This window comes from Streptomyces hygroscopicus subsp. hygroscopicus (assembly GCF_030269125.1).
GTDB classification, from domain to species: domain Bacteria; phylum Actinomycetota; class Actinomycetes; order Streptomycetales; family Streptomycetaceae; genus Streptomyces; species Streptomyces hygroscopicus_C.
Map to the genome: position 1 here is coordinate 228,030 of NZ_BSSM01000012.1, position 81,664 is coordinate 309,693.

65 protein-coding genes, 2 pseudogenes and 1 riboswitch (1 of these 68 running past the window's edge) are annotated in these 81,664 nt (G+C 73.6%); of the genes and pseudogenes, 40 read left to right on the top strand and 27 right to left on the bottom strand.

Translation table 11 applies throughout. The features are described 5' to 3' along the window. Together QSK45_RS25900 and QSK45_RS25905 are read right to left on the bottom strand one after the other, a co-directional pair. A protein-coding gene (locus tag QSK45_RS25900; RefSeq protein ID WP_285560917.1) for a DUF5995 family protein crosses the window boundary here: on the bottom strand, nt 1–515 show its 5' portion. Its footprint begins 175 nt before the window's first position; only the first 515 of its 690 coding nucleotides appear in the window; its start codon is at nt 513–515; its stop codon lies beyond the left edge, outside the window. 76 nt (nt 516–591) lie between these two features. Further along, complete coding sequence (locus QSK45_RS25905; RefSeq protein ID WP_285560919.1) at nt 592–1,983, bottom strand: uracil-xanthine permease family protein; 1,392 nt, start codon at nt 1,981–1,983, stop codon at nt 592–594. Between the two features lie 220 nt (nt 1,984–2,203). On the opposite strand from QSK45_RS25905, the gene QSK45_RS25910 reads away from it, so the two are divergent. Next, a complete protein-coding gene (locus tag QSK45_RS25910; RefSeq protein WP_285560920.1) occupies nt 2,204–2,662 on the top strand; it encodes an acyl-CoA thioesterase in 459 nt (152 codons plus the stop codon). Here QSK45_RS25910 and QSK45_RS25915 read toward each other — a convergent pair. After that, complete coding sequence (locus QSK45_RS25915) at nt 2,622–3,824, bottom strand: MFS transporter (RefSeq protein WP_285560922.1); 1,203 nt, start codon at nt 3,822–3,824, stop codon at nt 2,622–2,624. The genes QSK45_RS25910 and QSK45_RS25915 overlap by 41 nt on opposite strands. Before the next feature lie 129 nt (nt 3,825–3,953). On the opposite strand from QSK45_RS25915, the pseudogene QSK45_RS38610 reads away from it, so the two are divergent. Together QSK45_RS38610 and QSK45_RS38615 are read left to right on the top strand one after the other, a co-directional pair. Further along, a pseudogene (locus QSK45_RS38610) lies at nt 3,954–4,889 on the top strand (ROK family transcriptional regulator); the annotation flags it as partial. Between the two features lie 474 nt (nt 4,890–5,363). After that, nucleotides 5,364–5,651 (top strand): annotated as a pseudogene (locus QSK45_RS38615) (ROK family protein); the annotation flags it as partial. A 430-nt stretch (nt 5,652–6,081) separates the two neighbouring features. Here the strand turns inward: QSK45_RS38615 and QSK45_RS25925 are convergent. Beyond that, entirely contained in the window at nt 6,082–6,822 is a 741-nt protein-coding gene (locus QSK45_RS25925; protein WP_285560926.1) for an SDR family oxidoreductase, read from the bottom strand. 343 nt (nt 6,823–7,165) lie between these two features. Then, nucleotides 7,166–7,296: riboswitch (FMN riboswitch) on the top strand. A gap of 160 nt (nt 7,297–7,456) precedes the next feature. Between QSK45_RS25925 and QSK45_RS25930 the strand changes: the two genes are divergently transcribed. The 9 genes from QSK45_RS25930 to QSK45_RS25970 all read left to right on the top strand — a co-directional run bounded on the left by QSK45_RS25930 (nt 7,457) and on the right by QSK45_RS25970 (nt 14,979). Then, entirely contained in the window at nt 7,457–8,062 is a 606-nt protein-coding gene (locus tag QSK45_RS25930) for a riboflavin synthase (protein WP_285560928.1), read from the top strand. Further along, the gene (locus QSK45_RS25935; protein WP_285560929.1) at nt 8,059–8,700 is read left to right on the top strand and encodes a nicotinamide mononucleotide transporter family protein; all 642 of its coding nucleotides are present in this window, start codon (nt 8,059–8,061) and stop codon (nt 8,698–8,700) included. Before QSK45_RS25930 ends, QSK45_RS25935 begins: the two co-directional genes overlap by 4 nt. Then, nucleotides 8,697–10,040 carry a bifunctional 3,4-dihydroxy-2-butanone-4-phosphate synthase/GTP cyclohydrolase II gene (locus tag QSK45_RS25940; protein WP_285560931.1) on the top strand — a complete coding sequence of 448 codons (1,344 nt, stop codon included), beginning with the start codon at nt 8,697–8,699 and terminating at the stop codon, nt 10,038–10,040. Before QSK45_RS25935 ends, QSK45_RS25940 begins: the two co-directional genes overlap by 4 nt. Nucleotides 10,041–10,153: 113 nt before the next feature. Beyond that, the gene (ribH, locus tag QSK45_RS25945; RefSeq protein ID WP_285560933.1) at nt 10,154–10,639 is read left to right on the top strand and encodes a 6,7-dimethyl-8-ribityllumazine synthase; all 486 of its coding nucleotides are present in this window, start codon (nt 10,154–10,156) and stop codon (nt 10,637–10,639) included. A gap of 34 nt (nt 10,640–10,673) precedes the next feature. After that, nucleotides 10,674–10,946, top strand: coding sequence for a phosphoribosyl-ATP diphosphatase (locus tag QSK45_RS25950; RefSeq protein WP_030399017.1), 273 nt, complete (start codon nt 10,674–10,676; stop codon nt 10,944–10,946). 74 nt (nt 10,947–11,020) lie between these two features. Then, the gene (gene hisG / locus QSK45_RS25955) at nt 11,021–11,869 is read left to right on the top strand and encodes an ATP phosphoribosyltransferase (protein ID WP_285560937.1); all 849 of its coding nucleotides are present in this window, start codon (nt 11,021–11,023) and stop codon (nt 11,867–11,869) included. 10 nt (nt 11,870–11,879) lie between these two features. Continuing rightward, on the top strand, nt 11,880–12,344 hold the full coding sequence (locus tag QSK45_RS25960) for a PH domain-containing protein (RefSeq protein ID WP_285560939.1): 465 nt from the start codon (nt 11,880–11,882) through the stop codon (nt 12,342–12,344). A gap of 215 nt (nt 12,345–12,559) precedes the next feature. Then, a complete protein-coding gene (locus tag QSK45_RS25965) occupies nt 12,560–13,894 on the top strand; it encodes a hemolysin family protein (RefSeq protein ID WP_285560940.1) in 1,335 nt (444 codons plus the stop codon). Continuing rightward, entirely contained in the window at nt 13,891–14,979 is a 1,089-nt protein-coding gene (locus tag QSK45_RS25970; protein ID WP_285560942.1) for a hemolysin family protein, read from the top strand. The genes QSK45_RS25965 and QSK45_RS25970 overlap by 4 nt, the downstream gene beginning before the upstream one ends. Before the next feature lie 381 nt (nt 14,980–15,360). Here QSK45_RS25970 and QSK45_RS25975 read toward each other — a convergent pair whose 3' ends face one another. Together QSK45_RS25975 and QSK45_RS25980 are read right to left on the bottom strand one after the other, a co-directional pair. Beyond that, nucleotides 15,361–17,223: an AAA family ATPase gene (locus QSK45_RS25975; RefSeq protein WP_285560944.1), complete on the bottom strand. Its 1,863-nt coding sequence runs from the start codon at nt 17,221–17,223 to the stop codon at nt 15,361–15,363. Nucleotides 17,224–17,672: 449 nt separating this feature from the next. Then, nucleotides 17,673–18,134 carry a nucleoside/nucleotide kinase family protein gene (locus QSK45_RS25980; RefSeq protein WP_490993618.1) on the bottom strand — a complete coding sequence of 154 codons (462 nt, stop codon included), beginning with the start codon at nt 18,132–18,134 and terminating at the stop codon, nt 17,673–17,675. A 434-nt stretch (nt 18,135–18,568) separates the two neighbouring features. Between QSK45_RS25980 and QSK45_RS25985 the strand changes: the two genes are divergently transcribed. From QSK45_RS25985 to QSK45_RS26000, 4 genes are all read left to right on the top strand, one after another. Continuing rightward, entirely contained in the window at nt 18,569–19,495 is a 927-nt protein-coding gene (locus QSK45_RS25985; protein WP_285560946.1) for a hypothetical protein, read from the top strand. A 78-nt stretch (nt 19,496–19,573) separates the two neighbouring features. Further along, the gene (locus QSK45_RS25990) at nt 19,574–21,115 is read left to right on the top strand and encodes an amino acid permease (protein ID WP_490993619.1); all 1,542 of its coding nucleotides are present in this window, start codon (nt 19,574–19,576) and stop codon (nt 21,113–21,115) included. Nucleotides 21,116–21,333: 218 nt separating this feature from the next. After that, on the top strand, nt 21,334–22,719 hold the full coding sequence (locus tag QSK45_RS25995) for a C39 family peptidase (protein WP_285560952.1): 1,386 nt from the start codon (nt 21,334–21,336) through the stop codon (nt 22,717–22,719). A gap of 101 nt (nt 22,720–22,820) precedes the next feature. Further along, on the top strand, nt 22,821–22,961 hold the full coding sequence (locus QSK45_RS26000; RefSeq protein ID WP_285560954.1) for an SCO1431 family membrane protein: 141 nt from the start codon (nt 22,821–22,823) through the stop codon (nt 22,959–22,961). A 982-nt stretch (nt 22,962–23,943) separates the two neighbouring features. Here the strand turns inward: QSK45_RS26000 and QSK45_RS26005 are convergent. From QSK45_RS26005 to QSK45_RS26015, 3 genes are all read right to left on the bottom strand, one after another. Further along, complete coding sequence (locus QSK45_RS26005) at nt 23,944–25,056, bottom strand: ISL3 family transposase (protein ID WP_285560956.1); 1,113 nt, start codon at nt 25,054–25,056, stop codon at nt 23,944–23,946. Between the two features lie 53 nt (nt 25,057–25,109). Continuing rightward, nucleotides 25,110–25,262: a hypothetical protein gene (locus QSK45_RS26010; RefSeq protein ID WP_285560957.1), complete on the bottom strand. Its 153-nt coding sequence runs from the start codon at nt 25,260–25,262 to the stop codon at nt 25,110–25,112. A gap of 177 nt (nt 25,263–25,439) precedes the next feature. After that, the gene (locus QSK45_RS26015; protein ID WP_285560959.1) at nt 25,440–26,396 is read right to left on the bottom strand and encodes a proline dehydrogenase family protein; all 957 of its coding nucleotides are present in this window, start codon (nt 26,394–26,396) and stop codon (nt 25,440–25,442) included. Nucleotides 26,397–26,529: 133 nt separating this feature from the next. Here QSK45_RS26015 and QSK45_RS26020 point away from each other — a divergent pair, with 133 nt between their 5' ends. Together QSK45_RS26020 and QSK45_RS26025 are read left to right on the top strand one after the other, a co-directional pair. Then, nucleotides 26,530–27,534 carry a GlxA family transcriptional regulator gene (locus QSK45_RS26020; protein WP_285560962.1) on the top strand — a complete coding sequence of 335 codons (1,005 nt, stop codon included), beginning with the start codon at nt 26,530–26,532 and terminating at the stop codon, nt 27,532–27,534. Between the two features lie 412 nt (nt 27,535–27,946). Next, nucleotides 27,947–29,119 (top strand): acyl-CoA dehydrogenase family protein, encoded by a 1,173-nt coding sequence (locus tag QSK45_RS26025; protein ID WP_285560964.1) that lies wholly within the window; start codon nt 27,947–27,949, stop codon nt 29,117–29,119. A gap of 305 nt (nt 29,120–29,424) precedes the next feature. On the opposite strand, the gene QSK45_RS26035 is transcribed toward QSK45_RS26025, so the two are convergent. Then, nucleotides 29,425–29,859, bottom strand: a complete 435-nt coding sequence (locus QSK45_RS26035) for a hypothetical protein (RefSeq protein ID WP_285560967.1) — start codon at nt 29,857–29,859, stop codon at nt 29,425–29,427. A 215-nt stretch (nt 29,860–30,074) separates the two neighbouring features. Between QSK45_RS26035 and QSK45_RS26040 the strand changes: the two genes are divergently transcribed. The 4 genes from QSK45_RS26040 (at nt 30,075) to fxsA (ending at nt 34,239) form a co-directional block, all read left to right on the top strand. Further along, complete coding sequence (locus QSK45_RS26040; RefSeq protein WP_285561065.1) at nt 30,075–30,515, top strand: Lrp/AsnC family transcriptional regulator; 441 nt, start codon at nt 30,075–30,077, stop codon at nt 30,513–30,515. A gap of 118 nt (nt 30,516–30,633) precedes the next feature. Continuing rightward, nucleotides 30,634–32,223 carry an amidohydrolase gene (locus tag QSK45_RS26045; RefSeq protein ID WP_285560968.1) on the top strand — a complete coding sequence of 530 codons (1,590 nt, stop codon included), beginning with the start codon at nt 30,634–30,636 and terminating at the stop codon, nt 32,221–32,223. 607 nt (nt 32,224–32,830) lie between these two features. Beyond that, nucleotides 32,831–33,628 carry a polyprenol monophosphomannose synthase gene (locus tag QSK45_RS26050; protein ID WP_285560970.1) on the top strand — a complete coding sequence of 266 codons (798 nt, stop codon included), beginning with the start codon at nt 32,831–32,833 and terminating at the stop codon, nt 33,626–33,628. A gap of 50 nt (nt 33,629–33,678) precedes the next feature. Continuing rightward, nucleotides 33,679–34,239 carry an FxsA family membrane protein gene (gene fxsA / locus QSK45_RS26055; RefSeq protein WP_285560972.1) on the top strand — a complete coding sequence of 187 codons (561 nt, stop codon included), beginning with the start codon at nt 33,679–33,681 and terminating at the stop codon, nt 34,237–34,239. A 116-nt stretch (nt 34,240–34,355) separates the two neighbouring features. Here fxsA and QSK45_RS26060 read toward each other — a convergent pair whose 3' ends face one another. From QSK45_RS26060 to yczE, 4 genes are all read right to left on the bottom strand, one after another. Then, nucleotides 34,356–34,730, bottom strand: a complete 375-nt coding sequence (locus QSK45_RS26060; RefSeq protein ID WP_003977404.1) for an RNA polymerase-binding protein RbpA — start codon at nt 34,728–34,730, stop codon at nt 34,356–34,358. A gap of 266 nt (nt 34,731–34,996) precedes the next feature. Continuing rightward, the gene (locus tag QSK45_RS26065) at nt 34,997–36,358 is read right to left on the bottom strand and encodes an MFS transporter (protein WP_285560974.1); all 1,362 of its coding nucleotides are present in this window, start codon (nt 36,356–36,358) and stop codon (nt 34,997–34,999) included. Nucleotides 36,359–36,412: 54 nt separating this feature from the next. Next, nucleotides 36,413–37,180, bottom strand: coding sequence for a glycerophosphodiester phosphodiesterase family protein (locus tag QSK45_RS26070; RefSeq protein ID WP_285560976.1), 768 nt, complete (start codon nt 37,178–37,180; stop codon nt 36,413–36,415). Further along, nucleotides 37,177–37,827, bottom strand: a complete 651-nt coding sequence (gene yczE, locus QSK45_RS26075; RefSeq protein ID WP_285560978.1) for a membrane protein YczE — start codon at nt 37,825–37,827, stop codon at nt 37,177–37,179. The genes QSK45_RS26070 and yczE overlap by 4 nt, the downstream gene beginning before the upstream one ends. Before the next feature lie 101 nt (nt 37,828–37,928). Here yczE and QSK45_RS26080 point away from each other — a divergent pair, with 101 nt between their 5' ends. Continuing rightward, complete coding sequence (locus QSK45_RS26080) at nt 37,929–39,440, top strand: SCO1417 family PLP biosynthesis transcription factor (RefSeq protein ID WP_285560981.1); 1,512 nt, start codon at nt 37,929–37,931, stop codon at nt 39,438–39,440. A gap of 144 nt (nt 39,441–39,584) precedes the next feature. Here QSK45_RS26080 and QSK45_RS26085 read toward each other — a convergent pair whose 3' ends face one another. Both QSK45_RS26085 and QSK45_RS26090 read right to left on the bottom strand, forming a co-directional pair. Continuing rightward, complete coding sequence (locus QSK45_RS26085) at nt 39,585–41,189, bottom strand: hypothetical protein (protein WP_285560983.1); 1,605 nt, start codon at nt 41,187–41,189, stop codon at nt 39,585–39,587. Nucleotides 41,190–41,238: 49 nt separating this feature from the next. Further along, entirely contained in the window at nt 41,239–41,433 is a 195-nt protein-coding gene (locus QSK45_RS26090) for a hypothetical protein (protein WP_285560985.1), read from the bottom strand. Nucleotides 41,434–41,696: 263 nt separating this feature from the next. Between QSK45_RS26090 and QSK45_RS26095 the strand changes: the two genes are divergently transcribed. The 5 genes from QSK45_RS26095 (at nt 41,697) to QSK45_RS26115 (ending at nt 47,541) form a co-directional block, all read left to right on the top strand. After that, nucleotides 41,697–42,089: an ankyrin repeat domain-containing protein gene (locus QSK45_RS26095; protein WP_285560987.1), complete on the top strand. Its 393-nt coding sequence runs from the start codon at nt 41,697–41,699 to the stop codon at nt 42,087–42,089. A gap of 300 nt (nt 42,090–42,389) precedes the next feature. Beyond that, nucleotides 42,390–43,808 (top strand): HEAT repeat domain-containing protein, encoded by a 1,419-nt coding sequence (locus QSK45_RS26100; protein WP_285560988.1) that lies wholly within the window; start codon nt 42,390–42,392, stop codon nt 43,806–43,808. Between the two features lie 558 nt (nt 43,809–44,366). Then, a complete protein-coding gene (locus QSK45_RS26105) occupies nt 44,367–45,494 on the top strand; it encodes a glycosyltransferase family 4 protein (protein ID WP_285560989.1) in 1,128 nt (375 codons plus the stop codon). After that, the gene (locus QSK45_RS26110; RefSeq protein WP_285560991.1) at nt 45,491–46,666 is read left to right on the top strand and encodes a glycosyltransferase; all 1,176 of its coding nucleotides are present in this window, start codon (nt 45,491–45,493) and stop codon (nt 46,664–46,666) included. Before QSK45_RS26105 ends, QSK45_RS26110 begins: the two co-directional genes overlap by 4 nt. Continuing rightward, nucleotides 46,663–47,541, top strand: a complete 879-nt coding sequence (locus QSK45_RS26115; protein ID WP_285560992.1) for an SGNH/GDSL hydrolase family protein — start codon at nt 46,663–46,665, stop codon at nt 47,539–47,541. The genes QSK45_RS26110 and QSK45_RS26115 overlap by 4 nt, the downstream gene beginning before the upstream one ends. 4 nt (nt 47,542–47,545) lie before the next feature. On the opposite strand, the gene QSK45_RS26120 is transcribed toward QSK45_RS26115, so the two are convergent. The 5 genes from QSK45_RS26120 to QSK45_RS26140 all read right to left on the bottom strand — a co-directional run bounded on the left by QSK45_RS26120 (nt 47,546) and on the right by QSK45_RS26140 (nt 52,098). Then, entirely contained in the window at nt 47,546–48,412 is an 867-nt protein-coding gene (locus QSK45_RS26120) for a 5-oxoprolinase subunit C family protein (protein ID WP_285560993.1), read from the bottom strand. 34 nt (nt 48,413–48,446) lie between these two features. Next, nucleotides 48,447–49,064, bottom strand: coding sequence for a 5-oxoprolinase subunit PxpB (gene pxpB, locus QSK45_RS26125; RefSeq protein ID WP_285560995.1), 618 nt, complete (start codon nt 49,062–49,064; stop codon nt 48,447–48,449). Beyond that, nucleotides 49,061–49,819 (bottom strand): LamB/YcsF family protein, encoded by a 759-nt coding sequence (locus QSK45_RS26130; RefSeq protein ID WP_285560996.1) that lies wholly within the window; start codon nt 49,817–49,819, stop codon nt 49,061–49,063. The genes pxpB and QSK45_RS26130 overlap by 4 nt, the downstream gene beginning before the upstream one ends. A gap of 141 nt (nt 49,820–49,960) precedes the next feature. Continuing rightward, nucleotides 49,961–50,800 carry a putative hydro-lyase gene (locus tag QSK45_RS26135; RefSeq protein ID WP_285560999.1) on the bottom strand — a complete coding sequence of 280 codons (840 nt, stop codon included), beginning with the start codon at nt 50,798–50,800 and terminating at the stop codon, nt 49,961–49,963. Then, complete coding sequence (locus QSK45_RS26140; RefSeq protein WP_285561001.1) at nt 50,797–52,098, bottom strand: MFS transporter; 1,302 nt, start codon at nt 52,096–52,098, stop codon at nt 50,797–50,799. Before QSK45_RS26140 ends, QSK45_RS26135 begins: the two co-directional genes overlap by 4 nt. A 125-nt stretch (nt 52,099–52,223) precedes the next feature. Between QSK45_RS26140 and QSK45_RS26145 the strand changes: the two genes are divergently transcribed. From QSK45_RS26145 to QSK45_RS26160, 4 genes are all read left to right on the top strand, one after another. After that, nucleotides 52,224–52,925 (top strand): GntR family transcriptional regulator, encoded by a 702-nt coding sequence (locus tag QSK45_RS26145; protein WP_285561002.1) that lies wholly within the window; start codon nt 52,224–52,226, stop codon nt 52,923–52,925. Nucleotides 52,926–53,064: 139 nt separating this feature from the next. After that, a complete protein-coding gene (locus QSK45_RS26150; protein ID WP_285561004.1) occupies nt 53,065–54,606 on the top strand; it encodes a hypothetical protein in 1,542 nt (513 codons plus the stop codon). Nucleotides 54,607–54,637: 31 nt separating this feature from the next. Next, nucleotides 54,638–55,516 carry a hypothetical protein gene (locus QSK45_RS26155; RefSeq protein ID WP_285561007.1) on the top strand — a complete coding sequence of 293 codons (879 nt, stop codon included), beginning with the start codon at nt 54,638–54,640 and terminating at the stop codon, nt 55,514–55,516. A 55-nt stretch (nt 55,517–55,571) separates the two neighbouring features. Further along, entirely contained in the window at nt 55,572–60,215 is a 4,644-nt protein-coding gene (locus QSK45_RS26160; RefSeq protein ID WP_285561009.1) for a hypothetical protein, read from the top strand. 58 nt (nt 60,216–60,273) lie between these two features. On the opposite strand, the gene QSK45_RS26165 is transcribed toward QSK45_RS26160, so the two are convergent. Then, nucleotides 60,274–61,053 carry an IclR family transcriptional regulator gene (locus tag QSK45_RS26165; protein ID WP_285561010.1) on the bottom strand — a complete coding sequence of 260 codons (780 nt, stop codon included), beginning with the start codon at nt 61,051–61,053 and terminating at the stop codon, nt 60,274–60,276. 209 nt (nt 61,054–61,262) lie between these two features. Further along, on the bottom strand, nt 61,263–61,703 hold the full coding sequence (locus QSK45_RS26170; RefSeq protein ID WP_285561012.1) for a hypothetical protein: 441 nt from the start codon (nt 61,701–61,703) through the stop codon (nt 61,263–61,265). Nucleotides 61,704–62,109: 406 nt separating this feature from the next. On the opposite strand from QSK45_RS26170, the gene QSK45_RS26175 reads away from it, so the two are divergent. Genes QSK45_RS26175 through QSK45_RS26195 form a run of 5 tightly spaced genes read left to right on the top strand, consistent with a single transcriptional unit; the run spans nt 62,110 to nt 70,178 of the window. Then, on the top strand, nt 62,110–65,010 hold the full coding sequence (locus tag QSK45_RS26175) for a sensor histidine kinase (protein WP_285561014.1): 2,901 nt from the start codon (nt 62,110–62,112) through the stop codon (nt 65,008–65,010). Next, nucleotides 65,007–65,441: a roadblock/LC7 domain-containing protein gene (locus QSK45_RS26180; RefSeq protein ID WP_285561016.1), complete on the top strand. Its 435-nt coding sequence runs from the start codon at nt 65,007–65,009 to the stop codon at nt 65,439–65,441. The genes QSK45_RS26175 and QSK45_RS26180 overlap by 4 nt, the downstream gene beginning before the upstream one ends. A 9-nt stretch (nt 65,442–65,450) precedes the next feature. Then, a complete protein-coding gene (locus QSK45_RS26185) occupies nt 65,451–65,846 on the top strand; it encodes a DUF742 domain-containing protein (protein ID WP_285561018.1) in 396 nt (131 codons plus the stop codon). A gap of 24 nt (nt 65,847–65,870) precedes the next feature. Next, on the top strand, nt 65,871–69,569 hold the full coding sequence (locus tag QSK45_RS26190) for a hydantoinase B/oxoprolinase family protein (protein ID WP_490993620.1): 3,699 nt from the start codon (nt 65,871–65,873) through the stop codon (nt 69,567–69,569). Nucleotides 69,570–69,572: 3 nt separating this feature from the next. Next, nucleotides 69,573–70,178, top strand: coding sequence for a GTP-binding protein (locus tag QSK45_RS26195; RefSeq protein ID WP_285561020.1), 606 nt, complete (start codon nt 69,573–69,575; stop codon nt 70,176–70,178). A 36-nt stretch (nt 70,179–70,214) separates the two neighbouring features. On the opposite strand, the gene QSK45_RS26200 is transcribed toward QSK45_RS26195, so the two are convergent. Then, complete coding sequence (locus tag QSK45_RS26200) at nt 70,215–71,861, bottom strand: GGDEF domain-containing protein (RefSeq protein ID WP_285561022.1); 1,647 nt, start codon at nt 71,859–71,861, stop codon at nt 70,215–70,217. A 270-nt stretch (nt 71,862–72,131) separates the two neighbouring features. On the opposite strand from QSK45_RS26200, the gene QSK45_RS26205 reads away from it, so the two are divergent. Then, nucleotides 72,132–72,665: an NUDIX domain-containing protein gene (locus QSK45_RS26205; RefSeq protein WP_285561025.1), complete on the top strand. Its 534-nt coding sequence runs from the start codon at nt 72,132–72,134 to the stop codon at nt 72,663–72,665. A 705-nt stretch (nt 72,666–73,370) separates the two neighbouring features. Here the strand turns inward: QSK45_RS26205 and QSK45_RS26210 are convergent. After that, nucleotides 73,371–75,719: a glycoside hydrolase family 31 protein gene (locus tag QSK45_RS26210; RefSeq protein ID WP_285561027.1), complete on the bottom strand. Its 2,349-nt coding sequence runs from the start codon at nt 75,717–75,719 to the stop codon at nt 73,371–73,373. Between the two features lie 231 nt (nt 75,720–75,950). Between QSK45_RS26210 and QSK45_RS26215 the strand changes: the two genes are divergently transcribed. Continuing rightward, nucleotides 75,951–77,918, top strand: a complete 1,968-nt coding sequence (locus tag QSK45_RS26215) for an acetoacetate--CoA ligase (protein WP_285561029.1) — start codon at nt 75,951–75,953, stop codon at nt 77,916–77,918. A gap of 166 nt (nt 77,919–78,084) precedes the next feature. Continuing rightward, on the top strand, nt 78,085–78,975 hold the full coding sequence (locus QSK45_RS26220) for a DUF8829 domain-containing protein (protein WP_285561031.1): 891 nt from the start codon (nt 78,085–78,087) through the stop codon (nt 78,973–78,975). 70 nt (nt 78,976–79,045) lie between these two features. Here the strand turns inward: QSK45_RS26220 and ptsP are convergent, their stop codons facing one another. Beyond that, the gene (ptsP, locus tag QSK45_RS26225; protein ID WP_285561033.1) at nt 79,046–80,716 is read right to left on the bottom strand and encodes a phosphoenolpyruvate--protein phosphotransferase; all 1,671 of its coding nucleotides are present in this window, start codon (nt 80,714–80,716) and stop codon (nt 79,046–79,048) included. A 79-nt stretch (nt 80,717–80,795) separates the two neighbouring features. Then, on the bottom strand, nt 80,796–81,245 hold the full coding sequence (locus tag QSK45_RS26230) for a PTS sugar transporter subunit IIA (protein WP_285561037.1): 450 nt from the start codon (nt 81,243–81,245) through the stop codon (nt 80,796–80,798). Nucleotides 81,246–81,664 lie beyond the last annotated feature (419 nt).

Here is an 81,664-nt window from a genome sequence, read left to right on the forward strand (position 1 = left end):
AGCGGGTCGGCGAGCTGGAGCAGGTCGGGGCCCGGCATCAGATCCTCGCGGACCCGTTCCTCCAGGGCGGTGAGGATCTCTCCGACGTGCTCGAACTCGTCCTCCAGATCGACGGGTTCACAGCCGATGGCGCGGCAGGCGTCCACGACCGCGAGGGCGAGGTCGTGCCCGATGTGCGCGTTGACGCCGGCCAACGCGAACTGGAGCGGCCGTACGCCGGGATGGCGGCGCAGCTCGAACAGCGGCCGCCAGCACGCGGGCGGTCTGCGGTCGGCCTCGGCGGCCTCGACCGCCCGCAGGTACCGCTCGGCGAACCGCACGTCCAGCGCCGCGGCCGCCCGGGGATCGGGGAACTCCCCGGTGCCCAGGCGCCGGTCGATCTCCTCGGTGACGGTGAGGTAGACGCGGTTGAAGACGGCGACGCCGTCCCGCTCGGGCAGGACGGCGGCCAGGGCCCGCATCCGGGAGACGACGGTGTCGACGGCGGGGGCGGTGACGGGGGACGACTGCGACATGGGGGAAGGGTCGCAGCCCGGGACCGGCCGATGTGCCGACCGGCCCGGTGCGTCGCCGGAACGGGGGAACGGGTCTTTACGACTGGGCGGTCGGGGAGTCCGGGTCGTAGCTGGAGGTCCCCTCGTCCAGCAGCGGCTCCTGCCCCTTGAGGTGGGCCGGCGCGAAGGCGCGCAGCGCGTGGTAGCCGGTGATGACGACCAGGGTGCCGAGCGCGATGCCGCTGAGGGAGAAGTTGCTGGTGAACTTCATGCTCACGTTGCCCACGCCGATGATGATGCCCGCGGCGGCCGGCACCAGGTTCAGCGGGTTGCGCAGGTCCACCTTGGCGTTGAGCCAGATCTGCGCGCCGAGCAGGCCGATCATGCCGTAGAGGATGACCGTGATGCCGCCGAGCACGCCGCCCGGGATGGCGGCGACGATCGCGCCGAACTTCGGGCACAGGCCGAACAGCAGGGCGAAGCCGGCGGCCGCCCAGTACGCGGCGGTGGAGTAGACGCGCGTCGCGGCCATCACGCCGATGTTCTCGGAGTACGTGGTGTTCGGCGGGCCGCCCACCGCGGTGGACAGCACGGAGGCGACGCCGTCGGCCGAGATCGCCGTACCCAGCTTGTCGTCCAGCGGGTCGCCGGTCATCTCGCCGACGGCCTTGACGTGGCCCGCGTTCTCCGCGACCAGCGCGATGACGACGGGCAGCGCGACCAGGATCGCCGACCACTGGAAGGACGGCCCGTGGAAGTGCGGCAGACCGATCCAGTCGGCCTTGGAGACGCCGGAGAGGTCCAGGCGCCAGTGGTCGGTGAGCTTGCCGCTGCCGTCCACGGAGTGGATCCTGCCGAAGAGGCGGTCGAAGACCCAGGAGATGCCGTAGCCGAAGACCAGGCCGAGGAAGATCGCGATGCGGGACCAGAAGCCGCGCAGGCAGACCACCGCGAGCCCGGTGAACAGCATCACCAGCAGCGCGGTCCACTGGTCCTGCGGCCAGTAGGTGGAGGCGGTCACCGGGGCCAGGTTGAAGCCGATCAGCATCACGACCGCGCCGGTCACGATGGGCGGCATGGCCGCGTGGATGATCCGCGCCCCGAACTTCTGCACCGCGAGGCCCACCAGGAACAGCACGACGCCGACGGCGAGTGTCGCGCCGGTCACGGTCGCGCTCGTACCGCCCTGCGCGCGGATGACCGCGGCCACGCCCACGAAGGACAGGGAGCAGCCGAGGTAGCTGGGCACCCGGCCGCGGGTGGCGAGCAGGAAGATGACCGTGGCGACGCCGGACATCATGATCGCCAGGTTGGGGTCCAGGCCCATCAGTACCGGCGCCACGAAGGAGGCGCCGAACATGGCGACGACGTGCTGGGCGCCGAGGCCCACCGTCCGGGGCCAGGACAGCCGTTCGTCGGGCCGTACCACTGCTCCTGGCGCGGGGGTCTTCCCGTCACCGTGCAGTTTCCAGCGCACGCCGAGGTCCATGGTGGGGTATCGCTTTCTGTGTCGCGTCCGGGCAGCCGAGGGGGCCGGGGGACAGGGGGGTTATCCGCACCATTGTCGCTGGTCGCCGAAGCGGTCCGTGCACGCGGCCCGTGCGGGGGTGTTCCGGGGACGTCCCGGAGGGTGTGCTGAGCGGTCGCTTAGTATGGAATGCCGTACCCCCGGGGGTCCACCCCCGGCCGCCTCGCCCAGGAGCCCCGCAGTGACCGTCGAAGCCCCGTCCGCCCCCGCCGTCTCCCACGGCCGGCTGATGCCCGTCACCGTCCACTTCGACGACCTCGACGCGCTCGGGCTGCTGCACAACGCCCGCTATCCGCTGCTGGTCGAGCGCGCCTGGACCGAGCTGTGGCACGAGCACGGGATCCGCTTCGACGGCGACTGGGCCGCGGCCGGCGACGCCTGCAACGCGGTGCGCGAACTGCGCATCGGCTACGAGGCCCCGGTCACCAGCCCCGGCCGCTACGCCGTGCACCTGTGGCTGGACCGGCTCGGCACCACCGGGCTCACCTACGGCTTCCGCTTCTGCTCGGCCGACGGGAGCGAGACCTACGCCCGGGGCGCCCGGGTGCTGGTGCGGCTCGACGCGGCGACCCTGCGCCCGGCGCCGTGGAGCGACGGCTTCAGGGCCGTGGCCCGGGAACTGCTGCGGCCCGCGGACTGACCTCCCGCTCGACCCCGCGCTCGGCGGAGCGCAGCACCCCCGCGCACGCCGTGAGCCCGCACGCCAGCGCCGTCACCACGCCGAACGAGACCACCAGGCTGGTCGCCTGCGCCACCCCGCCGATCAGGCTCGGCGCGATCAGCCCCGAGGTGTAGGTGATGGTCGCCACACCCGCGATGGCCTGGCTGGGATTGGGCCCGGCGTGCCCGGCGGCGGCGAAGCACAGCGGGACGACGACCGCGATGCCGAGCCCCATCAGGGCGAAGCCGCCCATCGCCACCGCGGGCTGCCCGGCGGCGACGACCAGCAGGCCGCCCGCGACCGCCAGGACGCCGCCGGCCCGGACCGTGCGCACCGCGCCGAACCGGTTCACCACCGCGTCCCCGGCGATCCTGGCCACGGCCATCGTCAGCATGAAGCCCGTGGTCGACGCCGCCGCGAGACCGGCCGAGCTGTCCAGCCGGTCCCGCAGGAACACCGCCGACCAGTCCAGGCTCGCGCCCTCGGCGAACACCGCGCAGAAGCCCACCATGCCGATGAGCAGGGCGGAGCGGGGCGGCAGCGCGAACCGGGGCGGCGGCTCCTCGTCCTCGGTGGGCTGGATGTCCAGGACCCAGGCGCAGGCGAGCAGGCCGAGCGCGGTGAGGACGGCCGAGGCCAGCAGGAAGTGGGTGCGCGCGTCGGCACCGAGGTGCGCGGCGAGGGTGCCGGCGGCCGAGCCGACCAGGGCGCCCGTGCTCCACATCCCGTGCAGCCCGGACATGACCGACCGGCCGAGCCGCCGCTCGACCTCGACGCCGAGCGCGTTCATCGCCACGTCCGCCATCCCCGCGCACGCGCCGTAGGTGAACATCGCCAGGCACAGGGTGGGCAGGTTCGGCGCGAGGGCGGGCAGCACGAGGGACAGGGTCCACAGCGCGATCAGGCCGCGCAGGGCGTCACGGCTGCCGAAGCGGTGGCTGATCCGGCCCGCGAGCGGCATCGCGCACGAGGCGCCGAGCGCGGTGAAGGCCAGCGCGAAGCCCAGCCGGCCCGCGCCGAGCGAGGCATGGTCCTGGATCCAGGGCACGCGGGTCGCGAAGGAGCCGGTCACGGCGCCGTGGACGGCGAACACGGCCGCGACGGCGTACCGGGCCCGCCGTGCCTCGCTCATGTCACCCATGCCTGCGTTCCTCCCCGCTCGCTGGTGCGGCGTAAACTATCAGGGACCCTGCCTGATAGATAGCGCTTATCGCGCCGCCGGGGCTCGGCCCGCCGGTCGCGGGCCCGTCGATGTGGAAGGATCCCCGCCATGCCCGCATCACCGAGCACCGCCCGGGTCATCAACGACCGGTTGGCCCTGGGACTCCTGCAAGACCAGGGCCCGCTCACGGCAGGGCAGTTGAAGCAGCTGACGGGGCTGTCCCGGCCGACGGTCGCCGACCTCGTCGAACGGCTCGGCTCCGCCGGTCTGATCACCGTCGTGGGGGAGTCCGGAGCGGCCCGCCGGGGCCCGAACGCCCGGCTCTACGGCATCGTCGGCGACCGCGCCCACCTGGCGGCGCTCGACGTGCGCACCGAGGGGGTCGTCGTGCTGATCGCCGACCTGGTGGGGCGGGTGCTCGCCGAGGCGTCGGTGCCGATCGAGGGGGACACGGGGACGGAGCCCGCGGTGCGGCGGGTGGTGGCGGCGGTGGAGCGGGCCGTCGGGCGGGCCGGGGTGGAGCGGCTGCACACCGTCGGCATCGGCGCGCCGGGCCTCATCGATCCGGCCACGGGCGATCTGCGTGACTCCGCGGGCCTGCCCGCCTGGCACCGCAGCCTCGCCGCCGCCCTCGGAGAACGGCTGCCCGGGGCCCGCGTCACCGTGGAGAACGAGACCAACCTCGCCGCGCTCGCCGAACAACGCGAGGGTGCCGCCCGGGACCACGACACCTTCGTCCTCCTCTGGCTCGGCCACGGCACCGGCGCCGCGGTCGTCCTCGACGGCGCCCTCCGCCGCGGCGCCTCCGGCGGCACCGGCGAGATCGGCTTCCTCCCGGTCCCGGGCACGGGCGCCCTGCCCACGGCGACGGACTGCGCCGGGGGCTTCCACGCCCTGGCGGGCGCGGCGGCGGTCGTATCCCTGGCGGAGGAGCACGGCCTGCCGGTACCGGCGGCGGCCGACGGGCCGGGGGCAGCGGCGGTGGTGCGCGCGGCGGTGGCGCGGATTTTGGGGGCGGGCGACTTCGCCGGGCCCCCCGGAGCGGAGGACGAGCCGACGGGGGGACCCACCGGAGACCGGGTACCGGCCGACCGGCCGAAGCACGGAGCGGGTCCGGTGCGGGGCGCGACCGGGGTGGCGGGGGAGGTCTCGGAGGGGTGCCTGGCGGAGTCGTCTCCGACGGACGGCTCGGCGGAGCGGAAGCGTTCCGCGGCGGACGCGGCCCGGACGGCGGCCGTCTCGGCGGCGACCGGATCGCCGGGAGGCGGGCCTTCGGTGGTGGGCGGGTCGCCGGGAGGCGGGCCTTCGGTGGCGTGCGGGTCATCGGGAGGCAGCCCTTCGGTGGCGTGCGGGTCGCCGGGAGGCGGGCCCTCGGTGGTGGCTGATTCGCCGGGGCGGGGCCCTTCGGCGGCGGGTGGTTCCGCCGGGCGGGGGCCCGCCACGGCGGAGGGGCGGTCCGGGTGGGGGCCCACGGCGGACGAAGCGGTCGGGGCGGAGGCCGAAGCAGGTGCCAGTGAGCGGTTCCTTTCCGTGCTCGCCGACCGGATCGCCATCGGTGTCGCCTCCGTCGTCGCCGTGCTGGACCCCGGCTGCGTGGTCCTCGGCGGGGAGATCGGACGGGCCGGGGGCGACGTACTCGCCGGGCTCGTGGCAGAGCGGCTGCGGCGGATGTCGCCCCTGCCCACCGAGGTCCGCGCCAGTGGCCTCGGGGGCTCCGCCGTCCTGCGGGGCGCGCTGCTGACGGCGCGCGACCGGGCCCAGGACGACCTGTGGACCGCCCCGCCCCGGCCGCCGGTCCCGTCGTAGCCGGCCCGACCCGGCCGCGACCCGGCCGCCTGTCCCGATCGCGGGTGCCGTGGTGGCCGTTCGGGGCGGCGCCTTGTCCGGATCGCGGGGCCTGTGGTGGCCGGCCCGGTGGAGTCCGTTTGCCCGGACGGCCGGTCCCGTGACGGCCGGTCCCGTGACGGCCGGTCCCGTGACGGTCGGTCCCGTGATGGTCGGTCCGACCGGCCTGCTGTCCGGAGCGCGGGTGCCGTGGCGGCCGCTCTGACCGGCCCCCTGTCCGGATCGTGTCGCGGCCGCCCCGGCCGGACCCGGCCCGGATCGCGGGTCGCGTCGTGTCCGGCCTGACCGACACCACCGGCCCCGTCGTGTAAGGCCCGACCGGCCCGACCGGCCCGACCGAGTCCTGCCTACCCGAACCACCGGTCCCGTCGTGGCCGCCCCGGCCGGGCCCCTATCCGAACCGTCGCGCCAAGTGCTCCTCGAACGTCCCCTTGCCCACCGCCCGTTCCGGTGCCAGGTGGTCGCCCTCGCGGAAGGCACGGTACGTCGCGCCGAAGAGGGGGAGGGGGACCACCGGGCGGCGGCGGCCGGTGGCGTGGAGGTAGGCGCGGACCAGGGAGTCGAGCGAGCGGACCTCGGGGCCGCCCATGTCGGGGACCCGGCCGGCCGGGGCGGCGAGGGCCAACTCGGCCAGCCGGGCGGCGACTTCGGTCACCTCGACGGGCTGGTCGGACACGCGCGCGGGCAGTGGCAGCACCGGCGGCCTGGAGAGGTTCTCGAAGAGCGACACCAGCAGGTCGTGGAACTGGGTCGTGCGCAGGATCGTGAAGCCGAGGCCGGAGCGCTCGATGCGCTGTTCCACCGCGTACTTGGTGCGGTAGTAGCCGAACGGTATCCGGTCCACCCCGACGACCGAGATGTACACCAGGTGCTGCACCCCGGCCCGCTCCGCCGCCGCGATCAGGTGTCCGGCCGCCTCCTCGTCGCCGCCCCGGGTGCTGCTCGCGCAGTGCACCACCGTCGGCACTCCGGCGAGCGCCGCGTCCAGATCCGGACCCCCCGCCCGCAGATCGACGCCGTACGGCCGGGCATGCCGGCTGAGCACCCGCACCCCGTGCCCGTCCGCCCGCAGCCGCTCGGTGACATGCCGGCCGAGCGTGCCCGTGCCACCGGTGACAAGGATCGTGGTCATGCTGTTTCCGTCCCTCCCGGACCGGGACGCCCCCGTTGGGACGCCCTCGCAGGGGAGAGACCGGACGGCCGCCCGGAAATGTGACATCACCCCCGCGCCGCGGTCCTGGCGGCCCGGCGGCGGGCAAGGGCCGTCGTCACCGCCACCGGGCCCGATCGGCACCCTAAAAGGACTAGACCATTACGGTCAATGGGGCGGCCGCGTCAACACGCGCCTCACCGAAGGAGGTTGGCGTCGGCCGTCTCGGACCGTGCGAAGTCGGCGCCACGGGCTGTGAGCGAGTCCACACGGACCCCCTGTCGGCGCGGCCGTCCGGCGTGGCACACTTGCCGTGTACCAGAAGCAGCGCACTCCGGGGTCGGTGAAAGTCCGAACCGGCGGTTACAGTCCGCGACCCGGTCGCCTCCAGCGGCCGGTTGACCAGGTGAAATTCCTGGACCGACGGTTAAAGTCCGGATGGGAGGCAGTGCGCGGCGGGCGGGCATGCGTTCCGTGTGCGCGCCGCCGTATCTGGACTCGTCCGTACGCGGGCGGGTCTTTTTCGGCGACGTCCCGATTGTGTGCTCACCCGTAGATTCTGTCGTCTTCGACAGGCCCCGGAGTCCGTGCCCCACGAGGCAGGAGGACCCGGGAAGTGTTCACCGGAATCGTCGAAGAGCTGGGTGAGGTCACCGCCGTCGAGAACCTCGGCGACGCCTCCCGTTTCCGGCTCCGCGGCCCCGTCGTCACCGATGGCGCCCGGCACGGCGACTCCATCGCCGTGAACGGCGTCTGTCTCACCGTCGTCGAACACGAGGGCGACGAGTTCACCGCCGACGTCATGGCCGAGACCCTGAACCGCTCCAGCCTGGGCGCGCTCACCGTCGGCTCCCGCGTCAACCTCGAACGCCCCACGGCCGTCGGCGCCCGCCTCGGCGGCCACATCGTCCAGGGCCACGTCGACGGCACCGGCACGGTGCTGGAGCGCAAGGTCTCCGAGAACTGGGAGATCGTGAAGATCTCGCTCCCCGCCGACCTCGCCCGCTACGTGGTCGAGAAGGGCTCCATCACCGTCGACGGCATCAGCCTCACGGTCGTGGACGCGGGCTCCGACCACTTCACCGTCAGCCTCATCCCCACCACCCTCGCCCTGACCACGCTCGGCGTGAAGCAGCCGGGCGACCCGGTCAACCTCGAGGTGGACGTCATCGCCAAGTACGTGGAGCGGCTGCTCGCGGCCGGGCAGGGGGCCGGTCAGTGAACTCGCTCAACACCGAGGCGTTCACCCTGTTCGGACAGCACATCCTGTGGTCCGACATGATCGGCAACATCTTCGGCCTGGGCGCCCTCGCCCTCGGCTGGCGCCGCTCCCTGTGGACCTGGCCCGTGCAGTTCGTGTCCGGCGTGATCCTCTTCGCCGCCTTCTACGGCCACCTCACCGGCAGCGCCGGCAAGCAGGCCGTCGTCATGCTGGTCGCGCTCTACGGCTTCTGGCAGTGGAACCGCGGCCGCGGCCGGGCGGGCGACGGCCACATCTCCCCCCGCTTCGCCACCTGGCGCGAGCGCGCCGCCCTGATCGGCGCCGCGGCCGTCGGCACCGTCGCCGTCGCCCTGCTGTTCACCGCGTTCCCGGAACTGTCCTGGGACCCCTGGCCGGACGCCTACATCTTCGTCGGCACCGTCGTCGCGATGTACGCCCAGGCCAAGGGCATGGTCGAGTTCTGGTTCGCCTGGCTGCTCGTCGACCTCGTCGGCGTCCCCCTCAACTTCGCCAACGGCTACGCCTTCTCCGGCTTCGTCTACGTCATCTACGGCGCACTCGTCCTGTGGGGCATGCGCGACTGGTGGCTGCGCTCCCGCAAGAGCCCGCGGCCCGTTCTGGAAGGAGCACCGGCATGACCTCGGCCACCCCGCTCTACGACCCCTACTCCTACTCCTACGAGGGGGACGGCATCGAGGAGTTCACCCTCGACCCCGTCGAACAGGCCGTCGCCGACATCGCGGCCGGGCGCCCCGTGATCGTCGTCGACGACGAGGACCGGGAGAACGAGGGCGACCTCGTCATCGCCGCCGAGAAGGTGACCCCCGAGATCGTCGCCTTCATGATGAGCGAGTGCCGGGGCCTGGTCTGCGCCCCGATGGAGGCCGCGGAACTCGACCGGCTGCGGCTGCCGCAGATGGTCGAGGACAACACCGAGTCGATGAAGACCGCCTTCACCGTCTCCGTGGACGCCTCCGGCGCGCACGGCGTCACCACCGGCATCTCCGCCGCCGACCGCGCCACGACGCTCCAACTGCTCGCGAGCGGCACCGCGGAGCCCGCCGACTTCGTCCGCCCCGGCCACGTCTTCCCGCTGCGCGCCCGGTCCGGCGGAGTCCTGGAGCGCAACGGCCACACCGAGGCCGCCGTCGACCTCGCCCGGCTCGCGGGGCTGCGCCCGGCCGGCGCCATCGTGGAGATCGCCGGCGAGGACGGCCGGATGCTCCGGCTGCCCGAGCTGATCCCGTTCGCCCGCAAGCACGGCCTGACGATCATCTCCATCGAGGACCTGATCGCCTACCGCCGGGGCACCGAGCCCACCGTCCGCCGCGAGGCCGAGACCCGCCTGCCCACCCGGCACGGCACCTTCACCGCCCACGGCTACCGCTCCACCGTCGACGGCGTCGAGCATGTCGCCCTCGTCCACGGCGAGATCGGCACCGGCGAGGACGTGCTGGTCCGCGTCCACTCCGAGTGCCTGACCGGCGACGTCTTCGGCTCGCTGCGCTGCGACTGCGGCCCCCAGCTCGACAGTTCCCTGGCCCGCATCCAGGAGGAGGGCCGCGGAGTCGTGGTCTACCTGCGCGGACACGAGGGCCGTGGCATCGGCCTGCTGTCCAAGCTGCGCGCCTACGAACTCCAGGAGCAGGGCCGCGACACCCTCGACGCCAACCTGGAGCTCGGCCTGCCGGCCGACGCCCGCGACTACGGCGCCGGCGCCCAGATCCTCGCCGACCTCGGCGTGCGCAGCGTGCGGCTGATGACCAACAACCCCGACAAGGCCGACGCGCTGCTGCGCCACGGCCTGAAGGTCACCGGGCGCGTGCCGATGCCCGTCCAGGCGGGCGAGCACAACCTGCGCTATCTGCGCACCAAGCGGGACCGTATGGGACACGACCTGCCCTGGCTGGACACGCCGGCCACCCCGGCCGTGCCGGGCCCGGCCGCGCCCTCCGCGGCCACCTGCCCGAACCAGTGAGCCGGTGACGCCGGCAGGACCAGCAGGACCAGCAGGACCAGCAAGACCAGCAAGACCAGCAGGACCAGCAGGACCAGCAACGCCAGTCGAGCAAGAAGGCACTTAGGAGAGACGTGAGCGGCAAGGGTGCACCGGAACTGTCCGTACGCAACGCCGGGGACCTCAGGGTCGCCGTCATCGCGGCGCAGTGGCACGAGAAGGTGATGGACGGTCTGGTGAACGGCGCCCTGCGCGCCCTCGGCGAACTGAGCATCGACGAGCCGACCCTGATCCGGGTCCCGGGCAGCTTCGAGCTGCCGGTCGCCGCCAAGGTGCTGGCCGCGCGCGGCTACGACGCGGTGGTCGCCCTCGGCGTCGTCATCCGCGGTGGCACCCCCCACTTCGACTACGTGTGCCAGGGCGTCACCCACGGCCTCACCCAGGTCTCGGTGGAGACCGGCGTCCCGGTCGGCTTCGGCGTGCTCACCTGCGACACCGAGGAGCAGGCCCTGGACCGGGCCGGCATCGAGGGTTCCAGCGAGGACAAGGGCCACGAGGCGGTGATCGCGGCGGTCTCCACGGCCGCGACGCTGCGTTCGGTATCCGAACCCTGGCACTGAGCCGCCGACCGGAGCGCGTAGGGTAAGGACCACCATGTCCAAGAAGACGTTCGAGGAGCTCTTCACCGAGCTCCAGCACAAGGCCGCCCACGGCGACCCCGCCACCTCCCGCACCGCCGAACTGGTCGGCAAGGGCGTCCATGCCATCGGCAAGAAGGTCGTCGAAGAGGCCGCCGAGGTCTGGATGGCCGCCGAGCACGAGGGCAAGGACGCGGCAGCCGAGGAGATCTCCCAGCTGCTGTACCACGTCCAGGTGATGATGGTCGCCCGCGGGATCTCCCTGGACGACGTCTACGCCCACCTCTGACCGGCCCGCCGTACCCACCGCGCCGTGCCGTGGTACACCGCACAAACCCCCTTCACGCAAAGGAAGCCGCCCTCATGCTGCGCATCGCCGTCCCCAACAAGGGTTCCCTGTCCGGCCCTGCGGCGGACATGCTGCATGAGGCCGGCTACCGGCAGCGCCGCGAGTCCAAGGAACTGCGGATCGTGGACCCGGGCAACGAGGTCGAGTTCTTCTACCTCCGCCCCCGCGACATCGCGATCTACGTCTCCTCCGGCCGCCTCGACATCGGCATCACCGGCCGTGACCTGCTGGTCGACTCCGGCGCGGACGCCGAGGAGATCCTGCCGCTGGGCTTCGCCCGCTCCACCTTCCGCTTCGCCGGCAAGCCCGGCACCGCGAGCGGCACCGAGGACCTGAAGGGCCGTACGATCGCCACCTCGTACGAGGGGATCGTCGCCCGGCACCTCGCCGACAGCGGCGTCGACGCCTCCGTGGTGCACCTGGACGGCGCCGTGGAGACCGCGATCGAGCTGGGCGTCGCCGAGGTCATCGCCGACGTCGTGGAGACCGGCACCAGCCTGCGCAACGCGGGGCTGGAGGTCTTCGGCGAGCCGATCATGAAGTCCGAGGCCATCGTGATCCGCCGCACCGGCTCGGACGCCGAGGAACCCAAGGTCCAGCAGTTCCTGCGCCGCCTCCAGGGCGTCCTGGTCGCCCGGACGTACGTGATGATGGACTACGACTGCCGGGTCGAGCAGCTGGAGAAGGCCGTCGCCCTCACCCCCGGCCTGGAGTCCCCGACCGTCTCCCCGCTGCACAACGAGGGCTGGGTCGCGGTCCGCGCCATGGTCCCCGCCAAGGAGGCGCAGCGGATCATGGACGACCTCTACGCCATCGGCGCCCGCGCCATCCTGACCACGGCCATCCACGCCTGCCGCCTCTGAGGGGTATGTGATGTCCGACCTGACCGCACTGCCCGACCTTCCCGTCACCTTCCGGCCGGGCCACACCCGGGCCATCCTGCTCACCGCCGCCGTGGCGATCTTCCTCACCATCTCGGGGATCGCCCTGCTCCTGGAGGGCCTCGGCCCGGGGGAGCGGATGAGCTTCGTGGTCACCGGGGCGCTGCTCTTCTGGTTCCTCGCGCAGCTGGCCCGGATCAAGGTCGTCGCCGACGAGAGCGGCGTCACCGTCGTCAACATCGCCAGCAAGCGGCGCCTGGACTGGGCGGAGATCCTTCAGGTGAACCTCCGTCCGGGCGATCCCTGGGTGTTCCTGAACCTCAGCGACGGCACCAGCCTGCCCGCGCTCGGCATCCAGCCGGGCATCGCCAGGGAGCGGGCGATCGCCGACGCCAGGGCGCTGCGCGCGCTCGCCGAGGCCCACTCGGCCGCCCGCCTGGGGGAGGATCGGGACTGACCCGAGGGCCGACTCCGGGTCGCCCACCCTGCCCGCCCGGCCCCGTCTTGATTAACCTGGTGGGCGGAGGCCGTGCCGACAGCGCCTCCGCCCCTGTGCGCCGCCCGGTGCCAGGGGTTCCTGCGACCCGAGGAGTGAATCCCTCCGGCGATGGACGGATCGTCCTGTAGTACCTGCGCCGCCCCCACCCGACATACCGGGGAGGCGGCGGCATCGTGACCACCCCTCTGCTGCTTCTCGCAGCCGCGTTCCTGCTGATTCTCGCCAACGGATTCTTCGTGGCGGCCGAATTCGGCCTGGTGACGGTCGAGCGCCCCGAGGCCGAGAAGGCCGCGGCCGACGGCGACAAGCGCGCCCGTACGGTCGTGGAGTCGCTGAAGGAGCTCTCCTTCCAGCTCTCCGGCACCCAGCTCGGCATCACCATCACCTCGCTGGTCGTCGGCATGCTCGCCGAACCCGCCCTGGGCCGGCTGCTGCGCGGCCCGTTCGCCGCGCTCGGCCTTCCCGACGGCGCCGTCTCCGGTGTCGCCGTGATCGTCGGCATGCTGCTGGCCTCCGCGATCCAGATGGTGATCGGCGAACTGGTGCCCAAGAACTGGGCGGTCTCCCGGCCGCTCCAGGTGGCCCGCTTCGTCGCGGGTCCCCAGCGCCACTTCTCGCGGCTGTTCCGGCCGGTGATCGCCGCGCTGAACACGGTCGCCAACCGGCTGGTCCGCGCCCTCGGCGTCGAGCCCGCCGACGAACTGGCCTCCGCCCGCACCCCCGGCGAACTGGTCTCCCTGGCCCGGCACTCCGCCCAGGCGGGCGCACTGGAGCAGGACACCGCCGACCTGTTCGTGCGGACCCTCTCGCTCGGCGAGCTGACCGCGCAGCACGTGATGACCCCGCGCGTGAAGGTCAGCGCGCTCCAGGACTCGGCGACCGCCGAGGACGTGGTCAACCTCACCCGGGCCACCGGACTGTCCCGCTTCCCCGTCTACCGGGAGAAGATCGACGACATCGTCGGCATGGCCCACCTCAAGGACGCCCTCGCCGTCCCGGCGCACGACCGGCTGCGCACCCCGGTCGGCCGCATCGCCCGCCCCGCGCTGCTGGTCCCCGAGACCCTGCCCGTCCAGCCCCTGCTGGCCCGGCTGCGCAGCGAACAGCCCATCGCGGTCGTGGTGGACGAGTACGGCGGCACGGCCGGCGTGGTCACCCTGGAGGACATCGTCGAGGAACTCGTCGGCGAGGTCCGCGACGAGCACGACGCCAAGGACGTGCCCGAGCTGGTCGCCGCCCCGCCCGAGGAGGGCAGGCCCGCCTGGGACGTGGCCGGCAGCTGCCGGGTCGACATCCTCCAGCGCATAGGCCTCGACGTGCCCGAGGGGCCGTACGAGACCGTGGCCGGGCTGGTCGCCGACCTGCTCGGCCGGATCCCGGCCCCGGGCGACCGGGCCGAGCTGCCCGGCTGGCGGCTCGCGGTCCGCCAGGTCGGCCACTACCGCGCGGAACGGGTCCGCCTGGTCAGGACGGCCCCGGCGGCCGACGTCGCGGAGGCCCTCCGATGAGCGTGCTCCAACTGGTCTTCGCCGCGCTGCTGGTGCTCGCCAACGGCTTCTTCGTCGGTGCCGAGTTCGCGCTCGTCTCCGTCCGCCGCAGCCAGATCGAACCGCTCGGCACCACGCAGGCCCGGCAGGTGCTGTACGGCCTGGAGCGGCTGCCGCAGATGATGGCCGCCGCGCAGTTCGGCATCACCGTGTGCTCCCTGACGCTGGGCGCGGTCGCCGAGCCGACCGTGGCGCATCTGCTGGAGCCGCTGTTCGAGGCGGTCCACCTCCCGGACGGCGTGGTGCATCCGCTCGGATATGTCATCGCCCTGGCCGCGGTGGTCTTCTTCCACCTCGTCATCGGCGAGATGGTGCCGAAGAACCTCGCGATGGCGGCGCCCGAGAAGGCGGCGCTGTGGCTCAGCCCCGGCCTGGTCTGGTTCGCCCGCGCGTGCAAGCCGATCACGGTGTCCCTCGGCGCCGTCGCCCAGGCCGTCCTGCGGCTGTTCCGCGTCGAACCCAGGGACGAGGTCGAGGCCGTCGTCACCAGCGAGCAGCTCAACCGGCTCCTGGAGGACTCCGGGCAGGCGGGGCTGCTCGACCCCGAGGAGATGGAGCGTCTGGAGGACGCCCTGGAGCTGGGCTCCCGCCCGGTCACGGACGTCCTGCTGCGCCGTGAGTCCCTGGTCACGGTGACGCCCGCGGTCACGCCGGGCGAGATCGTGCGGCTCACCGCGCGCACGGGCTACTCCCGCTTCCCGGTGGCGGCCACCGAGCAGGGCGCCTTCATGGGGTACGTCCACGTCAAGGACGTCCTCGACCTGGAGGACTCCGTGCGGGCCGTACCGCAGAACATCTGGCGCCCCATGACGACCCTGCGGGCCGAGCTGCCCCTGGACGACGCCCTCACGGTCATGCGCCGGGCCGCGACCCACCTGGCCCAGGTGGCCGACGCGTCCGGCAAGGTGCTGGGGCTGGTGGCGCTGGAGGACGTCCTGGAGATGCTCGTGGGCGAGGTGCGCGATCCCGCGCACCCCGAGGCCGCCGACATGAGACTGACGGAACCGAGGGTGAGCGGGGAATCGGAACAGGCGCTCGCCACATAGCGCTCGGACGGTGGCGGGAGCCGCGCGGCGCGGCCCGGCGACGGGTCGCTCGCGTGGCGCTTCCGCGTGGCGCTTCCGCGTGGCGCTTCCGCGTGGTGCTTCCGCGTGGTGCTTCCGCGTGGTGCTTCCGCGTGGCGCTTCCGCGTGGCGCTTCCGCGTGGCGCTTCCGCGTGGCGCTTCCGCGTGGTGCTTCCGCGTGGTGCTCCCGCGTGGTGCTCCCGCGTGGTGCTTCCGCGTGGTGCTCCCGCGTGGTGCTCCCGTGTAGTGCTTCCGCGTGGCGGTCCCGTGCGGTGCTCCCGTGTAGCGCTTCCGCGTGGCGGTCCCGTGCGGTGCTCCCGCGTGGCGGTTCCGTGTGGCGGTCCCGTGCGGTGCTCTTCGCGCCTACGCGGGTGACGGATCCTGCGGCCCCCTCCCCGACAGCACCTCCCCGTACGCCTGCATCAGGTCGGCCAGCCGCAACGTCGCCAGATCGTCCCGTGACAACGAGCCCGCGTACGTCGACAGCCGCAGGTCCCGGTACGCACAGCTCTTCTCGTACAGCGTCCGCAGGAAGCGCCCGTTCCCCAGCTCGTCGATCCACCCCTGGTCGACCACGTGCCCGGCGATCGACCGCAGCTCCTCCAGCGCCTCCTCGTCCCACAGGTCCCCGTTCTCCGCCGCCAGCACCTTCCCGATCTCGGTGAGTTCACCGGGCCGGTACGAGGGGAAGTCGACCCGGGACGTGAAGCGGGACGACAACCCGGGATTCGCCGCGAGCAGCCGGTCCATCCCCTCGGGATACCCCGCCAGGATCACCACCAGGTGGTCCCGGTTGTCCTCGGCCCGCTTCAGCAGCACCTGCAGCGCCTCGTCCCCGTACGCGTCCCCCTTGCCGTACCCGGAGTTGGAGAGCGAGTACGCCTCGTCCACGAACAGCACCCCGCCGATCGCGGAGTCGATCAGCTCGTTCGCCTTCACCGCGGTCTGCCCGAGGTACTCACCGACCAGATCGGCCCGCTGTGCCTCGACGAGGTGGTCCCCGCCGAGCAGCCCGAGCGCGTAGAAGACCCGCCCGAGGATGCGCGCCACCGTGGTCTTGCCGGTCCCGGACGGCCCGGAGAAGACGAAGTGCCGTTTGGGCGGCTGCACGGGAAGCCCCTGCCCGGCGCGCAGCCGGGCCATGTTCAACTGCGCGGACAGGGCCTTGACCTGGCGCTTGACCGGTTCGAGCCCCACCATCCGCTCCAGCTCGGCGAGTGCCTGCTCCAGCAACGCGGGATCGGTGGGCCCGGAGGGCAGCGGCGAGCCGGGCGCGCCGCCCCGGTCCCGGACCCCCGGTTCGGCCGCGGCCGGCGGCGGACCGGTCGGCGGATCCGGCTCCGGCAGCCGCAGATCCCGTCCCTCGCCGCCGAAGAACGGGTCGAACCCGTCCGGCCCGTCCACCGTGTCCTGCCCCGCGCCGGTCAGCGTGATGGCGGCGAGGCCGGCCGCGTCGTCGTACCCGTCCCCCTCGGCGATCGCCGCGAGCCGCGCCGAGGTGTCCATGAAGGCGGGGTCGACCCGGTGCACGGCCCGGTAGAGGGGGAGCGCGGCGGCGGAGCGACCGGTGCCCTCGTGCGCCCGCGCCAGCCAGTAGCGCAGCTCCTTGCGCTGCGGCTGCTCGCTGCGGCACCGCATCAGCGCCGCGGCCAGCAGCGGTTCGGCCTGGCCGTACATCTCCAGGCGCACCCGGGCCATGCCGCCGAACAGACCGGCCTCTATGCCGAGCAGGGGGTCGTCCAGCAGCGGATCGGTGTGCCGCACCAGCTGCTCCCAGTCCTTGACCAGATAGGCGCGGCAGGCGTGCAGGAAGCGGACCTGGGGATCGGTGTCGACCGGGGGCAGTCCGGCCAGCGCCCGGTCCAGCTCGGGTACGTGCCGGCCGTCCAGCCAGTGGGAGGCGTGCGCGAGCAGCAGATCGCGCGGGCTCTCCAGCACCGGCTGCACCCACCAGCCGAGCCAGTACCAGGAGTTGAGCGCCCGACGGTGCCGGGCGCGCTGTTCGCCGAAGCGCTCGCGGTGCCGGAACATCCGCAGCAGCGCGGTGGTGGTGTCGACCCGGAGCGCGTGCAGCCCGAGCCAGCCGTCCGCCATGCCGGGGTCCATCCGTACCGCGGCCCGGAACTCCTCCTCGGCCTGCGGGAAGGCGCCCATCGTGTAGGCATCGACCCCGCGCAGCCAGGCGAGGTCGGCCGGGGCCTCGGGGCCCTGCGTGCCGAAGTCCATCACGTCCCCCACAGACCGTGCCCCGTGGTTCGCCACCGGACGGTCGCCCGGCGGTCGCCGCGGCCGAACCGCCGTGCCGCGGACCGGAGTTGCAGGTGCGCGAGGCTGCCGCCGAAGGTCGCACCAAGGGCATCGTACCCGCGCGGGTACCGCGTGCCGAAGGGTGCCGCACAGGCCGTTCGGCGAGGTGGGGGAGGACGGGGAGGCGACGAGTCGGTGACCGAGGGTGAGGGAACCGGTGCGCAACGGGCCCAGAGAAGGGGCCATGGGCAGAACGAAGCCCCCGATCACGGGGGAACAACCGGGGGCTTCGCGACTTCGGGCGGCTCCGAATGGCCGCACATTGAGAACGTAAGTCCTGTACGGCCCCCGGGTCAAGCGAAGTTGGGGCACTTGGGGAAGTTGGCCGACAAGAGTCTTCACAATTTCACCACATGGGGGTCAGGCCATCACTGTGGGTCACACCTTGGGCCCGATCCCTGGGGCCGCTCCGGCCCCGGCGTCACCTCGTACCCCCGCGCCGTCTGCCGCACCAGAAGCCCGGCGTGGGGGCGGGTGGGGTCGTCGGCGAAGTGCGCGCGCTCGGCCTCGACCCAGCCGTCCCAGAACTCCCGCTGCTCCGCACCGTCCCGCCGCCGGCCGCGTGCCCAGGACTCCTCGCGGGGCAGTTCCATCCACAGCAGTTCGGCCAGGAACGGCCGCAGCGCGCGGCGGCCCGCGCCGACCCCCTCCATCACGACCACCGGAGCGGGCGGCAGCGGGCGCGCCGGGCCGAACGCGCGGGCGTTCCAGTCGTAGGGAAGGTAGGCGGCCGTCTCGCCCCGGGAGAGGGGGTCGATCACCTGGGTCAGCAGCCGGTCGGTCCAGGAGAACAGCCGCTCGTGGCTGGAGATGTCGTCGAGGTGGAGCACCGGCGCCCCGTCCAGCGCGGCGGCCAGCCGCCCGGCGAAGGTGGACTTCCCGGAGCCGGCGTGCCCGTCGACGCCGATCAGCCGGACCGGTCCGAGGGACGGCGGGAGCCCGCGCAGCCGGGCGGCGAGGTGCTGAATGGCGATTCCCGAGGGTGTGGTGCGGTGTGGGGGTTTTCCGGAAAGAGTCTAGTGGGGGCGCATGGCGGCGGTGCCGCCGAGGTCGCCGGACGAAAGAAAGTTACGCTTTGAACCATCGATCGGCGAGCCCGCCCAGCGCACTTCGATAAACATTCTCGAATCCCTGACCGATATGTCGAATTCGGCGTTCCGGGGGTCCTCCGTGCTGAGTAAGGTGCCTCCTGCGCCACCACGAGAAGCGGTAGACGGGGACAGGGTACGGGGACAAGGCCGCGGAGTTATTCGAAGGGCAGTATGTGTGGCACCCGGCGGCCGACGACCGAGTCCTGGCCGGCGTTTGTGTCGATGTCCGTGCCGGGCGTTATCGGCACGCGTACGAGGCGCTGGCCGAGACGCGGCACGACTTCGCCCTGCGCGCCCACCGCTCCCTGGTCCTCGCCTCCGAGGCGGCCGGTACCGACCTGGTCGAACGCTGGCTGGCCGAGGAGCCCTCGCCCGAGGCCGCGCTCATGTGGGCCCGCGTCGCCGTCCAGCGGGCCCTGCGCGCCGCCGACGGCCACGACGACCGCGCCGAGGCCCTGGAGCGCATAGCGCTCACCGCCTGCGAACGGGCCGCCGCCCTGGCCCCGCGGGACCCCACCCCCTGGGTCGCCAAGCTGGCCATGGCCCGCCTGCACCGGCTGCGCGACCCGGCCCCGCAGGGCCTGCTCACCGCGCCGCCCGGCCCCTGGCGGCTGTTCGCGCACATCCTCTCCCTGGACCCGTGGCACCGCGAGGCCCACCACCGCTTCCTCTCCTCCTTCTTCGCCCGCCACGGCGGCTCGGTCAACGCCGCCTGGGACGTGGCCGCCTTCCTCAGCCAGCGGGCGCCCACCGACTCCGCGCTGCGCCTGCTGCCCCTGGTCGCCCTGGTGGAGAGCTACAACCCGACCCAACTGCTCGCCGACCGCGTCTGGGAGCAGCCCCAGTGGCGCGCCACCGCGCTCGCGATCTACCACAACTGGCTTCCGGCGGTGGCCGGTTACCGCTTCACGCCGGTGCTCGACCTGGCCTATCTCGCGCACGCGCTGGTCATGGGCCAGCGCGAGTTCGAGGCACGGGCGGTCTTCACGGCGATGGGCCCGTACGCCTCGCGCATGCCCTGGAGCGCCTTCGGTGACCCGGCCGAACAGCTCTCCCGGGCGCGCCGCGCCTGCGGTCTGCCCGTCCCCGGGCCCGCCTGACCCCCTTTGCTCGTCACCCGTCCCCCCTCGGCGAGCGCCGTCCAGAGCGCTCGAGAGGCACGAGAGAAAGGCCGATCTGTGTCAGAACGGATGTCTGCTCCCCGGGCCACGGCCCGCGCCGGAGAAGACGCGGTCGTGCTCGACGACGACGCGACCCTGCACGCGATGGGTTATCCGCGGAAACTCACACGCCGCTTCCAGGCGTTCGACAATTTCGCGATCTCCTTCACCATCATCAATATCCTCTCGGGTATTTTCTCGTCCTTCGGATTCGGCATGAACGCGGGTGGCCCCCGTATTCTCGTGTTCGGCTGGATCGGCGTCTCGATCATGGTGCTGCTCATCGGCGCGGCCATGGGTGAGGTCGCCTCCGCCTATCCGACGAGCGGCGCCCTGTATTTCTCCGCCGGTAAGCTCGCCAAGCGCCACAAGGGTGCCTGGTCCTGGTACACGGGCTGGTTGAATTTCGTCGGCCAGATCGGCGGCACCGCGGCCACCGGTTATGCGGCGGCCACCTTCATCCAGGCCTTCGTGCAGCTCCAGTGGCCGTCCTACCAGCCGACTGTCCATCAGACGGTGCTGATCACGGCCCTGATCATCGTCTTGCAGGGGCTCGCCAACACCTACACCGTCCAGCTCGTCGCCGTGCTCAACCGCATTTCGGTGTGGTGGCTGCTGATCGGACTCGTCGTGATCGTGGGCGCACTCATAGTGATACCGGATCACCATCAGTCGGCGTCGTTCGTCACGCATTTCGAGAACAACACCGGCTTCACAAGCGGACTTTACGGAGGCATGCTCGGCCTGCTGGTCACCAGCTGGACCTTCACCGGCTTCGACGGCAGCTTCCACATGTCCGAGGAAACGGTGCGGGCCACGGTCAACGCACCCAAGGGGATCACCCGCGCCATCGGCTATTCGGCGATCACCGGTCTCATCCTGATGCTGGCACTGGTCTACAGCATTAGGGACTACGCCAAGGAGGCCGCCAACGGCGCGCCGCCCGTCCAGATCCTCATCGACGCCCTCGGCCTGACCACCGCCAAGGTCATGCTCCTCATCGTCATCGGCGCGATGCTCTTCTGCGGCCTCGCCAACCTCACCAGCAACACCCGGCAGATCTTCGCCTTCTCCCGCGACGGCGCCATGCCCGGCTCCCGCCTGTGGCACTCGGTCTCGCCGCGCACCCGGACGCCCGTCAAGGCGGTCTGGCTCGCGGTGGCCTGCTCGCTCGCCCTGATCGTGCCCGGCTGGTGGTCGCACACCGCCTTCACCGCGATCGTCAGCGTCAACGTGGTCGGACTCTTCCTCGCCTACGCCGTCCCGATCTTCCTGCGGCTGCGGCTCGGCGACGCCTTCGAGTCCGGCCCGTGGAACCTGGGGCGCTGGAGCAAGCCGGTCGGCTGGCTCGCCGTGGTCTGGATCGTGCTCAGCAGCATCCTGTTCATGCTGCCGCAGGCGTCCCCGATCACCGTGGACTCCTTCAACTACGCGCCGATCGCGCTCGCCGTCGTCCTGCTGGTGGCCACGGTCTGGTGGTTCGCCACCGCCCGCCGCCGCTTCCAGGGCCCGATCAGCTACGGCCGCCCCGACGAGATCGCGGCCATGGACCTCATCTGACCCGACCCGCGCCCAGGCCCCGGCCGCGGCACCGCTTCACCGGTGCCGCGGCCGGGGCCTTTGTCCGTCCTGTGCCCCCGCCGCCACCGGATCAGACCAATATTCATGGCGCGGCATCCGCCCAAGTGCTGGCAGGGGCCCCGCGGCTGCTCCATAGTTGGCCCACGACGTGCACATGATCCAGCCATGACTCCGGACACCTGGGGGTAAGCGCGCCCATGAGCAGAGCCCAACAGCCGTCCCGCAGAACCGTCCTGACCGCCGCGGTCGCCGCCGCGGTGGCCGGCGCCGCCACGCCCGCCGCGGCCGCCGCGCAGCGGGGCACCGCCACCGTGCGCGCGACGGTCGACGCAGAGCCCGGTCCCGCGGGCGCCCGCCCCATCGACTACCACGCCTGGACCACGTACAGCGAGTGGCGCACCGGCACCGCGCAGGGCACCCGCCCGGTCCCCGGCCCCCGCCCCGGTGTGGTGATCGGCGCCCCCGCGGGCTCCGTCGACTACACCGACCCGCACACCGGCACCACCGCGACGTGGGAGTACGCCACCTGGACCTCCCCGCTGTACCGCCTCACGGTGCCGGCCACCGAGGTCGTCTCCTCCTGGAACGCGCACACTCCCGAGGGCACCTGGCTCCAGGTCGAGCTCGGCGGCACGTACTCCGACGGCGGTGAGACGCCCTGGTACGTGATGGGCCGCTGGGCGGCGGGGGACATGGACATCAAGCGGACCTCGGTGGACGGCCAGGGTGACGGCAGGAGCAGCGTCTGGACCGACACCTTTGCCATCGACGACGCCTCCACCGGGCTGCGCCTCGTCTCCTACCGGCTGCGTCTGACGCTGTACCGCAGGCCGGGCACGCGGCTCACGCCGACGGTGTGGCGGCTCGGCGCGATGGGCTCCGACATCCCCGACCGCTTCACCGTCCCGGCCTCGCTGCCCGGCCTCGCGCAGGAACTGGTGGTGCCGCGCTACTCGCAGGAGATCCACAAGGGCCAGTACCCGCAGTACGACAACGGCGGCGAGGCCTGGTGCAGCCCGACCTCCTCGCAGATGATCGTCGAGTACTGGGGCGGTCGGCTCAGCGCCGAGCAACTGTCCTGGGTCGACCCGTCGTACGCCGACCCGCAGGTGGACGCGGCCGCGCGCTACACGTACGACCACCAGTACGAGGGCTGCGGCAACTGGCCGTTCAACGCGGCCTACGCGGCGACCTTCGACGGCCTCCAGGGCGTGGTGACCCGGCTCGCCTCGCTGACCGATCTGGAGACGCTGGTCGCGGCCGGCATCCCGGCCATAACGTCGCAGTCGTTCCTCAAGACCGAGCTGACCGGGGCGGGTTACGGCACCTCGGGGCACCTCATGACGGTGATCGGTTTCACCGCGGACGGCGACGTGATCGCCAACGACCCGGCCTCGCCGGACGACGACGCGGTGCGACGGGTGTACAAGCGCCGGGAGTTCGAGAACATCTGGCTGAGGACGAAGCGCTACAACGCCTCCGGCGGCGTCTCCTCCGGCACCGGAGGGGTCTGCTACCTCTACTTCCCGGCCCATCCGAGCGCCCACCAGCGCAAGGCCCTGGCCGCGGTGGGAGTGCGCTGACCGTGTGAGCAAGCTCATCGCCGCACGTGCCGTCGCGGGTGGCAAGGTGGACGACCGGGTGGGGGAGCCGCTCTGTACGTCCGACCTCTGTGAGGAGCAGCATGACCGCACACTCCGCCACCGCCACCCGCGCCCGCACCGGCGGCCCCCGGGACGAGGGTCCCGAGTTCCTCGAACACCTCCTCGGGTGGGTCCTCGTCGTCGTCACCGCGATGCTGGTCACCCGGCTGGGCCTCCTCTGAACCGGAGCCCCGCTCCAGCGACGTGATCAACCGCGCCCGCGGAGGTCTCCGCGCCCGGCGAACCGCCGGACGACCTCCGCCCCGCCCCTATTCCTGGCTCCGGGTCCCCACTCCCTGGCTCCGGGTGCCGGCTCCTTCGACCTCTCTTCCACTGTCCGCTCGGGTTCGCCGTCGCAGCGCTCCCGTATGCACGGACCTCCGTTTGCGGGCCGTCCGCCTGGACCCCCGACCGTGGACCGGATGTCGTCTCCCCATGCCGGCCCGGCCCTTCCGGTGTGCCGTCGTGGACTCACGTGGGCCTCGCAGCGCTCGGGGCCTCGGGAGGTCCTGGTTGCCGCAGTCCCTCCTCACGCGGGCGTCGGCGCTCCGGTGGTCCGTCCGTCGAACCTCCCCGTCTCCCGGGGGCGCGTTTGGGTCGCCGGTCGCTCCGGTATCCCGGCGCCGGGGCCCCTGTCTGCCGGACCGGCACAGGAGGACTAGACCACTCTGCCTCGGGACGCCTCGCCCCGGTGCCCCGGTTGCCGGCCCCCCGGTCCGGTCTCCGGCCGCCCGCCCCCGGGGCCCGGCATGCCGGCCTCCGCCCCCGGTCCCCGGTCGCTGAACGTCCTTCCGGCCGTCGGAGCCCGTGTGTGGTCGCCGGCCGCGCACAGCCACGGCGACCGTCGCTCCGGCACCCCGCCGACGCGCCTGAGCGCATCCACGGCCGCCGGGACCGCTCCCGCGCGGGCCGCGCCCGTCTCCCCCATGCCGGCCGCCGGGCGTTCCGGTGCCGCCGCCGGACGTCCTCGTCGTCCGGCTCCCGGCCGCCCCGGTGCTCCCCCTTCCCCCGCCGGGCCCGTCTCCGGACGTCCTGGCGCCCGGCCCTCGCGCGTCCAGGTCCGCCCGGACCGTCGCGCCCGCCGGGCCTCTCGAACCCGTTCCCCGCAGATGACCCCGGCCTGCCCCTCGTCCCCGCCGCAAGCACCCCGGGATTCCGGGGTCTTCAAAGTTGAGCGGTGCGGAGGTGTCCGCGGGCTCGGCGGGTGGTGACACAGCGTGTGCGTAGGCGTTGGTCCTCTGCGTTGCGGAAGCCGAAGGCGTTGCGGGCGACGAGCTTGATCACGCGGTTGATGCCCTCGCTCTTGGCGTTGCTGTGGCCGGTGTCGAGGAACGCGGTGATCTCCGCCCACCACCGGTCCACGGTCACGGCCAGCCGGACGACCTCGGGGATGTCCGAATCCGCGCACCAGGTGAGGAACTTCCATCGGGCATGGCCGACTTGGTGCCGGTCGGCGCCGGTGCGGGCCAGGGCGAGGAGATTGCGCAGGCTCTCCTTCGCGATCCACGCAGTCAGCAGCGTCTGCCCGATCTGCCCCTCGCCCAGCAGTGGGTTCCACATGGTCGCGAACTGCTCATCGGTGAGGTCCTCGCGGTTGCGCAGGAGACGTCGTCTGGCTTTCCACTCCGGGTCGCTGACGCGTCCGCGTCGTCCACGGGCCTCGGCGGTGGTGCGGCGCCGGAGTGTGGAGAGCATTTTGTTGGCGAGCTGGCCGACGTGGAAGTGGTCGACCACGACGGTGGCGTCGGGCAGGCCGGTGCGGATCGCGGCGCGGTAAGTGGCCGACATGTCGATGGCGACGTGGGTGATGTTCTTGCGCCAGGTCAGCGGTGTGGTGGACAGCCAGGCCAGGACATCGGCGACGGTGCGGCCCTCGACCTGGCCGAGCAGCCCGCCGTGGCCCAGCGCGTCAACGAACCCGGTGTGCCACCGATCCCGGGTCAGGCGCCACTTGCCGGACTCGGGGTCCTGCTCCCACTCCGTCCTGCCCCGCCGGGTCTCGTCGACGCCCAGCACCTTCACCTCGGGCAGCGGGGCGTCGACGACCTCGCGCGCTGATAGACGGAAGGCGCCCATCACCGTCGGCCAGGACAGGTGCAGGTCTCGGGCGGCCTGGATGACCGTTGAGCCGGCATCGCGCACCCGGCGCCCGGCCGCCTGGCGCAGCCGGGCGGTGATCCGTGCCCCGGCCGGTATCTGGGCGACGCTCTCGGTGAACGACTTCCTCGGGCACGTCGGCTCGCGGCACCACCAGCGGCGCTTTTGCCACAACAGCACCAGCCCGCGTTCCCCTTGAGGAAGGTCTCGAGGACGGGTCCGGGCTGTGCCCTTCACCTTCCAGGCGAAGGCCCGCACTCCGGGCAGGCGCGAGCCGTTTCCTCCGCCGTGGCCAGATGCACCCGGCGGGTGCCGTCCTCAAGCCGCTCGACCCGCACGACGGACACCCCGTCGAGGCCGAGCAGCAACGTCGCTTCGTTGGGCAAGCCCGTGGCTCCTGCTTGATCTCCGCGTAGAGAACAGAAATGATCACGCGTTCGACAGTGAGGCAGCAGCGGCCGGATCTGTCGTTGCGGTGGATGGGCTCTGGCTTCCGGGCCGCTGGCGCTTCGCAGGGCAGTGTGCTGAGGCGTGTTGACGTGGGCCCGGATCGGGTGATCTGGTCATGCGGCCGCGTCGACCAGGGCTTGGAGCAGGCGCTGGGGGTCTTCGGCGATGCGGTTGCAGACGTAGAGCCACCATTCCGTGCCGAAGACGATGTACTCCCGGGTGGGGTGGCCGCGCTCGGCCATGGCCTGGAGGCGGTCGGGCCCGAGGCCGAGGAGGGTCTCGAACTCCCAAGGATCGGAATCGTGACCCTTCCCTCCGAGGTGCTGGTCAACGCGGTTGATCAGTTCCCAGTCGTGGGTGGCGAAGGAGCACAGATGGCCCGAGTCGGCCAACTGTTGCGCATACGCAAGATAGGCGGCGGTCAGGGCCGGGGCCTCGCGCCGGTGGGCGATGGCCTCAGGTTCGAGGAAGGCGCCCTTGACCAGGCGGATGCGGCCGGGACGGGAAAGCAGCTCCGGCAGGTCGTCTGCGGTGCGATACAGGCGTGCCTGGACAGTGATGCCCACATGATCGAACCGCTTGCACAGCTTGCGGTGCAGGGCAAGCACCTCGTCGGTACGGTCGGAGCCTTCAGCCGAGATCACCATCTCCCGCCCGGTGTCGGCGGTGGCCTGGGCGATGCGGGAGGCGTTGGCAAGGGCAAGCTCTGCATCGACGGCCAGGCCGATGTGGGACAGGTCGAGGGAGATCGAGCACCCGGGTGGAAGTAGCCGGGCCGCAGAGAGGAACGTGTCGGTCTCTTCCGTGGCTCGCCGCGGGTCGCGGCAGCTCTCGCCCATGTACTCGACGTTCACGCGGTGGCCGACGGCCAGGACCTGCTGCGCCCGGTCCAGGGCGTCGGGCAGGGTTTCACCGGCCACGTACCGTTGCGCAACTTTGCGGGCCAGAGGGCCCAGGATCGGGTCATCTGGGACACGCCACTTCAGCTCCTCGTCGAGCGCGAGCCCACGCAGGACTTGGGCAGCCTGTGACGAGAGGGCGGCGTTGGTAGCGGGGATCTGCGTGGTCATGCGCTGTGCCTAGCTGTTCGCGGGATGGATGAACGCCTGCGAGCCTTCCAGGCCGGTGCTATCACGTGAGAGTGGCAGATACGACAGGTAAGCTGAAATTCCTGCCACTGCGGTAAGAGGGGATCAGGAACCGATGCTTCACGACGTCGCCGTCCTGGCCCTCCAGGGTGCCCACGCATTCGAGCTGGGCGTGTTCTGTGAGGTCTTCGGGATCGACCGCAGCGACGACGCGCTGCCCGTGTACGACTTCGCTCTTGTCTCGGCCACCGGCGACAGCGTGCCGACCCGCCACGGTTTCGAGGTGCGGGCCCAGCACGGCCTGGAGCGGCTGGCCTCGGCGGACCTCATCTGCGTCCCGGCCTACGACCTCAATGTGCGCCAGCCGGACCACCTGACCCAGGAACTGCGGGCTGCTGTGAAGCGTGGCGCTCAGGTCCTGAGCATCTGCACCGGAGCCTTCCTCCTGGGCGAGGCCGGGCTGCTCGACGAGCGACGCTGTACCACACACTGGCGCTACACCGACGAACTCGCCCGCCGCCACCCGCGTGCCCGGGTCGAGTCGGACGTGCTCTACGTCGATGAGGACCCGGTCATCACCGGCGCCGGCACCGCCGCCGGCGTCGACACCTGCCTCCACCTCATCCGCAAGGAGCACGGCAGCGCCGTTGCCAACGCAATCGCCCGCCGCATGGTCACACCCCCACACCGTGACGGCGGCCAGCACCAGTACCGCCAACGCCCCCTCCCCCGGGAGGGGACCGGGTCCCTCGCCCCTGTCCTGGCCTGGGTGGAAGCCAACCTCGACCAGGACCTGACCGTCGACGCAATGGCCTACCGTGCCCACCTCTCCCCACGGACCTTCGCCCGACGCTTCCGGCAGGAAACCGGGACCACACCACTGCAATGGCTGACCGGACAGCGAGTCCTGCTCGCGCAGCACCACCTGGAGACCACAGACGACCCAGTAACCGCGATCGCCCACCGCACAGGCTTCGGCACCGTCGACAACCTCCGCCACCACTTCGCCCGACACCTCGGCACGACGCCCCAGGCATACCGGCGGGCGTTCAGAGCCCTGCCCACCAGCCAGCGATCCGCGCCCCTCACAGTTTCACAAGGTCCGCGCAGTACTGACTGATCGCTGTCCGGTCTTGAGAACAGAACCAGGTCGGCAAGCCCGTCACTCACCGTGACTGCACGTCAGTGGCCCAGACGCTGCGCACCGCTCAAGATCGAAGACCCGGATTCCGGTCTCCGGCGGCCCGGGATGCCGCTCGCAGATGTCCCGGGATGCCGCTCGCGGACGCCCCGGCGCGCCGGCCGCGGAGCGTCTTCGACGAGCCGCCGGGGGCGCTCGGCTGGAATGTTCGAGTGAGCGGTCGTTAACTGGTGACGGGAGTCCGATGTTCGGGCATACTCAGCGCAGCCGCTGGTCAGCGGGCTTCCGTGATCCGGGGGCGCGCGCCGTGGCCGTAACGGAACGACCAGGCGGAGCCGCCCTGACCCGCGGGCCGTGCCGCCGGTTCCCGACCAGGGAGGAGACCGACGCCATGCCCGACCGCGACCCGCAGCCGGTGGAGCGTCAACTGCCGACGGACGAGGCGAGGGACCTGCTCGCGCTCGTCCGGGAGATAGCCCGGCGTGAGATCGCCCCGAAGGCCGCCGAGGAGGAGGACGCGGGACGCTTCCCGCGCGAGGTCTTCACGCTGCTCTCCCAATCGGGCCTGCTCGGACTGCCGTACGACGCCGAGTACGGCGGCGGTGAGCAGCCGTACGAGGTCTACCTCCAGGTCCTGGAGGAACTCGCCGCCGCGCGCCTCACCGTCGGCCTCGGCCTCAGCGTGCACACCCTCGCCTCCTACGCCCTCGCCACCTACGGCACCAAGCAGCAGCAGATCGAGCACCTCCCCGCCATGCTCGGCGGCGGGCTCCTCGGCGCCTACTGCCTCTCCGAGCCCTCCTCCGGTTCCGACGCCGCCTCCCTGCGGACCAAGGCCGTCCGCGAGGGGGACGGGTGGGTCATCACCGGCGGCAAGGCGTGGATCACCCATGGCGGCGTCGCCGACTTCTACACCGTCATGGCCCGCACCGGCGAGGACGGCCCCCGCGGCATCACCGCGTTCCTCGTGCCCGGCGACGCCCCCGGCCTCAGCGCGGCCGCGCCCGAGAAGAAGATGGGCATGAAGGGCTCGCCCACCGCCCAGGTCCACTTCGACGGCGTGCGCGTCGGCGACGACCGCCGCGTCGGCGAGGAGGGCCAGGGCTTCACCATCGCCCTGTCCGCCCTCGACTCGGGCCGCCTCGGCATCGCCGCCTGCGCCATCGGCGTCGCCCAGGCCGCGCTGGACGAGGCCGTCGCCTACGCCACCGAGCGACGGCAGTTCGGTCATCCCATCGCCGACTTCCAGGGCCTGCGCTTCATGATCGCCGACATGGCGACCCAGATCGAGGCGGGCCGCGCCCTCTACCTCGCCGCGGCCCGGCTGCGCGACGCGGGCAAGCCGTTCGCCAAGCAGGCCGCCATGGCCAAGCTCCACTGCACCGACACCGCCATGAAGGTCACCACGGACGCCGTGCAGATCCTCGGTGGATACGGCTACACCGCCGACTTCCCGGCCGAGCGCTACATGCGCGAGGCCAAGGTGCTCCAGATCGTGGAGGGCACCAACCAGATCCAGCGGATGGTCATCGCCCGTCATGTGGCGGGACCCGAGGCGCGCTGAACTGCCCCGGTCGCACCGTCGGCGCCGCCAGCCGCACCCACTCCGGGTCCTGGCGGCCCGGCAGCGTGCGCCCCCGGTCGGCCCAGGCGCGCATCAGATCACGGTAGATGGGCGGGTCCTGCGGCGCGGCGGACACGGCCGCCACCGCGGGGCGTGGGACGAAGACGCGGCGCCGACGCCCGGTGGCCGAGTGCGGGGGTGTCATACCCGGGAGAACGCGGCACCCGGTCCCCAGGTCACCGCCCGCCCGATTCGAGCGTCAGTCCAGGGACGTCCGGCGCCGGACCGGGCCGGGTCGCGCGGGCTCAGGCGGCCCGGCGGCGCATCTCCGGCACCCGCATCGGGCGCGATCCCGGACCGCCGACGTGCGAGAAGGGCTGCGTCCGCCAGTTCAGACCCTGGGGGAGCGTCAGCAGCAGGGCGGTGTCCTGCTCCTGCGGCGCGCCGGACGCGTCCGCGGGGCGGGCGTCGGCCGCCGAACGGCCCGTACCCGCGCACACCGTGAGCCCGAACGGGTTCCACGGCGAGGCGCACAGCGCGTGCTCCGGCAGGATCTCCTCGTCCGCCAGCAGCGCGATCGGCTGCGCGCAGTCCGGGCAGATCACCCGGTACATCTCCAAGGTGTCGTAGTCGTCCAACTCCTCATCGAGGAAGTCGGGTTCGACGCCCTCCGGCTCGGGCTCGACCACCGGCTGCTGCCGCTTGGACGCGGATCGACCAGGGCGCTTGACACTCTGCATGGGATTCTCCCCCTAAGGCTGGGCCGTGAAAGGCGCAGCGGCCTCGACCACAGCAAGCACTTCCCGTCCGCCCTCGGCGGTAATCACGAGAACATCACGGAGCCTGTTCGAACCGTGTGGTCTTCGTCACATGCCGCGCGCAGATGACCGTGCGGACCTCCACCGAGGCCCGTCGGCTGTCCGAGGAGATCGAACGCCCTGTAGGTTTTGGCGCCATGGAGGAGCTGGACCGTCAGATCGTGCAGCTGCTCGTCAAGGACGGGCGGATGAGCTACACAGACCTGGGCAAGGCCACGGGCCTGTCCACGTCGGCCGTGCATCAGCGGGTGCGCCGGCTCGAACAGCGTGGCGTCATCCGCGGCTACGCCGCGGTGGTCGACCCGGAGGCGGTCGGGCTGCCGCTCACCGCGTTCATCTCGGTGAAACCGTTCGACCCCAGCGCCCCCGACGACATCGCCGACCGTCTCGCCGACGTCCCGGAGATCGAGGCATGCCACAGCGTCGCCGGCGACGAGAACTACATCCTCAAGGTGCGCGTGGCGACCCCGCACGAACTGGAGGAACTGCTGGCGCGCCTGCGGAGCCTCGCGGGCGTCTCGACACGCACGACGGTCGTCCTGTCGACGCCGTACGAGGCCCGCCCGCCGCGCGTCTGACCCGGGGGCGTGCGCCGCCGCGGTCGTACGGCGGCCACCGCGGCCCCCGCCGGCGCCGGGCACCGCCCGAAACCGCCCCAGGTGCACGGACCCGCGCCGGCCGAGAGAAACTGTCGCCATGAGCGACCGCACCCTCCTCCTCCGCCACGGCGACGTCCACAGCCCCGCCGACCCCTTCGCCACCGCGATGGTCGTGGAGTCCGGCCATATCGCCTGGGTCGGTTCCGAGGGCGCCGCGGACGCCTTCGCCGACGGAGTGGACGAGGTGATCGACCTCGACGGCGCCCTGGTCACCCCGGCCTTCACCGACGCCCATGTGCACACCACCGCCACCGGCCTCGCCCTGACCGGTCTCGACCTGACCGCCGCCCCCTCCCTGGAGGCCGCGCTCGCGCTGGTCCGTGAGTTCGCCGCCGCCCGCCCCGGCGACCGCGTGCTGCTGGGCCACGGCTGGGACGCCGCCCGCTGGCCCGGCGGCCGGCCGCCGACGCGCGCGGAGCTGGACGCGGCCACCGGTGGCCGCCCCCTGTACCTCTCCCGCATCGACGTGCACTCGGCCGTCGTCACCACCGCCCTGCTGGACATGGTCGGCGGCGACCTGCCCCGCACGGACGCGCCGCTCACCCGCGACGCCCACCACGCCGTACGCGAGGCCGCCTTCGCCGCGATCACCCCCGCGCAGCGGGAGGAGGCCCAGCGCACCGCGCTGGCGCACGCCGCCTCCCTCGGCATCGGCTCGGTGCACGAGTGCGGCGGACCGCAGATCTCCTCCGAGGACGATTTCACCGGCCTGCTGAAGCTCGCCGCCGGGCTGCCAGGGCCACGCGTCCTCGGCTACTGGGCCGAGCAGGACGTCGACAAGGCCCGCGAGCTGGGCGCGGTCGGTGCCGCGGGCGACCTGTTCGCCGACGGCGCCCTCGGCTCGCACACCGCGTGCCTGCACGAGCCGTACGCGGACGCCGGACACACCGGCACCGCCTACCTGGACGCCGACGCCATCGCCGCCCACGTGATCGCCTGCACCGAGGCGGGCCTCCAGGCCGGCTTCCACGCCATCGGCGACGCCGCCGTCACCTCCGTGGTCCATGGGGTGCGCGCCGCCGCCGAGAAGGTCGGCCTCGCCCGTGTCCGGGCCGCCCGGCACCGCGTCGAGCACGCCGAGATGCTCACCCCCGAGACCGTGGCCGGCTTCGCCGAGCTGGGCCTGATCGCCTCCGTGCAGCCCGCCTTCGACGCGCTGTGGGGAGGCGAGGACGGCATGTACGCCCGCCGGCTCGGCGCCGAGCGCGCCCGCATGCTCAACCCGTACGCGGCCCTGCTGCGTTCCGGCGTCCCGCTGGCCTTCGGCTCCGACAGCCCCGTCACCCCGCTCGACCCCTGGGGCACGGTCCGCGCCGCCGCCTTCCACCACACGCCCGAGCACCGCGTCTCCGTGCGCGCCGCCTTCACCGCCCACACCCGCGGCGGCTGGCGGGCCATCGGCCGCGACGACGCGGGTGTCCTGGTGCCGGGCGCGCCCGCCGACTTCGCCGTCTGGCGCACCGGCGAGCTGGTCGTGCAGGCCCCCGACGACCGGGTGGCCCGCTGGTCGACCGACCCGCGCTCCGGCACCCCCGGACTGCCCGACCTGACCCCGGGCGGTGAACTGCCGCGCTGCCTGCGCACCGTGGTGGGCGGACGGACCGTCTTCGTACGGCCGGGCGAGTGATCTCCGGGGGCGGTGCGGCGGCCGCCCCTCGCCGGTGCTGCCTCGTGCGACCTGCGCATCCTCCGCACTGCTTCCGGACGTCCTGCCGTAAGCGCAGGTCAGGAGGCTGTTGACAGTCGGGCGCGAAGGGCCGGTAGGTTCGTCCGAGTCCACCACCGGACGCCCGACCGGGAAGCTTTCGCGCATCTGCCCGCCGCGCCGCTGGGTCAGGGACGGCGCCCCGCACCGGGGCACCGCCGCTGGCAGCCAGGCTCAGCGTCCGCGCCGGCGGGGGAGCGTTCCAGCCGGTCGGCCAGGTGCGACCCGGGTGGGGCCCGGCCTCAGTAGACAACGGCTTTCGGTCGATCCGCAGCCAGCGGGTCCCAGGTCGGCCCGAAGGGCGCCGGGCCCCCATCCGCAGCACGGGGGAGGCAACCCATCCGTGTCCGGGGCCATCCGAACAGTCGGAAGAGGAAAAGAACGTGGCGCAAACAGGGCGGGATCATCCCCAAAAACACGTTCTTACCCCACTCTTGTGCAATCGACACCACCATACGTACGAGCTGTCACGTCTACCCAGGCGGCGGCCACTATGGTGGACGCCTGCGTACGACCAGAAGGGGCAGCAGTGAACGACGGCGACGGGACCCTCGCGGCCGAGGCCCAGGAGAGGCAGTTCGGGCCGCTCGGCACGGCCTTGGTGATCATCCCGACCTACAACGAGGCGGAGAACATCAAGGCCATCGTCGGCCGGGTGCGCAAGGCCGTCCCCGAGGCGCACGTGCTGATCGCGGACGACAACAGCCCGGACGGCACCGGCAAGCTCGCCGACGAGCTGGCCGCCGAGGACGAACACGTCCAGGTGATGCACCGCAAGGGCAAGGAGGGCCTGGGCGCCGCCTACCTCGCGGGCTTCCGCTGGGGCCTGGAGCGCGGCTACGGCGTGCTGGTCGAGATGGACGCCGACGGCTCCCACCAGCCCGAGGAGCTGCCCCGCCTGCTCACCGCCCTCAAGGGCGCCGACCTGGTGCTCGGCTCCCGCTGGGTGCCCGGCGGCCGGGTGGTCAACTGGCCCAAGTCCCGCGAGTTCATCTCCCGCGGCGGCAGCCTCTACTCCCGCCTCGCCCTCGACCTGCCGCTGCGCGACATCACCGGCGGCTACCGTGCCTTCCGCGCCGAGACCCTCAAGGGCCTGGGCCTGGACGAGGTCGCCTCGCAGGGCTACTGCTTCCAGGTCGACCTCGCCCGGCGCGCGGTCAAGGCCGGCTACCACGTGATCGAGGTCCCGATCACCTTCGTCGAGCGCGAGCTGGGCGACTCCAAGATGAGCAAGGACATCCTGGTCGAGGCGCTGTGGCGGGTCACCGCCTGGGGCGCGGGGGACCGCGTCGCCAAGCTGACCGGCAAGGACAGGCACACCCCGTAGCCGCACGGCCCCTTATCCGGCGCTGAGCCGGGGCCAGGCACACTGGGGGTATGACGACAGGCGCTCCGACCTCCCCGAACACCGCCCGGCCCCGGCGCTCCCGGCTGCGCAGGTTTCTGCCGCTGGGCATCGCCGTGTGGCTGGTGCTGGAGATCTGGCTGCTGACCCTGGTCGCGGACGCGGCGGGCGGCATGACCGTGTTCCTGCTGCTCGTGGCGGGCGTGGTGGCAGGCTCCGTGGTGATCAAGCGGGCGGGCCGGCGGGCCTTCCAGAACCTCGGCGAGGCCCTGCAACGCGGCGGCTCGCCCCGGCGCGGCGAGGGCAAGGGACTGACCATGCTCGGCGGTCTGCTGCTGATCATCCCCGGCATGATCTCGGACGTCCTGGGCCTGCTCCTGCTGCTGCCCCCGGTCCAGAAGGCCGTGAGCCGCCTCGCCGAGAACACCTTCGAGAAGACGCTGCGCGGCGCCGGGCCGGGCAGCCTCGGCGACGCCTTCCAGCAGGCCCGCATCCACCGCCCCGACGGCAAGGTGGTCCAGGGCGAGGTCATCCGCGAGGAACGCTCCGACCGTGGCGGATCGGATGACCGGCGGCCGCCGCTGGCCCGCTAGCCACTCCGCGGCGCCGCCCCGGCGCTCCCGCGACACGACGAGACCGCGGGCGCCGTACGTCCCTGAAGACGTACGGCGCCCGCGGTCTCGTACAGGTGCGCTCCGCGGCTTTCCCGCTATGCCGACTTGCGGCTGTCCCGGGGGTGCACGGCGATGTTCATCGCCCCCGAGCGCAGCACGGCCAGGCGCTCCTCGAGGACCTCTTCGAGCTCCTCACGGGTGCGCCGCTCCATCAGCATGTCCCAATGGGTGCGCGCGGGCTTGGCCTTCTTCTCCTCAGGGCCGTCGCCGTCCACCAGAAGTGCCTGGGCCCCGCAGACCTTGCACTCCCACTCCGGCGGGATCTCCGCCTCGACCGAGAAGGGCATCTCGAAGCGATGCCCCTTCTCACATGCGTACTCCACGGCCTGGCGCGGGGCCAGGTCGATGCCGCGGTCCGTCTCGTAGCTGGTCACCACGAGGCGCGTACCGCGAAGAGCTCGCTCACTCATGAATCGTGCCTCCCGGGCTTGTCGCCCACAGGACAGGTGTCGCTGTCGTCGTCATCCGGTCAACGTCCGGTCGGCGGTAAAGATTCCCGTTCCGGGTCATGCGTCGCCGTCGTAGCCGCCCCTTGTTCTACCCACAGGCGCCCGGTTTGTCACATCTGCTAGCAGATGTCACCCAGCGTTTCGGCATCTTTGACGCGCAGTAACGGTACGCCTGGCAGGCCAAACGCGTACACTACCGCCCTTTCGTGCCGAGCGCTAAATCGGCGCTAGATCTTCTCCGGGACCGGGTTGCCCGCCGCGGCGATGGCCCGCCGCACCGGGACCCGCGCGAGCAGCACGAACCCGATGACGAAGAAGGCCACCAGGGAGATGATCGCGGAGCGGTAGCTGCCGGTCAGCTGGTACGTCACGCCGAACAGCAGCGGCCCGAGCCAGCTCATCCCGCGGTCGCTGAGCTCGTACGCCGAGAAGTACTCGGCCTCCTTGCCCGGCGGCACCAGATGGGAGAAGAGCGAGCGGGACAGCGCCTGGCTGCCGCCGAGCACCATGCCGATACCGGCGGCCAGCAGGAAGAAGTACACCGGCGCCTTCGCGGGCAGGAAGTACCCGGCGGCGAGCGTGACCGTCCAGGCCACCAGCGAGCCGAGGACGGTGCGCTGGGCGCCGTACCTGCGCGCGAGACGGCCCATCGCCAGCGCGCCCGCCACGGCGAGCACCTGCACCAGCAGCACCGCGACGATCAGTGTCGACTGGCCGAGCCCCAGCTCCTGGGAGCCGTAGACCGAGGCCTGGGAGATGACCGTCTGGATGCCGTCGTTGTAGATCAGGTACGCCAGCAGGAAGGAGAGCGTCAGCGGATGCCGGCGCATGTCCCGCGCCGTCGCGGCCAGCTGCCGCAGCCCGGTCGAGGGGACGTCCGCCGGCCGGATGCCCGCCGCCCGCGCGCGCCGGTCGCGCAGCAGGCGCAGCGGTACGAGGGTGAAGGCGCCCCACCACAGGCCCGCCGAGGCCAGGCAGACGCGCACCGCCTGCGCCTGTGTGAGGCCGAAGGAGTCGTGCGCCGAGTACAGCACCAGGTTGGCGACGAGGACCATGGAACCCGCGCCGTAGCCGAAGGCCCAGCCGCGGGAGGAGACCGCGTCGCGGTCCTCGGGCGGGGCGATCTGGGGCAGGTAGGAGTTGTAGAGCATCGCGCCGACGGCCGCCGCCGCGTTGGCCACGACGAGCAGCACCCCACCCAGCAGGTACCGGTCGCCGTCCAGGAAGAACATGCCCGCGGTCGCCGCCGCGCCGGTGTACGCCGCCGCCGCGAGCAGCGGCTTCTTACGGCCCGTGCGGTCGGCCGCGCTGCCCACCAGCGGCATCGCCACGACGGCCAGGATCACCGACAGGGACACCGAGTAGGCGAAGAACGACCCCGCCCGCACCGGTATGCCCAGCGGATGCACGTAGCCGTCGGCGTCCGCCGCGTGCTCGGCGACCGAGGTGAGGTAGGGGCCGATGAAAACGGTCAGGACGCTCGCCGAATAGACGGAGTACGCCCAGTCGTAGAAGTACCAGCCTCTTTGCTGGCGCCTGAGGTCGGCGGTCTCGTCCGCCGCCTCCGCGCGCACGGTGTCGATCCCCATCGTGCCCTCGCTTCCGCTCCCCTGCGAAGGCAAGGGTGGCGGGCGTCCGGTCGCTCAGACCCAGACCCCGCGCTCCTCCATGACCTTGCGCAACATGTCGATGTGATCGGTCATGATGCCATCCACGCCGAGGTCCAACAGCCGGTGCACGCGCTCGGGTTCGTTGATCGTCCACACATGGACCTGGAGGCCGCGCGCGTGGGCCGCGCGGACGAAGCGGGGGTCGACCACCGGGACGCCCGACTGGGCCTCGGGCACCTGTGCCGCCACGGCCGAGCGGCGCACCGCGGCGGGCAGCCCCCAGGAGCGCAGCCTCAGGTTCAGCACCCCGCGGGTGCCGAAGGAGGTGGCCAGGCGCGGCCCGGCCAGCCGCTGGGCGCGCAGCACCCGCGCCTCGGAGAACGAGCCCACGCAGACCCGATCCCAGGCGCCCGTGCGCTCGATCAGGTCCAGCAGGGGACGCAGCGCGGGCTCCGCCTTGACGTCGACGTTCCAGCGGACCTCCGGGAAGGTCTCCAGCAACTCCTCGAACAGCGGCACCGGTTCACGGCCGCCCACCCGCGCCCGCTCGACCTCGGCCCAGGGCAGGTCGGCGATGCGGCCCGCGCCGTCGGTGACCCGGTCCAGGGTCGAGTCGTGGAAGGCGACGAGCCGGCCGTCCGCCGTGGTGTGCACATCGGTCTCGATGTAGCGGTAGCCCAGCTCCACCGCGCGGCGGAACTGCGCCACGGTGTTCTCCACCCCGTCGGCGGCTCCGCCGCGATGGGCGAAGGCGAGGGGGCCCGGGTGGTCGAGGTAGGGGTGGCGTATCGCGGTGGTCACCGACGCAGTATCGCTCGGCCGGGTGTCCTTCCGGCAACGATCCTGCCGCTCGATTCCGAGGGCAGGGCGAACACCCGCAGGAAGAACTGGGCCAGCGGGCCGATGGACAGGGCGTACAGCACGGTGCCCACGCCGATGGTGCCGCCCAGCACGACCCCGGTGACCACCACGCTCACCTCGATCACCGTGCGCACCAGCCGGATCGAGCGCCCGGTGCGCTGGTGCAGACCCGTCATCAGACCGTCGCGCGGGCCGGGTCCGAAGCGCGCCGCGATGTACAGGCCGGTCGCCACGCCGTTGAGCAGGATCCCGGCGAACATCAGCGGCACACGGGCGAGGAGCGAGTGGGCCGCGGGCAGCAGTGCGAGCGTCGCGTCCAGGGACAGGCCGATGAGGAAGACGTTGGAGACGGTGCCGAGTCCGGGGCGCAGCCGCAGCGGGATCCACAGCAGCAGCACCGCCGCGCCCACGATGATCGCCACCTCGCCGATGCTCAGCCCGGTCCGTCTCGCCAGCCCCTGGTGCAGCACCCCCCAGGGCTCCAGGCCGAGGCCCGAGGCCACGAGCAGCGCGGAACTCACCCCGTAGAGGGTGAGTCCGACGTAGAGCTGGAGCAATCGGCGTCCTCTATGTCCCGGAGCGGACACAACATACCCCCCTGGGTAGTGATGGTGGCCTGACGCATGTCACTCTGTGGCTTGGAGAGAAACTCCATCCATGGCCAATCCGGGGAAGGTGGACTGATCTCATGACGCAGTGGACCTCGGCGGTGGGGGCCGCGCAGCTCGCCCGGCTGCTCAACTCCCAGCAGGAACGGCCGGCCGGCCCCGGCAGCCGCCGCCCGCCCGCCTACCGGGCGCTGGCCGACGGCATCCGGCTGCTGGTGCTCGAAGGGCGCGTCCCGGTCGCCGCCCGGCTGCCCGCCGAACGCGAACTGGCCCTCGCCCTCTCCGTCAGCCGCACCACGGTGGCGGCCGCCTACGAGGCGCTGCGCGGCGAGGGTTTCCTGGAGTCCCGGCGGGGCGCGGGCAGCTGGACCGCCGTACCGGCCGGGAACCCGGTGCCCGCGCGCGGTCTGGAGCCCCTGCCCCCGGAGGCCCTCGGCTCGATGATCGACCTGGGCTGCGCCTCCCTGCCCGCGCCCGAGCCCTGGCTCACCCGCGCGGTGCAGGGAGCGCTGGAGGAACTGCCGCCGTACGCGCACACGCACGGGGACTATCCCGCCGGGCTGCCCGCCCTGCGCGCGATGATCGCCGAGCGCTACACCGCGCGCGGGATCCCCACCATGCCGGAGCAGATCATGGTGACGACCGGCGCGATGGGCGCCATCGACGCGATCTGCCATCTCTTCGCGGGCCGCGGCGAGCGCATCGCGGTGGAGTCCCCTTCCTACGCCAACATCCTCCAGCTGATGCGGGAGGCGGGCGCGCGGCTGGTGCCCGTGGCGATGGCCGAGGGGCTCGCCGGGTGGGACATGGACCGCTGGCGCCAGGTCCTGCGGGAGGCCGCGCCGCGGCTCGCCTACGTGGTCGCCGACTTCCACAACCCCACGGGGGCGCTGGCCGACGAGGACCAGCGGCGCCGGCTCGTGGACGCGGCCCGCGCGGCCGGGACGGTGCTCGTCGCCGACGAGACGATGACCGAGCTGTGGCTCGAGGAGGAGCTGGGCGGCGGGCGGATGCCGCGCCGGGTGTGCGCGTTCGACCCCGCGGGGTCCACGGTGATCACGGTCGGTTCGGCCAGCAAGGCGTTCTGGGCGGGGATGCGGATCGGGTGGGTGCGGGCGGCCCCGGACATCGTCCGCAGCCTGGTCGCCGCGCGGGCGTACGCCGATCTGGGCACGCCGGTGCTGGAGCAGCTCGCCGTCAACTGGCTCTTCAGCACGGGAGGTTGGGAGCAGGCGGTGGCCCTTCGCCGGGCCCAGGCCCGGGAGAACCGGGACGCCCTGGTCGCCGCGCTCCGCCAGACGCTGCCGGACTGGGAGTTCTCCGTCCCCCAGGGGGGCCTGACCCTCTGGGTCCGCGCGGGCGGCCTCTCCGGCTCCCGCATCGCGGAAGCGGGCGAACGCACGGGCGTCCGCGTCCCGTCCGGGCCGCGCTTCGGCGTCGACGGCGCGTTCGAGGGGTACGTCCGGCTGCCGTTCACCGTGGGGGGAGCGGTGGCGGAGGAGGCGGCGGTCCGGCTGGCCGCGGCGGCGCGGCTGGTGGAGACCGGGGGGACGGGGACGGCGGCGGAGTCACCGCGGACGTTCGTCGCGTAGCGCGCCCGGGGTCCGCGCTTCCCCGCGCCCCGGGGTCCGCGCTTCCCCGCGCCCCGGGGTCCGCGCCTCCCCGCGCCCCGGGGGGCGCGGGAACCGCGCGACGAGCCGCGACCGCCCGCGCCCGAGGAACCGCCGTCGGCCCGCTTACTCGGCCGGTACCGGTTCCGCGGGGGCCGGCTTGGTCAGGTCGATCGGCTGAGCAGGCCGCGCGGTCCGCGGCGGCAGGAGATCCAGCACCGCCCTGCGGTCGTCCTCGCTCGTCGCGTCGTCATAGGGGTCCGGTGTCCGCGGCACCTGGAGCCGGTGCACCGGGCCGTGGCCCAGCCGCGCGTACCCCCGACCCGGCGGTACCTGGGCCGGCGGGGTCGTGCGCGGCGCCGCCCCCAGCACCCCCTCCAGCTGCCGCGCCGTCGCCGACCCGAGGGCCACCCGCGCCCGCGTGTGCTGCCGTACCGCGTCGCTCAGCGCGTCGAGGCCGTCGTAGTGCTCGGCGACGACGACGGTGACGTTCGCCGCCCGCCCGTGCCGCAGCGGCACCTGGAGCAGCGTCTGCGGATCCTCGCGGCCGTCGACCTCCGCGAGGTGCGCGAACACGCTCGGCCGGTCGAAGAGGATCCACAGGGGGCGCCGGGTGTCCGCCGGGGGCGGGTCGCCCGCCTGCCGGGCGAGGTTGATCTCGACGAGCCGCCGTTCGGTCTCCCGCGCGGCCCACTCCAGGCTCGTCAGCGCCCCGGGGAGCGCGCACTCCACGGCCGGCACGCCCTCCCGGCCGGTCAGGCACGCGTACTCGCCGGTGCCCCCGCCGTCCACGATGAGGACGTCGCCGTACTGGAGGGCCTGGAGGGCCAGCGAACGCAGCAGGGTGGAGGTGCCGCTGCCGGGCTGGCCGACGGCCAGCAGGTGCGGCTCGGTGGAGCGGGCGCCGGTGCGCCAGACGACGGGCGGGACGTCGCGCTGTTCGCCGTACGCGTCCCCGTAGTCCCCGAAGGAGAGGGGCAGCGTGCGCTGCACCTCGCTGGGGTCGGTGAAGCCGAGCACGCTCTCCCCGGGCGCGGTCACGTACCGCTGCGCCACGATGTCCGCGGGCAGCGGCGGGAGCGCGGTCACGGCGAGCTGGTTGCCCTCCTCGTCCCACCCGAACCGGTACTCGCGCCCGCGCCCCGCCTTCGCGGTGAGCACCTGCTCGATCCGCGCGCGGGCCTCCGGCTCGCCGTCCGGGAAGTACGCCGGGTAGCGGAGCACGAGCTGTCCGACCCGCCCGCCGTCGTCGAACTCGTGGGCGGGGAAGGCCTTCTGCCACTCCCCGCCGTGCGCGTACAGCGGGGCCGGGTCCTCGGGGACGGAGAAGTACGGCACCAGTGCCTCGTACAGCGCCCGCAGCCGCTCGGCCCGGGACTCGTCGGGGCCCTCGGACGCGGGCGGCGTGCGGTCGCGGCCCAGCCAGGCCGCCGCCGTCATCACGGTGATGACGGCCAGCAGCGGCCCGTACGGCGCCAGCGCCACGACCAGTACCAGGCAGGCCACCAGGAACAGCAGCGGCCCGCGCCGGTCCTTGGGGGTGGCGGCCCACCGGCGCCGCCCGGCCGAGGCCAGCAGGCGCAGCCCGCGGGAGAGGGTGATCAGCGGATGGAGCACGTCGGTGGCGCTGTCGGCCGCCGTCCGGGCCAGTTCCCGGCTCCGCGCCAGTTGCGTCCGGGCGATCTGCGCGCCGTCCTTGCTCAGAATGCGGGGGAGGGGCCGCCGGGCCACTGCTGTCTCCTGGTGGTGCGTACGGGCGGGACGTGCTGCGGGGCCGGCGTCAGAACTTGATGCCGCCCAGGAGGCTGGCCAGGCTCTCCCCGCCGGCCTTGATGCTCGGGGCGATGGCCGTGCTCGACAGGTAGAACCCGAACAGCGTGGAGACGCAGGCGTGCGAGCCCTTGAGGCCGTCCTTGCGGAAGTAGAGGAACATGACGGTGCCGAGCAGGACGACGCCTGACATGGAGAGGATCATTGGGTGCCTCCTGGTGTCGAGGGGGACAGTCACCATCAGTACTTCCAGGATCACAGCATGTGTCTATACGACAAAGAGCGCAACCGAGTGAATATCGTGACTATTCGCCCGACCGGTGGAGCCTGCGCGGCCCCGGCGGACCGGGGCGCTCGCGGACGATCTCACCCGTAACGATCCTTACGCCGGGCACAACGGGTCATGTGAGGCACGAGCCAGTACCCTTGCGGTTCACCTGAACGGTTGTAATGAGAGGCGGTCCGGCGATGAGCGAAGCCCCCGACCCCGAGGTCGTGGAGCTGGCGACCAAGATCTTCGATCTGGCCCGGCAGGGGCAGACCGAGGCACTCGTGGCGTACGTCGACGCGGGCGTTCCGGCCAACCTCACCAACGACCGCGGGGACTCCCTGGTGATGCTCGCCGCCTACCACGGACACGCCGACGCGGTGCGCGCGCTGCTGGCCCGCGGTGCGGAGGCGAACCGCGTCAACGACCGGGGGCAGACCCCGATCGCGGGCGCGGTCTTCAAGGGTGGGACGGAGGTCGTCAAGGCCCTCCTGGAGGGCGGCGCCGACCCCGCCGCGGGCACGCCGTCGGCCGTCGACACCGCCCGGATGTTCGGTCGGGCCGACGTCCTCGAACTCTTCGGCGTCAGCTGACGCCGGACTTCTGACCAGCGACGACACGGAAAACGGGGGAGGCGGTACAGGGCCGCCGGAAATACGGTCGCGGCAGCACACACCGCGGGTCATCATGACGACGTGATTCACGGACGCGATGGCTGGGCAGGTGTTGCCGCACCGCGCGGACCGTGATGCGGTCCGCATGGGCCACCGACGAGAGGCAGAGAGAGATGGTCTACAGCAAGCAAGAGACGGCGGGCGCTCCTCCGTTGTGTCACGCGGCCAGGTAGTGCGTGTTCCCCGGTTGCGTCGACGCTTGATGTGAGGCTGTTTCCCATGTTCGATCCGGTCATAGCGCCCAGCGGTACGCTGCTCGGCCTGCTCCAGCGGGGCCGCGGCGACGGCACGCTGCACGCGCTCACCGCGCCCCGCGCGGAGGCGCTCGCGGCCCTGAACCACTGTGTGCTGCGCGATCCCCGCCACGACTGGCAGGTGGAGAACCGCTCCCTGTACTACGCCCGGCTCTTCCTCGACCTGAACGGCGAACTGGACGCCGTCGAGGCGCATCTCTTCGACCCCGAGGACCACCTCGACACCGAGGAGTCCCGCACCGGCCTGGCGCTCGCGGTGCTCGGCCACCTCGCCTCGTACGGCCGCCGCGACGCCCTCGACCTGCTGCGCCGGTACGCCGCGCGGGGCGCCAACTGGGCCTGGGCGCTGGACGAACTGGCGCTGCGGGACGACGACGCGGGGCTGCGCGCCCTCGCCGCCCCCGTGCTCGCCCGTTTCCCCGCCGACGCCGAGGGCGAGGCCGAGCTGGCCGCCGCCGTGCGTGACGCCTTCGAGCCGCGGCCCTGGCGGCTGTGGGCCGAGGACCCGCGCGAGGCCATCGGCGCGCGGGTGCGGGCCGCCCACGAGGCCGGATGCTTCGACCGCTGGCAACGGCAGATGCGGCCGACCGGACCCCGCCCCGGCTGGAGCGTGCGCGCCGTCTTCGAGTGGGCCCAGCAGGGCCTCGACCGCGGCGCCGCCCTCCACGTGCCCGCCGCCCGCTGCCTGGTCGCCGTGGCCGGGCCCGAGGACCGGCCGGAGATCGTCCGGGCCGCCCGCACCGGCACCGACGGTGCCCGCTGCACCGCACTGAGGTATCTCGCCGACAGCTCCGACCCCGAGGCACTCGCTCTGATCGAGGCCGCGGTCGCCGACGGCACCACGGTCGTCGTGGACGCCGCGGTCGACGCCTTCGAACGCATGCGCAGCATCGCGGCCGTGGACCGTGCGCGGGGCTGGGCGCAGCGCCCCGACGCGCTCGGCGCCGCCGCCGGACGCATGCTCGCCTGCCGGGGGGGCGCCCAGGACAGCCCGCTCGTCCTCGGCGCCCTGCGCGAGGCCGTGCGCGGCGAGGGACCCGACGCGCCCACGCTGTGGACCCTGGTCGACGGCGCCGGACGCCTCGGCATCGCCTGCGCGGCGCCGGTGCTGCGCCACGTCTACCGGGAGACCGCCTCCTCCCACCTCCGCGGCCGCGCCGCCCGCGCCCTCGCCGCGACCGACCCCTCCTTCGCCACCGGCTTCGCCGTCGAATGCCTCTGGGACTGCGAGGAGACGACCCGCGAACTCGCCGCCCGCCACGCCGAGACCGGCGACACCCGTGTCGTCGAACGCCTCCGCCGCCTCGCCGCGGACCCGGCCGAGGAGGACGAGGTCCAGACGGCGGTCCGCAGCCGCTTCGGGCCGGACATGACGACGGGCTGAGGAGGGCGGCGGGCGTGCCGCCGCGGCCGCCCGCCCGGCCCCGTTCGACGCCGACGGCACCGGCGCGGGTGGAGGCGACGGGCTCTCGTACGGACAGGGCGCGAGTCGACCTGTGCGCCGGCCCGCGCCCTTCGTGCCGGCCCGCGCCCTCCGCGCCGGCCCGCATCCTTCGTGCCGGCCCGCGCCCTTCGTGCCGGCCCGCATCCTTCGTGCCGGAGCCCGGCCGCACGGGAAGGTATGCGCGCCCTGGCGCGCGTCGTGCCGCACGCCGGACCCGGTCGCCCGGTCGCCCTCGCCCACCCGCCCGCACACGACCCGCTCGCGCACCCGAGGCGCGCCCAGAGCGCACCACCGGCGCACTCGCCCCGCGCCCACCGGCCCACCCCAGGCTTCGAGGCGCCCTCCCGCCCCGTCACATGAACGGCGGGTGACCCCCGGACCAGCCGCCCATGACGGCCACCCGACCCGCTCGCCCGCGAGCACAACGCTCATGGGACGTTCCCCGGGCGGAAAGATCGACGTTGACGCGGCCACGTCCGGCGCGGCGACAACACCCGTATGCGTGTCGTCATCGTGACCGAATCCTTTCCCCCCGATGTGAACGGCGTGGCCCACTGCGCGCTCCAGACCGCCCGGCACCTCGCAGACAGCGGTCACCACCCGCTCGTCGTCGCTCCCGCCCCTGCTCCCGGCACCGGCCCGGACACGGACGCCCCGTGTCCGGTCGTCCGGATACCGTCCCTCCCGCTCCCCGGCTACCCCCAGGTCCGCGTCGCCCTCCCCAGCCGGCGCCTGGCCGCGGCCCTCGTCTCGCACCGGCCCGACGTGGTGCACCTGGCCAGTCCGTTCGTGCTCGGCGTGCGCGGGATGGCGGCGGCCGCGCGGCTTGGCCTGCCCGCCGTCGCCGTCTACCAGACCGATCTCGCCGGTTACGCCCGCACGTACATGGGCGCCGGAGAGGCCGCCGCCTGGCGCCGCATCCGCTCCGTGCACGCCGCCGCCGACCGCACCCTCGCCCCCTCCAGCGCCGCCCTGGGCGACCTGGAGGCGCACGGGGTGCCCCGGGTCCGGCTGTGGCCGCGGGGCGTGGACACCGTACGTTTTCGGCCAGACCGCCGTGACGAGGAGCTGCGCCGGGAACTCGCCCCGAACGGTGAGCTGATCGTCGGCTACGTCGGCCGGCTCGCCCCCGAGAAGCACGTCGAACTGCTCGCCGGCGTCAGCGGGACGGCAGGCGTCAAGCTGGTGGTCGTCGGCGACGGGCCCAGCCACGCCCACCTGACCGACGCCCTGCCCGGCGCGGCCTTCCTGGGCCGCCGCACCGGCGACGACCTGGCGCGGATCTTCGCCTCGCTGGACCTGTTCGTGCACACGGGCCCCTTCGAGACCTTCTGCCAGACGGTGCAGGAGGCCATGGCCAGCGGCGTTCCGGTCGTCGCGCCGGCCGCCGGCGGGCCGCTGGACCTGGTCGACCACGGCCGTACCGGACTCCTCGTACCGCCCTGCGACGCCGACGCCGTCCGGGACGCCGTGCGCGACCTGGCCGAGGACCCCGCGCGCCGCACCGCGTTCGGGGCCGCCGCCCGCACCCTGGTCGAGGGCCGCACCTGGGCCGCCGTCGGGGACCGGCTGATCGAGCACTACGAGGACGTGCTCGCCGGGCGCCGGACGGCGGTGGCGGCATGACCGCCCGGCCGCTGCGCATCGTCCGGCTCGCCAACTTCGTCGCACCCGCGTCCGGCGGCCTGCGCACCGCCCTGCGGGAGCTGGGCAAGGGCTTCCTCGCGGCGGGCCACGAACCGGTGCTGATCGTGCCCGGCGCCCGGCACACCGACACCGAGACCGAGCAGGGCCGCGTCATCACCCTGCCCGGACCGCTGCTCCCCGGCACCGGCGGCTACCGCGTCCTGACCGACAGGCGCCGCCTGGCCGCCCTCCTGGAGGATCTCGGCCCCGACCGGCTCGAGGTCTCCGACCGCACCACCCTGCGCTGGACCGGCCGCTGGGCCCGCCGCGCCCGCGTGCCCGCCGTGATGGTCTCCCACGAGACCGCCGACGGCGTGCTGCGCACCTGGGGCGTGCCCGACCACCTCTCCCGGCGGGCCGCCGACGCCCTCAACACCCGTACCGCACACGTCTATTCACGCGTGGTGTGCACCACCGAGTACGCCGAGCGCGAGTTCGTCCGCATCGGCGCGCGCAACGTCGTACGCGCCCCCCTGGGCGTCGACCTCACGGCCCGCCACCCCGCCCTGCGCGACCCCGGCGTGCGCGCACGGTACGCGCGCGGCGGAGAGGCCCTGCTGGTGATGTGCTCCCGGCTGTCCGTGGAGAAGCGCCCCGGCACCGCCCTCGACGCCCTGGCGGCGCTGATACGACGCGGACGGCCCGCGGTGCTGGTGGTCGCCGGGGACGGCCCGCTGCGGGGCCGCCTGGAGCAGCGCGCCCGGGAACGGGGGCTGCCGGTGACCTTCCTCGGGCACCTCTCCGACCGGGCCGCGCTCGGCGCGCTCCAGGCCACCGCGGACCTCGCCCTCGCCCCCGGGCCCGCCGAGACCTTCGGACTCGCCGCCCTGGAGGCCATGGCCTGCGGCACGCCCGTGGTGGCCAGCGCCTCCTCCGCGCTGCCCGAGGTCATCGGGCCCGCCGGGGCGACCGCGGCCGACCACGGCGAGGCATTCGCCGACGCCGTCGAACTCCTCCTGGACCGCCCCGAGCCCGAGCGCCGGCAGGCGGCCCGCGCGCGGGCCGAGTGCTTCGGCTGGGGCACCGCCGTGGAGGCGTTCCTCGCCGCCCACGACGCGGGAGTGCCGCGCCGCGGCGACACCCGCCACGGCGTGCCGGAGGGCGTGGCATGAGACCCGTCCGCTTCGTCGCCCTCGGGGACTCGCTGACCGAGGGCGTGGGCGACTTCACCGACGCCGGCCCCCGCGGCTGGGCCGCGCTGCTCGCTCCCTCGCTCGGCGCGGGCACGGAGTTCACCAACCTCGCGGTCAGCGGCGCGCAGACCCGGGACGTGCTGGAGCGGCAGACCCCGGCCGCGCTCGCCCTGCACCCCGACCTGGTCGCCGTGGTCGTCGGCGTCAACGACACGCTGCGGCACACCTTCGACGTCCGCGCGGTCGCCGCCCGCCTCGACCAGGTCTACGGGGCCTGCGTCGGCCAGGGCGCCACCCTGCTCACCGCCTGCCTGCCCGACCCGGGCGCGATGCTCGGCCTGCCGAGCGCCCTGGCCATCCCCCTGGCCCGCCGCCAGCGCGCGGTCAACGCGGTCGTGCACGCCCTGTCCGACCGGTACGGTGCCGTCCACCTGCACGCGGCCGACGGCGGCTGGATCGCCGACCGGAGCCTGTGGAGCGCGGACCGGCTGCACCCCGGCGAACGCGGTCACCGGCAACTGGCCGTGCGCTTCCACGCCCTGCTCGCCGAGGCGGGCCGTGCGACAGGCCGGCCCCCGTCCCCCGAACCGGAGTTCCCCGCACCGACCCGCGCGGCCGGCCTGCTCTGGCTCGCCACCGCGGGCAGCGCCTGGGTGGCCAGGCGCTGCCGGGACCTGCTGCCCCAGCTGCTCGCCCTCGCCGCCGAGGAACTGCGCCACCGCGCCCGGGGCACCACGGCCCGCCTCGACCTGCACACGACGGCCGCCGTGTCCGCCGCCCTGGCCGCCCTGCCGGAGGCCCGGACCGAACCGGCGGGCCCCCGCGGAGGCCGGCTGGAGGCGGGCGTCGGCTGACCCGTCACCGGCCCACCGCCGCGAACCGCACGGGCGTCCCCGGCGCCGCCTGGGCCGCCGCCGGGAGGTCGGCCGCGCGGACCACCGCGATCACCGGGTAACCGCCGGTCGTCGGATGGTCGGCGAGGAAGACCACGGGGCGGCCGTCCGGCGGCACCTGTACGGCACCCAACACCATTCCCTCGCTGGGCAGTTCACCCTCCCTGGCCCGTTCCAGCGGCGGGCCCTCGGTGCGCAGGCCGATGCGGTTGCTCGCCGGCGAGACCCGGTAGGCGCGCGCCGTCAGGTCGTACCGGCCACGCGCCGTGAACCAGTCCGCGCGCGGGCCCGGCGCCACCCGCAGCACGAGTTCCGCGGGCGGCCCCGGCTGCGGGGCGGCGTCCACGCGCGCGGGCGGCCCGGCCGGGCGGCCGAGCGGCAGCACCATGCCTTCGGCGAGCGGGGCCGGGCCGAGGCCGGACAGCAAATCGGTGGCGCGGCTGCCGAGCACCGGCTCCACGGCGAGGCCGCCGCGGACGGCGACGTAGCTCCGTACCCCGGCCACCACCGCGCCCACTTCCAGGACGTCACCGGCGGGCACCACGACGGGCGCGCCCCACGCCACCGGGCGGCCGCCGACGGAGACCGGGCAGGGCGCACCGCCGACCGCCGCGATCACCGTCGAGCGGGGGCGCAGCGCACAGCCGTCGAGCGTCGTCTCCAGCACGGCGGCCCCCGGCGGATTGCCGGCCAGCCGGTTGACCAGTGCCGCCGCGGGCGGGTCCAGCGCCCCGGAGCGGGGCACTCCGAGGTGCGCGTACCCGGGTCGCCCGAGGTCCTGCACGGTGGTCAGCAGCCCGGGTCGTACGACGACGAGCGCGCGGTCGGTCATGGCCCCTCCATCGGTACGGCGATCAGACCGCCGGTCATGGCCCCTCCACCGGCACGAACCGCACCCGGGTGCCCGGGGACAGCAGAGCGGCGGGTTCGCGGGTGTGGTCCCAGAGCACCGCGTCCGTGGTGCCGATCAGCTGCCAGCCGCCCGGCGAGGCGCGCGGGTACACCCCCGTGTACGGACCCGCGAGCGCCACCGCGCCGGCCGGGACCGCCGTGCGCGGGGTGGCCCGGCGCGGGACGTCGTAGCGGGCCGGGAGCCCGGTGAGGTAGCCGAAGCCGGGCGCGAAGCCGCAGAAGGCCACCGTGAACTCGGTGCCCGTGTGGACGCGGACCACCTCGCGCTCGGGCACCTGCCAGTGCGCGGCGACGGCGGCGAGGTCGGGGCCGTCGTAGCGCACCGGGAGCTCGACCAGGGCGCGCGCCCGGGGCGACGGGAGATCCCCTGCCGACGCGGTCAGTTCGGACATCCAGCGGGCCGGGTCGGACAGCCCGTCGAGCAGGACCGAGCGCGCGGCCGGCACGATCTCCCGGACGGTCAGCGCGCCCTCCGCGCGGCGCCGCAGCAGCGCCGCGTGCAGGGCCTGCGCCTCCTCGGCCGAGGCCACCTCGACCAGCAGCGCGTCCTCGCCGACCGGCAGCGCCCTCATGCGAAGGCCTCCACCCGGACGCCCGCCGCGACCAGTTCGGCCCGCACCTGCCGGGCCAGCTCCACCGCGCCGGGGGTGTCGCCGTGCAGACACAGCGAGCGGGCGCGCACCCGGACGCGCGCTCCGGAGTGCGCGGTGACCACGCCGGAGCGCGCGAGCCCGACCGAGCGCCGTACGACCGCCTCCGGATCGCTCACCACCGCGCCGTCCCGACCGCGCGGCACCAGTGCTCCCTCGTCGGTGTACGCGCGGTCGGCGAACGCCTCCGGCACGGCCGGCAGACCCGCCTCCCGGGCCAGCGTCAGCAGCCGGGAGCCGGGCAGGCCGAGCACCGGCAGCGCGGGGCCGGCGAGGAGCACGCCGTCGATCACCGCGCCCGCCTGCTCCTCGTCGTGCGTGACCCGGTTGTAGAGCGCCCCGTGCGGTTTGACGTACGCCACCCGGGCCCCGGCGGAGCGCGCGAACACCTCCAACGCCCCGATCTGGTAGGCCACTTCGGCCGCCAGTTCGGCGGGCGGCACGTCCATCGCGCGCCGCCCGAACCCGGCGAGGTCCCGGTAGGAGACCTGGGCGCCGATCGTCACCCCGCGCTCGGCGGCCAGCTCGCACACCCGGCGCATGGTGGCCGCGTCCCCGGCGTGGAAGCCGCAGGCCACGTTGGCGCTGGTGACGACGGACAGCAGCTGTTCGTCCTCGGTGAGCCGCCAGCGGCCGAAGCCCTCGCCGAGGTCGGCGTTCAGATCGATCGAGGTCATGGTCGTTCCCGTGTCTCCGGTTCGTCGCTTCATCGGTTCGTCGGCCGGACCCGCCTTCGGGACGTCCACCGGCTCCTCGGTCCCTCGGCTCGCCGGTTCGACGGCTCGCCGGTTCGGCGGGCCGTCTCCCGTACGGCGGCGTCAGTCGACGCCGACCAGCCGGTACTGCTCGTCGCGGGCGTCGGTCAGGAACATCTGGCCCGGGGCGTGGGTGATGGCGAACGGTGGCCGGGAGGCCATCACCGCCGCCTGCGGGGTCACGCCGCAGGCCCAGAAGACCGGGATGTCCCCGTCCTCCAGGACCACCGGATCGCCGAACTCCGGCCGGTCGAGGTCCGCGATGCCGAGGCCCGCCGGGTCCCCGCAGTGCACGGGACCGCCGTGCACGGCCGGCAGCAGGCTGCTCTCCCGGATCGCGGCGCCCAGGCGCTCGGGCGGCACCGGGCGCATGGACACCACCATCGGACCGCGCAGCCGGCCCGCCGGTCGGCACGGGCGCCCGGTGACGTACATCGGCACGTTGCGGCCCTGCTCGACATGGCGGATCGGCACGCCCGCGCGGCTCAGCGCCCATTCGAAGGTGAAACTGCAACCGATGAGGAACGCCACCAGGTCCCCGCGCCAGTAGGGGCGCGCGTCGGTCGGCTCCGCGACCAGCTCGCCGTCCTGCCACACCCGGTAGCGCGGCAGGTCGGTGCGCAGATCGGCGCCCTCGGCGAGCACCGTCGCCGGGGAGCCGGCGTCGGTCACGTCGAGCACCGGACAGGGCTTGGGGTTGCGCTGGCAGAACAGCAGCATGTCGTAGGCCCAGTCGGCGGGCACCGCGATCAGGTTGGCCTGGGTGTGCCCGGCCGCGACCCCGGCCGTGGGGCCGGCCAGACCCTGGCGGAACCGCTCCCGCGCGGTGCGCGGGCTCCAGGCGGACGCGCGGTCGTCGAGCGTGGTGACGGGTCGGTCCTCGGTGCGCTGTGCCCGTGTCATGCCAGTTCCTTCCCGCGCGTCTCGGGCAGCCCGAGCAGCGCCAGTGCCGCGATCCCGTAGCCCACCGCGCCGAAGGCCAGGGCGCCGCCGACGCCCCAGCTGTCGGCCAGGAAGCCGACCAGGGTGGGGAAGACCGCGCCCACCGCGCGGCCCGTGTTGTACGTGAAGCCCTGTCCGGTGCCGCGCACCGCCGTCGGGTACAGCTCGCTGAGGTAGGAGCCGAACCCGCTGAAGATGGCCGACATGCAGAACCCGAGCGGGAAACCCAGCACCAGGAGCAGGGTGTCGGCCCCCTGCGGGATGTGCGCGTACGCCAGCACGCAGACCGCCGAAAGCAGCGCGAACAGCCAGATGGTGGCGCGCCGGCCGAGCCGGTCGGTGAGGTGTCCGCCGGTCAGGTAGCCGAGGAACGCGCCGGAGACGAGGAGGGCGAGGTAGCCGCCGGTGTTCACGACGGACAGGCCGCGGTCGGACTTCAGGTACGTCGGCACCCAGGTGGCCAGCGTGTAGTAGCCGCCCTGTACGCCCGTGGACAGCAGGCTCGCCAGCAGCGTGGTGCGCAGCAGGCCGGGGGCGCCGGCGCGGCCCGGCCGGAAGATCGCGGCGAACGAGCCGCGGCGCGGATCCTGTTCGCGGGCGGCGAGGGCCACCGGCGCGTCGTGCACCCGGCGGCGCAGCCACAGCACCAGCAGCGCGGGCAGCGCGCCGGTCCAGAACATCACCCGCCAGGCCAGGTCGTCCCCGGCGAAGGAGAAGACCAGGGTGTAGACGACGGCGGCCAGCGCCCAGCCGACCGCCCAGGAGCTCTGGACGGCGCCGAGGGTGCGGCCCCGGTGGCGGGCGGAGGCGTACTCGGCGACCAGGATCGCGCCGACCGCCCACTCGCCGCCGAAGCCGAGGCCCTGGAACGCCCGGAACAACAGCAGGGTCTCGTAGGTCGGCGCGAAGCCGCATGCCACGGTGAAGACCGCGTAGGTGAGCACCGTGACCACCAGGGCGCGGACCCGGCCCACCCGGTCGGCGAACACGCCCGCGAGGGCGCCGCCGACCGCGGAGACCACCAGCGTGACGGTGGTGAACAGACCCGTCTGGCCGCTGTCCAGACCGAAGTACGCGGAGAGGGCCACCATGCTCAGCGGCAGCGTGAAGTAGTCGTAGGAATCCAGGGCGTATCCGCCGAAAGCTCCGGCGAACGCGCGCCGCCCGTGCGGGCCGAGGTCGCGCAGCCAGTCGAACGCGCCGTCCGGCGCGGCCTGTTCGACCGGCGGCGCGGTGGCGGGGGGAGGGGTCGTGCTCATGAGCACCTCGCAGAAGGGGACGGAGGGTGCGGTGGAGTGAGCCGTGTCGAGCACCGTAGAGGATCGTTCAACGATCCTTCAATACCCGTGTTGTTTCGTTCCGTTGTCTGCGATTGAATTCCGGCATGGCAGAGCAGCTGGCGGGACTGGCCGACGACCGCGCCCTCCTGGGCCGTACCAGCACGGCGGAGAGGGTCTCGGACATCCTCAGGAGCCGTGTCGCGGACGGGTACTTCCCGCCCGGCACCCGGCTGTCCGAGGACAGCATCGGCGGGGCGCTCGGCGTCTCCCGCAACACCCTGCGCGAGGCGTTCCGGCTGCTCACGCATGAGCGCCTGCTGGTCCACGAGCTCAACCGGGGCGTGTTCGTCCGGGTCCTCAGCGTCGAGGACGTCGAGGACATCTACCGCACCCGCGCCCTCGTGGAGTGCGCCGTCGTGCGCGGCCTCGGCGAGCCGCCGTACCCCCTGCGGGGGATGGCCGGCGCGGTCGCCGCGGGCGAGACGGCGGCCGCCGAGGATGACTGGAAAGCGGTGGGTACGGCCAACATCCACTTCCACCAGGAGCTGGTCGCCCTCGCCCGCAGTGAACGCACGGACGAGCTGATGCGCAGTGTCTTCGCCGAACTCCGCCTGGCCTTCCACCTGGTGGACGACCCGCGCCGGCTGCACGAGCCCTACCTCGCCCGCAACCGCCAGATCCTCCGGGCACTGGAGACGGGGGAGCGGGACGGGGCGGAGGGACTGCTGGAGACGTACCTGGCGGACTCGCTGGAGCGGGTGGTGGAGGTCTACCGCCGCCGGGTGGGCGAGGAAAGCGCCCCGTGAGGGCGCGGGGCACGGCCCGGCCGACCGCGACGGCCCGGCCGACCGCGACGGCCCGGCCGACCGCGACGGCCCGGCCCCGACCACGACGGCCGGCCCCGACCACGACGATCCGCGCTCCCGGGGCTTCCCGTTTGGGTGGATGTCGGACCCAGGACCTACTCTGTGCACCGTGACTTCCGAGACCGCTCCGCCGCAGCTCAGCGCAGCGCACCGCCCCGCGCAGGGACCCGCCGCCGACGAGGGCCTCGCCCGTCGGCTGCGCGCGCTCGCGTGCACCGCGCCCCTGCACGACCTGGACGCGCGCAAGGGCAGCCTGGCCGGTGAGTACTCGGTGTACGGAATGGCCGAGGTGGCCCTCGCCGCCATCGACCTGGTCACGCTGAACATGGACTTCGACACCGGCGCCGACCACGAGCAGATCGTCGCCCGGCTGGTCCCGCGCATCGCCGCCCAGGCCCCGCACCGCCCCGCCGCCGAGCACGAGCGCGTGGCCCGCTGGGTCCTGGAGAACCTGATCAACGTCGGCAGCGTGGACCGCGGCTTCCGCGCCGTCTACGGCACCTTCGCGGCCGACGGCACCTACGTCCGCCGCGACTACGACTTCAAGCTGATCGAGGAGGTCCCGGGCCCCGGCGGCACGGTGTACCTGCGGACCACCGACGAGGCGGTCAACGTCCTGGTCGGCGCCCTCGACACCGACGTCACCAGCGCCCAGATCGCCGCCGAGGTCAAGCTGGAGGTGCTGATCAACCGCGGTCGGCTCGCCGATGCCCAGCTCGCCGCCGAGCAGGCCCGCTACCGCACCGTGCAGTACTCCGAGACCCTGCGCCGCGCCCTGGAGGCCACCCGGCGCAACGTACGCGCGGTCGACTGGCTCAACGCCGTGCCCGACATGATCGCCGAGGCCCTGGACCACGTGGCGGACCGCTACCGACACGAGAACGCGATCCTCACCAACATCCGCAAGGCCCGTGACGAGACCGAGGAGCCCGAGCACAAGCGGCGCGCCGCCGAGCTGGTCGACATCGTCAAGGACTGCATCCGCCGGCACACCCAGCTCCAGTCCCGGCTGCTGGAGGCGGGCCCGCTGTTCCGCGCCGAACAGGACCGGCAGGCCTTCGCCGCGCCCGCGAGCACGTCGGGCATCGACCTGTACGGCCACCTGGTCGCCCCGGTGCTGCCCCTCCCCGTCGAGCGGGCGACGCGGGTCACCGACGCGTTCTTCGCCCGCGGCACGGGCCTGCGCACCCCGGTGTCGGTGCGGGTCGCCGACCTCGTGGACATCCTGCTGACCCCGCCCGTGGAGCGCGAGCACCTGGGCGCCGAGATGCCCGAGCCCGACCTGATCGCGACGCCCGACGACAGCCGGTTCAGCGAGGAGCAGCTGGCCGCCGCGATGGAACTGCTGGACCTGCCGGCCGACGCCCCGCGCAGGCTCTCCGGGCTGCTCGCCGAGGCCCGGCGCACCGGCGACCCCGACCTGGCCTACCTGGTCGCCCTGCTGTCGGTGCACGCGGCCAGCCCCGCCGTCGGCACCGCCTACCGGCAGGGCGAGGAGAGACTGCTGTTCGCCGTGGACGACGGCACCGAACTGGACGACCCCGAGTTCGGCGGCGCCGACCTCATCGTGGGCATGGCGCTGCTCGACGCGGCAGGGATGGCGGCGGACCGAGCAGCATGAGCAAGACAGAAAGCGACAAGGAGCCGAACCCGTGAGCGAGCACGTCGAGTGGAGTGACACCGAGGCCCCGGCCCCGTCGGCCACCGCCGCCGTCACCCCCGCCGACGCCGCCGACGCGGCGCGGCTCGTCGCCTACGGGCTGCAACCCAAGCTGCAGCCCGCCCGCGACCAGGACTACACCGAACTGCTGCGCCGCTACCGCGAGGACCCCGCGTTCGCACGGCTCGCCGACGCCGTCGCCACCGGCCTGGGACTCGTCGTCCTGGAGGTGTCCCCGCGCGCGGGCATGGCCGTGACCGCCGCCGAGGACTCGGTGTTCGCCGTCCGCATGGGCGACTACGCGCGTCGTACCACCGCCGACTCCGGCGACCGCTTCCTGCACGGACTCGCCCATCTCGCCGTCGCCGCCCTCGCCTTCCCGCGCCCCGAGGACCTGGCCGACGACGGCTACATCGGCCGCGTCACCGTCAACGGCGTCGACGCGTTCGTCCGGCAGGCCTGCCGCCGCCTGGAGGAGCGGGCCGAGGAACAGGGCGAGAACACCGACCCGGCCACCGACGCGCCCGGACTGGAGGCCGCCTGGCGCATCTGGGCCAGACGCAGCGCCACCGGCGCCACCAAGGACGCCCGCCGGCCCGCCTCCTCCACCACCGGCATCATCGCCAAGGCCCTCGCCTTCCTCACCGACTCCGGCTTCCTCCAGCGCACCGGCGACGAGGGCGGCGGCACCTACCGCACCACCGCCCGCTACCAGCTCCAGGTCCGCGACATGGCCGGCACCGCCGCCATGGCCGAACTCCTCGAACTCGGCGTGGTCCCGGTGACCGACGGCACCGCCAGCCTGCTGCCCGCGGAGGACACCGACGACCTGGACCTGGTGCCCGACGCGGGCCTCCCGTTCCATTCCTGACGCGCCCAGCGCCCCCGAACGACCGCACCTTTCACCAGACTTACGAGAGTCCGCCATGTACGAGCTGTCCCGGGTCCGCCTCTACTCCATCGGGCCCGCCGGTGCGCGCTACGCCGACACCGTGCTTGACCTGCGGGGCGTCGGCGAGCCCGTGCCCGATCCGGCGCCCACGCAGGCGGAGTTCTTCGCGGAGGAGCCGTCCGGGCCGCCGCGCCGCCCCGCGCCCGCGGGCGTGCTGTTCCTGGAGAACGGCGGCGGCAAGTCGGTCCTGCTCAAGCTGATCTTCTCGGTGATGCTCCCCGGCCACCGCAACACCCTCGGCGGCGCCAGCTCCGGCGTGCTGCGCAAGTTCCTGCTCGCCGACGACTGCGGCCATGTCGCCCTGGAGTGGCAGCACGTGCAGACCGGCGAGTGCGTGGTCGTCGGCAAGGTCAGCGAGTGGCGCGGCCGCCAGGTCTCCAACGACCCGCGCAGGTTCGCCGAGGCCTGGTACTCCTTCCGGCCCGGCCCCGGACTCAGCCTGGACAACCTGCCGGTGGCCGAGTCCACCGCCGTCCGGCCCTCCGCCGAGGGCGCCTCGGGCGCGCAGGGCCGCCGCCGCACCATGAAGGGCTTCCGCGACGCCCTCACCGAGGCAGGCAAGGCATACCCGCACCTGGAGGTGCACTGGGAGGAGATCCACGAGCGCTGGACCGAGCACCTCGGCGACCTGGGCCTCGACCCCGAACTCTTCCGCTACCAGCGCGAGATGAACGCCGACGAGGGCGAGGCGGCCGGCCTCTTCGCGGTCAAGAAGGACTCCGACTTCACCGACCTGCTGCTGCGCGCGGTCACCGACACCCGGGACACCGACGGCCTCGCCGACCTCGTCAGCGGCTTCGGCAACAAGCTCGGCCGGCGCGCGGAACTCATCGCCGAACGCGACTTCACCGCCGGTTCGGTGGACCTGCTCGGCCGGATCGTGGAGGCCGCCGACGCCCGCGGCCGCGCCCGGGAGATCCACGCCGGGGCCGAGCGCCGCACCCGTACCCTCGCCCGGCGGCTGTCCGCGCGCGCCGTCCAGGAGCGGATCCGCGCCGCCGACCTCGCCCAGCGGGTCACCGCCGCCGCGTACGCCGTCACCCACACCGAGGGCGCCCGCGAGCGCAGCTCTCTGATCGCCGCCGAACTCGCTTACCGGCACGCCTCGTTGGCCCTCACCGCCGCCGAGAAGGCCGCCGCCGCGCAGAAGCGCGAGCTGGCCGACGCGCGCACCCTGCACTCCGCCTGGCAGGCCGCCGAGGCCGTGCTGCGCCACCGCGCCGCCGCCGACCGCGTCGCCCGCGTCTCCGCCGCCATCCAGGAGGCCGAGCGGGACGCGGCCCCCGCCCTCGCCGCCCGCGCCAAGGCCGCCGTGGACCTCGTACGGGCCCTGCACGAGGCCGCCGAGAACGCCGAGGACCTGGCCAACGAGGGGGAGGAGCGTTCCGCCGCCCTCCAGGAGGCCGGCGACTCGGCCTACCGCGACTCCACCGCCGCCGCCACCGAGGCCCAGCGCGCCCGCAGCGAGGCCGGACACCTGCGCCAGCGGCTCGCCGAGGTCGAGCAGGAGACCGCCGAGGCCGTCCGCGCCGGCTGGCTCGACGACAGCGCCCCCGACGCCGACCCGGCCCGCGCCGCGCTCGCCGCGAGCGACGCCGAGAAGACCACCGTCGCCGCCTGGGACACCGCCCGCGAGGCCGCCCGCACGGCCGCCGAGCACGCCCGCGAGACCGCCGCCGCCGAGTCCCGCGCCGAACTGACCGCGGCCCGCGCCGCCGACGCCGCGACCGCGGCCGAGCGCGCCCACGAGGCCGAACGGCGCCTCGCGGACGCCCTGGCCGCCGAGGAGCGCCTCGCAGAACTCCTCGGCCTGCCCGCTGCGGCCCCCCGGGCGGGCCTGCCCGCCCAGCGCACCGACGCGTCCGGCGGCGCCCCGCGCCCCGACCGGGACGAGCTGCCCGGCGGTCCCCTCACCGCCGCCGAACTCGACCGCTACGCCGACGAACTGCGCGAACTCCTGGACGACGCGGTCGCCACCGCCGAACGCCAGCTCTTCGACCTGCGCACGGCCGCCGCCGACGACGCCCGCATCCTCGGCGCCCTCGGCGACGGCGGACTGCTGCCACCGGGACCCGACGTCCTGGCCACCGTCGAGTTCCTCGGCGAGCACGGCATCCCCGCGCTGCCCGGCTGGCGCTATCTCGCCCAGTCCGTCGACCCCACCGACCACGCCCGGGTGCTCGCCGCCCGGCCCGAACTGGTCGACGGCGTCATCATCACCGACCCCGACACCCACGCCCGTGCCCGCGAGGCGCTCGCCGACGCCGCGCTGCTGCCCCGGTCCGCCGTGGCCGTCGGCACCGCCGCGGCGCTGCTCACCCCGACCCCCGCCGAAGGCGCCGCACCCGACGGCGTGTTCCTGGTGCCGCCGAACCCGGCCATGCACGACGAGCACGCCGCCGACGAGGAACGCCAGGCCCTGCGCGCCCGTGCCACCCAGCGCGACGAGGAGATCCGGGCGCTCGCCGCCCGGCTCGGCAAGGACCGCGAACTCGCCGCCCGGCTGGCCTCCTGGCGCACCGGCTGCCCCGCCGGGCGCCTCGCCGAGCTGGCCCGCGCCGCCGAGGAGGCCCGCGCCTTCGCCGAGGAGTCCGAGGCCGAGCTCGCCGAGGCCCGCACCCTGCGCGCGGAGGCCGAGGAGACCGCCGCCGAGGCCACCCGGCTCCGCGACGAACGCCAGGAGGCCGCCCAGAAGGCCCGGCGCGCCGCCGACGCCCTCGCCGGACTCGCCTTCCGGCTGCGCGAACGCGCCGGCTGGCAGGCCCGGTTGCGTGAACTCGCCGACGAGGCCACCGAGTCCGAGGCCCGCGCCCAGACCTGTCTGGACCGCGCTCGCGCCGCCGACGAGGACCGCCGCGCCGCCCAGCGCGCCGCCGACGACGCCCGCCGCACCGCGCGTGCCCTGCGCGCCGAGCGCTCCGAGATCGCCGGCGCCCCCGACGACGTACCGGTCGAGGACACCGACGCCCCCAGGGCCTCCCTGCCCGCGCTGCGCGAGGCCTACCGGGCGGCGTCCCAGGTGTACGAGAAGGTCGGCGTCGGTGCCGACCTGCGCGCCGAGCAGGCCCGCGCGGAGAGCGACGAGAGCGCCGCCCGCGCCGATCTGGACCGGCTCAGCAACAAGGTCCGCACCCGCGCCGAAGCGCTCCTCGAGTCGCCCGACGGCTCCGACGGACCCTCCCGGCAGGCGGCGGCCGCCCGTGCCGAGGAACTGGTGCAGCTGCTGGAGACCCGCATGTCGACGGCGAGCGAGCAGCTCGGGCGGCTGCGCGGCGAGGCCGAGCGGCACGCCCCCGAGGACGGCGAGGCGCACACCGAGCTGCCCGAGGACCTGGTGCCCCGTGACGCCGAGCACGCCCAGGCGCTGCTGCGCACCGCGACCACCGAACTCGCCGCCCGCACCGAGGCGCTGGCGCAGGCCCGGGACGCCCACGGCGAACTGCTGGCCGCCCACCGCGCCGCCGAGGACGCGGCCGGCGGCTTCGACGAGATCGCCGCGATGCTCCGCGACCTGCTGCGCGAGCACGCTCCCGAGGAGGAGCAGGAGGAGCCGGAGCCGTACCCGGGTGGCCTGGAGGAGGCACGGCGGTCCGCGGCCGAGGCCCGCCGTTCGCTGCGCGGCTGCGCCGCCGACCTGTCCGCCGCCGAGTCGGGCGTGCGCGAGGCGAGCGACGTGCTGGTCCGGCACGCCAACTCCACGCGCTACGAGCAGGTCCGCACCCCCGCCCGGCAGCAGATCCGCGAGCTGCCCGCCGCCGCGCTGCCCGAGCACGCGCAGAAGTGGGCCGACGCCTTCGCGCCCCGGCTGCGGGTCCTCACCGACGAGTTGGCGCAGCTGGAGCGCAACCGCGACTCGATCGTGGACCGGCTGCGCGGTCTCGTGGAGTCGGCGCTCGCCACCCTGCGCTCCGCCCAGCGGCTGTCCCGGCTCCCGGAGGGGCTCGGCGAGTGGTCGGGCCAGGAGTTCCTGCGCATCCGCTTCGAGGAGCCCGACCAGGCGACGCTCACCGAACGGCTCGGCGAGGTGATCGACGAGGCCACGCGCGCCGCCGTCAGGAAGAACTCCGACCTGCGCCGCGACGGCATGTCCCTGCTGCTGCGCGGTGTCGGGGCGGCCCTGCAGCCCAAGGGCGTGGCCGTCGAGATCCTCAAGCCGGACGCCGTGCTGCGCGCCGAGCGGGTCCCCGTCGGGCAGATGGGCGACGTCTTCTCCGGCGGCCAGCTGCTCACCGCCGCCATCGCCCTGTACTGCACGATGGCCGCGCTGCGCTCGAACGACCGGGGCCGCGACAAGCACCGGCACGCGGGCACGCTGTTCCTGGACAACCCGATCGGCCGCGCCAACGCCACCTACCTGCTGGAACTCCAGCGTGCCGTCTCCGACGCCCTCGGCGTCCAGCTCCTTTACACCACGGGTCTGTTCGACACCACCGCGCTTGCCGAGTTCCCCCTGGTCATCCGCCTGCGCAACGACGCGGACCTCAGGGCCGGCCTGAAGTACATCAGCGTGGAGGAACACCTCAGGCCCGGCCTTCCCCAGCAGCCGCAGGCGGGGGAGTCGGTGCACAGCGAGATCACGGCGACGAGGATGTTCAAGAAGCCGGCGGTGAACGGCTAGGGGGCACGGGGAGCCGCGCGCGCTCCACCACGCGGACGCGCGGTCGCCCGACGTCGGGTCAGAAGCCGTATCCCATGCGGCGGGACAGTTCCCTGCCCGCCGCGACCGTCCGCCGGGCGACCTCCGGCAGGCGGTCCGGGTTCAGGCGGTAGACCGGTCCGGAGACGCTGATCGCCGCGATCACCTCGCCGTCGTGCGCCCGCACCGGCGCGGCCACCGCGGCGAGACCGGGTTCCAGCTCCTCGGCCGTCACGCCGTAGCCCTGCTCGACCACGGTCGCCAGCTCGGTCCGCAGCACGGCGGCGTCGGTGGCGGTGCGCGCCGTGAACCGGTGCAGCGGCCGGGCGAGCAGGTCCTCGCGCCGGGCGGGCGGCAGGTGTGCGAGGAGAACCTTGCCGCTGGAGGTGGCGTGCAGCGGGGTGCGCCGGCCCAGCCAGTTCTGCGCGGCCACCGAGGCCGTCCCGCGGGCCTGCATGATGTTGACTGCCGCGTCCTCGTCCAGCACCGCGATGTTCACGGTCTCGCCCAGCTCGTCGGCGACCTCGCGGCAGACCGGGACGCCCTCCTGGGAGATGTCGAGCCGCACCGCCGCCGCTCCCGCCAGCCGCAGGACGCCCGCCCCCAGGCAGTACTTGCCGCGGTCCCTCGCCTGCGCCACCAGGCCCCGGTTCTCCAGGACGCCGAGCAGCCGGAACGCCGTGGACTTGTGCACGTCCAGCTCCGCGGCGATCTCGGTGACGCCCGCCTCGCCTTGCCGGGCGAGGATCTCCAGCACGCTCACCGCGCGGTCCACCGACTGCACGGCACCGGCCGCTCCCCGCTTGCGCGCCTGGGCCATGGTTCGGCGCTCACCACCTGTCGGCCGGTCCCCGATCCGTTGCGCACAGCGCGTCCCTGTGCGCCATGCGGAATCTCATCGTACCGAAGGCCCCGGTTCCGCAAGGGTGCCGACGAGGCCGGTCAGGAGGGCGGGACGGGAGAGCGGTCCGGTGGGGCGGCCCGGCTCGCGGGTCGTCCCGGCTCGGCCGTCCCCGGTCGCGGGTCGGCTCAGGGATGCGACAGCTGCCCCGCGCCGCCCCGCCGCCGTATCCGCTCCTGCTGCCGCAGCGCCCGCCGCTCCTCGCGCCGCTGCGCCCGCCGCTCGCGGCGCAGCGCGCGCGCCGTGCTGCTCGGCTCGGAGACCACGCCGTACCGCTGGTTCCACACCTGGCGGGTGACCCAGACGTCGACCACGGCCCAGGTGGCCACCACGGTGCTCGCCACGCTGCTGATCACCATGGGGAAGGCCGCCCAGGAACCGGCCATGGTGCAGAGGAACGCCACCATCGCCTGTATCAGCGTGACCGAGATGATGATCAGCGCCCGCACCGCCGCCGTCCGCACGGGATCGGGCAGCGGATGCCGCCGCGCCGGCTCCTCCACCCACAACGGCCTGTGGTCCCGCCGTGCTCCGTACCGCTCCGCAGTGCCCTTCACCGTGTCACTCACTCCCCACCGCCGGGGGACCCTCGCCCCGATGCCCGAAGCCCCGACTCCCCAGTAACTGCCCGGCCCGCGCTGGTGTACGCCGCCGGTGTGCGGGACGGGGCCACCGCGGCCCGATCCGCCCCCGACTCCCATGGACAAGGACGAACAAGACCCCGGGAAGATTCCCGTCTTGGGAAAAATTCCAGCCAACCGCCGTTCCCCGCCCTGGTGTCCGGCTCCTGGGTACCCGCCGGATCGCGGTGGCAATCTCCCGCAATGCCCGGACAACTCGCCCCGTACCGCCGCCGCGACGGAAGTACACCTTCCGGACATGCCTTCGAGTTACCTGTATGGCGGTAGTAGGCTCGCGCCGTTTGTTGACGCACATGCGCACCCCCGGCCCGCGGGGGTCGAGCTGGGGGAGGCCATGCGCTTTCGCGGGAAGTCGATCCGCCGGAAGATCGTGGCGCTGCTTCTCGTGCCGCTGCTGTCCCTGACCGCCATCTGGGGCTTCGCCACCGTGGTCACCGGCCGTGACGTGGCCCAGCTCTTCCGGGTCTCCGATGTCATGCAGAACATCGGCTACCCCACCGAGGACGTCGTCCGCGTCCTCGGACAGGAGCGCCGTCAGACCCTCGTCTACCTCGCGGACCCGCGCGCCTCCGACTCCCTGTCGGCACTCCAGCGCACCCGCACCGCCACGGACCGCGCGATCGCGAAGATCCGCGGGAACGCGCGGGAGAGCCATCTGCGCCACGGCCTCGGCACCCAGGGCAGCGAGCACCTCACCGCCGTCCTGGACGCCTTCAACGGCCTGAACTCGCTGCGCCACAGCGTCGAGGGCGGCACCATCAGCCGCGCCCAGGCCCTCGACCTCTACAACCGCCTGATCGACCCGTGTTACTCGCTGCTCGGCGGACTCGACGGCATCGACGACGTCGAGATGGACAAGCAGTCGCACGCGCTGGTCAACCTCACCCGTGCCCGCGAGCTGTTGTCCCGCGAGGACGCCCTGCTCGGCTCCGCCCTCGTGGTCGGCCGGCTCACCCGCGAGGAGACCCGCGAGATCTCCGACCTCGTGGCGCAGCGCACCCTGCTCTACGACATCAGCCTGCCGCTGCTGCCCGCGGCCGAACGCGAGCGCTACGAGCGGTTCTGGACCAACGCCGGTACCGCCCCGCTGCGTTCGGCCGAGCAGTCCGTCGTCGACGACGGCTCCGGCACCCCCGGCGAGGTCACCGCCAAGAGCTGGGACACCGCCGCGGGAAGCGCCCTGGCCGACCTCGGCACCCTGGACGACCAGGCGAGCGACCGCTTCCAGGACCGCATGCACCCCGTCGCCATGCGGGTCATCGTCCAGGGTGCCGTCGCGGGCCTGCTCGGGCTGCTCGCCCTCCTGTTCTCCCTCGTCCTGTCCGTCCGGATCGGCCGCGGCCTCATCCGCGACCTGCGCCAACTGCGCCTGGAGGCGCACGAGGCCGCCGGCGTCCGGCTGCCCGGCGTGATGCGCCGCCTCTCGGCCGGCGAACAGATCGACGTGGAGACCGAGGTGCCGCGCCTGGAGTACGACCAGAACGAGATCGGCGAGGTCGGCCAGGCCCTCAACACCCTGCAACGCGCCGCCGTCGAGGCCGCCGTCAAGCAGTCCGAACTGCGCGCCGGCGTCTCCGAGGTCTTCGTGAACCTCGCCCGCCGCAGCCAGGTGCTGCTGCACAAGCAGCTCACCCTCCTCGACACCATGGAACGCCGCACCGAGGACACCGACGAGCTCGCCGACCTCTTCCGCCTGGACCACCTCACCACCCGCATGCGCCGGCACGCCGAGGGCCTGGTGATCCTCTCCGGCGCCGCGCCCTCCCGGCAGTGGCGCCGCCCCGTGCAGCTGATGGACGTGGTCCGCGCCGCCGTCGCCGAGGTCGAGGACTACGAGCGCGTCGAGGTACGGCGCCTGCCGAGGGTCGCCCTGACGGGCCCGGCCGTGGCCGACCTCACCCACCTCGTGGCCGAACTCCTGGAGAACGCCACGGTGTTCTCGCCCCCGCACACCGCCGTCCAGGTCATCGGCGAGCGGGTCGCCAACGGCTTCACCCTGGAGATCCACGACCGGGGACTCGGCATGTCGCCCGAGGCGCTGCTGGACAACAACCTGCGCCTGGCCGAAACCCCCGAGTTCGAACTCTCCGACACCGACCGGCTCGGACTGTTCGTGGTCAGCCGCCTCGCCCAGCGGCAGAACGTCCGCGTCTCCCTCCAGCCCTCGCCCTACGGCGGCACCACCGCGATCGTCTTCATCCCGGACGCGCTGCTCAGCGACGAGATCCCGGACACCAACGGCATCGGCTTCCGCCTCGACCGGGAGCGCGCCGGGAAGAACCCAGGGCGCGCCCTGGGCGGTTCCCGGGCGCCGCTGCCGCTGTCCGGCGTGCCCACCACCGTCCTGGACGGCCCGGTGGAACTGGAGCCGCCCGTCGATCTCGACGCCCTGGACGACTTCCCCGGCGCCCTGCCGGACGAGGACAGCGAGCGCGGCGGGCTCTTCCGCCACCGCCGCGCCCTGACCCGGGCGGACGGCCCCGACGGGGAGCCGGCCGGCGACCGCCCGGCCGGGGCGGACGGCGGCGGCCACGGGCTCGTGCCGCTGCCGCGCCGCCGGCCGCCCAAGCTGGTCAGCTCGCACGGCAGGCCGGTCGGCGACCAGCGCGGCCGCCGCGACGACACGGACGCGGACCCCGGCGATCGGGACGCGCTCGGCGCCGACCTCGATCCCCGGCGCGCGGGCCGGGAGCCGGACCGCGCCGACCTCGGCGTCCCGGCTCCGCTGCCCCGCCGCGCCCGGATCGTTCCGCGCCCGGACGAACCGGCCGACCGCGTCGACTCCGGCGACCTTCCCGCGCCCGCCGACCGGACCGCGCCCGCCGACCGGCCCGATTCCGCCGGCTGGACCGGGTCCGCCCACCGGCCCGATTCCGCCGACCGGCTGGAACCCGCCGCCCACCGGCTCGGCCCCCTCGACCGTGTCGGACCTCGCCAGGCCGCCCCGGCCACCGGCCTCCGACCCGCCCGCACGGCCGACGGCAGCACGTCGGACCCCGGCGACGGCGCCCTGCCCCGACGCGTGCGGCAGGCCAGTCTCGCCCCCCAGCTCAGGCAGGACCCCGAACGGCGTACCGGGCGCGGCGACGCGCCCGCCGACCGCGACGCCGACGAGGTCCGCAGCCGGATGGCCTCGCTCCAGCGCGGCTGGCAGCGCGGCCGTGAGGAGAATGCCACGGGCGAGACCGCCCGCACCGGCACAGCACGAGGAACCACTAAGGGGGACGGTCGATGACCGCACCGAAGGCGACCGACCACACGGCGACGGGCGACGGGGAGCTGAACTGGCTCCTGGACGACCTGGTCGACCGCGTCGCCAGCATCCGCAAGGCCGTCATCCTCTCCGGGGACGGTCTGCCCACCGGGGTGTCCAAGGACCTCACGAGGGAGGACGGCGAACACCTGGCCGCCGTGGCGTCCGGCTTCCACAGCCTGGCCAAGGGCGTGGGCCGCCACTTCGACGCGGGCGGCGTCCGTCAGACGGTGGTCGAACTGGACGACGCCTTCCTGTTCGTCACCGCCGCGGGCGACGGCAGCTGCCTCGCCGTGCTCTCCGACGCCGACTCCGACGTGGGCCAGGTCGCCTACGAGATGACGCTCCTGGTCAAGCGGGTCGGTGTGCACCTGGGCACCGCCCCACGCACGGGCCTGCCCACGGGCGGGTAGTGGGATGACATGAGCGAAGACGGTCAGGTGAGCAGCCACTGGTTCGACGACGACGCCGGACCGGTCGTCCGTCCGTACGCCATGACGCGCGGCCGTACCACCAGTACGGCCCAGCACCGCCTCGATCTGATCGCGGTGGTCGTCGCGGAGCCCGCCGCGGGGGACCCGGAGACGGATCCGACGCTCTCGCCCGAGCACGTGGAGATCGTGGGCCTGTGCCGCAGCGCCCCGCAGTCGGTCGCGGAGCTGGCCGCGGAACTCGATCTGCCCATCGGCGTCGTCCGGGTCCTCGTCGGCGACCTCGTGCACGCGGAACTCGTCCACGTCACCCGGCCGGTGCCCCCGGCCGAGCTGCCGGACGAGAGTATTCTGCGCGACGTGATCAACGGCCTGCGGGCCCTGTGACCGGCGTGGAAGCGGAGTACTGACGTGACAGGCTGGCAGTTCTGGGTCGACCGAGGCGGCACCTTCACCGACATCGTCGCGCGTCGCCCGGACGGCCGCCTGCTCACGCACAAGGTGCTCTCCGACAACCCGGCCCGCCCGCAGCCCGGGTCCGGCCCCGACGGCGGGTCCGGCACGGGCGGCAACCGCCCCGCCGCCCAGGCGGACGCCCCCACCGCGGACGCCACCGACGCCGCAGTCACCGGCATCCGCGCCCTCCTCGGCGACTCCCCGGAGCCCGTCGAGGCCGTCCGGATGGGCACCACCGTCGCCACCAACGCGCTCCTGGAACGCACCGGCGAACCTACCCTCCTCGTCATCACCCGCGGCTTCCGCGACGCCCTGCGCATCGCCTACCAGAACCGGCCCCGCATCTTCGCCCGCCGCATCGACCTGCCCGAACTGCTCTACGAGCGGGTGGTCGAGGCCGACGAACGCATCGCCGCCGACGGCACGGTGCTGCGCGCCCCCGACCTGGACGCGCTCGCGCCGCGGCTCCAGGAGGCGTACGACGACGGGATCCGCGCCGTCGCCGTCGTCTGCCTGCACAGCCACCTCCACCCCGCCCACGAGCGGGCCATCGGCGAACTCGCCGCCCGCACCGGCTTCCCGCAGATCTCGCTGTCCAGCGAGGTCAGCCCGCTGATGAAGCTGGTCCCGCGCGGCGACACCGCCGTGGCCGACGCCTACCTGTCGCCGGTGCTGCACCGCTACGTCCGCCATGTCGCCGACGAACTGCGCGGCGTACGGCTGATGTTCATGCAGTCCAACGGCGGGCTCACGGAGGCCGGACAGTTCCGCGGCAAGGACGCCATCCTGTCCGGGCCGGCCGGCGGCATCGTCGGCATGGCCCGCATGTCCCAGCGCGCGGGCTTCGACCGGGTCATCGGCTTCGACATGGGCGGCACCTCCACCGACGTCTCGCACTTCGCCGGCGCGTACGAGCGGGTCTTCGACACCCAGGTCGCGGGCGTGCGGCTGCGCGCGCCGATGCTCGACATCCACACCGTGGCCGCGGGTGGCGGCTCCGTGCTCCACTTCGACGGCTCCCGCTACCGGGTCGGCCCCGACTCGGCCGGCGCCGACCCCGGGCCCGCCTGTTACCGGGCCGGCGGCCCGCTCACCGTCACCGACGCCAACGTGATGCTCGGGCGGATCCAACCCGCCCACTTCCCGGCCGTGTTCGGGCCTGGCGGCGACCGGCCCCTGGACGCGGCCCTCGTCCGTGACCGGTTCACCGACCTCGCCCGCGAGATCCACCGGGCCACCGGCGACCAGCGCACCCCCGAGCAGGTGGCCGAGGGCTATCTGCGCATCGCCGTCGCCAACATCGCCAACGCGATCAAGCGGATCTCCGTCCAGAAGGGCCACGACGTCACCCGCTACGTCCTGACCACCTTCGGCGGCGCGGGCGGCCAGCACGCGTGCCGGGTCGCCGAGTCGCTCGGCATCCGCACCGTCCTCGTGCCCCCCATGGCCGGGGTCCTCTCCGCGCTCGGCATCGGCCTCGCGGACACCACCGCCATGCGCGAACAGTCCGTCGAGGCCCCTCTGGAACAGGCCGCCATGCCCGGCATCCGCGAGGCGGCCGCCGGCCTGGAGGCCGCGGCGCGCGCCGAACTCGTCGCCGAGGACGTCCCCGAGGACCGCATCCGGGTGACCCACCGCGCCCAGCTCCGCTACGACGGCACCGACACGGCCCTCACCGTCGAACTGGCCGAACCCGAGACGATGCGGGGTGCCTTCGAGGAGCGTCACCGCGCCACCTACTCCTTCACCCTCGACCGCCCGGTCGTCGTGGAAGCCCTCTCCGTCGAAGCCACCGGCGTCACCGAGCCCCCCGATCTGACCGCCCTCGCCCCGTACGAGGGACGGCCCGCCGCACCCGAGACCGTCCGCCTGCACACCGGCGGCTCCTGGCGCGACGTACCCCTGCACCGCCGCGAGGCCCTTCCTCCCGGCGAGACCGTCACCGGCCCCGCGATCATCACCGAGGCCAGTGCGACCACCGTCGTGGACCAGGGCTGGCGGGCCGCGGCCACCGACGACGGGCATCTGCTCATGGAACGCACGGCGGTCACGGAGAGTTCCCGCGCGGGCACGGAATCCGATCCGGTCCTTCTGGAGGTCTTCAACAACCTCTTCATGTCGATCGCCGAACAGATGGGCGCCCGGCTGGAGTCCACCGCCCAGTCCGTCAACATCAAGGAACGCCTGGACTTCTCCTGCGCGCTGTTCGACCCGGACGGCAACCTGGTGGCCAACGCCCCCCACATCCCCGTCCACCTCGGCTCCATGGGCACCAGCGTCAAGGAGGTCGTCCGCCGCCGCGGAACCTCGATGCGGCCGGGCGACACCTATGCCGTCAACGACCCGTACCACGGCGGCACCCATCTGCCCGACGTCACCGTGATCACCCCGGTGTTCGACACCGACACCCCGGCGGACACGGGAAGCGGCCCCAGGCTCCTCTTCTACGTCGCCTCACGGGGCCACCACGCCGAGATCGGCGGCATCGCCCCCGGCTCCATGCCCGCTCACAGCCGCACCATCGAGGAGGAGGGCGTCCTCTTCGACAACTGGCTGCTCGCCGAGGGCGGCCGCTTCCGCGAGGAGGAGACCCGGCGCCTGCTCACCGAGGCCCCCCACCCCTCCCGCAACCCCCGCACCAACCTCGCCGACCTGCGCGCCCAGATCGCCGCCAACCAGAAGGGCGTCGACGAGGTCCGCCGCATGATCGGCGAGTTCGGCCTCGACGTCGTACAGGCCTACATGCGGCACGTCCAGGACAACGCGGAGGAAGCCGTCCGCCGCGTCATCGACGCCCTGGACGACGGCGCGTACGCCTACGAGACCGACTCCGGCGCCGTCATCCGCGTCCGGGTCCGCGTCGACCGGGCCGAACGCCGCGCCACCATCGACTTCACCGGCACCTCCGCCCAGCTGCCGACCAACTTCAACGCCCCCTTCGCCGTCGTCAACGCGGCCGTCCTGTACGTCTTCCGCACCCTGGTCGCCGACGACATCCCGCTCAACGACGGCTGCCTGCGCCCCCTGGACATCGTCGTACCGCCCGGCTGCCTGCTCGCCCCGAGGCCGCCGGCCGCCGTCGTCGCCGGCAACGTGGAGACCTCCCAGGCCATCACCGGCGCCCTGTACGCCGCGCTCGGCGTGCAGGCCGAGGGCTCCGGCACGATGAACAACGTCACCTTCGGCAACGAACGCCACCAGTACTACGAGACCGTCGCCTCCGGCTCCGGAGCGGGCGACGGCTTCCCCGGCGCCGACGTCGTGCAGACCCACATGACCAACTCCCGGCTCACCGACCCCGAGATCCTGGAGTGGCGGCTGCCCGTCCGCCTGGAGGAGTTCGCCGTCCGGCGCGGCAGCGGCGGCGCCGGCACCTGGCACGGCGGTGACGGCGCCGTGCGCCGCATCCGGTTCCTGGAGCCCATGACCGTCTCCACCCTCTCCCAGCACCGCCGCGTGCCCCCGTACGGCATGGCGGGCGGCGAGCCCGGCGCGCTCGGCGCCAACCGGGTCGAGCGGACCGGCGGCGGCGTCACCGATCTCGGCGGCAGCGGTTCCACCGAGGTCGGCCCCGGCGACGTACTCGTCATCGAAACCCCCGGTGGCGGCGGCTACGGCCGCCCGTCGCCCGAACCCAGCAAGCAGGAGAAGTGAACGATGGTCCTCGGGCGTTCTGAGCACGGCGATTCCCCGGTCGAGCCCGTCACGCTCAAGATCCTGGTGGCGGGCGGCTTCGGCGTGGGCAAGACCACCCTGGTCGGCGCGATCAGCGAGATCCGGCCGCTGCGCACCGAGGAGCAGCTCACCGAGGCCGGACGCCCCGTCGACGACACCACCGGGGTGGAGGCCAAGAGGACCACCACCGTGGCCATGGACTTCGGCCGGATCACCCTGCGCGAGGACCTGGTGCTGTATCTCTTCGGCACGCCCGGACAGGAGCGGTTCTGGTTCATGTGGGACGAGCTGTCCGAGGGCGCGCTCGGCGCCGTCGTGCTCGCCGACACCCGCCGCCTGGAGGACTGCTTCGCCGCCGTCGACTACTTCGAACGGCGCTCCATACCCTTCCTGGTCGCCGTCAACTGCTTCGAGGGGGCCGCCCGTTACCCCTCCGAGTCGGTGCGCCAGGCGCTCGACCTGGACCCCGGGGTGCCCGTGGTGCTCTGCGACGCCCGCGACCGGGAGTCGGCCAAGGGCGTACTCATCGACCTCATCCAGCACGCCATGCGCTACTCGGCCGCACGCCGCCGGCCGGTCGCCGGCTGAACGGCGGGACGGGTCGAGCGTGCCCGAGCGGTGCCCTCACCAGCCCCGCTCGACGGCCGCCCGCCCCACCTGCGCCCCCGCCGCGCCGCCGCGCCGTACCTCGTGTCCGGCCAGCCCCGCGCGTCCGAGCACCCAGCTCGCCCCGCCGAGGGCCTTGGCGGCCTGCTTCAGCGGCGCCAGCCGGGCGGCCGCCTGGCGGTGGTCGTGCACACTGCCCGGCCCGCACACCACGGTCGCCAGCGACAGCGTGACCGGCAGCCCGCCCGCCGACCAGGGCGCGTCGAGCACGGCCGCGGCCAGCGGCCCGAGCACCTCCTCGTCGGCCAGCACCAGGAAGTCGTCCCCGCCGATGTGCCCCACCCGCGCCTGCCCGGCGACCGCCTGCGTCAGCGCCCGTCCCACCGAGCGGATCAGCTCGTCGCCCGCGGCGAACCCGGCACCGTCGTTCACCTTCTTGAAGTGGTCGATGTCCAGCCAGCTCAGCGCGAACGGCCGCCCGTCCGCGATCCGCCGGTCCACCTCGCCGGTGATCGCGTCCGAACCGGGCAGCCTGGTCAGCGGATTGAGCCCGGCCGCCTCCTCCACCCGGCTCTCGGCCAGTGCCCGCACCAGGTCCGCGAGCCGTACGACGCCCACGCACCGCCCGTGCGCGTCGACCACCGCCACGTCGTCGCTGGTCCGGTCCCGGCCGCCGATCGCCACCACGTCCAGCACCTCCCAGGCGGTGGCGTCCGCCCCCACCGTGCGCGGCGCGTCCCCGAGTCTCGCGGCGGGCCGGTCGGCGTACAGGGCGTGCCCGTAGCGCCCGGACATCGACAGCAGGAACCGCGAGCGGTGCACCGAGCGCACGGGCCGGCCCGCCTGGTCCACCAGGAGCACCCCGGAGACGTCCGGCGAGCCGGTCAGCAGCGCCCGCACCTGCCCGGCCGACGCCGTCGACGGCAGCACGGCGGCCGGGCGCACGAACTCCCGCACCGACGGCCCGGTCCTCGGCACCGCCGGGGCGGCGGGGGAGAAGGGCGGCACATAGACGTCCGCCGCGGGGATCCGGGCAGGCGGCGCGAACAGTTCGCCCTGCGCCCACTGGGCCCCCGCCGACACCGCCGCCGCGTACTGCCTCTCGGTCTCCACCCCCTCCACGGCGACGAGGGCGGCCAGTTCGTCGCACAGCGTGCGCATCGCCCGTACCGCCGCCGGCCGGTCCAGCAGGGAGGCGTCCAGCTTGACCAGATCGGGGCGGAGGTCGGTGAGCAGCCGCAGCGGCACATCGCCGTCCCCGACCCCGTCCGCGCTGATCCGGAACCCCTGCTCCCGCAGCGCGGCCACCGCCTCCAGGAGCGCCCGTTGCGGCACATGCGTATAGGGCGGTACGACGTCCAGGGTCACCTCCCAGGACCCCCGCCCCGCCGCCCGCACCGCGTCGTGCAGCGGGGTGAGGCCGCCGAGGTCCGCGAGCGTGGCCGCGAACACGTTCACGTGCAGCGGCAGCAACCGCTCCCTGCGCATGGCCGCACGGAGCGCCCACACGGTCAGCGCGCCGTCGAGTTCGGGGTCACGGCGGGCCTCGGCCAGGATGTCGCCGCTCTCCGGCCGGGCGAGTGCCTCCAGTGCGGCGACCGCGCCCGTCCTCAGGTTGACCAGCGGCTGGAAGGCGAAGCGGAGAGTGTCCGTCCAGGAGTGCACGGGAGCATGATGGCGCCGCGCGCGTGCGCCCAGGGTCAGTTCATGAGACGTTCACACAGGATTCCCGGTCGATCACACAGCGTGGCGGTCGCCAAGCTGTCCCCTGTCCCCCTGCGACGGCCCGGACCGGTACCCATGGCCTCCCCGCCCGGCGGATCTGACATGACGTCAGAAGCGTGTCGCGGTCGACGGGAAGGGGGCAGACCGTGCCGGTTCCGGACAACATCACTTACGGAAGACGTCCCTCCTGTGATCGGATACAGTCCGCGCGTGTCCGAAAATCAGCAATCAACCGCCAACTCCGCGCCGGGATCGCACTGTTCCGCCTGCGGGGTGCCCTATGGAGAGGGCGTCACCGGCTGGCCGCGCACCTGTCCGTCCTGCGGCACCGTCGCCTACCGCAATCCACTGCCCGTGGCGATCGCGCTCCAGCCCGTGTACGACACCGAGGGCACCGCCCTGGTCGTCATCACCCGAACCGTCGCCCCCGCCCACGGCGGCATCGCCCTGCCCGGCGGCTACGTCGACGACCGCGAGGACTGGAAGCAGGCCGTCGTCCGCGAACTCAAGGAGGAGACCGGCATCGACGCGGCCGCCCGCGACGTGCGCCTCGTCGACGCCATGAGCTCCCCCGACGGCCATCTGCTCCTCTTCGGCCTGCTGCCCGAACGCCCCGCCGACGTCCTTCCCCCCTCCGGCCCCACGTCCGAGACCGAGGGCTGGCACCTGCTGCGCCGCCCCGAGGACCTCGCCTTCCCGCTGCACAGCGTCGCCGTACGGGCCTGGTTCGAGGGCCGTTACTGACCCACCGGACCGAGCGGGCGCCCGTACGCGCCGGGCTTACCCGACCGCCTCGCGCGCCCGGCCGCACCCGGGCGTCGCCGGCCGTCCGGCCGACCGGGCCGTGTGCACCGGCGGCCCCGACCCCTGCCGGCACTCGCCCCGCCGACCCGCGCATACCCGGCTCACTTGCCCGCTGGGCATGTCCGACGGGAGCCGGATGTCCGGGGGTGTGCGGCTCACCGGCGTCCGGGCGTGCCTGGTCCCGGCTGCTGTGCGGTGTGGCTTGTGCGCTTTCCGGGTGTGCCGGGCTGTGGTTGCCGGGGTGTCCGGTTCGTCGCGGGCGCGGGTGGGCGTCTGCGCGCGCCGGTTCCGTCCACCGTCCGCTCTCGGTTGGTTCGCCCTTGCGCGTGTCCGGCGTTCTTGTCTGCTGAGGTCCGGCCTCGGGTGTCTGGGCACACCTGGCGGCACCGGGCCATCCGTGCGTGCCCCGTCCTGACCGCTGTCCGCGCCCGGTCCCCCGCCTGACAGGCTCCCCGGATCCCTCGGACGCCTCCGACTCACCCGCGCCTTCGGCCCCTCCGACTCACCCGCGCCTTCGGACCGTCCGGCTCACTCGGGCACCCGCACCCGTCCCGCCGAGCCCCGGCACTTCACCGCCCAGCCTCCCCGTCCAAGCCCCCCCGCACCCACCCCCGAGCCCCCGGCACCTTCACACCCCACGCCGGCTCACCCGAGCCCCCGCACCCGTACCGGCCGGCCAGGCTCGCCCGTGCCGTCCTCTCCTTCCCGAGTGACCACCACGTTCCCGCCCTGTCGGCGGGCCACATACCGTTCGAGCCCCGGTTCGTCCCAGCCGTCGCCCGCGTCCGGCACCACCAGGCCGCCCCCGGTCCGGCCGGGCGCCGGTGCCCACACCTCCAGTTCGAGCCCGTCGTCGCCGCGCACCGGCAAGACCGCGCCCGCCCGCGCGAACACGGGTATCCGGGACAGCGGCGCGTCCACGACAACCGACCCGGGGCCCTCGTACACCCGCTCCGTCGCCGTGTCGTACCACCGCCCCCGGGGCAACCGCACCACGCGCCGCTCCGCGCCCGGCTCCAGCACGGGCGCCACCAGCAGGCTGTCGCCCAGCAGGAACGCGTCCTCGCAGTCACGCAGGGCCCGGTCCTCCGGCGCGCTCCACCACACCGGGCGCACATAGGGCGCGCCGGTGCGCCGGGCCAGATGGGAAAGCGTCACGAAGTACGGCAGCAGCCGCCGGCGTTCGAGCAGCGCGGCGCGCGCGTGCTCCAGCACCTCGGGCCCGAACTCCCACGGCTCACGGCGCCCCGCCCGCAGGCTCGCGTGGGTGCGGAACAGCGGCAGGTACGCGCCCAGCTGGAACCAGCGCAGATACAGCTCCGGCGACGGGCTGCCGTCGAAGCCGCCCACGTCGGGACCCGAGTACGGCACCCCGCACAGGCCGAGCCCCAGCACCAGTGACAGAGACGCCCGGAGCCCCGGCCAGCCCGTCGCCACATCGCCCGACCACGTGCCGCCGTAACGCTGCATCCCCGCCCAGCCCGACCGCGTGAACAGGAACGGCCGCTCGTGGGGCACCAGTTCGCGCAGGCCCTCGTAGCCCGCGCGCGCCATGCACAGCCCGTACACGTTGTGCGCCTCGCGGTGGTCCCCGCCGCGCCCCTCCAGGGCGTGCCGGGCCGAGCGGGGCAGCGTGGTCTCACCGAAGGCGTTGAAGGACACCGGCTCGTTCATGTCGTGCCAGAACCCGGCGAAGCCCTGCGCGAGGCGCTCCTCGTACAGCCCGCCCCACCAGTCGCGCACCCGCGGATGCGTGAAGTCCGGATAGACGGACTCGCCCGCCCACACCACCCCGCGCACCGGCCGCCCCGAAGGATCCCGCACGAACGCGTCCACCGCCGTGCCGCCCTCGTACACCGCGTTGCCCGGCGCCACCTTCACGGCCGGATCGACGATCGACACCAGCCGGATCCCGTCCCGGCGCAGTTCCTCCGCGAGTACCGGCAGCTTCGGGAACCGCTCCTGGTCGACGGTGAACACCTGGTGGTCGTCGTAGTGGTCGATGTCCAGATGGACGGCGTCCAGGGGCAGCCCCCGCTCCTGGTAGCCCGAGACGATCCGGCGCACCTCCTGCTCGCTGCCGAACCCCCAGCGCGCGTGATGGTGACCGAGCGCCCAGGCCGGCGGCAGCGCCGGCGCGCCGGTCAGCGAGGCCCAGGTGTGCAGCACCCGCGACGGCGGGCCCACCATCACCCAGCAGCGCAGCGGACCGCCGTCCATCCGCAGCTCGCAGCGCCCCGCCCGGTCGTGCCCGGACCCCGCGCCCTCCTCGCCCTCGCGCAGCAGCACCGTGCCGTCCCACGTGGTGTCGTGGAACACCAGATGCGTCCCCGCGTCCGCCACCACCAGCTGCACCGGCATCGTCAGGTACAGCGGATCGTCACCGGGTTCGAACGAACCGCCCGGATCGGTGTTCCACAGCCGGTACGACCCGTCCCGCAGCCGGGGCCCGGACGCGCGCCCGCCGAGCCCGAAGAACCGGGCGTCCGCCGCCACCTCCGAGCGCTGCATCCACCGCGCCGCACCCCCGTCGACCGGTTCCCACCAGCGCGGCGGCAGCTCCCGGCGCAGCACCACGCCGCCCGGCGTGCACACCTCCACCGCGCCGAGCCGCGAGACGACGACCGTCACCCGCTCGGCCACCACCCGCCAGCCGCCGTCCTTGTCGGGCTCCAGCACCGCCCGCGGATCCGGCTCGGGACAGTTCCGCGCCAGCGCGTACGACGGCTGCGGTGCCGCCCCGTCCCAGCCCCAGAACACCGCGCCGTTCACGGCGACGGTGACCCGCAGCTCCGACCGGCCGAACCGGATCACCCCACCCCCGGGCCCCGGCTCCACACTCTCCACCCGCCCCGGAACCCGCGCCCGCTCCGCACCCCGCCGCGGCAGCGCGGCGGCGTCGATCCGCCGTCTGCGCCACGCCGCCCGCACCCCCCGAGCCGCCCGTCCCGAACCGATCACACGCACCGAACGCACCAGGTCACGACCGTCCATGCTGCTCACCCTGCCACCGAGCGCCCCGTGCGCGCGTGCCGTTCAATTTCCGTTCACCTCCGCCGGGACCCGCCGTTTCACCGAACCCGCCGCCTCACCAGGCGGATGATACGAAGCTCACCCTGGTGCGGAAGTCGATCACGTGGCATCGTCCCTGTCAGCCGCGTCACGCGCACACCCCAGCCGTGCGCGGACCGACGCACACGACGCGTAGAGTCCGGGAGCCGCCCCATGTCGACCGCGAACCCCCAGCCGCTCTGGCAGCCCGATCCGGAGCGGATCGCCCAGGCACGCATCACCGCGTTCCAGGCATGGGCCGCCGCCCACCACGGGGCCCCGGCCGACGGCGGCTACGCCGCGCTGCACCGCTGGTCCGTCGACCACCTGGACACCTTCTGGAAGGCCGTCGTCGAGTGGTTCGACGTCCGCTTCTCCACGCCCTTCACGCAGGTGCTCGGCGACCGTGCCATGCCCGGCGCCCGGTGGTTCCCCGGAGCCACCCTCAACTACGCCGAGCACGCCCTGCGCGCCGCCGCGGACCGCCCCGACCAGCCCGCCCTGCTGCACGTGGACGAGACCCACGAACCGCAGCCCGTGACCTGGGCCGACCTGCGCCGCCAGGTCGGCTCGCTGGCCGCCGAACTGCGCGCCCTCGGCGTCCGCCCCGGCGACCGCGTCAGCGGCTACCTGCCCAACATCCCCCAGGCCGTCGTCGCCCTCCTCGCCACCGCCGCCGTCGGCGCCGTGTGGACCTCCTGCGCCCCCGACTTCGGCGCCCGCAGCGTCCTCGACCGCTTCCAGCAGGTCGAACCCGTCGTCCTGTTCACCGTCGACGGCTACCGCTACGGCGGCAAGGAGCACGACCGCCGCGACACCGTCGCCGAACTGCGCCGCGAACTGCCCACCCTGCGGGCCGTCGTGCACATCCCGCTGCTCGGCACCGAGGCGCCCGAGGGCACCCTCGAATGGTCCGCCCTGACCGCCGGCGACACCGAGCCCGTCTTCGAACAGGTTCCGTTCGACCACCCGCTGTGGGTGCTCTACTCCTCCGGCACGACCGGCCTGCCCAAGGCCATCGTCCAGTCCCAGGGCGGCATCCTGGTCGAACACCTCAAGCAACTGGGCCTGCACTGCGACCTCGGCCCCGAGGACCGCTTCTTCTGGTACACCTCGACCGGCTGGATGATGTGGAACTTCCTCGTCTCCGGCCTGCTCACGGGCACGACGGTCGTCCTGTACGACGGCAGCCCCGGATACCCCGACACCGGTGCCCAGTGGAACGTCGCCGAACGCACCGGCGCCACCCTCTACGGCACCTCCGCCGCCTACGTCATGGCCTGCCGCAAGGCCGGCGTCCACCCGGCCCGCGACTACGACGTCTCGCGCGTCAAGTGCGTCGCCACCACCGGCTCCCCGCTGCCGCCCGACGGCTTCCGCTGGCTGCACGACGAGGTCCGCGAGGACCTGTGGATCGCCTCCGTCAGCGGTGGCACCGACGTGTGCTCCTGCTTCGCGGGCGGCGTGCCGACCCTGCCCGTGTACACCGGCGAGCTCCAGGCCGCCGCCCTCGGCACCGACCTCCAGGCATGGGACCCCGATGGCAGGCCCCTCGTGGACGAGGTGGGCGAACTCGTCGTCACCCAGCCCATGCCCTCCATGCCGATCCGCTTCTGGAACGACCCCGACGGCAGCCGGTACCACGACAGCTACTTCGACACCTACCCCGGCGTCTGGCGCCACGGCGACTGGATCACCCTCACCGGGCGCGGCACCGTGATCATCCACGGCCGCTCCGACTCGACCCTCAACCGGCAGGGCGTCCGCATGGGCTCCGCCGACATCTACGAGGTGGTGGAGCGACTGCCCGAGATCAGGGAATCCCTGGTCATCGGCATCGAACAGCCCGACGGCGGCTACTGGATGCCGCTGTTCGTGCACCTCGCCCCGGGCGCCACCCTGGACGACGCGCTCCTCGACAAGGTCAAGCGGTCCATCCGCGAACAGCTCTCGCCGCGGCACATCCCCGACGAGATCATCGAGGTGCCCGGCGTGCCGCACACGCTCACCGGCAAGCGCATCGAGGTCCCCGTCAAGCGCCTGCTCCAGGGCACCCCGCTGGAGAAGGCGGTCAACCCCGGCTCCATCGACGACCTCACGCTGCTCGCCTTCTACGAGGAGCTGGCCCGCAAGCGCGGCTGACGCCCCGCCCGTACGACCGGCCCCGGACCACCGCGCACGGCAGCGGAGTCCGGGGCCGCCTCATGCGTCATGAAAGCCGCAGGTCATCGGCCTCACACCGGGCCGTTGTCAGTGCCTCCGACTACGGTGAGTGAGCACTGATCGACCGCGCACACATGGGGGAAACATGGCGCACACCGACCGGACCATGCGCAGCGTCCTGCGCCGCGAGATCGCCGGCACCATCGGCCTGCTCGCCGACGAACACGACTTCCGCGCCATGCGGCGCTACCGCAGCTTCACCTTCGACGACCACGCCACCTACCTCCGGCAGGTCGAGGCCGTCCTCGAGAAACGCGCCGCGTACGGAGGCCACACCACTCTCGCCCTGTTCGATCCCGAGGACTACGCCGTGTACTGCGCCGAGACCGGCCTGGACCCGGACCTCCCCGCGACCCGGACCAGGTTCACCGCGGAACTCGCCGCCACCGGACCCACCGTCCCCTACGACGGCCGCCCGCTCGCCGCCCTCGTGCCGACCCTGGTGGACGAGGCCGTACGCCGGGCCACCTGGGAGTACGCCACCACGCTCCTGACCCGCCTCGGCCCCTGCCCCACCTGTGGCGAGGACATCGGCCGGGCCGCCTTCACCCGCGCCTCCGACCTCCTGGTCCGCATCCTCGACACCGCGCCACCCGGCGACCGGCACCTGGTGTGCACCGTCCTGGGGCCACCGGAAACCCTGGTCTCCGTCCTCCACGGCGACGAGGACGCGCACGGCGCCACCCGCCTGGACGAGGCCGAGGCCCTGGAATTCACCAGCGTCCTCGCCCTGGGCCTCGCCACCCGCAGCCCCGGTGGGCTCGTCCTGCGCGCCGGCGCGCCCGGCGCCGCGGACCGCGTCCACGGCTGGCGGCTGCGCGCCGGCGCCCTCGAACCGCTCACCGCGGCCGAGGTCTTCGACGCCTACTGCACCGACGCCGAGTCCGGCGACCTCATCGCCCCGGAACCGGGCGTCGACTACTGCGCACCACCGGACCTGGGGGAGAGGAGCGGGGCGGACGACCACCGCCACTGACCGGCCCACCGGCACGCGACGGGGGCGCCCCACCCGAAGGCGGGACGCCCCCGCGCACCCGGCCGCGCGGCTACTCGCCGGACAGCACACCCCGAGCCGCTGCCCGCGCCTCCTCGGCGCTGTCCGCCGCGCGCGCCGCCGCCGCGGCCCGCTCGCACTGCGCCAGCGTGAACTTCGCCAGCGTCGCCCGCACATAGGGAAGCGACGCCGCACCCATCGACAAGGAGGTGACCCCCAGACCGGTCAGCACACAGGCCAGCAGCGGATCGGACGCCGCCTCACCGCACACCCCGCAGCTCTTGCCCTCGGCACGGGCCGCTTCCGCGGACAGCGCGACCAGGTCGAGGAGCGCGGGCTGCCAGGGGTCCTGCAACCGCGACACCGCCCCCACCTGCCGGTCCGCCGCGAACGTGTACTGCGCGAGGTCATTGGTCCCGAGCGACAGGAACTCGACCTCCTGAAGGATCGACCGCGCCCGCAGCGCCGCCGACGGGATCTCCACCATGGCCCCGAACTTCGCCCGCAGGCCCGCCGCACGGCACGCGTCCGCGAACGCCCGCGCGTCCGTGCGGTCCGCCACCATGGGCGCCATCACCTCCAGGTAGACGGGCAGTCCTTCGGCGGCCTTCGCCAGCGCGGTCAGCTGGGTGAGCAGGACATCGGGATGGTCCAGCAGCGTCCGCAGCCCCCGCACGCCCAGCGCGGGGTTCGGCTCGTCCGCCGGGGTCAGGAAGGCCAGCGGCTTGTCCGCGCCCGCGTCCAGCACCCGTACGACCACCCGGCCCTCGGGGAACGCCTCCAGCACCTGCCGGTAGGCCGCGACCTGCTTCTCCTCGGAAGGAGCGTTCTCACTGTCGTCCAGGAACAGGAACTCCGTACGGAAGAGCCCGACGCCCTCGGCACCGGCCGCCACCGCCGCCGGCACGTCCGCGGGACCGCCCACGTTGGCCAGCAGCGGCACCTTGTGCCCGTCCGCCGTCGCGCCGGGACCGGTCGAGGCGGCCAGCGCGGCCCGGCGCTCGGCGGCCTGTGCCGTCAGCCGCTCCTTCTTCTCCTCGCTCGGGTGTACGAACACCTCACCGGTGCTGCCGTCCACCGCGACCACCGTGCCCTCGGCCAGTTCGACCGCGCCCGGCAGCGCCACCACGGCCGGCACACCCAGCGCCCGCGCGAGGATCGCGCTGTGACTGGTGGGACCGCCCTCCTCGGTCACGAACCCGAGCACCAGAGAGGGGTCGAGCAGCGCGGTGTCGGCCGGCGCCAGGTCACGCGCCACCAGTACATAGGGGTGGTCGCTGTCCGGCACACCCGGCATGGGCACGCCCAGCAGCCGGGCGACGATGCGGTTCCGCACGTCGTCGAGGTCGGCCACCCGGCCGGCCAGATACTCACCGGCTCCGGCCAGCAGCTCCCGGTACGCGGCGAAAGCGTCGTACACCGCGCGCTCGGCCGTGCTGCCGACGGCGATCCGCCGGTCCACGTCCGCCATCAACTCGGGGTCCTGGGCCATCATGGCCTGCGCCTCGAGCACCGCCTGGGCCTCACCGCCGGCCAGGTTGCCGCGCGCCATCAGATCGGCGGCCACGGCGCCGACCGCCTGGCGGGCGCGGCCCTGCTCGCGCTCCGCCTCCTGCGCGGGGATCTGCTTCGCCGGCGGCTCCAGGACCGCCGTGCCCATGTGCCGGACCTCGCCGATCGCCACGCCATGGCTCACACCGACGCCTCGCAGCGTTGTCTCCATCTCACCCGTCTCCGGATAGTGCGGCGGGCCCCCGCCGCGGTGGGTCGTCCTGTACGCCGTCCTCATGACGGCACTGCCGTCAGTTCCAGGAGAAGAGGTCCGCGCCGGCCGTCACGTCACCGCTCTCGCGGAGGCCGGAGAGGGCGTCGGCCGTCGCTTCCAAGGCGACGACGGGGCACACCGGCGACTTGCCGGCCTTCTCGACGGCCGCGGGGTTCCAGCGCACGACCGCCTGTCCGCGCTTCACGGTGTCACCCTTGCTGACGAGCAGTTCGAAGCCCTCGCCGTTGAGCTGCACCGTGTCGATGCCGAGGTGGGTGAGCACGCCGTGCCCGCTGTCGTCGACCACGACGAAGGCGTGCGGGTGCAGGGAAACGATCACACCGTCCACGGGCGACACGGCCTCGGAGGCCTCACGCACCGGATCGATCGCGGTGCCGGGGCCGACCATCGCCCCGGAGAAGACGGGGTCCGGCACGGCGGCCAGTCCGATGGCACGTCCTGCGAGAGGGGACGTCACGGTGGTCATGGGAGCCTCCCAGAAGTGGAGCTGCTCGCGGGCCTGAGCAGCAGGGTATGTCATGTGAAGTGGCGGTTCCGGATGAAAGCTAGCAGCTAGTGGTCTAGACCACCAACCCGACCGATTTGCATGCCCTTCCGGGACCCGTGTACTGTCGTACCCCTGCCCGGGACGGAGCGACGCGAAAGTGTCCTCGCCCGACAGAAAACCAAACTCGCAGGTCCTGACTCTGGATCTCCTTCTGCATGCTCGCAGAACGGCGGTCAGGAAGACGGAAAAAGCCTGATAGAGTTTGAAACATCGAAGGGAAGCCCGGAGGAAAGCCCGAGAGGGTGAGTACAAAGGAAGCGACCGTTCCTTGAGAACTCAACAGCGTGCCAAAAGTCAACGCCAGATATGTTGATACCCCGTCCATCGGATCACCGATG

What these genes read in the sequence shown, in the direction of transcription:
- QSK45_RS25905 (WP_285560919.1), bottom strand. Translation starts at nt 1,983, where the DNA reads ATGGACCTCGGCGTGCGCTGGAAACTGCACGGTGACGGGAAGACCCCC.
- QSK45_RS25915 (WP_285560922.1), bottom strand. Translation starts at nt 3,824, where the DNA reads ATGGGTGACATGAGCGAGGCACGGCGGGCCCGGTACGCCGTCGCGGCC.
- QSK45_RS26210 (WP_285561027.1), bottom strand. Translation starts at nt 75,719, where the DNA reads ATGGACGGTCGTGACCTGGTGCGTTCGGTGCGTGTGATCGGTTCGGGA.
- QSK45_RS26150 (WP_285561004.1), top strand. Translation starts at nt 53,065, where the DNA reads ATGTCGGACCCAGGACCTACTCTGTGCACCGTGACTTCCGAGACCGCT.
- QSK45_RS26220 (WP_285561031.1), top strand. Translation starts at nt 78,085, where the DNA reads ATGGCGCACACCGACCGGACCATGCGCAGCGTCCTGCGCCGCGAGATC.
- QSK45_RS26000 (WP_285560954.1), top strand. Translation starts at nt 22,821, where the DNA reads ATGACCGCACACTCCGCCACCGCCACCCGCGCCCGCACCGGCGGCCCC.
- QSK45_RS26110 (WP_285560991.1), top strand. Translation starts at nt 45,491, where the DNA reads ATGACCGCCCGGCCGCTGCGCATCGTCCGGCTCGCCAACTTCGTCGCA.
- QSK45_RS26035 (WP_285560967.1), bottom strand. Translation starts at nt 29,859, where the DNA reads ATGCAGAGTGTCAAGCGCCCTGGTCGATCCGCGTCCAAGCGGCAGCAG.
- QSK45_RS26165 (WP_285561010.1), bottom strand. Translation starts at nt 61,053, where the DNA reads ATGGCCCAGGCGCGCAAGCGGGGAGCGGCCGGTGCCGTGCAGTCGGTG.
- QSK45_RS26215 (WP_285561029.1), top strand. Translation starts at nt 75,951, where the DNA reads ATGTCGACCGCGAACCCCCAGCCGCTCTGGCAGCCCGATCCGGAGCGG.
- QSK45_RS26135 (WP_285560999.1), bottom strand. Translation starts at nt 50,800, where the DNA reads ATGACACGGGCACAGCGCACCGAGGACCGACCCGTCACCACGCTCGAC.
- QSK45_RS25995 (WP_285560952.1), top strand. Translation starts at nt 21,334, where the DNA reads ATGAGCAGAGCCCAACAGCCGTCCCGCAGAACCGTCCTGACCGCCGCG.
- QSK45_RS25925 (WP_285560926.1), bottom strand. Translation starts at nt 6,822, where the DNA reads ATGACCACGATCCTTGTCACCGGTGGCACGGGCACGCTCGGCCGGCAT.
- QSK45_RS25950 (WP_030399017.1), top strand. Translation starts at nt 10,674, where the DNA reads ATGTCCAAGAAGACGTTCGAGGAGCTCTTCACCGAGCTCCAGCACAAG.
- QSK45_RS26140 (WP_285561001.1), bottom strand. Translation starts at nt 52,098, where the DNA reads ATGAGCACGACCCCTCCCCCCGCCACCGCGCCGCCGGTCGAACAGGCC.
- QSK45_RS26090 (WP_285560985.1), bottom strand. Translation starts at nt 41,433, where the DNA reads ATGATCCTCTCCATGTCAGGCGTCGTCCTGCTCGGCACCGTCATGTTC.
- QSK45_RS25960 (WP_285560939.1), top strand. Translation starts at nt 11,880, where the DNA reads ATGTCCGACCTGACCGCACTGCCCGACCTTCCCGTCACCTTCCGGCCG.
- QSK45_RS26145 (WP_285561002.1), top strand. Translation starts at nt 52,224, where the DNA reads ATGGCAGAGCAGCTGGCGGGACTGGCCGACGACCGCGCCCTCCTGGGC.
- QSK45_RS26100 (WP_285560988.1), top strand. Translation starts at nt 42,390, where the DNA reads ATGTTCGATCCGGTCATAGCGCCCAGCGGTACGCTGCTCGGCCTGCTC.
- QSK45_RS26020 (WP_285560962.1), top strand. Translation starts at nt 26,530, where the DNA reads ATGCTTCACGACGTCGCCGTCCTGGCCCTCCAGGGTGCCCACGCATTC.
- QSK45_RS25940 (WP_285560931.1), top strand. Translation starts at nt 8,697, where the DNA reads ATGACCTCGGCCACCCCGCTCTACGACCCCTACTCCTACTCCTACGAG.
- QSK45_RS26040 (WP_285561065.1), top strand. Translation starts at nt 30,075, where the DNA reads ATGGAGGAGCTGGACCGTCAGATCGTGCAGCTGCTCGTCAAGGACGGG.
- QSK45_RS26080 (WP_285560981.1), top strand. Translation starts at nt 37,929, where the DNA reads ATGACGCAGTGGACCTCGGCGGTGGGGGCCGCGCAGCTCGCCCGGCTG.
- QSK45_RS26045 (WP_285560968.1), top strand. Translation starts at nt 30,634, where the DNA reads ATGAGCGACCGCACCCTCCTCCTCCGCCACGGCGACGTCCACAGCCCC.
- QSK45_RS26115 (WP_285560992.1), top strand. Translation starts at nt 46,663, where the DNA reads ATGAGACCCGTCCGCTTCGTCGCCCTCGGGGACTCGCTGACCGAGGGC.
- QSK45_RS26015 (WP_285560959.1), bottom strand. Translation starts at nt 26,396, where the DNA reads ATGACCACGCAGATCCCCGCTACCAACGCCGCCCTCTCGTCACAGGCT.
- QSK45_RS26195 (WP_285561020.1), top strand. Translation starts at nt 69,573, where the DNA reads ATGGTCCTCGGGCGTTCTGAGCACGGCGATTCCCCGGTCGAGCCCGTC.
- QSK45_RS26230 (WP_285561037.1), bottom strand. Translation starts at nt 81,245, where the DNA reads ATGACCACCGTGACGTCCCCTCTCGCAGGACGTGCCATCGGACTGGCC.
- QSK45_RS26060 (WP_003977404.1), bottom strand. Translation starts at nt 34,730, where the DNA reads ATGAGTGAGCGAGCTCTTCGCGGTACGCGCCTCGTGGTGACCAGCTAC.
- QSK45_RS26180 (WP_285561016.1), top strand. Translation starts at nt 65,007, where the DNA reads ATGACCGCACCGAAGGCGACCGACCACACGGCGACGGGCGACGGGGAG.
- QSK45_RS26160 (WP_285561009.1), top strand. Translation starts at nt 55,572, where the DNA reads ATGTACGAGCTGTCCCGGGTCCGCCTCTACTCCATCGGGCCCGCCGGT.
- QSK45_RS26130 (WP_285560996.1), bottom strand. Translation starts at nt 49,819, where the DNA reads ATGACCTCGATCGATCTGAACGCCGACCTCGGCGAGGGCTTCGGCCGC.
- QSK45_RS25975 (WP_285560944.1), bottom strand. Translation starts at nt 17,223, where the DNA reads ATGGACTTCGGCACGCAGGGCCCCGAGGCCCCGGCCGACCTCGCCTGG.
- QSK45_RS26065 (WP_285560974.1), bottom strand. Translation starts at nt 36,358, where the DNA reads ATGGGGATCGACACCGTGCGCGCGGAGGCGGCGGACGAGACCGCCGAC.
- ptsP (WP_285561033.1), bottom strand. Translation starts at nt 80,716, where the DNA reads ATGGAGACAACGCTGCGAGGCGTCGGTGTGAGCCATGGCGTGGCGATC.
- QSK45_RS26175 (WP_285561014.1), top strand. Translation starts at nt 62,110, where the DNA reads ATGCGCTTTCGCGGGAAGTCGATCCGCCGGAAGATCGTGGCGCTGCTT.
- pxpB (WP_285560995.1), bottom strand. Translation starts at nt 49,064, where the DNA reads ATGAGGGCGCTGCCGGTCGGCGAGGACGCGCTGCTGGTCGAGGTGGCC.
- QSK45_RS26120 (WP_285560993.1), bottom strand. Translation starts at nt 48,412, where the DNA reads ATGACCGACCGCGCGCTCGTCGTCGTACGACCCGGGCTGCTGACCACC.
- QSK45_RS25970 (WP_285560942.1), top strand. Translation starts at nt 13,891, where the DNA reads ATGAGCGTGCTCCAACTGGTCTTCGCCGCGCTGCTGGTGCTCGCCAAC.
- QSK45_RS26185 (WP_285561018.1), top strand. Translation starts at nt 65,451, where the DNA reads ATGAGCGAAGACGGTCAGGTGAGCAGCCACTGGTTCGACGACGACGCC.
- QSK45_RS26105 (WP_285560989.1), top strand. Translation starts at nt 44,367, where the DNA reads ATGCGTGTCGTCATCGTGACCGAATCCTTTCCCCCCGATGTGAACGGC.
- hisG (WP_285560937.1), top strand. Translation starts at nt 11,021, where the DNA reads ATGCTGCGCATCGCCGTCCCCAACAAGGGTTCCCTGTCCGGCCCTGCG.
- QSK45_RS26095 (WP_285560987.1), top strand. Translation starts at nt 41,697, where the DNA reads ATGAGCGAAGCCCCCGACCCCGAGGTCGTGGAGCTGGCGACCAAGATC.
- fxsA (WP_285560972.1), top strand. Translation starts at nt 33,679, where the DNA reads ATGACGACAGGCGCTCCGACCTCCCCGAACACCGCCCGGCCCCGGCGC.
- QSK45_RS26025 (WP_285560964.1), top strand. Translation starts at nt 27,947, where the DNA reads ATGCCCGACCGCGACCCGCAGCCGGTGGAGCGTCAACTGCCGACGGAC.